Raw genomic sequence first — 113,035 nt, 5'->3', positions numbered from 1 at the left:
GCTGACCACGGGCACGATCGCCGGGGCCGGGCTGGACGTCTATGCCCAGGAACCGCACGTACCGCAGGCGTTGCTGGCGGCGCCGAACGCCACGCTGCTGCCGCATCTAGGCACCGCCACCGATGACACGCGCACGCGGATGGGTCTGCGTGCGCTGGCCAACCTGCAGGCCTTCATTGATGGCACCGAGCTGCCGGATGCCGTCGGATAGGAACCCCAAGGCGCCCCGGACGTTGGTCTTTCATATGAACTTCTGCAAAGGAGACGGACATGAACTGGGATATCATCCAAGGCAAGTGGAAGCAGCTCAAGGGCGCGACCAAGGTCAAATGGGGCGAGCTGACCGACGACGAGCTGGATCAGATCGACGGCAACAAGGACAAGCTGGCCGGCAAGCTGCAGGAAAAATACGGCTGGACCAAGGACGAGGCGGACAAGCAGATCGACGAATATTATCGCGACAAGTAAGGCCCGTTTTCTCGGCCTTTGGATAGGGCGCCCCATGCGGGCGCCCTTTTTGCTGCGCGGGCGCTTGAACGCCGCCGCCGGGCGGGGCACCACGGGGGCGCACCCCGTGCCGGAGCCCGTGCCATGTTCTATGCCTATGCCCTTCGCGATGGCCGTCTGGCCCTGCAAGAGGCCGATCACGACCTGTCGCAGGCGCTGTGGATCGACCTGATCCAGCCGGGCGACGCCGAGATGGCGCGCCTGCGCGATCTGGGCGTGCCCCTGCCGACCCTGGCCGAGATGGAGGAGATCGAGCTGTCCAACCGCCTCTATCGCGAGGATGGGCTGGATTATATGACCGCCGTCCTGCCCGGAGAGAATGCCGCGGGTGATCGGGTGTCGATGCCGGTGACCTTTATCCTGTCGGGGGCGCGGCTGGTCACGGTCCGGCACCATTCGCCGCGCCCCTTCCTGACCTTTCCGGCGCGAGCCGAGCGGTCGACCCTGGGCTGCACCAGCCCCGACCGCCTGTTCTCGGGGCTGATCGAGGAGATCATCGCCCGGCTGGCCGACATCCTGGAGGGGGTGGGCCGCACGCTGGACCAGACCACCGCCGACATCTTTCAGCGCAGGGCCGTGGGGGCGGCGTCCGACCGCCTGCAGGCCGCGCTGCAATCGGTGGGCCGCGAGGCCGAGACGATGGCCCGCGTCCGCCTGGCCCTGCTGACGGTCGAGCGGATCCTGGCTTTTCACACCGCCATCCTGGACGACCGCCCCGAAGCCGACCGCCTGCGCCCGGTGATCCGCGCCCAGATGCGCGACGTCCAGGCGCTGGAGGAGCATGGCGCTTTTCTGGGCAGCCGCGTCAGCCTGGCGGTGGACACGACCCTGGGCATGATCAACCTGCAGCAGAACAACACCGTCCGCATCCTTTCGGTCATCGCCGCGCTGTTCCTGCCACCCACGCTGATCGCCAGCGTCTACGGGATGAACTTCACCAACATGCCAGAGCTGGACGAGCCATGGGGCTATGCCTTTGCGCTGGTGCTGATGGGGGCCACGACGATGGGGACCTGGCTGTTCCTGCGCTGGAAACGCTGGCTTTAAAGGCTGTCGATCAGGTCCAGCATCGCGGGGGGCATCTGTCCTTCGGACAGGGTGACGCTGTGCTGGCCCGCCTGATCGGTCACGGTGATCGCATAGCGCATGCGGTCCGCGCAGTCGGGGCAGGGGGTCGCCGCCATCCGCGCCAGCGCATCCGGTCCGAAGGCCGCACAGAGGTCGCGGGCCAGGGCCGCGGGCTGGGCCTCGGTGTCGATGCGGCGCGGGGGGGCGGCGATGATGCCCCCAAAGCCGCCATGGCTGCGGATCTCGATGATCATGGCGGCAGGATAGGCCTAGACCGCGATTCCCACAAGTTTCCAGGCCCGGCGCAGCATCACCACCGGCATGCTGCCCGCCCCGGTCAGCGCCACGGCGCTGCGCAGCGTCTGATCGGCCCAATCGGCAAAGCTGGCCATCGGGTTGTTGATGTCCTGCAGGGTCCGATACCAGATGCGGCCCGGAACCTCCCACGCCCTGCCGCCCAGATAGCTGCAGAACAGGTAGAAGGCGTGGTTCGGGATGCCCGAATTGATGTGCACGCCGCCATTGTCGTCGGTCGTGGTGTTGAACTGGTCCATGTGCCAGGGCTGGGGATCGGTGCCCAGCAGGTCGTCGGCATAGGCGGTGCCCGGCGCCTTCATGCTGCGCAGCGCGCGCCCGTTGATGCCCGGCCCCAGGATGCCGCGCCCGATCAGCCAGTCGGCCTGATGCGCGTCCTGGCCCAGCACCCGCTGTTCGGCCAGCGCGCCGAACACGTCGGCCACATGCTCGTTCAACGCGCCCGACTGGTTCTCGTAGATCAGCCCGCCGGAATGCTGGATGACGCCATGGGCCATCTCATGCGCGATGACGGACAGTTGCAGGAAGGTCTGGAAAATCTTTCCGTCGCCCGTTCCATAGGCCATCTGCTGCCCGTCCCAGAAGGCGTTGTTATAGTTGCGGCGGTGCTGGACGGTCGCCACCAGCGGCATGCCGCGCCCGTCCAGCGAGTTGCGGCCATATTCCTCGGCGAACATCGCAAAGACCTGGCCCGCGCTGTCATAGGCCATGTCGGCATCGCGGATGCCTGACGGCGGGTCGCCCTCGGACCGGACCAGGCGGCCGGGCAGGGCGGCGCGGAATTCGCCGTCATGGATGCGGCGGTCGGGACAGCACAGGTCGGGGTCGGGGGCGATTGCCTGCATCTCAGCGGCGGGGCTGGCATGGGCGGCACGCTCAAGGCGCAGCTGTTCGTCATGGGCCAGCAGGGTCCGCGCCATGCGCGCCGTCGCCGGATCGCCGCGCAGCGCCAGCACCCGCAGCATGTAGGGCGGCACGATGCAGGCGATGGGGTTGTGATGGGTGCAGCCGAAGGACAGGCACATGGCAGGCGACCTTTCCGCATTGGGATCGCCTCAGGGTAGCACGGAACGCCCGCCCGGCAAGGGGCAGACGTTCACGTTTCATTCACGTCAGTCCACCCGCTTGCCGGTATCCTTGTGGAACAGGTGCAGCGCGTTCGGCCGATAGGACAGGCGCAGATCGTCCGACAGAGGCGCATCCGAGGGCAGCGTGATGGTGATGCGCGCATCGCCCGTGCGGCCATGGACCAGACGCTGCGCGCCCAGCTCCTCGACTGCCATGACGGTCATCTGGATCGGGCCGTCGGCGGTGACGGTCAGATCCTCGGGGCGGATGCCCACATGGCCTGCATGGGCGGTGCCCGGCAGATGCGGGACGGCGCTGGCCTCGATCAGGTTCATGGCAGGGCTGCCGATGAAGCTGGCGACAAAGGCCGATGCCGGGCGGCGGTACACCTCCAGCGGCGTGCCGATCTGTTCGATCTGCCCGCCGTTCAGCACCACCAGCCGGTCCGCCAGGGTCATCGCCTCCAGCTGGTCGTGGGTGACATAGATCGAGGTCGTGCGCAGGCGCTTTTGCAGCTCCTTGATCTCCAGGCGCATGGCGACGCGCAGTTTCGCATCCAGGTTCGACAGTGGCTCGTCGAACAGGAACGCGGCCGGTTCGCGCACGATGGCGCGGCCCATCGCGACGCGCTGACGCTGGCCGCCCGACAGGGCACGGGGCTTGCGGTCCAGGAACGGGCCGATCTGCAGGATGTCGGATGCGATGCCCACGCGACGCTCGATCTCGGCCTTGGGGGTGCCGCGGTTCTTGAGGCCATAGGCCAAGTTCTGGCGCACCGACATATGCGGGTACAGGGCATAGTTCTGGAACACCATCGCGATGTCACGGTCGGCGGGCTCCACCTCGTTAACGACGCGGTCGCCGATGCGGACCTCGCCCTCGCTGATGCTTTCCAGGCCCGCGACCATGCGCAGCAGGGTGGACTTGCCGCAGCCCGACGGCCCGACCAGGACCAGGAATTCGCCATCCGCGATGTCGATATTGACGCCGCCCACGGCGCGGGCTCCACCGGCATAGATCTTGCCGACATTGTTCAGGGTGATGGAAGCCATCTTATTTCTCCGTCTCGACAAGGCCCTTGACGAACAGGCGCTGCATGGCGACCACCACGATCACGGGGGGGATCATCGCCAGCATCGCGGTCGCCATGACCAGATGCCATTGCGGCAGACCGTCCACGGCATCCGCCATGCGCTTGATCCCCGCAACGATGGTATAATAGTCCGAACTGGTCGTGATCAGCAGCGGCCAAAGGTATTGGTTCCAGCCATAGATGAACAGGATCACGAACAGCGCGGCGATATTGGTGCGCGACAGGGGCAGCAGGATGTCGCGAAAGAACTTCATCGGTCCGGCGCCGTCGATGCGGGCGGCCTCGGTCAGCTCGTCCGGGATGGTCAGGAAGACCTGGCGGAACAGGAAGGTGGCCGTGGCCGACGCGATCAGCGGAATGGACAGGCCGGCATAGCTGTTCAGCATGCCCAGATCGGCCACCACCTGAAAGGTCGGCACGATGCGCACCTCGACCGGCAGCATCAGCGTGATGAAGATGCACCAGAAGGCCAGCCCCCGGAACGGAAAGCGGAAATAGACCACCGCAAAGGCCGACAGGACTGAGATCACGATTTTCCCGATGGCGATCGACAGCGCCATGATCAGGCTGTTGAACATCATCACGCCCACCGGGGGGGTGCCGCTGGTGGAGACGCCCGCGCCCAGCATCTGGCTGTAGTTCTTGACCAGATCGGGGCCGGGCCACATCGGGATGGTGCCCGACATGAAGGCCGTCGGCCCGTGGGTCGAGGCCACGAAGGCCACCCAGACCGGCAGCGCCACGATGCAGACCCCCAGGATCAGCACCAGATGGGCGGCCATGTTCAGAAAGGGACGGTTCTCGATCATCAGTAGGCCACCTTCTTTTCCACATAGCGGAACTGGATCACCGTCAGCACCAGCACCAGCGCCATTAGCACCACGGATTGCGCGGCAGAGCTGCCCAGGTTCTGGCCCACGAAGCCGTCGAAATAGACCTTGTAGACCATGATGTTGGTGGCCTGCGCGGGGCCGCCCTCGGTCGTGGCGTCGATGACGCCGAAGGTGTCGAACATGGCATAGACGATATTGACGACCAGCAGGAAGAACGTGGTCGGCGACAAAAGCGGGAAGGTGATGTCGAAGAAGCGCCGCACCGGGCCAGCCCCGTCGATGGCCGCAGCCTCGCGCAGGGACGCAGGGATGGCCTGCAGGCCCGCCAGGAAGAACAGGAAGTTATAGCTGATCTGTTTCCAGGCGCTGGCGATGACGACCAGGGTCATGGCGTCGCTCTTGCTCTGGATGTGGTTCCAGTCATAGCCGATCTGCCCCAGCAGATAGGGCATGATCCCGATGGTCGGGTTGAAGATGAACCACCACAGGATGCCCGCCACCGCAGGCGCCACCGCATAGGGCCAGACCAGCAGCGTGGTATAGACGCGGGTCGATCGGATCATCCGGTCCACCGCGATCGCCAGCAGCAGCGACAGCCCCATCGACAGCACCGTGACCGAGATGGCGAAGACCGCCGTCACCTGCAGGCTGTTCAGATACTCCGGGCTGTTCCACAGGCGCACGAAGTTCTCGAGGCCGACAAAGGTCGTGCGGGTGCCGAACGCATCCTCGCGCAGGAAACTCTGCCGGATGGCCTGGGCCGCGGGCCACAGGAAGAACACGAAGGTGATGATCAGCTGGGGGGCCAGAAGCAGCCAGGGCAAAAGCTGGTTGCTGAAGATGGTGCGCTTCATCGGATACCGGATGCTTGGGGCAGGAATGGATCAGGGGGCCGCGACGGTCGCGGCCCCCTTTCGGTTCGGGCGCGACCTTACTGGTTCTGCGCCTGGAACTGTTCCAGCAGATCGTCGCCGCGGGCCACGACCGCATCCAGCGCGCCCTGGGCGTCCTTGGAACCGGACAGCAGCTGCTCGAACTCTTCGTCGATGACGCCGCGGATCTGGACATAGCTGCCGAAGCGCAGACCCTTGGAGTTCTCGGTCGGCTCGTTCAGGGTGATCTGGCGGATGCCGGTATCGGCGCCGGGGTTCTCGGCGTGGAACGACTCCATCGCGTCATAGGCGGCCTGGGTGATCGGCAGATAGCCGGTGAAGGACGCCCAATCGGCCTGAACCTCGGGTTGGGTCAGATAGTCGAAGAAGGCGGCGGCGGCCGCGTATTCCTCATCCGACTTGCCCGACAGCACCCACAGCGAGGCGCCGCCAATGATCGAGTTCTGCGGCGCGCCCTCGACATCGTCGTAATAGGGCAGCATGCCGTAACCCAGCTCATAGGCGCTGGAGTTGGCGATGACACCCGCGCGGCTGGCCGAGCTGCCCATCATCATCGCGCATTCCTGCGAATAGAACATGGGCGCCGCGTTGTCGGCGCCGACCGGGCCGCCATACTTGAAGATGCCCTCGTCGGACCAGCGCTTGAGGTTCTCCCAATGCTTGACCTGGACGGGGCCGTTCATGGACAGGCGCGCGTCCAGACCGCCAAAGCCGTTCTCGAGCGTGCCGATGGGCTGGTTGTGCCAGGCCGACAGGTTCTCGGTCTGGATCCAGCTGATCCACTGGGTGGTGAACCCGCAGGAGGCCGCGCCCGATTCCTTGATCTGGTTGCTGAACTGCTCCAGCTCGGCCCAGGTGGTGGGGGGCGTTTCCGGGTCCAGGCCTGCGGCTTCGAACACGGTCTTGTTGTAATACAGGATCGGGGTCGAGCTGTTGAAGGGCATGGACAGCATATTGCCGTCGCCATCGGTGTAATAGCCCACGACCGACGGCAGGAAGGCGGCGGCGTCGAAATCCTGGCCGTGATCGGCCATCAGCTGGTGGACGGGCACGATCGCGCCGTCGGCGGCCATCATCGTGCCGGTGCCGACCTCGAAGACCTGGACGATGGCGGGCTGCTGATTCGCGCGAAAAGCGGCGATCGCGGCGGTCATCGTCTCGGGATAGGTGCCCTTGTAGGACGGGGTGACGCGGTATTCGTCCTGGCTGTCGTTAAAGCCCTGGGCGATTTCTTCCAGTTTGGCGCCAAGCTCTCCGCCCATGGCGTGCCACCAGTCGATGTTCGTTTCGGCCTGGGCTGCGCCAAGCGACGCCACCAGTGCCACCACGGATGCGGTGCTGTATCGGATCATGCTGTAGTCCCTCCCTTATGGAGTTGCGAAGATGTCCCCGCCTAACGGCGCTTCACGACAGGCTCGCAACGCTCATGTGACAGTCTTGTGACGTCTTGAACGACCGGTCAACGATTTTCGTTCGGGTTCGGTTTTTTCCGCAGTTGCGCGAATGCGCCCTTGGCGGCCTCGATCAGGGGGGTGCCAACAAAGCTGGCCACGGGGATCAGCATCAGCCCCAGAACAAGCCCGATCACCCCGTCGCAAAAGGCGGTGACGACCCATGCAGCGACGCCCGGCGCGGCGGGCACGGCGGCCGCGGCGCCCTGCGCCCAGTGGTGGATCATGTCATAGGGCGCGTGCCAGCCCAGCTCGTGCAGGCCGTGCACGATGATCTGGCCGCCGACCCAGATCATCGCCGCGGTGCCCACCACCGTCAGCGTTGTCATCAGCCCCGGCATGACCCGCACGATGCCGCGCCCCAGGGCCGCGACCGGCCCGGCCCGCCGCTGCGCCAGGTGCAGGCCCGCGTCATCCGCCTTGACCACCAGCGCCACAAATCCATAGACGGCGACCGTGATCGCCACCGCCACCAGCGCCAGGATGACGCCCTTCATCAGCAGGCTGTCCTGGGTCGGGATGGTGGACAGGGCGATGGTCATGATCTCGGCCGACAGGATGAAGTCGGTCTTGATCGCGCCCGCGACGCGCGCCTCCTCCAGGGCGGGGCCGTCGCCGGTGGGGTGGATGTGCTGGGCGCTGTCATGGGTGTCGGTGCGGTGGAACAGATGCGCCACCTTGTGCGCGCCCTCATAGCACAGATAGGCGCCGCCCAGCATCAGCAGCGGCGGGATCGCCCAGGGTGCCAGCGCCGACAGCGCCAGGGCCACGGGCAGCAGGATCACCAGCTTGTTGAACAGCGACCCGCGCGCGATCTTCCAGACGATGGGCAATTCGCGACTGGCGTCAAAGCCCTGGACGTATTTCGGCGTCACCGCCGCATCGTCGATGACCGCGCCCGCGGCCTTGGCCCCGGCCTTGGCGGCCTGCCCCGCGACGTCGTCGATCGAGGCGGCGGCCACCTTGGAAATGGCCGCGATATCGTCCAGCAGCGCGATCAGCCCGCTCATGTGATGTCCCTTCGAGGTGCCGTGATGCGACGGCATGTCGCAGTCATCAGCACCGCGCAACGCGCCCGACGCAAGGGGGTTCACGCGAGCGCGGCGGCGGACCGCAAAAAGCCCGCGCAGCGGGGACTGCGCGGGCGGCACCCGGCGCGTCGGGGGACGCGCGGGATGGGATGGGCGGGCTTACGCGGCCGGCAGCAGCACGGTGTCGATCACGTGGATCACGCCGTTCGACTGGTCAACGTCGGGGATCAGCACGGTGGCGACGTTGCCGTTCTCATCGGTGATCTGCAGCGCGTTGTCGGTGTCGCGGATCGAGGCGGTCAGCGTGCAGCCGCCCACGGTCTCCAGCGCGGCCGAACCGCCGCCCTGCATCACCATGTTGCCGACGGCGGTCGAGAACGCCTCGGTCGGAACGACGTGGCAGGTCAGCACGGTCTGCAGCGTCTCCAGGCTGCCCGGCTCCAGCAGGCCCTCGACGGTGCCGTCGGGCAGTGCGTCAAAGGCCGCGTTGGTGGGTGCGAAGACGGTGAAGGGACCGGGGCCCGACAGCGTCTCGGCCAAGCCCGCGGCCTGAACGGCGGCGACCAGCGTGGTGTGGTCGGCCGAGTTCACGGCATTCTCGACGATGTTGCGGGTGGGCAGCATCTCGGCGCCGCCGACCATGGTGTTCTGGGCGAATGCGGGTGCGCCAAGCGCGATGGTGGCAGCGATGATCGAAGCGCCGACTTTGGTAAAGCGGGTGGTCATGGACTTCCTCCGGTTTTGGTTCTGGGCGGCATTTCTGCGCCCGACAGTTCCAAACACGAAAGGGGGCCGGGTTAGTTGCGCCCCGGCCCGGTCAATCCGGGATCACAACGACGTGAGGGGCGCGATGGCCACCACCGGCCCGGTCGCCTGGCCCGTGGGCGATCCGCCCGAAGGTTCATCCGACAGCGCGATCTGGATCTGGGGCGAGGGTTCCATCCCCTCGGGCAGGGTCATGCGCATGTCGCCCGACCGCGGCAGCACGCCCAAGGACACCGGCGCCGACCCGTCGGGCTCGACCCACCAGATCTCCCAGTCGCGGCCTTCGGGGGCGGGGCCGCTTTCCATGGCAAAGATCATCTGGCGGCCATCGACGCGGGCGGCCACGCGCAGGGCCTGGTCCTGCGCGGTCAGCTGGGCTTGGAAACCGGGCTGTGCGGGGGCGGTCTGCTGTCCGGGCAGCCACAGGACGGCGACCATCGCCCCCACCGCGATCAGGCCGGCCAGCGCCCCTATCGGGCCGCGCCACCAGGGCCTGCGGGCATTGGGGTCGTTGGCCAGGGGCGCGCTGGCATGGCCCAGCCTTTCGCGGATGGCGTTGCGGGCGCGGGCCGGGGCCATGACCGGGGTCAGTCCCTCGGCCATGCCGGCCAGGCGCTCCTGCCAGTCGCGCACGGTGCAGGCGAAGGCGTCATCGGAGGCCATGCGGGTCTGGGCCGCCTGCAATTCGGCACCCTCCAGCAGGCCAAGCGCCATTTCGGCCGCCAGCGCCTGATCTTCCTGCGGCGGGGTCAGCGGGGCGTCGTCGGTCATTGGCTCACGCAATCCTTCAGGCGCAGCAGGCTGCGGCGCAGCCAGCTGCGCACCGTGTTGATGGGCAGCCCCTCGCGGGCGGCCAGGTCGGCATAGGTCACGCCCTCCAGATAGACGGCGCGCACGGCCCCGGCCTGGGCCTCGGCCAGGCGGGACAGGCATTCGTCCAGCATCCGGCGTTCCTGGGCCATGATGGTGGCCGATTCCGGGCTGGGCGCGCTGCAGGCGACCATGGCGGCGGCATCCTCGGGGGCGGTGACGGGGCGCGACCCGCGGGCGCGCAGCTTGTCGATGGAGCGGTTGCGCGCGATGGTGATCAGCCAGGTCATCGGCGACAGCCCGTTCGAGGCATAGCGCGCGGCGCTTTGCCACACGCGGATATAGACCTCCTGCAGGGTCTCCTCGGCCTCGGGGCGGTCGCGCAGGACGGACAGGCAGACCGCGTGCAGCTTTGCCGAGGTGGCGTCATAAAGGGCCTCGAACGCGTCCCGGTCGCCCAGGGCCGTGCGCGAGATCAGCGTTTCCAGTTCGGATCGGCGTGCGTCTGACAAAACCGGGATATCCTTCCAAGGGTCGCGCCACCTTATGAAGCGCACCCCGGCGCGTCAACGCGCCCCCCCGGTGCGGCAGGCAAGGACCCGCCACGCGGCGCGCCTTGCACCCGTGGCGCGAATGCGCGATCAATGCGCCGATGTGATGGAAAGGGCTAGGGCCGATGCTGGACATGAACGCGAAACCCACCGAAGAGATCGACCTGCGCGAGGTGTTCGGTCTGGACAGCGACATGAAGGTCAAGGGGTTCGCCGAGCGGACCGAGCGCGTCCCCGAGATCGACAGCACCTACAAGTTCGACCCCGACACCACGATGGCGATCCTGGCAGGCTTTGCCTATAATCGCCGCGTGATGGTCCAGGGTTATCACGGCACGGGGAAATCGACGCATATCGAACAGATCGCGGCGCGCCTGAACTGGCCCTGCGTGCGGGTGAACCTGGACAGCCATGTCAGCCGGATCGACCTGATCGGCAAGGACGCGATCAAGCTGGTCGACGGCAAGCAGGTCACCGTGTTCCACGAGGGCATCCTGCCCTGGGCGTTGCGCAACCCGACCGCGATCGTGTTCGACGAATATGACGCGGGCCGCGCGGATGTGATGTTCGTCATCCAGCGCGTGCTGGAGGCCGATGGCAAGCTGACCCTGCTGGACCAGAACGAGGTCATCACGCCGAATCCCTATTTCCGCCTGTTTGCGACCGCCAACACGGTGGGTCTGGGAGACACGACGGGGCTTTATCACGGCACCCAGCAGATCAACCAGGGCCAGATGGACCGCTGGTCGCTGGTCGCCACGCTGAACTATCTGCGCCACGATGCCGAGGCCGCGATCGTGCTGGCCAAGGTGCCGCAGTTCAACACCGAGAAGGGCCGCAAGACCATCGGCCAGATGGTGACGCTGGCCGATCTGACGCGCACCGCCTTCATGCAGGGCGACCTGTCCACGGTCATGTCGCCGCGCACGGTCATTTCCTGGGCGCAGAACGCGCGCATCTTTGACAATGTGGGCTATGCGTTCCGCCTGACCTTCCTGAACAAGTGCGACGAGCTGGAGCGCCAGACCGTGGCCGAGTTCTATCAGCGTCTGTTCGACGAGGAACTGCCCGAAAGCGCAGCCGCCAAGGCGGGCTGAGCGCGCGGCGGCCCGCGCGCCGCCGCATCCTGCCCATGGGGACCATCCGCCGATGAAAAAGACCGACAACCCCGCCGATCCGTTCAAGAAGGCCCTGTCCGAGGCGACGCGGGCCCTGGCGGGCGACCGCGAGCTGAACGTGACCTACAGCGCCGACCCGGCCGGTGTGGCGGGCGACACGATGCGCCTGCCGCAGGTCAGCCGCCGCATGGGCCGCGACGAGGTTCTGTTGGCGCGCGGCACGGCGGATGCGCTGGCGATGCGCCTGCGTCACCACGATGCGGGCCTGCATGCGAAATACGCCCCCGCAGGCCCGATGGCCCGCGAGCTGTACGAGGCGATGGAGACCGCCCGCTGCGAGGCGTTGGGCGCGCGCGACATGCCGGGCGCGCTGTCCAACATCGACGCCCGCATCGGCGCCGAGGCCGAGAAAAAGGGCTATGCCCAGATCAAGGCACCCGCGGATGCGCCCCTGTCGGTGGCGGCCGGGTACATCCTGCGTCAGGCCGCCACCGGGCGCGCGCTGCCCGCCGGGGCGCAGCACGTGGCCGATCTGTGGCGGCCCTTCGTCGAAAGCCAGGCGGCGGGTTCGCTGGCCGATGTGAATGAGGCGCTGGCCGATCAGGCGGCGTTCTCGCGGCTGTCGCGGCGGATCATCACCGATCTGGGCTATGGCGACCAGTTGGGCGAGGACCCCGACCAGCCCGAGGATGACGACGCCGAGGACAATGCCGAGCAGGACGAGGAATCGGGCGACAGCCAGTCCCAGGACGAGGATGACAGCGAGGACAGCGACGCCAGCGCCGAACGCAGCCAGGAGCAGACCCAGGACGAGCGTCAGGCCCAGGTCAGCATGGACGACAGCTCGGACGAGGAGATGGCGGACGAAGCGGACATGCCCGATCAGGACAGCCCGCCCGACCTGCCGCCCCCGGTCAGCGATGCCAGCCCCGACTACCGCGTCTTTGCCCAGACCTGGGACGAGGAGATCCGTGCCGAGGATCTGGCCGACCCCGCCGAGCTGGAGCGTCTGCGCGCCTATCTGGACAAGCAGCTGGACCCCCTGCGCGGCGCCGTCAGCCGTCTGGCCAACAAGCTGCAGCGCCGCCTGCAGGCCCAGCAGAACCGCAGCTGGGAGTTCGACAAGGAGGAGGGCGTGCTGGACGCGGGACGCCTGGCGCGCGTGGTGGCGAACCCGACCATGCCGCTGTCCTTCAAGATCGAGAAGGACACCGAGTTCCGCGACACGGTCGTCACGCTGCTGATCGACAATTCCGGCTCCATGCGGGGCCGCCCGATCAGCATCGCGGCGATCTGCGCCGACGTGCTGGCGCGCACGCTGGAGCGGTGCAACGTCAAGGTCGAGATCCTCGGCTTTACCACCCGCGCCTGGAAGGGCGGGCAGGCGCGCGAGGCCTGGCTGGCCGCGGGTCGTCCCGCCCAGCCCGGCCGCCTGAACGATCTGCGCCACATCGTCTACAAATCCGCCGATGCGCCCTGGCGTCGCGTGCGCCCCAATCTGGGTCTGATGATGAAGGAAGGCCTGCTGAAGGAGAACATCGACGGTGAGGCGCTGGAATGGGCGCACCGGCGCCTTGTCCGCCGCGCAGAGGCGCGCAAGATCCTGATGGTGATCTCGGACGGCGCCCCGGTTGATGACAGCACGCTGTCGGTGAATCCCGCGAATTTCCTGGAACGCCATCTGCGCGACGTGATTGCCATGGTTGAGCGCCGCCGCGCGGTGGAGCTGCTGGCCATCGGCATCGGCCATGACGTGACCCGCTATTATCAGCGGGCCGTCACGATCACGGACGCCGAACAGCTGGCAGGCGCGATCACCGAACAGCTGGCGGCGCTGTTCGACAGCGATCCGCGCAAGCGGGCGCGCGTGCTGGGTATGGCCGCGATCCGTCGCGGCTGAGCCCCGCCTGCGGGGAACTGCCGCGCGCCACTGACGTTGGCATGGGAATCCAACAGCAAGGTGATCCCATGTCCTACAACCACAACGACCCGGAAAAAGCTGCCAGAAAGCATAAACCGGCCATCATCGCGATCGTCGTGGCGCTGGCCGTGGCGGTTCTGGCCTTCCTGGTCTTTGCCCCCGGCGCGGATGAGCAGAATGACGGCATCGCCACCACGCCCCCGCCCGCAGGCACGCCGATGTCGGATGCCGAAGGCCTGGGCGGCGCGGCCGATCCTGTGGCACCCGGCGCCGACACGCCCGCCGATGCCGCGACCGGCCCGGTCGGCACCGCCGATCAGCCCGCCGGCGCAGAGACCGCACCCGCGAACTGATGCTGACCCCCGCCGGTCCCGACACCATCGGGGCCGGCATCGTCCATCTGACGCAACCGTGACCGCCCTGACCTCATGACATTGCCTCACGGTTTTGAGATAACCGCCCCAGAATGGCGCACCAAGCGTCGCGGGCGGTATCTTCTGACAGAAGGACGGGGCAGGTATGGGATTTCTGACAAAGCTGGTCTTGGGGCTGGCGGTGGTGACCATCGCGGTCTCCTGCGGGCGGACCCCGCCGCGCGGCCAGGGGCCTTCTGGTTACGGTTATCAGGTGGCACCGGGGCCGGGGGCCAATCCGCAGCTGGGTGATCGGGCCCCGCATGCGTGGCGCAACGGCGCGCCCTATGGGCATGCGGTGCACGGCATCGACATTTCGCGCTGGCAGGGGGATATCGACTGGAACCGCGTCCGGGGGGCGGGCATCAGCTTTGCCTTCATCAAGGCGACCGAGGGGGGCGACCATTCCGACCCCAACTTCCGCCGCTATTGGGCGCAGGCCGCGCAGGCGCGCATTCCGCGCGGAGCCTATCATTTCTATTACTTCTGCCGCACCGGCGCCGAGCAGGCCTATTGGTTCATCCAGAACGTCCCGCGCGAGGCGGGGTCTCTGCCGCCGGTTCTGGACATGGAATGGACCAATTCGCGCAACTGCCCCCGCCGCCCCCCGGCCGCCGAGGTCCTGCGCGAGGCCGAGGTCTTCATGCAGATCGTCGGTCGCCATTACGGCCAGCGCCCGATCATCTATACCACGGTCGATTTCTACCGTGAGAACCAGATGGGCCGCATGAATGCCGAATTCTGGCTGCGTTCGGTCGCGGATCATCCCAGTGTGACCTATCCGGGGCAGCGCTGGACCTTCTGGCAATATACCGGCACGGGCATCGTTCCGGGCATCCAGGGGGATACCGACATCAACGCCTTTGCAGGCTCTGCGGCGGATTGGGGACGATGGTTGCAACGACGACTGGTGCGGTAGCCCCGCATCGCTGGCTCAAGGTCGAATTCGCGGCGCTCTATATCGGGGCGCCGCTGGCCATTGCGCTGTTCCTGCCGGGGGACGCGCTGTTCACGGCGCTGGCGGTGTTCAGCCTGGCGGGCATGGCACTGCTGTGGCTGACCGGCGGGTTCCGCTGGCGCGTGCTGGTGCGCGGCTGGCGGCGCATGCCCTGGCGCGAGGTGGCGGGCATCGCGCTGGCCACCGCGCTGGCCAGCTGGGTCATCCTGACCCTGACCCGTCCCGAGGCGCTGTTCGGGATCATCCGCAACCGCCCGGAATTCCTGCTGGTCATCTGGACCTTCTATCCGATCCTGTCCGCCCTGCCGCAGGAGCTGATCTTTCGACCGCTGTTCTTTCACCGCTATGGCGCGATCCTGCCACAGGGGCGCGCGGCCATCGCACTGAACGCGGCGATCTTTTCCTTTGCGCATCTGATGTTCTGGTCCTGGATCGTGGCGATCATGACCTTCATCGGCGGCTGGATCTTTGCCCGCGCCTATCTGCGCCACGGCTTTCCGGCGGCCTTCGTGCTGCATGCGGTGGCGGGCAACATCCTGTTCGCGATGGGGATGGGCCTCTACTTCTATACCGGCAACGTGGTCCGGCCGTTCTAGCGGTTGACTTCCCCGCCGTCCCGCGCTTTGTGCGGGGGCTGAAAACTTGGGGAAAACGCACATGCACGCCTATCGCAGCCATACCTGCGGCGACCTGAAGGCCGCCGATGCCGGGACCACCGTCCGCCTGTCGGGCTGGGTCCACCGCGTCCGCGACCATGGGGGCGTGCTGTTCGTCGACCTGCGCGACCATTACGGCATGACGCAGGTGCTGGCCGACAGCGACAGCCCGGCCTTTGCCGCGATGGAGCGCCTGCGCGCCGAGACGGTCATCCGCATCGACGGCCGCGTCAAGCTGCGCGACGCGTCGCTGGTCAACCCCAAGCTGCCCACCGGCGAGATCGAGGTCTATGCGACCGAGGTCGAGGTGCTGGGCCCCGCGGACGAGCTGCCCCTGCCGGTCTTCGGCGATCAGGACTACCCCGAGGAAACGCGCCTGGCCTATCGCTTCCTGGACCTGCGCCGCGACAGCCTGCACAACAACATCATGCTGCGCTCCAAGGTCGTGCGGTCAATCCGCAACCGCATGTGGGACCAGAACTTCACCGAATTCCAGACCCCGATCATCACGGCGTCGTCCCCCGAGGGCGCGCGCGACTTTCTGGTGCCCTCGCGCCTGCATCCGGGCAAGTTCTATGCCCTGCCGCAGGCGCCCCAGCAGTTCAAGCAGCTGATCATGGTCGCGGGCTTCGACAAGTATTTCCAGATCGCGCCCTGCTTCCGCGACGAGGACCCGCGCGCCGACCGCTCGCCCACCGATTTCTACCAGCTGGACCTGGAGATGTCGTTCGTCGAGCAGGAGGACGTGTTCGCCACGATCCAGCCCGTCATCCAGGGCCTGTTCGAGGAGTTCGGCGGCGGTCGCCCGGTCGATACCGACTGGCCGCGCATCCCCTATGCCGACAGCCTGCTGAAATACGGCACCGACAAGCCCGACCTGCGCAACCCCATCGAGATGCAGGTCGTCAGCGAGCATTTCCGCGGATCGGGCTTTGGCATCTTTGCCAAGCTGCTGGAGCAGGAAGGGACGCAGGTCCGCGCCATTCCCGCGCCCACCGGCGGCAGCCGCAAGTTTGCCGACCGCATGAACGCCTTTGCCCAAGCGCAGGGCCTGCCGGGCATGGGCTATATCATCTGGCGCAAGGCCGAGGATGGCACGACCGAGGCCGCGGGCCCGATCGCCAAGGCGCTGGGCGTCGAGAAGACCGAAGCCATCCGGCAGCAGCTGAACCTGGCCGAGGGTGATGCGGCCTTCTTCCTGGGCGGGCGTCCCGACCAGTTCGAGGCCGTCGCGGGCCGCGCCCGCACCGAGATCGGACGGGAGCTGGGCCTGACCCAGGAGAACCAGTTCAAGTTTGCCTGGATCGTTGATTTCCCGATGTACGAGAAGACCGACGACGGCAAGATCGACTTCAGCCACAACCCCTTCTCCATGCCGCAGGGCGGGATGGAGGCGCTGAATGGCGATCCGCTGGACGTGCTGGGCTATCAGTACGACCTGGCCTGCAACGGCTATGAGCTGATCAGCGGCGCGATCCGCAACCACAAGCCCGAGATCATGTTCAAGGCCTTCGAGCTGGCCGGCTATCCCGCCTCCGAGGTCGAGAAGCGCTTTGGTGGCATGGTCAAGGCGTTCCGCTATGGCGCGCCGCCGCACGGGGGCTGCGCCGCGGGCATCGACCGCATCGTCATGCTGCTGGCGGATGAGCAGAACATCCGCGAGGTCATCATGTTCCCGATGAACCAGCGCGCCGAGGATCTGATGATGGGCGCGCCCTCCGAGCCCACCAACGAACAGATGCGCGACCTGCGCCTGCGGACGTTGCCGAAAGAGTGATCTGACATCGGGGCGGGGGGCGTGGCATGATGCTGCACAGCAGCAACCGCCAAGGCCCGCCGCCTCATGATCCCCTATGACCAGCTTGCCGCGATCCGCCTGGGCTATGTCCTGTCGCCGGGCCTGACGCCGCCCGCCGATCCGTCCGGCGTTGCGGTCTCCGTGATCCCTGCCACCCAGCCCGATCCGCAGCCCGTGACCTTGGACCAGGTGCGCGACGGGCAGCAGCAGGGCCAGATGCTGGGCGCCGAGGAAAAGCGCGGCGGCGGCGATTAGGCCCGTCAGGCGCTGCGCGATCACCGCCAGACCCTGCGCGCCGTCTATGCCGAGGCCGTGGTGACGCGCTTTGCCCGCGCCGTGGATGACCCGTCCGGCTTCGGAGAGCGTCTGACCTGGTTCTGGGCCGAGACCATTTCACGGTGACGGGCGGGACGATCTATCTGGACCTGCTGGCCGCCTCGCTGGTGCAGGAGGCGATCCGCCCGCATCTGGCCGGGCGCTTTGCCGACATGATGGTCGCCGCCGAGACCCATCCCGCCATTCTGCGCTATCTGGATCAGGCCCGGTCGCTGGGCCCCAATTCCATTGAGGCCCGCAAGAACCCCGACAAGCCCGCGGGCGCCAACGAGAACATGGCGCGCGAGATGATCGAGCTGCACAGCCTGGGCGTCGGCGGCGCCTATGAACAGGGCGATGTCGAGCAGCTGCCCCTGCTGCTGACCGGCCTGACCTACAACCCGCGCCAGCCCGGCGTCTTTCGCCCTGCCCGCGCCGAACCGGGGGCCGAGACCGTTCTGGGTGACAGCTATGGCGGCGGCAAGGCCAGCATCGACGACATCCGCGCGGTGATCAAGGCGCTGGCGACCCATCCCGACACTGCCCGCCATCTGGCGCGCAAGCTGGCCGTGCATTTCGTGGCCGACGATCCGCCCGCCGCGCTGGTGGCCCGTCTGGAGGGCGTGTTCCGCGACACGGGCGGCGATCTGGGTGCGATGAATCTGGCCTTGGCCGAGGCGCCCGATCTGCGCGACAACTTTCGCACCAAGATGCGCCAGCCCTTCGAATTTCTGGTGGCCAGCCTGCGCGCCCTGGGGCTGGACGGCGCGGGCGTGCGGGCCCTGTCCGGGCGTGACCGTCAGGCGCTCCTGATGCAACCATTGGCGGTGATGGGACAGCCTTGGGCCGCCCCGCCCGGCCCCGACGGCTGGCCCGAACCCGCCGCCGCCTGGGCCAGTCCGCAGGGGCTGGCGATGCGGATCACCTGGGCGATGACCCATCCCTTCACGCTGTCCCGGCCGCTGCCCGATGCGCGGGCCTTTCTGCGTACGACCCTGGGCAACACCGCATCCGAGGCGCTGGCCTGGAGGAGGCCGCGCGCGCTGTCGCGGCTGGCGGACACGATCCTGATCCTGCAGGCGGGCTTGGGCGATCTGTGGGACCGCACAACGGTGATGGCCATGACCGAATTCGGCCGCACCGCGCAGGAGAACGGCTCGGGCGGGACCGATCACGGCACCGGGGGCGCGATGCTGGTGACCGGGGGCGCGGTTCGGGGTGGACGCGTCTTGGGCCAGTGGCCGGGCCTGGCCGAGGGCGATCTGTATGACGGGCGCGATCTGATGCCGCTGCGCGACATCCGCGCCTATGCGGCCTGGGCGCTGCATGCCAAGTTCGGCATCGACCGCGCCACGCTGGAGGGGGCTGTCTTTCCGGGGCTGGACATGGGGTCCGATCCGCGGATGACGGCCTGACCTACATTTCGGCCACGCGGGACAGGCGGTCCTGGACCATGCCGCTGATGCGCGCCAGATCGGTCGCCAAAGCGTGTCCGGCCGTGTGGTCGCGCGCCAGCGCCGTGGCTGCGGCCTCCAACGCGGGATCATGGGCAGAGCGCGCGACACCGGCCAGAAAGCGGGCGATATAGTCGATCTCGGTCGTGTCCTGGGCGCTGGACAGCACCTCGGCCACATGGGCCAGATCGTCGCGCAGGCCCGAGGGGTCGGGCTGGATCACCTCGTCCGGCAGGGCGCGCAGGGTCATGCCTCCGGCCTCGGGGGGCATCGCCTGCAGGATGGTCTGCTGGAACACCGCCAGGCTCTCGACCGGTTTGGGCAGAAAGCCGTCGGCCCCTGCGGCCAGCGCCTGGCCCGCGCGGTCGGTGTCGCCCGACATCGCCAGGATCACGGGCACCCGCGGCTCGGTCGCGTTCAGTTCGGCGATCAGTGCCACCCCGTCGCCATCGGGCAGGCCCAGGTCGATCACCACCACCGCCGGGCGATAGCTGCGCAGATGACGCGCCGCCGAGCGCAGGCAATCCGCGCGGCGAATCCGCGCACCCGATTTGAGACACAACAGGCGCACGGCCTCGCTGGCAAAGCGCGAATCCTCGATCACCAGCACCGTCAGCCCGGTCAGGGGCCGCCTTGGCAACGACAAACGCCATTGTGGCAAGGGCTTGGACTGGTCAGTCCCGTAATCGGTCAACATGTCTTGATCCCCATCCATGTCTTCACGGACAGTAAAGCCTCGATTCGCTAACATGGCGTTAACGGAGATGCTTTTCCTTTCCCGCACCGCCCGAAAGGCATAGAACCCCGGAAAACGGAGGATGAGATGATCGGTCGCCTGAACCATGTCGCTATAGCCGTCCCCGATCTTGGGGCCGCCGCCGCGCAGTATCGCACCACCCTGGGCGCCGAGGTCGGACCGCCCCAGGATGAGCCGGATCACGGCGTCACGGTCATCTTCATCCAGCTGCCCAACACCAAGATCGAACTGCTGCACCCCCTGGGCGATGACAGTCCGATCCGGGCGTTTCTGGACAAGAACCCCTCGGGCGGCATCCATCACATGTGCTTTGAGGTCGACGACATCCTCGCCGCCCGCGACCGCCTTACGGCCGAAGGCGCGCGCGTGCTGGGCACGGGCGAACCCAAGATCGGCGCCCATGGCAAGCCGGTGCTGTTCCTGCACCCCAAGGATTTCAACGGCTGCCTGATCGAACTGGAGCAAGTCTGATGAACCTGACCGGCGGCATCGTTCTGTTCGCGTCCCTGTGGTTTCTGACCCTGTTCTGCGTCATGCCGATCGGCCAGCGCAGTCAGGCCGACGCGGGCGACGTGATCCGCGGCACCCATGCCGGGGCGCCCGCGGGCGTGAACTGGCGGCGCAAGCTGCTGTGGACCACGGGGATCACCGCGGCCCTGTGGGCCGTGATCGCTTGGCTGATCCTGGGCGGCGTGATCACCCGCGCCGATATCGCGAATCTGGACCAGCTGGTCCGCTGAGCATCTGGAACAGGTGGGTGAAGGCCGCCGCCGCCAGCAGCGGCACGGTGATGTTGACCACCGGAATGACCAGTCCGATCGCGACCAGCACGCCGGTCGCGGTCACCCGGCCCGAATGGGCGCGGCGCAGATCATGGGCCGCGACCGCCGACAGGTGTCGGCGCGCGGCCATCTGAAAGAACTCGCGCCCCAGCAGCCAGCCATTCGCACCCAGAAACAGCAGCGGCGCCAGCGGGCCCAGAAAGGGCGTCAGGATCAGGCTGACAACCGCCACGCCCAGCATCGCCAGAACCAGCGCCGCTGATTCCAGCAGCCCGTCCAGGAAATCGACCGACACCCCGCGCCGGTGGGGATAGTGGATCGCCTCGACCTTGTCGGCGACCGTCTCGGCGAAAAGACCCGCAAAACCCGCCGCGACCGGGGCCATCAGAAAGATGCTGAGCACCGGAAACAGCGCCAGCGAACCCCAGGACAGCACCTGCCCGAACTCGACCGTGCCCAGCCAGGGCAGGGTGACGCCCCCCGGCAGCCACAGCCGGATCACCCAGAAGATCGCAGCCTGCAGCGCCACGAACAGCCCGATGGTCAGCGCGATGCCCAGCACCGCCAGCCGCAGCACCGAAGGCCGCATCAGGTCCGCCCAGCCCCGCGCCAGCGCGCGCAGCGGCGTCACGGGCGCCACGTGGTCTTGGCGCCGATATCGGGCCGGGGGCGTTCGGGCGGCGTCGCTCCGCGCGTGCCGATATGGATCAGCCCCGCGATGCGTTCACGCGGCGTGATGCCCAGATGGGTTTCGGCGAAATCCTGGTTCAGCGCGGCAAAGCCCGTCAGCCAGGCCGCCCCCCAGCCCGAGGCCAGGGCCGCATTGACCAGCCCCAGGCACAGCGCGCCCGCCGAGAGCATCTGTTCCCATTCCGGGACTTTGGGGCTGTTCACCGGAGAGAACACCACCGCCACGATTACCGGCGAGGCCATCGCCTGCGCGGCCTTGTCCGCCGCCGCCTGGTCCTGCCCCGATGCCAGCACCAGCGCATGCAGCGGCACCGCCAGCGCGTCCAGCGTCTGGCGGCCCAGCACGACAAAGCGCCACGGTTCCAGCTTGCCATGGTCGGGGACGCGGGCGGCCAGGGTCAGCAGGCGCGTCAGCTCATCGCGGTCGGGTCCGGGGCCGGTCATCATCTTGGGCGGATGCGAGCGGCGCGTGGCCAGAAACTCCAGCGCGGCGTCGTTGCGGTGGTCCATGCGGCACTCCTTTGCGGTCCGGGGTCCGGTGTTTCAGATGCGCGGGCGGTCTTCAAGGCGGGGCCTTGCGCCAGGGGCCGGGGCGGGGCAGCAACAGCGCGTGACCGACCTGACCCATCTGGCCCGACCGGGCGCCGTCCTGACCCTGCGCGTGACGCCCCGCGCGCGGCGCAATGCCATCACGGTCGAGGGCTGTCTGCTGCGCATCCACGTCACCGACCCGCCCGAGGACGGGCGCGCCACCCGCGCCGTCCTGCGCCTGCTGGCCCGCGCGCTGAAGGTCGCGCCATCGCGGCTGACCGTGATCCGCGGCCATACGGCCCGCGACAAGGTGGTGCGGCTGGACTAGACCTTCTTGTCGATGCGGTAATTGCCTTCGGGCAGGTTCAGCGCCAGGCGCAGCTCGGTCAGCTGGTGCATCGACAGGGTGATGCGCACGACCTCCTCTCCGTCGTCGCTCATCTGTTCCAGGATCACCCGGTCGTCGAACCCCAGGATCACCACGTCCTCGGTCAGGGGGCGGGTGCCGGGGTCGGCCTCGTCGATCAGGGTGATCACGGTCGCGTCAAAGTCGTGCTCGATGGTGAACATCCGAATCTCCTTGGGGTGACCCGACAATCGCGTGAAAGCGCGGCTGCGGCAAGCAGTCGGGGTTTACGCGGCATCGGCAGGGGTTAAACTGCGCGTGACAAGCGGTGCGCCCCGATGCGGGCAGCGGAACAGGGCGGAACATATGGGACAGATCATCGGGCGGGGCTGGCTGGCGGGATGGGTCGCGGTGACGCTGGCCGTGGCAGGCTGCGCACCGATGCCCGCGCCGGTCGCCCCGCCGGTGGCCCAGGCCCCCGTCCAGGGTCCGGCCCTGCCCGCGCCATCCGCCCCGCACGCGGCCACGCCCGACGGCGCGGCGCGCAGCTTTGTCCAGGTGATGCGCCGGATGGAACCCGCCGTCCGCCAGGACTGCCTGACCCGCCGCACCGCGCCGATCAGCTGCGATTTCATCTTTGTCGTGGATGACCGCCCGGGGCTGGAGCCGAACGCTTTTCAGACCGTGGACCGCAACGGGCGGCCCGTGGTCGGTTTCACCCTGTCGCTGATCGCCCAGACCCGCAACCCCGATGAGATCGCCTTTGTCGTGGGCCACGAGGCCGCGCATCACATCCTGAACCACCTTGACCGCAAATCCGGCGCGGCCACCGCGGCGGCGGTCGTTCTGGGCAGTCTGGCCTCCGCCTATGGCGGCGACACCAGCGCCATCGCCCGCGCGCAAGAGATCGGGGCCTCGGTCGGCGCGCGCTACTATTCCAAGGAATGGGAGCTGGAGGCCGATTACCTGGGCGCGATCATCACCATGAACGCGGGCTATGACCCGATCAACGGCTCTGGCCTGTTCCAGCGCATCCCCGACCCCGGCAACCACGTCCTGGGCACCCACCCGGCGCGCGCGCAACGCCTGGCGCAGGTCCGCCGCGCCGTGGCGGATGTCCAGGCCGGCCGGGTCCGCTAGCCGTGGCAGCCCATCGCGGCGTCGGCCGTCTGCGCTGGCGCCTGATCGAGATCACGCGGACGCTGTGGGTCCGGGTCGCGGCATTCGCGGGGCTGGGCCTGCTGACGGCGGCCCTGGGCTTTGTGGTGCGGGGCCAGATCCCCGACGCGCTGGCCGGCCAGATCGGCGCCGACGCGATCGAGCCCATCCTGGAGATCGTGGCCTCGTCCATGCTGACGGTCACGACCTTCTCGCTGTCGATCCTGACGGCGGCCTATGCGACGGCCAGCGCGGGTTCGACCCCGCGGGCGGTGCAACTGCTGGCCAATGACGGGGTCAGCCAGACGGTTCTGGCGACCTTCATGGGCGCCTTCGTGTTCAGCCTGGTCGGGCTGATCATGCTCAAGACCGAACTCTATGGCGGCGGCGGGCGTGTGGTGCTGTTCGTCGTGACGCTGCTGGTGATCCTGATCGTGATCCTGTCCCTGCTGCGCTGGATCAACCGCCTGGCAGCGCTGGGCCTGATCGGCGACAACCTGACCCGGGTCGAGACCGCCACGGCCACCGCGCTGCGCCTGCGCCGCGAATCGCCCTGGATGGGCGCCAACCCCCTGGACGGCCCGCCACCGGCGGACAGCACGCCGGTGCCGCCGCCCCAGGCCGGGCATGTCCAGAACTGCGACATGCAGGGCCTGTCCGATCTGGCGGACAAGGCCGGTCTGATCCTCTATATCACGGCCACGCCGGGCGATTTCGTGCATCCCGCCTGCACCTTGCTGCATGTCGACGGGCTGCCTGACGATCCCGATGAGGCCACCGCGCTGATAGGTCAGCTGACCGAATGCTTCAGCCTGCGGGCGCAGCGCAGCTTTGATCAGGACCCCCGATTCGGCTTTGTCGTCCTGTCCGAGATCGGCCAGCGCGCCCTGTCCCCGGCGGTCAACGACCCCGGCACGGCGGTGGCCGTGATCCAGCGTATCCTGCGGGTCCTGTCCGAATGGACCGAGCAGGCCCAGCCAGAGGTGTCCTTTCCGCGTCTCTATGTGCGCAGCATCACCGTGGACGAGATCCTGCGCGCCAGCCTGTTGCCGCTGGCCCGCGACGGGGCAGGGGTGGTCGAGGTGCACCGCGCCCTGCAGACCTGCCTGCTGGCCCTGGCGCGAATTTCCCCCGCGGTGCATGGCGACCCGGCCCGGGCGCTAACCAAGGATTGCGTCGCGTATTCCAGTCAAGCCCTTGTTCTGGAATGTGAAAAAGCAGAGATATGCGCGTTGTCCGCGCAGGTTGCCGCCATCTGAAAACCGGTTGTGCCCATCCGGTCACGCATCAACCTGCAGATGAAAGAAAATTCCACTCTTGAAAGAAAAATGCTGGCATGTCGGCGGATTTCTGCTTTAGTCGGAACAGGTTCGCACAAAAAGAATTGTTTGAATTGACACGATATGGCGCAGCGGCGCCGTTCTGATAGAGGGGCGCCCATGATCGGGGTTGTCGTATGGAGCAGTGGGTCGCGTGAAAAAGCGATCATCTGGTGCGAAGATCAGGCGACCCTGGCGTATCTGCAAGGGCAAGCCAATTTCATGGGGCCTGGCGAATGGCCGCAACCGGGCGATCTGGTCGAACTGGAGACGCGGACCGTGGGCAATCTGCGCCATGCGCTGAACGTGTCCATGCTGTCCGAACAGAGCTGCCCGCAGATCCCCCGGATATTGGCCGAGGCTGAGGCGCCGGACCGGCCCGCCCTGCGCGTCGTGGCCCAGCAGGATCTGATGCCGCAAGGCCCGACCGCCTCAAAGGCCCCGGCGCGCCGTGCCTTTCCCTATACTCAGCCCCGCAGCGGCGCCGCCTGCTGAGCGTGCTGGCACCAGCCCCGAAAGGGCTGATGCCGGTCGTGATCAGACGCCGCGCGACAGAGCCGCAACGCCGGTGCGCGCCAGATCGTTCAGCCCCAGAGGCCGCATCAGATCGGCAAAGGCCTCCAGCTTGGACGGCGTGCCGACCAGTTCGAACACAAAGCTTTCCAGCGTCGAATCGACCACATTGGCGCGAAAGATCTCGGCAATGCGCAGGGCCTCGACTCGCTTTTCGCCAGTGCCGCGCACCTTGAACAGGCCCAGCTCGCGTTCCACCACCGGACCCTCGACCGTCAGGTCGTGGACCTCGTGCACGACCACGATGCGGCCCAGCTGTGCCTTGATCTGCTCGATCACCTCCGGGGTGCCGCGCGTCACCACCGTGATGCGCGAGCGGTGGCCGGTATGGTCCACCTCGGCCACGGTCAGGCTGTCGATGTTATAGCCGCGGCCCGCGAACAGGCCGATCACGCGGGCCAGGACGCCCGGCTCGTTCTCGACCAGGACGGCCAGGGTGTGGCGCTCCTCGCGCGGCGCATGCGGATCGCGCAGGTCATAGGCCGAATGGCTGGACATGCCCTTCTGGATGTTCAAAGCGTTCATGGTTCTGCCCTTTCTCCGGCCGGTCTCAGACCAGCACCGCGCCTTCGGATTCGATCACGCCCTGCGTCTCGGCCTCGCCCAGCAGCATCTCGTTATGCGGCTTGCCGGACGGGATCATCGGGAAGCAGTTCTCGTGCTTCTCGACCAGCACGTCCAGGATGAAGGGGCCGTCATAATCCAGCATCTGCTGGATCGCGGCGTCCAGATCCTTGGGGTCGCGCACCTGCGCGCCCTTGCAGCCGAAGGCCTCGGCCAGCTTGACGAAATCGGGCAGGCTGTCCGACCAGGACTGGCTGTAGCGTTCGCCATGCAGCAGCTGCTGCCACTGGCGGACCATGCCAAGGCGTTCGTTGTTCAGGATGAACTGCTTGACCGGCAGGCGGAACTGCACCGCGGTGCCCATCTCCTGCATGTTCATCAGCCAGCTGGCATCGCCCGCGACGTTGATCACCAGCGCCTCGGGATGGGCCATCTGCACGCCGATCGACGCCGGCAGGCCATAGCCCATCGTGCCCAGCCCCCCGGACGTCATCCAGCGGTTCGGCCCCTCAAAGCCCAGATATTGCGCGGCCCACATCTGGTGCTGGCCGACCTCGGTCGTGATGTAGCGGTCGTGATTCTTGGTCAGTGCCTCCAGCCGCTCCAACGCGTGCTGCGGCTTGATGATCGTGCTGCTGGGGCGATACGCCAGACATTTGCGCGCCCGCCATTCCTCGATCTGGCCCCACCACTGCTTGAGCGCCGGGCTGTTGACCTTGCGGCCGCGCGACTTCCAGACTTTCAGCAGGTCCTCCAGGACATGGCCCACATCGCCGACGATCGGCACGTCGACGCGCACGACCTTGTTGATGGACGACGGATCGATGTCGATATGCGCCTTGACCGAACCGGGGCTGAAATCCGCGATCCGCCCGGTGATCCGGTCGTCGAAGCGCGCGCCGATATTGATCATCAGGTCGCAGCCATGCATCGCCAGATTGGCCTCGTAGGTGCCGTGCATGCCCAGCATGCCCAGCCACTTGTCGCCCGATGCCGGATAGCAGCCCAGCCCCATCAGGGTCGAGGTGACCGGAAAGCCCGTCCCCTCGGCCAGTTCGCGCAAGAGCTGGCTGGCACCGGGACCAGAGTTGATGACCCCACCGCCCGTATACAGGATCGGACGCTCGGCGTGTTCCATCAGCTCAACCAGGCGCGTGATCGCGGCCAGATCGCCCTTCTTCGTGGGGTTGTAGCGGCCATTGTCGACCTGCTTGGGGCCGACATAGGTGCCGGTCGCGAACTGCACGTCCTTGGGAATGTCGATCAGCACCGGACCCGGGCGGCCCGAGGTCGCCACGTGAAAGCCCTTGTGGATCGTGGCCGCCAGCTTGTCCGTATCCTTGACCAGCCAATTGTGCTTGGTGCAGGGACGCGTGATGCCGACGGTGTCGGCCTCCTGGAACCCGTCGGTGCCGATCATGAAGGTCGGGACCTGCCCCGACAGCACGACCAGCGGGATCGAATCCAGCAGCGCATCGGTCAGGCCGGTGACCGCGTTCGTGGCGCCGGGCCCGGACGTGACCAGCACGACCCCGGGTTTGCCAGTGGCGCGGGCATAGCCCTCGGCCATATGGACGGCGCCCTGTTCGTGGCGGACCAGGACGTGGGTGATGTCGTTCTGCTGAAAGATCTCGTCATAGATGGGTAGGACGGCCCCGCCCGGATAGCCGAATACGGTATCGACGCCCTGATCGCGCAGCGCCTCGACCACCATTCTCGCACCCGTCATTGTTCGGGACATCGTCTTGCTCCATCCATCAAAAATACCCGCCGGACGGACCTTTCCCGACCCGGCGTCGGCGCAACCTAGGGTCACGCCCGGACAGCGTCAATGGCATTTGGTGGAGAAAGTGACGCAGGCAGGCGCCTATTTGAAACTTTGTTTCGCGAACTGTCCGGCGCTATCGGTCGAATTGCGGCAGCGCGATTCGGGCCACCTGTTCGACGATGGGATCGACGGACAGGGGATGCGCCTCGTTCGAATGGGCCTCGGGGTCGCCGATATCCTGCCAGACGCCACCCTTGTATATCTCCAGCGCGCCAAAGCGGGCCTTGTAGTCCATCTTGCGGCTGCCGGGCACCCAATAGCCCAGATAGACATAGGGCAGGCCCGCCGCGCGCGCGATCTCGATATGGTCCAGAATGATATAGGTGCCCATGCTGGCCGGGCGCAGCAGCGGGTTGTAAAAGCTGTAGACTAGGCTCAGCCCGTCATCCAGCACGTCGGTCAGGCAGACCCCCGCCAGATGGTCGTCGCCCGCCGCCAGCTCGGGGATCGCGTCATCCAGGCAGCGATATTCGATGACGCGCGTCTTGACCGGGGTTTCCTCGATCATCGCGGCGAATTCGAAGATGTCCATGTCGGCCATGCCGCCATCGGCGTGGCGGCTGTCCAGATAGCGGCGGAACAGCTCGAACTGCTCCTCGGTGGCCCAGGCACTGGTGGCGACGCGGCGCAGCGCGCCGTTGCGGGCCGTTACGCGCCGCTGCGTGCGCGAGGGATGGAAATCGGCCACCCGGATGCGGGCCGACATGCAGGCCACACAGCTTTCGCAGCTGGGCCGGTAGAGCACGTTCTGCGACCGACGAAAGCCCTGCCGCGACAGGGCGTTGTTCAGGTCGGCGGCGTTGTCGCCCTGCAGCGCGGTGAACAGCTTTCGTTCGGCCCGCCCGTGCAGATACGGGCAGGGCTGGGGGGCCGTCACATAGAATTGCGGCGCATGGGGCAGCGTATGGCGCATCAGGTGCGCCCCTTGCAGCATCTGGTCAGATCGCGGCTGGTCATGCGGGCGCTGAGGTTTCCGTTGCAACGGTCAGGAATGCGGCGAAGCCTAGCAACGTTTCTGCGACAGGCCAAGCACGGAAAACGTCATGTTTAACGGACGGCACCGTCGCGCATGGCGGGGTTGCGTTGACTGGGACACGGCGCCCTCTAAGGTGGCGCGCATGAGCTTTTCATCCCGCATCACCCGCCTGCCGCTGCCTGCCGATCCCGCCCGCGCGGCGGATGTCGCGGGCCTGTTTCCCGACCTGCCGGACCGGCTGCGCGACCTAATCGGGGGCGCCGCCGGCTCCAGCCCCTATCTGGCCGGGCTGCTGCGCGCCGAGGCCGATTGGCTGCCCGGCGCGCTGGCGCATGACGATGTTGTCGCGCGCGAGACCGCGGGCCTCGAGGCGCTGGAGGCCGAGCCCCTGGGCATCGCGCTGCGCCGCGCGAAACGGCGGGTGGCGCTTCAGGCGGCGCTGGCCGATCTGGGCGGTGTCTGGCCGCTGGAGCAGGTGACCGGCGCGCTGTCCGATCTGGCCGACCGCGCGGTCGATCTGGCGCTGCGCGCCCATGTCTCGACCGAGATCCGGCGCGGCAAGCTGCCCCAGACCGACGCCGATGCGGGCGGGATCTTTGCGCTGGCCATGGGCAAGGGCGGCGCGCGAGAGCTGAACTACAGCTCGGATATCGACCTGATCGTGCTGTTCGATGAGACCGCCTATGCCGCCGACGCGCAGATGGAGGCCCGCGCCGCGCTGATCCGCGCCACGCGCCGGATGGCCGCGACCCTGTCGGACGTGACCGATCACGGCTATGTCTTTCGCACCGATCTGCGCCTGCGGCCTGATGCGGCGGTGACGCCGGTCTGCATCTCGACCGCCGCGGCCCTGGCCTATTACGAGGCCGAGGGGCGGACCTGGGAACGCGCGGCCTTTATCAAGGCCCGCGCGGCGGCCGGCGATATCGCGGCGGGCGAGCGGTTCCTGCGAGAGCTGCGCCCATTCGTCTGGCGTAAGCACCTGGATTTCGCGGCCATCCAGGACGCCCATGACATGCGGCTGCGCATCCGCGACCACAAGGGTCTGGGCGGGCGGCTGGAGGTGGCGGGCCACAACCTCAAGCTGGGTCAGGGCGGCATCCGCGAGATCGAGTTCTTCACCCAGACCCGCCAGCTGATCGCGGGCGGGCGCGACCGCGACCTGCGCGCCCGCGACACGGTGGGCGGGCTGGCCGCGCTGGCCGCCAAGGGCTGGGTGCCCCAGGACGTCGCGGAGGAGCTGACCGCCCATTACCGCGAGCATCGCGATATCGAGCATCGCATCCAGATGGTGAACGACGCCCAGACCCACAGCCTGCCCAAGGATGACGGCGCGCTACGCGTCATCGCGGCCCTGTCGGGCGAGGCCGACCCCCAGGCCTGGTGCGCCCGCCTGAAATCGCGGCTGGAGCGGGTCCATGCCCTGACCGAGCGGTTCTTTGCCCCCAACGCGCCCACCGACGACCTGCCCGAGCTGTCCGACGAATCGCGCGCGATCATCCAGGGCTGGCAGGCCTATCCGGCGTTGCGGTCCGACCGGGCGCGCCAGATCTTTCGGCGGATCGAGGCCCCGCTGCTGTCGCGCATGGCCCGCGCCGGCCACCCGGCCGAGGCGCTGGCCCGCTTTGACAGCTTTCTGTCGGGCCTGCCTGCGGGGGTGCAGCTGTTTTCCCTGTTCGAGGCCAACCCCCAGCTGATCGACCTGATCGTGGACATCTGCGGCACCGCGCCGGCGCTTGCGGCCTATCTGGCGCGCCATCCGGCGGTTCTGGACGGGGTGCTGGCCGGCAGCTTCTTCGACCCCTGGCCCGGAGAGGCGGCGCTGACCGCCGAACTGGGGCGGGCGCTGGAGCGCGCGCTGACCCAGCCCGGCGGCGGCTATGAGCGCGCGCTGGATGCGGCGCGGCGATGGGCGCATGAATGGCAGTTCCGCATCGGCGTGCATCACCTGCGCGGCCTGATCGGCGCCGAGGAGGCCGCTGTCCAGTATGCCGATCTGGCGGGGGCCTGCGTGGCCGGGCTGTTCCCGGTCACGGCCGCCGATTTCGCGCGCCGCCACGGGCCGCCACCGGGTCGCGGTGCGGTGGTGATGGGCATGGGCTCCCTGGGTGCGCGGGTGCTGAACGCGGCCTCGGACCTGGATCTGATCGTGATCTATGACGCGGGCGGGGCCGAGGCATCCGACGGGCCGCGCCCGCTGGCCGCGCGGCCCTATTACGCGCGGCTGACGCAGGCGATGGTCACGGCGCTGTCCGCACCCACCGCTGAGGGCCGTCTCTATGAGGTCGACATGCGGCTGCGCCCCTCGGGGCGGCAGGGGCCGGTCGCCACCTCGATCCACAGCTTCGAGGCCTATCAGTTGACCGAGGCCTGGACCTGGGAGCATCTGGCCCTGACCCGCGCCCGCTGCGTCGCCCATGCGGGTGCCGACGCCGCCGCCCTGGCCGCCCGGATCGAGACCTTGCGGACCCAGATCCTGACCGCGCGCGGGACCGATGCGCGGGTCCTGCCCGACACGGTGCAGATGCGCGACCGCCTGTTCGCCGCCAAGCGCCCGGACGGACCCTTCGATGCGCGGCAGGGGGCGGGGCGGCTGCAGGACATCGACCTGCTGGCGCAGAGCTGCGCGCTGCGGGCGGGCGATCCGGCGCGTTCGACGCTGGCGCAGCTGCGCGCGGGTCGGCGCGCGGGCCTGCTGACCGCCCCCCAGGCCGAGCGCCTGTCGTCGCTGTGGCGGGCGCAATGGCGGCTGCATGCGGCCACGCGGCTGCTGACCGAGCGCCCGCTGGACATGGATGAGATTGGGCGGGGCGGCCAGGATTTCCTGCTGCGCGAGGTCGAGGCCGAGACACCCCAGGCCCTGCGCGACCGCCTGGCCGACCAGGTCCATGAGGCGCAGGCCATCATCCGGGCGGGCCTGGGTCTGGCGCTCGACTGACCGCCGCGGGGGCGGATCACCCGCTGGCGGCCCGGTCGGCGGCGGGGGGCATGGGGCGCGACAGCAGCTCATCGGCGGGCTGGGCGTGGCTGGCACTGTGCTGCAGCTCGGCCGCGACCTCGGCCAGAGAGCGGCCGCCGATCTGCCCCAGCACCGGGATCGACACCAGCCCCGGTGCCAGCGGTTCGGCGGCGGGCTCGGCCGCTTCGACGAATAGGCCGTGCGCGGTCTTGTCCCAGTAGAACGGGCGCGCCACGACCTCGTAGATCGCCTTCCACCCCGCCAGGCAGCCGAGCGGATAGTAGAAATGCAGCGTGGGCACCCAAGGCAGCAGATGGCGGTGCTTGGACCCCCGCACGGCGCGCATGCCCACGAAGATGCTGAGCAGTTCGGACGTCACGAACAGCGCGAACAGCCCGGTGATGGCCCAGGCCCCGATGCTTGATTCCAGCGGTTCGCGCAGCGGATGGGGCAGGCCGAATGTCAGCAGCCAAAAGCTCCACAGGATCGGGGCCAGCAGATATTGCGACAGTGCGCCAAAGAACTGGACCTGAAAGCCCCAGAACCGCCACGCGCCCAGATCGCGATAAAGGGCCGCGGGGTCGCGCATGTGAACCGCCCAGGTCATCGCGTAGCCCTTGAGCCAGCGGGACCGCTGCTTGATCCAGGGCAGGGTGCGGCAGTTGGCCTCCTCGTCGGTGGTGGTGTCCAGGATCTCGGTCCGCAGGCCGCGCCGGGCCAGGCGGACGCCCAGATCGGCATCCTCGGTCACGTTCCAGGCGTCCCACGCGCCGACCTTTTCCAGCAGGGGCCGGCGAAAGAACAGCGTCGTCCCGCCCAGGGGCACGATCAGCCCCAATCGCGCCACGCCGGGCAGCAGGATGCGGAACCAGCCCGCATATTCGACCGTAAAGCACCGCGCCAGCCAGTTGCTGCGAGGGTTGTAGAAATCCAGCGCGCCCTGCAGGCAGGCCACGTCGGCGGGCGCGAAATGAAAGCGGTGGGCGACCTTGTGCAGCTGGTCGGGGTCGGGCCGGTCCTCGGCATCCCAGATGCCCACGATCTGGCCGCGGCAGAAATTCAGCGCATAGTTCAGCGCCCGGGGCTTGGTCTTGATCGGGCCGTCGGGAACGCGCACCACGCGGATCCAGTGCGGCAGGCGCACGCCATGCAGGGCGGCCTCGGTGATCTGGTCGCTGGCCTCGATCACCAGCAGGATATCGGTCAGCTCGCGCGGGTATTCCAGCCGCGCCAGACGGGCGACCAGCTTGCCCGCGACGTCGTTCTCGTGAAACAGCGGCACCATGACCGAGATCAGCGGCAGCGCGGCCTCCATCCGCGGGGCGGCCGCTTGGCCTTGGGCGATGGCCAGCGCCAAGTCGCGCTGTTCGATCCCCGCCCGGCGCGCAGCCAGAAAGGACAGCAGCTTCAGCCCGCTCTGCGTCAGCAGCGTCAGCACCGCCCACAGCGTCAGCAGCCCCACCACCAGCGACGGGGCCAGCAGGATGCCCGTCCCCGTCAGCGCCACCGCCAGAACCGCGATCCGGCCGGTGCGGCCCGCGTTCTGGGTCCGGCAACTCTCACGGGCCGGAACGCGGGTCTCGGCCTCGCGGATCAGGCGGATGCGGCGCGAGTTCAGGACCCCGGCCTGGGCCTGCTCCTCGCTGCACAGCAGCATGCGCACTTGCCCGAACTGCCCCGGCAGGTGCGGCAGCAGGGCCGCGAATTCATCGGGGCGGGCGGTCGCGATCCAGGTGACCCCGCCGATGCGCCGCCAGGGCAGGATGCCATGCGTCAGACAGAATCCCGCCTCGGCCACGTCGATAAGCCGCGGATCGGCGGGGGTCTGGTCGGGGTCGATCGCAGTGGTGCGCCATTGCCGCGACAGCGCGCGGGCCAGGGCCGCGGGTTCGACCATGCCTTGCGCCAGCAGAACCTGTCCCAGACGCACGCCCAACCGGGCCTGGATCACCGTCGCCTTGAGCAGATCGCCGGGATCGACGGCGCCGTCCTCCAGCAGGATCTGTCCCAACGACCGCTGATCGCGCGGGGCCAGTGTCGGGCCCCTCAGGACTGCGCCCCCCACCGCGCGTCCGCCCAGATCGGGCAGGTTGGCAGGCCGAGGCAGAGGGGCAAGCTGCGCCATGGTCGCTTCCGTGTTGGACGACCCCTCTTGGCACGGCAAAGCTTAACAGAGGATTAACTTGGCCGGGCACGGTCGGGAAAAACCCGACCGTGCTGCGCTTTTGGGATCAACCGCGGCGCGCGCGCATCGAATCGGTGAAGCGCTGGAACAGATACAGGCTGTCCTGGGGGCCGGGCGCGGCCTCGGGGTGGTGCTGGACCGAAAACACCGGGCGGTCGGCCATGCGGATGCCGCAATTGCTGCCGTCGAACAGGCTGACATGGGTCTCGATCACGCCCCGGGGCAGGCTCTGCGAATCGACGGCGAAACCGTGGTTCATCGAGGTGATCTCGACCTTGCCGGTCTCGACGTCGCGCACCGGGTGGTTGGCGCCGTGATGGCCGTGGCTCATCTTGACCGTCCGGGCGCCAAGCGCCAGAGCCAGCATCTGGTGGCCCAGGCAGATGCCAAAGATCGGCATGTCGCGCGCCAGCAGGTCCTTGATCATCGGCACCGCATAGGCGCCGGTCGCCGCCGGATCGCCGGGGCCGTTGGACAGGAACACGCCCTCGGGCTCGTGGGCCATCACCTCCTCGGCGGTGGCGGAGGCGGGCAGCACCGTCACCTCGGCGCCGTAAGCCACCAGCGAACGCAGGATGTTGCGTTTCGCGCCGTAATCCAGGGCCACGACCTTGAAGGGCTTGTCCTGGGGGGCGGTGCTGAAGCCCGCGCCCCATTGCCACGCACCCTCGTCCCACCGATAGCTCTGGGCGCAGCTGACGTCCTTGGCCAGGTCCAGGCCCACCAGGCCCTGCCAGTCGCGGGCGCGGGCGATCATCGCCTCGATGTCGAAATTGCCGTCTGGGTCATGGGCCAGCACCACATGCGGGGCGCCCTGCTGGCGGATCGCGCGGGTCAGGCGGCGGGTGTCGACACCGCCGATGCCGATGCGGCCGCGCCGCGCCATCCAGTCGGTCAGCTCGGACGTGCTGCGCCAGTTCGACGGCTCGGTCGGGTCCCACCGCACGACGATGCCGCTGGCGACGGGGTCCTGCGCCTCGTCATCCTCGGCGGTGACGCCGGTATTGCCGATATGGGGAAAGGTGAAGGTCACGATCTGGCTGGCATAGGAGGGATCGGTCATGATCTCCTGATAGCCGGTCATGGCGGTGTTGAAGACCAGTTCGGCCACAACCTCGCCAGGAGCGCCGAAGCCCATCCCATAGAAGACGGTTCCGTCGGCAAGCGCCAGGCAGGCGGTCGGTTTTGCAGCCATGTCGGCACCTCTGGTGTGAAATCAGCCGGTGAATAGGGGGCGGGCGTCCCAAGGTCAACCCGCCCTGGCCGTGGGGCGGTCCTTGAACAGTGCGGCGCGGGGGGCTAAATTCCCGATCTTCCGGCGCATCCCGCGCCCTGGGTTGGAGACGATCATGGAACTGCGCGCCAAGCTGCAAGCCGCCACCAAAGAGGCGATGAAGGCCCGCGACAGCGCCCGCCTGTCCACGCTGCGCCTGATTGCCGCCGCCGTCAAGGACCGCGAGATCGCGGCACGCGGCGGGGATGGCGACGGCACCCTGACCGAGGGCGATCTGGTGCTGATCCTGTCGCGCATGGTCAAGCAGCGCCAGGAATCCTCCAAGGCCTATGAGGAGGGCGGCCGCCTGGAGCTGGCCGCGCGCGAGCAGGACGAGATCGGCGTGATCCAGGAATTCCTGCCCCGCCAGATGAATGCGGTCGAGACGACCGCCGCGATCGATGCGGTCATCGCCGATCTGGGCGCATCGGGCATTCGCGACATGGGCCGCGTGATGGCCGCCCTGAAGGAGCGCCACGCCGGGCAGATGGATTTCGGCGCCGTGGGGCCCGCGGTCAAGGCGCGCCTGCTGGCGTGAAACCCGCACGGTCCTGAGGGGTTGGGCGGGCAGGAGGTAACCCCATGCCCGCCAGATCTAAAGCCCAGCAACGCGCCGCAGGCGCGGCCCTGTCCGCCAAGCGCGGAGAGAGCAAAGTCGGCGACCTGCAAGGCGCGTCCAAGGACATGTATGACAGCATGACCGAGGCCGAGCTGGAAAACATCGCCGCCACCGACCATGACGACCTGCCCGACCGGGCCCCGGACGACTAGCGGACCGAGGCCAGCCGCCGCAGCAGCTCGTCACACAGGCTGCGGCGTTCGTCCGGGGTCAGGAACGCGCCCAGCTCGATCTCGCGCTGGCCGTCGGTCAGGGTCAGATAGGCCTCGACCGGGCCGTCGCGCAGGCTGGGGCGCACCCAATAGCTGTTGGTCTGCCACAGCCGCTCGGGGCGGCCCGGATCGTGGCGGCGCACCTCCAGCCGGGCGCGACCCAGGACCAGCTCCTCATGCGTCTGCCCGCTGCGATAGCTGAGCTGGATCGCCAGCCACACGCCCCCCACCGCCAGCACCATGAAGGGCAACAGCCCCCACAGCACCTGCGTGCCCAGCACCGCCAGCATGGGCAGCGACAGGAAGGCGGCGGTTGCGGCGATGAACCAGACGAACCCGCGCTTGGGCAGCGACCGATGCGGCCACAGGGTCAGTTTTTGCAAAAAGGCCCCGGACGTGTCCGGGGCCTGATCGTGCCAATGATAGGGCATCGTCGGACGATCTCAGTGGGCGCGGCTGTGGTCCCAGTCCTCGCGCTTGGGCAGCTGCTCGAACGTGTGCTCGGGCGGGGGCGAGGGCAGGGTCCATTCCAGCGTGTCGGCGTATTCATTCCAGTAGTTGTTCTGGGTCACGCGCTTGCCTGCGAACAGGGTGTAGAACACGATGCCGATGAAGAACAGGAACGACGCGAAGGACAGATAGGCGCCCCACGAGCTGATCGCGTTCCAGAAGGCGTATTCCACCGGATAGTCGATATAGCGGCGCGGCATGCCCTGACGGCCCAGGAAGTGCTGCGGGAAGAAGGTCAGGTTCGCACCGATGAACATCATCCAGAAGTGCAGCTTGCCGGCCCATTCGGGATACTGGCGGCCCGACATCTTGCCCATCCAGTAATAGATGCCCGCAAAGATCGCGAAGACCGCACCCAAGGACATCACATAGTGGAAATGCGCCACAACATAGTAGGTGTCGTGATACACGCGGTCCAGCGGCGCCTGCGACAGGACCACGCCGGTGACGCCGCCCACGGTGAACAGGAACAGGAAGCCGAAGGCCCAGAGCATCGGCGTCTTGAACTCCACCGAGCCGCCCCACATCGTCGCGATCCACGAGAAGACCTTGATGCCCGTGGGCACGGCGATCGTCATGGTGGCCAGCATGAAATAGCTCTGCTGGGTCAGCGACATGCCGACGGTGTACATGTGGTGCGCCCAGACCACGAAGCCCAGGATGCCGATCGCGGCCATGGCCAGAACCATCGGCAGGTAACCGAAGACCGGCTTTTTCGAGAAGGTCGCGATGACATGGCTGATGATGCCAAAGCCGGGCAGAATGATGATGTACACTTCCGGGTGGCCGAAGAACCACAGGATGTGCTGGTACAGCACCGGGTCACCGCCGCCGGCCGGATTGAAGAAGTTCGTGCCGAAGTTGCGGTCCATCAGCAGCATGGTGATGGCGCCGGCCAGGACGGGCAGGGCCAGCAGGATCAGCCAGGCGGTGATGAAGACCGACCAAGCGAACAGCGGCACCTTGAACAGGGTCATGCCGGGGGCGCGCATGTTCAGGAAGGTGGTGATGATGTTGATCGCACCAACGATCGAGCTGGCACCCGAGACGTGGACGGCGAAGATCGCCAGGTCCATCGAATAGCCGCCCTCGTTCGTGGACAGCGGCGGGTACAGGACCCAGCCCACGCCCGAACCCAGCTGCTGGTTGCCGCCCGGCGACAGCAGCGAGGCGATGCCCAGCAGCAGACCGGTGACATACAGCCAATAGCTGAGGTTGTTCATGCGCGGGAAGCTCATGTCCGGCGCGCCGATTTGCAGCGGCATGAAGTAGTTGCCAAAGCCGCCGAACAGCGCGGGAATCACCACGAAGAACATCATCAGCACGCCATGATACGTAATCAGGACGTTCCAGAGGTGGCCGTTCGGGCTGCACTCACGGGTGGCGTCGGCGAAGAATCGCGCGCCCTCCATGCACATGTACTGCACGCCCGGCTCGTGCAGTTCCATCCGCATGTAGACCGTGAAGGCCACCGCGATGAAACCGGCGATGCCGGAGGTGAAAAGGTAAAGAATACCAATGTCTTTGTGATTGGTGGACATGAACCAGCGGGTAAAGAACCCGCGCGTGTCATGATGGTCGTCGTGGCCGTGTGCGGCTGCGTCTGCCATACCCGAACTCCCTCAAGATGTCGTCGATCCGGCCTGTCGACCGTCATTATCACGCGTTCTTTAGACCACCTGCATGAATCGGGCAATGCGTCACTGTGGCCTTGCGAGCGAACGCCCCGTCCAGACTAGCAGATCCGGGCGGGGCCTGATCGCGGCGTCATGCGGCGCATCGCCGCAGGCGCGATCACTCGGCCGGGGCGTCCGGCGAGACGGTCGTCAGATAGGCCGCAAGGTCCGCCTGGTTGCGGTTCAGCTTGAACGTCATCTTGCTGCGGGCCGAATCATCGCCCGACTTCTCGCGGACCCAGACGGTGGGGTCGGTGACATAGGCGATCATCTCCTCCTCGGTCCAGACCAGGTCGGGATTGGCCGCCTTGGCGGCCAGCAGGCCGTCTCCATAGCGATAGCCCTCCTCCTCGGCGATGGGGGATCCGATGATGTTCCACAGGTTCGGACCGGTGGCGCCGCCCTTGACGATGTCGGTGCCGCTGGCATCCTGGATCATGTGGCAGGCGCGGCACTTGCGGAATTCGCTTTCGCCCGCGACGGGGTCGCCGGTTTCCTGTGCAACGGCCGGAATGGCTAGGGTCGCGCCCAGCAGGGCGCCGACAATGGCTGATCTCATGCGTAGTTCCTCGCTCCGCCCCGTGGGTGGGGCCGTGGTCTCCCGTCGGGCATCGTAGAGCCAGATCGAGGCGGAAGGCCAGCCACCGAAAGGTCGCATCGCAAGATTTGATCGGCCTTAGCCGAACTGGCGCGCGAACCCGTCCCGCAGCGCCACGTCCAGATCGGCCATCCCCACCGGCAGGCCCAGATCGACCAGCGACGTCACCCCGTGCCCGCTGATGCCGCAGGGCACGATGCCGTCGTAATGCGACAGATCCGGGTCCACGTTGATCGAGATGCCGTGAAAGCTGACCCAACGGCGCAGCTTGACGCCGATGGCCGCGATCTTGTCCTCGCGCATCTGGCCGTCGGGCAGGGGGGGCTTGTCGGGGCGCGGCACCCAGACGCCCACGCGGCCCTCGCGGATCTGGCCCGACACGCCAAAGCTGGCCAGCGCGTCGATCACCCACCCCTCCAGCTGTCCGACAAAGGCGCGCACGTCGCGGCCCCGCCGGTTCAGGTCCAGCATCACATAGACGATACGCTGGCCCGGCCCGTGATAGGTGTATTGCCCCCCGCGCCCCGTCGCATGCACCGGAAAACGCGGCTGCAGCAGGTCCTGCGCGTTCGCGCTGGTGCCGGCGGTATAGATGGGCGGGTGCTCGACCAGCCAGACGGCCTCGGGGGCGGTGCCGGCCAGGATGGCGGCCACGCGGTCCTCCATGACGGCCACGGCCTGATCGTGGCCGGTCAGGCCGCTGCTGATGATCCATTCAACCATGTCCCGCGATGTGGCGGTTCCGCCCGGTCCCGTCAACATCGATCTGGCCGCGCAGAAAGCGCTTTTCTTTGCACCGCGCCTCGGCTATCAGGCGCGCACTGCCCGGATGCGGCCGTGGCGGAATTGGTAGACGCGCAGCGTTGAGGTCGCTGTTCCTTAACCGGAGTGGAAGTTCGAGTCTTCTCGGCCGCACCAACCCCCCCTTTTTCCATTGATGCCTTGACGCCGCCCCGATGCGGGGCATTCTGGTTCCCTGACAATAGGGATGCCGATGCCCCTCTATTATTCCGCCGCCGCGCGACAAGAGACTTGTCGCTTTGACGGGCTGGCCGCCGTGCTGGCCGCGGCTTCGCCTGAACGGTCAGGCGATCAGCTGGCGGGCATTGCGGCGGGCAGCGCGCTGGAGCGGGTCGCGGCGCGGCGCGTGCTGATGGACCTGCCGCTGACGGCGTTCCTGAACGACCCCCTGATCCCCTATGAGACCGACGAGGTCACGCGCCTGATCCTGGACGGTCACGACCGCGCGGCCTTTGCGCCGGTAGCGGCGATGACCGTGGGGGGCTTTCGCGACTGGCTGCTGTCGCCCGCCGCTGATACCGCCGCCCTGGCCGCGCTGGCCCCCGGCCTGACGCCCGAGATGGTGGCCGCGGTCAGCAAGCTGATGCGCAACCAGGACCTGATCCGCGTGGCGCGCAAGGTTCGCGTGGTGACGGCGTTTCGCAACACCATCGGCGGGCAGGGGGTGCTGGCCTCGCGGTTGCAGCCGAACCACCCGGCGGATGATCCGCGCGGCATCGCGGTGGCGGTGCTGGACGGGCTGCTGCAGGGCGCGGGCGATGCGGTGATCGGGATCAACCCGGCCTCGGACAATCTGGCCAATTGCCACGCGCTGCTGGTCGCCCTGGACGAGATGCGCCAGGCGCTGGAGATCCCGACGCAGACCTGCGTGCTGACCCATGTGACCAACGCGCTGACCCTGCTGGAGCGGGGCGCGCCGGTCGATCTGATCTTTCAGTCCGTCGCGGGCAGCCAGGCCGCCAATGACGGCTTCGGCATCACCCTGTCCATGCTGGCCGAGGCGCATCAGGCGGGGCAGGAGGCCGGTCGCGGCACCGTCGGCCAGAACGTGATGTATTTCGAGACGGGGCAGGGGTCCGCTTTGTCGGCGGATGCCCATCATGGCGTCGATCAGCAGACGATGGAGGCCCGCGCCCAAGGCGTCGCCCGGGCCTATGCGCCGCTGCTGGTCAACACGGTCGTGGGCTTCATCGGGCCGGAATACCTGTTCGACGGCAAGCAGATCATCCGCGCGGGGCTGGAGGATCATTTCTGCGGCAAGCTGCTGGGCCTGCCGATGGGGGTGGACGTCTGCTACACCAACCATGTCGAGGCCGATCAGGACGACATGGACACGCTGTCCACCCTTCTGGCGCAGGCCGGGGTCAGCTTCGTCATCGCGGTGCCGGGCGCCGATGACGTGATGCTGGGATACCAAAGCCTGGCCTTCGAGGACATCGCCTATCTGCGCGAGATCACCGGCCTGACCCCCGCGCCCGAATTCGCCCGCTGGCTGGAGGGGTTCGGCCTGGCCGGGGGCATCCTGCCCGATGCGGGGGCGATGGCCCGCCGCCTGGGCCTGCCCGCATGAGCGCGCCTGACCTGCGCCGCCTGTCCGCGCTGACGCCCGCGCGGGTGCGGTTGCAGGCCGGGGCGGGGGCCACCGCCTTGGGCGATCTGATGGCCTTTCAGGAGGATCACGCCGCCGCCCGCGATGCGATCCAGGCCGCCGTGGATTGGGACGCGCTGGCCCGCGATCTGGCGCCGCTGCCGGTGCTGCGCGTGGCCAGCCGCGCGACCGACCGGGCGACCTATCTGCGCAGGCCCGATCTGGGGCGGCAGCTGGGGGACTGCGATCTGCCGCGGTCCGCGCCGCCGCTGCTGGTGGTGATCGGCGATGGGCTGTCCGCGCCCGCGGTCATGGCGCAGGCGGCGGGGGTCACGCGGGCGCTGGTGGCGCTGCTGCCCGAGCTGGCGGGCCGGCCCGTCGTGCTGGCGCAGGGCGCGCGGGTGGCCCTGGGCGATGCGATCGGAGAGGCGATGGGGGCGGGCATGGTGATCATGCTGATCGGAGAGCGCCCCGGCCTGTCGGTGGCCGACAGCCTGGGCGCCTATCTGACCCATACTCCGCGTGTGGGGCTGCGCGACAGCGCGCGCAACTGCGTGTCGAACATCCACCTGCGGGGCGGCCTGTCCCATGCCGCCGCGGCCGAGCGTCTGGCCTGGCTGGTCACCCAAGCCCGCCGCATCGGCGCCACGGGCGTCGCGCTGAAGGATGAGAGCGGCAGCACCGGGATGCTGCCGCAGTCCTAGTCCGCGATGCGGGCCACGGCGGCACCGGCCCCCGTGGCGATCTGCAGCCGGGCCCATTCCTTGGCCGCGTCGTTCCTGGCCGACACCGCCTGCAGCCGCGCCGCCGCGCGCTGGCGGTCCACGTCCAGCAGATCGACCAGCGGCAGGGCGCCGGCCTCGAAATTGGTGCGGGCCAGCGCATAGGCGCGGTCATAGCTGGCGGATGCCTGATCCAGCGCCGTGACCCGCTGGCGCAGGCGGCGCAGGGTCGACTGGCTGGTCTGGACATCCTCGACCGCCGCGGCGACCTGGCTGCGAAAGGCCAGATCGGCCTGGCGCGCCTCGGACAGGCGGCGGGTACGGGCAGCCCCCAGCACGCCCTGATTGGCGACCGGCAGGCTGATGCGCGGGCCGAACCCCCAGGCCGTGGCCCCGCCCTGATCGCTGACCGTGCCCGAGAGCGACAGCGACGGCAGCATGTCCGCCGTGGCCACCCCCACCGCCGCCAGCGCCTGCACCAGATCCTGCTGGGCCGCGCGGATGTCGGGGCGGTTGCGCAGCAGGTCCGCCGGAATCCCGGTGCCGGGACCCGGCGGGATGCGCAGCGCGCCCGACCCGCCCTGCATCTGCGCCATCAGCGGCCCGGCCTGCTGGTTCAGCAGCGTGGACAGGCGATAGACCTGGGCGTTGAACTGGGCCTCGAAATTGGGCAGGTCGGCGCGGGCGATCTGCAGCAGGGCCTCGGTCTGGGCGATGTCGTAATCGGTGGCCAAGCCCAGGGCCTGGGTTTCGCGGGTCACCGACAGCGTGGCCTCGCGGGCACGGATCGTCTCGCGCGTCAGGGCCATGGCCTGCTGGTTGAAGCGGGCATCGGCATAGGCGCCGATCACCTCGGCCAGCCAGGCCAGGCGGGTGACCTGGGCCTGCGCCTCGGCCGAGGCGACCCCGGCTGTGGCCCCTTCGCGGGCACGGCGCGCGCCCCCGAACAGATCGAACACAAAGCCCGCCGACAGGGTCGCGCTGCTGGTGGTCGCGGTGGGCTGGCCGTCACCGCCCGCGCGCACGCGGCTGGCCGAGGCCGGGTCGCCCGCGATCTGCGCCGACAGGGGCTGGGTCGCCTGCAGGTCGGCGGCGGCCGCGCGGATGCGTTCATTGGCGGTGATGATGTCCAGGCTGGTGCCCAGCCCCCCCGCGATCAGCCGCGACAGGGTGCGGTCCTGATAGCCCGACCAGAAGGCGTTGGTGCCGACCTGGCCCAGGGCGCCGCCCTCGGTTTCGGCAAAGGCACCCTGGACGCGGGTGTCGGGCAGGTCGGTGGGGTCGGGCCCCACCGCGGCACAGGCCGAGATCATCAAAAGCGCGCCAAGCGACAGCGTCGCGCGGGTCATGCGGAGATGGGTCACGAGGGTTGTTCCTTCTTGCGCGACAGCAGCGACCGGATCTTCAGCACGGCCACGTAAAAGACCGGCACCAGGAAGATCCCGATGGCGGCGGATGAGGCCATGCCGCCCAGAACCCCGATGCCGATCGAGTTCTGCGCCCCCGCACCCGCACCGGAGGCGATGGCCAGCGGCAGCACGCCCAGCATGAAGGCGAAGGTCGTCATCAGGATCGGGCGCAGGCGCTGGCGGGACGCAATCAATGCGGCCTCGACCACGGATTTGCCCTCATGCACCTGGGCCTGGGCGAATTCGACGATCAGGATGGCGTTCCGGGCGGCCAGCCCGATGGTCGTCAGCAGGCCGACCTTGAAATAGACGTCGTTCGACTGGCCGAAATACAGCGCCGCGACCAGCGCGCCCAGAATGCCCACCGGCACCGTCAGCATCACCGCCAGAGGCACCGCCCAGCTTTCGTACAGCGCGGCCAGCGACAGGAACACCACCAGCGCCGACAGCGCGAACAGCAGCGGCGCCTGGTTGCCCGACAGGCGTTCCTGGAACGAGAGGCCCGTCCAGGCGGTGCCGTATCCGCCCTCCATATCCGCGACCATCTGTTCCATCACGCTCATCGCCTCGCCTGACGACAGGCCGGCGACGGCCGCCCCGCTGAGTTCCAGCGCCCGCGTGCCGCCGAACCGCGCCAGCGATTGCGGCTCCTGCTGCCAGCTTTGGTCGGCGAAGGCGCCGAAGGACACCATCTCTCCCTGGTTGTTGCGGGCATACCAGCGGTCGACGTCCTCGGGCTGGCTGCGGGCATAGGCCTCGCCCTGGACGATGACGGGGCGCAGGTCGTTGCCAAGCGCAAAGTCGTTCACGTCCCGCCCGGCAAAGATCACCGACAGCATGGCGTTCACGTCGCCGATGTTCAGGCCAAAGGCTGCGGCCTTTTGCTGGTCAATATCCAGGCGCAGGGCGGTCTGGGTGTTGGCGGTCTCGTTGCCGCGCAGGTTGGTGACCTGGCCGCCCGCCTGTGCGTCGGCGACCAACTGGTTGGCGGCGGCGGCCAGTGCGTCCTGACCCTGTCCGGTCTGGTCCACCAGATACATGGTAAAGCCCGACGAGGTGCCTAGGCCCTGGATCGCGGGCGGCTGCAGCGCAAAGATCATGCCCTGGCGGTTGGTGGTGAAGAAATAGCCGTTCGCCCGGTTCACCAGGGAGGCGATGTCGAACCCGTCGCGTTCGGCGTAATCGCGCAGCTTGATGAAGACCAGCGCGTTGCTTTGGCCCGTGCCGCCAAAGCTGAAGCCCAGGGCGGCAAAGACCGATTCCACCGTGTCGGTCTCCTGGGTCAGTAGGTATTGCTCGACCCGCTCGACCAGGGCCTGGGTCTGCTGGGTGGTCGATCCGTCGGGGCCCTGGATGATGGCCAGGGCGACGCCCTGATCCTCGTCGGGCAGGAACGATCCGGGCAGGCGGTCGAACAGCGTCATGACGCCAAAGCCGATCGCGATCAGCACCAGAAGCATCCGCAGCGGGCGTTTCACCAGCCGCGTCACGGCGCTCATGTAGCCGTCATTGACCCGGTCCAGGTTGCGGTTGAACCAGCGGGCGGGCGCGATGCCGCCCTGACCATGCTTGCGCGCCTTCAGCAGGCTTGCGCACATGGCAGGCGTCAGGATGACGGCCACGCCCAGGGACAGGATCATCGCCGTGATGATGGTGATCGAGAACTGGCGATAGATCACGCCCGTGGCGCCGGTCTGGAACGCCATCGGCAGGAACACCGCCGACAGGACCAGCACGATGCCGACCAGCGCGCCGGTGATCTCGTCCATGCTCTTTTCCGTGGCGGCGACGGGGTCAAGGCCCTCCTCCTCCATCACGCGTTCGACGTTCTCGACCACGACGATGGCGTCATCGACCAGCAGGCCGATGGCCAGGACCAGCGCGAACATGGTCAGCGTGTTGATGGAAAAGCCCGCCACCGCCAGCACCGCAAAGGTGCCCAGCAGCACGACCGGGATCGCCACGACCGGGATGATCGTCGCCCGCCAGCTTTGCAGAAAGACCAGGATGACCAGAAAGACCAGCACGACGGCCTCGGCCAGGGTCTTGTACACCTGGGTGATCGACTTTTCCACAAAGGGCGAGGTGTCATAGGGATAGGTGATCTCGACCCCCGGGGGCAGGGCGCCCGCCAGCCCGTCGATGGTCTCACGCACCGCGGCGGCGGTGGAAACCGCGTTCGCGCCGGTGGCCAGGTTCACCGCAACGGCGGCCGCCGGGTTGCCGTTATAGCGCGAATTGCCGCCATAGCTTTCCTGCCCGATCTCGATCCGGGCGACGTCGCCCAGAAACACGGTCGATCCGTCCGGATCGACGCGCAGCAGGATGCTCTCGAATTCGTCGACGGTGGACAGTTGCGACTGGGCGGTGACGGACACGGTCAGGCGCTGACCCTCGACGGCGGGCTGGGCACCCAGATTGCCGACGGTGACGTTGGTGTTCTGGGCGGCGACGGCGGCGGTCACATCGGCGGGGGTGACGCCGTATTGCACCATCTTCATCGGGTCCATCCAGATCCGCATCGCATAGCCCGACCCGAAGGTGTTGATCGAACCGACGCCCGGCGTGCGCTTGACCGGGTCCTCGATGAACTGCGCGATCAGGTCGCCCAGCTGGACGGTGGAATAGCTGCCATCCGCCGCCGTCAGCGCCGCCACCAGCAAGATCGAGCTGGACGAGCGTTCGACCTGCACGCCCTGCTGCTGCACCACGTCGGGCAGCTGCGAGGTGACCAGCTGCAGCTTGTTCTGCACCTGCACCTGGGCGATCTCGGGGTCGACCGTGTCGTCAAAGGTCAGCGCGATCGAGGCCGAGCCCGGCGTCGAATTCGACGTCATGTAGGTCAGCCCGTCGATGCCGGTCATGGCATCCTCGATGACGGTGGTGACCGAGGATTCGACGATCTCGGCCGAGGCGCCGTTATAGGCGGCGCGGATCTGGACGGTCGTGGGGGCGATCTGGGGATATTGCTCGATGGCCAGGCTGTTCAGGCCAAGCGCGCCGACCAGCATGGTGATCAGCGCGATCACCCAGGCAAAGACGGGGCGGTGAATGAAGAAACGGGCCATGCGCTTACTCCGCCGCGGGTGCGGTTGCGGCATCCGCTGCGGGTGCGTCCCCGGCCGGAGCCTGTTCGCGCACCACGCCGGTCTGGTCGATGGTCACGGGGACGGTAACGACCTCCATGCCCTCGGCCAGGCCCGCCAGGCCGTCGACGACCAGCAGGTCGCCATCCTCCAGCCCCTCGGTGATGATCCATTGCTGATCATAGCTGCCATCTTCGGTCAGGCGGCGCTGGCTGACCTTGCCGTCCTGGACGACCCAGGCCGTCAGGGTGCCGATCTTGTCGCGCGTGGCCGAGGATTGCGACACCAGGATGGCCGAGGTCACGCCCAGCTCGACCTTGCCGCGCAGGAACATGCCCGGCAGCAGCAGGTTGTCGGGATTGTCGAAACGGAACCGCGTGTCGATCGACCCGGTCGAGGTCGACACCGTCACCCCCGGCGCGACCAGCTGGCCCACCGCCTGATATTCGCGCCCGTTCTCCAGCGTCAGGGTCGCGGCCAGTTCGTCGTTCAGGCGCAGGCTGCCATCGGTGATGTCGTCCAGAACGCTGAGAAACCGCGACGAGGGTTCGTACATGTCGACCTCGATCGGGTCCAGCTGGGTGACGGTGGCCATGGCCTCGGCCTGGCCCGCGGTCACCAGATCACCCACCGATGCGGCCGCCACGCTGGCGATGCCGGCGATGGGGCTGGTCACCGTCGTCCAATCCAGATCGGCCTGCGCCAATGTGCGCGTGGCTTCGGCCGATTGCAGGGTGGCATTGGCCTGGTCCAGCGTGGCCTGGGCCTGCTCGACCTGGGCCTGGGTGGTGCCGGACCCCAGCAGCTGCCGCGTGCGGTCAAAGGACGATTGCGCCTGCGTGACCTGGGCCGTGGCCGAGGCGACCTGCGCCTCGGCGCTGGCCAGGTTCGCCTGATAGGTCGTGTCCTCGATGCGGAACATCGGCGTGCCCGCCTCGATCGGGGCGCCGGGCTGATACAGGATCTCGGTGACGATGCCGCCGACCCGCGGGCGGATCGCCGTGTCCGAGGCCGCGACCGCGCGCCCCGGCATGGTGACGATTCGCGGCACGTCCTGGCGCGCGACGGGCATCACGCCGACCTGCTTGGGGGGCATCCCGCCCGGCGCCTGCGACCAGGCCATGGCGGGAAGCAGAATCGCGGCGACCATGGCGGCGCCGGTCGCAAGGCTGTATTTCGGCATTGTAATCGTCCTGGAAGTGCACTCGACGGTGCGTCACTGTCGGGCGCTGATTGCATGATTTTGCGGACTATGCAATATTTGCTTTAACTGCAGGGATGACTGCATGGGGAGACTGCCACGAAAATGACCATCAACCTTCGCGACCGCCGCCGCCTGCAGACCGCCCGCGAGATCCAGCTGGCGGCGCTGCGCCTCAGCCTGCGGCACGGCTATGCCTGCGTCACGACCGATTCCATCGCGTCCGAGGCCGGGATCAGCACCCGGACCTTCTTCAACTATTATCCGAACAAGCAGGCGGCGGTGCTGGGCATGCCCCCCCAGCTGGACAGTTGTGCGGCGGAATGGATCGTGACCTCGACCGGGCCGCTGGTTGACGACCTGGCCTGTCTGCTGGGCCGCATGCTGGAGGCGAAGGAGATCGACCGCGAGATCGTCCGCATGATCGAACAGGTCTGGGACACCACGCCCGAGCTGATGGCGGTGTTCCGCAATTCGATGGACAACATCGCCCTGACGCTGGGCGGGCTGCTGCATACGCGCCTGGGCCCCGACCGCCAGCCCGAGGCGATGCTGATCGCCGAACTGGCAACCCATGCGCTGTCGCATGCGGTGCGCCACTGGGCCGCCGATGACGCGATGTCGGTCAGCGACATCCCCCCGATGATCGCCCGCCAGATGCGGCAGGTGGGGCACCTGCTGGTCTGAGCGGCGTCAGAAAGTCAGGCGCGTGCGGCGGCTGTCGGCGTCGGCTGTGACCTCCAGCACGCCGCCGATCTGGGCGGTGGCGCCCTCCAGCAGGACCGACCCGAACCCCGCATCGGAGTCCGCCCGGTCTGGATCGGTGGCATTGGGCGCGTCATAGCGTTCGGTCCAGTCCAGCACGGTGCCGCTGTCGTCGCTGTGCCAGCTGACATCCAGCGTTCCGTCCACCGGGCCCAGCACGCCGTATTTGAACGCGTTCGTCGCCAGTTCGTGCAGGATCAGCGACATCGGCACGACCCGCTTGGCCGAAATTGTCAGATCACCGCCGCCGATAGTCACCCGCGCGCCGCGATAGGGGGCCAGCGTGGTGTCCACCAGATCCTGCAGGCCGACCTGCGACCGGGTGCCCTTGGCCGTGGTCAGCCCGTGGGACGCGGCCAGCGCATTGATGCGGGTGCCGACCTCGTGGACGACGGTCTGGGCGTCGTCCGTCTCTCGGCCCGCCATCCGCAGCATGGCCGAGATCTGGGTGAACAGGTTCTTGACCCGGTGGTCCATCTCGGAAATCACCGCCTCGCGCAGGGTGGCGGCCGATTGCGCGGCGGTCACGTCCAGCATCACGCCCAGCACCCGGCAGTCGCCGTCATCCGTCCCGAAACGCGCGCCTGCTGTCTCCAGCCGCACCCCGGACCGCGCGTCGGATGCGGGCGTCAGCACCCGCCGAAAGCCCTGGCCCGCCGCGCAGGCCGCCAGATCGGCCAGCAGCCCTTCGCGGTCGGGCGCCGCGATCATCGCCGCAAAGGCCGAGATCGGCAGCTGCGCGGTCTGCCCCAGCCCCAGCAGGTCCGAGCTGTCGTCGATGGTCAGCACCTGGGCGCGGGCGTCATAGTCCCAGACCGCAATGCGCGCCAGCGACCGCACGGCCTTGAGCCGCTCCTCCTGGCGCTCGACCTCGATGCGCAGGTCGCGCAGGTCGGTCACGTCCTCAAAGACCAGCATGGCGCCGTCCAGATGCCCCTCGGGGCCGCGATAGGGTTTGGCGTCGATCCGCCAGACGCGATGGCCGGTGGCCTCGGGCAGCTCGGTGGTCTGCGCCTCGCCCTGATGGGCGACCTCGGAGGCCATGTGCAGCAGGACCTCGCTGGCAAAGACGTTGGACACATCCGCCAGTGGCCGCCCGTGGTCCGACCGGCGCAGCGGAAAGATCTGCTGGGCGGCGGCGGTGAAGTTGCGCACCCGCACGTCGCGATCCACCACCAGCAGCGGGATCTTGGTCGCCAGAAAGAAGTTCTGCAGGTCGCTGTTGGCCGCCGTCAGATCGTCGATCTTGGATTTCAGCTCGTCATTGACGGTGCTCAGCTCCTCGTTGGTGGACTGCAGCTCCTCGTTCATCGACATCATTTCTTCGTTGGAGCTTTTCAGCTCCTCATTGGCCGTCTCCAGCTCCTCGACGGCGCTGTGCAGCTCGATCCGGGTCAGGCGCAGCTGCTCCTCCAGCAGGTCCGACCGCGATTCCGTCAGGCTCAGCTCGTCCGTCTCATCCTCGCTGCTGGCGGCCAGTTGCGCGCCCGCCTCGTGGAACACCAGCAGCACGCTGCGGTCGGGCAGGGGTTCGGCGAACAGCGTGACCGGCTGCGACCCCAGATCCGACCGTGCGGTCAGGTTGCGCATGATCACCGCGCGCCCGCCGGTCACCACCTGATCCAGCGCGGCGGCCACGGCCTCGCGCAGGCCGGGATGCACGATGGCGGGGGCCAGGACCGGGCGCCGCGCCGTCGGATCGACCGTCAGATAGCGGCCCAGCCTGCCTGCGGTCCACAGCACCTCGCCCGCGCGGGACACCTGCAGCGAGGCGGGCGCAAAGCGGTCCAGCACCCGGCGCTGCGCGGCCATCGCGTGATCGCGCGCGGTGGCGCCCTCGGGCGGGCGGGCGGGTCCGGCGGGGGGGCGTTCGCCCTCGGCCCGCAGGAACGGCAGGTCCAGCGGCAGGCGGGCCGCGGTCTGGTCGCGCTGGAACAGCCGCGCGGGGCGGTCCATCTCGGTGAAATGGGCGGATTCGCGGCGCACCCCCTCCGACGGGCCCAGGAACAGATAGCCCCCCGGACGCAGCGCGTAATGGAACAGTGGCAGGATGCGGCCCTGCAGTTCCTCGTCCAGATAGATCAGCAGGTTGCGGCAGGATATCATGTCCACCCGCGCAAAGGGCGGATCGCGCAGCACCGAATGCAGCGAGAACCGCACCCGGTCGCGCAGCTGCGGCGTGATCTGCATCAGCGCATCGCGATGGGTGGTGTAGGACGCGCGCATGTCCTCGGGGATGTCGGCCAGGGCGCTGATCGGATAGGTGCCCGCGCGTGCGATCTCGATCATCTGCTTGTCGATGTCGCTGGCGAAGACGGTAAAGCGCGGCCGCAGCCCCGCCGCCCGCATCTCGGTGTCGATCAGCATCGCCAGGCTGTAGGCCTCCTCGCCCGAGGAGCATCCCGCGCACCAGACGCGCAGCTCCTCTCCGCCGGCGGCCGCGATCATCGGGCGGATGGCCTGCTCGCGCAGCGTCTGGAACAGTTCCGGGTCGCGGAAAAAGCGCGTGACGTTGATCAGGAACTCGTTCAGCAGCGCCTCGCATTCGTCGGGATGGCGCTTGAGGTGGCGCAGATAGTCCTTGGTGCTGGTCATGTTCAGCACATGCAGCCGCCTGCGGATGCGGCGGATCAGCGTCGACATCTTGTAGCCCGAGAAATCATGCCCGCAGCGGTCCAGCAGGTGCTGACAGATCAGCCGCGCATCGGCCAGCATCACGTCCTCGGGCGGGGTGGATCGGCCCGACTGAAAGAACTGCAGGATAGCGGGCACGATGCGGTCGGGGGGCAGGACGAAATCGACCAGCCCGGTCGATTCCGCCGATAGCGGCATTCCGTCATAGCGGGCGGTGCGCGGCTCCTGGATGACGCAGATGCCGCCATGTTCCTTGACCGCGCGCAGGCCCAACGTGCCGTCCGCGCCGGTCCCCGACAGGATCACGCAGGCCGAGGCCTGACCGCGGTCATGGGCCAGGCTTTCGAAGAAATCGTCGATCGGGCGGCGCAGCCCGCGCGGCTGATCGAAATCGACCAGATGCAGGCGGCCGTCGCTGATCAGCATCCGCGACCCCGGCGGGATGGTATAGACATGCCCCGGCTGCAGCGTGGTGCCGTCGGTGGCCTGCTGCACGCTCAGCGCCGTGCGGCGGTCCAGCAGCTCGGCCAGCACGCTGTCATGGGTCGGGTCCAGGTGCTGGATCACCACATAGGCGGCGGGGTCCTCGCGGCGGGCATCGCGCAGCAGGTCGTGCAGCGCCTCCAGCCCCCCGGCCGAGGCGCCGATGCCGACCACGGCGAAATCATGGCGCGTCGTCGCGCGGTGGGGCGAGGCGTCATTCATCGCGCACGGTGATCCTTGCAAGCGTGCTGATCGACCGCGCGATCAGGTCGGTGGAATCGGCCATGATCAGCCCGAACTCTCCGGCGGCGCGGCGCAGGTCGGTCATGTGGCGGCCCAGGGCGGCGTCGTCGCGGTTGCGGGTCCCCGCCGCCGTCGCCGCCGTCACGTCGAATTGCGACGCGAGGACATAGCGCAGCACGCCGTCGCCGCCGCGCAGCTTGGACATGAACACCAGGTTGATGAACGTGCGCCCGTCGCGTGTGTGGTTCAGCACCGGAAAGCGGCCATCGTCCTGCCCATCGTCGCGCAGGAAATCGGACATGGCACGGACCTGATCGGGCGGCGTGTCCGGCCCCTGCAGGAACCGGCAGTTGCGCCCGCAGGCGTCATCGGACCCATAGCCGGTCAGGGTCAGGAACGCCTGGTTGACCAGGCACAGCGGCATATCCGGCAGCATGGTGGCCAGGGACAGGGCGATCCGGGACCGCGTGATCTGGTCACGCAGCGCGTCGGGCAAGTCGTGGTGCATCGTCATCCTGTTCCGGCGGGGCGGTGGGCCGCCCGTCTGCGGCAGAGCATACCGGGCGACCAAAAGGGGGGCAAATCACGTTTCGGCGCACGGCCCCGTGCTGCCGCGAACGACCAGATCAACCCCCAGGGTCACGTGATCGGTGACGGTCTGCCCCTTCATCTGCGCCAGCAGCAGTTCGGCCGCGCGCCGCCCCAGACGGGCGCGGTGCTGGCGGATCGTGGTCAGGCCGGGGCTGCAATAGGCCGCCATCTCGATATTGTCGAACCCCATGACCGAGATGTCGCGCGGCACGCTCAGGCCCGCCGCGATCAGGCCGTGCATCAGGCCGATCGCCATCTCGTCATTGTCGCAAAAGACCGCGCTGGGCCGGTCGGGCATCGCCAGCAGATGCGCCGCGACCTGCTGGCCGAACCGGGCGGTGAAATCGCCGGTCATGCGGTGGCTGTCATCCGGCGCGGGCAGCCCGGCCTGGGCCAGACCGCGCAGGAACCCCTCGCGGCGCGAGGTGGTCAGCGAACTGCCCTCGGGGCCGGTCAGATGCAGGATGCGGCGGTGGCCCAGATCGGTCAGGTGCCGCGCGGCCAGGCGCCCCCCCTCGACATTGTCGGCCAGAACGCGGGGGGCAGACAGCCCCTCGATCCATTCGCAGGCCTGGACCAGCGGCGGGCAGCCCGCGCGCGCGAACAGATGCGGGTCCATCTGCCCGTCCAGCACGATCACCCCATCCGATCGCGACCGCGTCAGATAGGGGCCCAGGACCGTCATCGCGGGCTGGTCGGGCACCGCTGTCGTGTCCATCACCAGCAGGCTGAGGTGATGCGACCGTAGCACCTCGGAGATGCCCGACAGGATCTGCGAAAAGAACGGATTGGCCAGGTTCGGCACCAGCGCCAGCACGCCGCCCACCTGCTGCTGGCGCAGGTTCCGCGCGGTGAAGTTCAGCGTGTAGCCCGTCTCGGCGATCGCCGCCTCGACCGCCTGGCGCGTCGCCTCGGACACGATGGCCGGGTTCGAGATGGCGCGGCTGACGGTCGCCACCGACACGCCCGCCAGCTTGGCGACATCGTGGATGCGGGGCGGACGGGGTTGATCTGACACGACAAACTTTCTGTTGGGGGTGGATCAGGCTTAGCGGAAAAAACGGTGTTGTAAACCTTTTCATCCTGTGAGAACGTCACATGAAACCGATTACATGACGCGGAATCGGTCAGGGGGAGCTTCGGAGGGGAAGTTCCGGGAGGATACATGAAGACCATCAAGGGCCCCGGCCTGTTTCTGGCCCAGTTCATGGGCGACACGGCACCGTTCAACAGCCTGCCCGCGATCACCGCATGGGCGCGCGACTGCGGCTATCTGGGCGTGCAGGTGCCGTCGGGTGCTGCATCGCTGATCGACCTGGACCTGGCCGCGACCTCTGCCGCCTATTGCGACGATCTGGCGGGGCAGACCAACGGGTTGGCCATCACCGAATTGTCGGCGCATCTGCAGGGCCAGCTGGTCGCGGTGCATCCGGCCTATGACGCGGCCTTTGACGGCTTTGCCCCCGAGGCGGTGCGCGGCAACCCGGCGGCGCGGCAGGCTTGGGCCGTGGATCAGATCCGCAAGACCATCGACGCATCGGCCAATCTGGGGCTGGACCGGATGGCGGCGTTTTCGGGCGCGTTGGCCTGGCCGTACCTGTATCCTTGGCCGCAGCGCCCCGCCGGTCTGGTCGAGGCCGCCTTTGACGAGCTGGCCGCCCGCTGGCGACCGCTGCTGGACCATGCCGAGGACAATGGCGTCGACATCTGCTTTGAGATCCATCCCGGAGAGGATCTGCATGACGGCGTCACCTTCGAGATGTTCCTGGACCGCGTGGACCAGCATCCGCGCGCCCGGATGCTGTATGACCCCTCGCATTACCTGCTGCAACAGCTTGATTACATAGAGAACCTGGACATCTATGCCGACCGGATCGGCATGGTCCATGTCAAGGATGCCGAATTCAACCCGACCGGGCGTCAGGGCGTCTATGGCGGCTTTCAGCCCTGGGCGCAGCGCGCGGGGCGGTTCCGCAGCCTGGGCGACGGGCAGGTCGATTTCGGGGCGATCTTCTCCAAGCTGGCGGTGATGGGCTTTGACGGATGGGCCGTGGTCGAATGGGAATGCGCCCTCAAGCACCCCGAGGACGGCGCCCGCGAAGGCGCGGCCTTCGTGCGCGATCACATCATCCGCGTGACCGACCGCGCCTTTGACGATTTCGCCGATGGAGGGGCCGACATGAGTGCCAACCGCCGCATGCTGGGGCTGGACCGATGAGCCGCCCCATCCGCCTTGGCATGGTCGGCGGTGGCGCGGGTGCCATGATCGGCAACGTTCACCGCATCGCCGCCCGTCTGGATGGCCGGTTCGACCTGGTCGCCGGTGCCCTGTCCTCGGACCCGGAACGCGCGGCGACCAGCGCGCGGGATGCGGGTATCGCGCGCAGCTATGCCGATTACGCGCAGATGGCCCGCGACGAGGCCGCCCGCGCCGACGGGATCGAGGCCGTGTCCGTCTGCACCCCCAACCACCTGCATTTCCCGGTGGCGCAGGCCTTTCTGGCCCAGGGCATCCACGTCATCTGCGACAAGCCGATGACCGCCACGCTGGATCAGGCCCGCCAGCTGGCCGATGCGGCGCGGGCCTCGGACGCGCTGTTCATTCTGACGCATAATTATTCCGCCTATCCGCAGATCCGTCAGGCCCGTGCCATGATCGCCCGCGGCGATCTGGGCAATCTGCGGCTGGTGCAGGTCGAATACGCCCAGGACTGGTTGGCCGAGGACAGCGACAGCAAGCAGGCCGCATGGCGCACCGATCCGGCCCGTGCGGGCGCGGGCGGGGCCATCGGCGATATCGGCACGCATGCCTTCCAGCTGGCGCGCTTTGTGACCGGGCAGCGCCCTGAGATGCTGGCCGCAGACCTGACCAGTTTTGTTCCCGGCCGCGCGCTGGACGACAATGCGCATATCCTGCTGCGTTACTCGTCGGGGGCGCGGGGGATGATGTGGGCGTCGCAGGTGGCGCCGGGGCGCGAAAACGGGCTGCGCCTGCGCGTCTATGGCGACAAGGGCGGGCTGGAATGGCAGCACGACACGCCCGAGACGCTGCAATACACTCCGTTTGGCCAGCCCGCGCAGATCCTGCGCCGCGCCGGGCCGGGCAGCCTGTCGGAGGGCAGCCGCGTGCCCTCCGGCCACCCCGAGGGCTATCTGGAGGGCTTCGCGAACCTCTATTCCGAGGCTGCCGACGCGATCCGCAGCGGCACCATGCCCGACACCCTGCCGGGGATCGAGGACGGGCTGGAGGGGCTGCATTTCATCGACGCCTGCATCCGGTCCTCCAAGGCCGATGCGGGCTGGGTCAGGGTGATGCCATGAGCGGTGCCATTCTGGCGCTGGAGGGCGTCACCAAATCATTTGGCCCCATCGAGGTGCTGCATGGCGTCGATTTCGCCCTGCATCCCGGAGAGGTCCATGCCCTGATCGGAGAGAACGGCGCGGGCAAGTCGACCACCATGAAGATCCTGGCGGGCTATCTGGACCCGACAGGGGGGCGCGTGACCTTTGAAGGCAAGCCGATCACGTTCACCGGGTCGGATCAGGCCGAGGATCTGGGGATCGTCATGATCCACCAGGAGTTCAATCTGGCCGAGCATCTGTCCATCGACCAGAACGTGTTTCTGGGCCGAGAGCTGAAGCGCGGCCTGCTGCTGGATCACAAGGCGATGCGCGTGCGCACCGCCGAGCTGCTGTCGCGGCTGGAATGCCGGGCCGATCCGGGGGCGCAGGTCAGCCGGATTTCGGTGCCCGACAAGCAGATGGTCGAGATCGCCAAGGCCCTGTCGCGCAAGGCCCGCGTGCTGATCATGGACGAGCCGACCGCCGTGCTGACCGAGAAGGAAACCGAGATCCTGTTCCGCCAGATCGAGCGTCTGCGCGAGGAGGGGGTCGCGATCCTCTATACCTCGCACAAGCTGGGCGAGGTCAAGCGCATCGCCGACCGCGTGACCGTGCTGCGCGACGGGGTGATGGTGCGATCCGACCGCACCGCAGACGTGACCGAGGATGACATGGCCACCGCCATGGTCGGCCGCGAATTGTCCGACCTGTTCCCGCCCAAGATCACCGCCCATGGCGAGCCGATCCTGGTGGCCGAGAGCATCACCGTGCCCGGCATCGTCCACGATGCCAGCCTGACGCTGCACAAGGGCGAGGTTCTGGGCATCGGCGGGCTGGTCGGATCGGGCCGCACCGAACTGGCCGAGGCCATCGCCGGTCTGCGCCCGCGCCAAGGCACCGTGCGCCTGAACGGGGCCGAGCTGCCCGCGGGTCAGGTGGCGCAGGCGATGCGCGCGGGGCTGGCCTATCTGACCGAGGATCGCAAGGGCGCGGGCCTCCTGCTGGAAAAGACGCTGCGCGAGAACCTGACCCTGCCGCTGCTGGAGACCTTCGGGCGCCCCCTGATCGACCACAAGCGCGAGGAGGCGGCGCTGGACCGCGCCATCGCCGATTTCGCCATCAAGGCCCCTGACCGGGGCATGGCGGTGGGCGATCTGTCGGGCGGCAACCAGCAGAAGCTGCTGCTGGCCAAGACGCTGCTGTCGGACCCGCAGGTCGTCATCATCGACGAGCCGACGCGCGGCATCGACATCGGCACGAAACAACAGATCTATTCCCTGATCGCCCAGCTGGCGGCCGAGGGCCGCAGCATCATCGTCATCTCGTCCGAGATGCCCGAGCTGATCGGCCTCGCCTCGCGCGTGGTCGTCATGCATGCGGGCCGCATCGCCGGAGAGTTGTCGGGCGACGCGGTGACCGAACGCGGCATCGTGGGCCTGGCGATGGGAATGGACGGATCATCAAAGGACCACGCCGCATGACCACGGCCACGAACACCCTGACCCGCCGCCCGCGCGTCAACCTGACCGTCATCGCGCCGCTGGTGGCGCTCTTGGTGCTGATCGGCATCGGCATGGCGCTGAACCCGAACTTCCTCAGCTGGGCCAACATCACCAACGTGCTGGCGCGATCGGCCTTCATCGGCATCATCGCGATCGGCATGACCTTTGTCATCACCGCGGGCGGGCTGGACCTGTCGGTGGGGTCGATGGCGGCCTTCGTGGCCGGGCTGATGATCCTGTCGATGAACATGCTGACCGAAAGCATGGGGCCGGGGCTGCCGGTGATCTTCGCGGGCATCGCCATCGCGCTGGCCACGGGGCTGGCCGCGGGGTTCATCAACGGCATCCTGATCACGCGGGCGGGGATCGAGGCCTTCATCCTGACCCTGGGCACCATGGGCATCTATCGCAGCCTGGTCACCTGGCTGGCCGATGGCGGCACCCTGTCCCTGGGCTTCGAGATGCGCGAGATGTACCGCCCCGTCTATTACAGCGGCGTCGCGGGCATCGCCTGGCCGATCATCGTCTTTGCCGTGCTGGCCATCCTGGGCGAGATCACCATGCGCCACACCGCCTTTGGCCGCCACTGCGCCGCCATCGGATCGAACGAAAAGGTCGCGCGCTATTCGTCGGTGGCCGTGCTGCGGGTGCGGCTGGCGACCTATGTGCTGCTGGGCGTGCTGGTGGGCATCGCGGTCGTCATGTACGTGCCGCGCCTCGGCTCCGCATCGGCCACGACTGGTCTGCTGTGGGAGCTGGAGGCCATCGCCGCGGTCATCATCGGCGGCACGCTGCTGAAGGGTGGTTTCGGCCGCGTCTGGGGCACGGTCGTGGGCGTGCTGATCCTGTCGCTGATCGGCAACCTGCTGAACCTGACCGACTTCGTCAGCCCCTATCTGAACGGTGCCATCCAGGGCGTCGTCATCATCCTTGCCGTCGTGCTGCAACGAAACACCGGCGCGGCACGCTGATTTTAACCTGTGGGAGGAGTAACCACCATGAAGACGACCCTGATCGCCACCACCGCCTTGCTGAGCCTGACCGCCTTTCCGGCGCTGTCGCAGACCGTCGGGATCTCGATCCCGGCGGCGACGCATGGCTGGGCGGGGGCGCTGAACTTTCACGCCGACCGCACCGTCACGCGCCTGCAGGAGGCGAACCCCGACATGACCTTCGTGCTGACCACGACCTCGGACCCCGGTCAGCAGGTGTCCGACCTGGAGGACATGGTCGCCACCCGCAACATCGACGCGCTGGTCGTGCTGCCGTTTGAATCCGAGCCTCTGACCGGCCCCATCCAGCGCATCGCCGAAAGCGGCGTCTGGGTCACCGTCGTGGACCGCGGCCTGAGCCAGGAGGGGATCGAGAACCTCTATGTCGCGGGCGACAACGACAGCTTTGGCCGCACTGCGGGCCAATATTTCGCCGACACGCTGGAGGATGGCGCCAAGGTCGTCGTCATGCGCGGCATCGCGTCGACCGTCGACAACGAGCGCGTGGCGGGTTTCGAGGCCGCGCTGGAGGGGTCGGGCATCGAGGTGCTGGCCATGGATCACGGCAACTGGAACCGCGACACGGCCTTCAACCTGATGCAGGACTGGCTGGCGCGCTTCCCCGAGATCGACGCGGTCTGGGCGGCCGATGACGACATGGCCGTGGGCGCGCTGGCCGCCATTGACCAGGCGGGTCGCACCGAGGACATGTTCGTCGTCGGCGGCGCCGGCATGAAGGAGATGGTCCAGCGCATCCAGAACAACGACCCCACCGTGCCGGTCAACGTGACTTATCCGCCGGCGATGATCTCGACCGCGATCGAGATGACGGTGCTGGGCCTGACCTCGGGCGCGCCGCTGTCGGGCGAATTCATCATCGCGTCCGAGCTGATCACGCCTGAGAATGCCGCCGATTACTACTTCGAAGACAGCCCGTACTGATCTGACACGGCGGCGCGGGGCCACCCCCGCGCCGCACCCGACCCCGGAGGAGGGGTCGTTCCGCCCCGACATGTAAACGGTTTCATCTTTGGCCCGACGGGCCGCGACCGGGGCACCACATGAAAGGGAGGAGAGCATGACCGATTTATCGGACCGGATGCCTGTTGCCGTGACGCGGCGCGGGTTGTTCCACGGCGCGGGCGGCCTGGCCGCTGTGGCCGGACTGGGCCTTGGCACCGCCACCGCGCAGCCCGCGCAGGGCCTGCAAGGCAATATCAACCATTCCGTCGCGCGCTGGACCTTTGGCGACATGGCGCTGGAGGATCTGTGCGTGCTGGCGCGGCAGGTGGGACTGGGCGCCATCGACCTGTGCGGTCCCGACGACTGGCCGGTCCTGGCCGAACACGGGCTGGCCAGCTCCATGTGCAACGGGGCCGAGATCAGCCTGGAGGATGGCTGGGCCGACCCCGCCAACCACCCGACCCTGATCGACAGCTATACCCGCCATATCGCGCTGTTGGCACAGGCGGGCCATACCAACCTGATCTGCTTCAGCGGCAACCGGCGCGGCATGTCCGACGCGGAGGGTCTGGACCACTGCGCCGAAGGTCTGTCGCAGATCCTGCCCATCGCCGCCGATGCGGGGGTGGTGCTGCAGATGGAGCTGCTGAACAGCCGCGTGAACCACCCCGACTATCTGTGCGACCGCAGCGCATGGGGGGTGGCGCTGTGCGAGCGGCTGAACAGCCCCAATTTCAAACTGCTCTATGACATCTACCACATGCAGATCATGGAAGGCGACGTGATCCGCACGATCACCGACCACCACCAATGGTTCGGCCATTACCACACCGCGGGCAATCCCGGCCGCAATGAACCCGATGACAGCCAAGAGCTGAACTATCCCGCGATCTGCCGCGCGATCCGCGACACCGGATACCAGGGCTGGATCGCGCAGGAATTCGTCCCCCTCGACCCGCAGACCGGTCCGCAATCGCTGCGCGATGCGGTGCTGATCTGCGACGTCTGAACCCGCCTCAAGCCTACCAAAGACAAAGGAACGCCAGATGGCAGACAACATGCACTACGACGCGATCGTCGTCGGATCGGGCATCAGCGGCGGTTGGGCCGCCAAGGAGCTGACGGAGCGGGGCCTCAAGGTCCTGATGCTGGAGCGCGGCCGCAACATCGAACACCTGTCCGATTACGTGAACGCCGACAAGGAGGCGTGGGATTACCCCCATCGCGGCACCGCCACGGTCGAGATGAAGGACAACTATCCGGTCCTGTCGCGCGACTATCCCCTGAACGAGCAGACCTTTGGCATGTGGGCCAATGAGCAGGAGAACCCCTATACCGAGGCGAAACGCTTTGACTGGTTCCGGGGCTATCATGTCGGCGGGCGCAGCCTGTTGTGGGGCCGCCAGACCTATCGCCTGTCGGAAACCGATTTCACCGCCAACGAACGCGAGGGCGTGGCCGTGGACTGGCCGATCCGCTATGCCGACATCGCGCCCTGGTACGACCATGTCGAGCGGTTCGCGGGCATCGCGGGCACGCGCGAAGGGCTGGACATCCTGCCCGACGGCCAGTTCCTGCCCCCCATTCCGCTGAACATCGTCGAAAAGGACGTGGCCGCGCGCCTGCGCAACGCGTTCGGCGGCAAGCGCTATCTGATCAACAGCCGCGTCGCCAACATCACCGAGGCGCTGCCCGAACAGAACCGCGTCGCCTGTCAGTATCGCAACAAATGCTGGCTGGGCTGCCCCTATGGCGCCTATTTCAGCACGCAGTCGGCGACGCTGCCCGCCGCGATGGCCACGGGCAACCTGACGCTGCGCCCGTTCTCGATCGTCAAGGAGGTCCTGTACGACAAGGACACCAAGCGCGCGCGCGGCGTCGAGATCATCGATGCCGAGACCAACCTGACCTATGAATACACCGCCGATGTGGTGTTCCTGAACGCCTCCAGCTTCAATTCGACCTGGGTGCTGATGAACTCGGCCACCGATGTCTGGGAGGGGGGGCTGGGCTCGTCCTCGGGCGAATTGGGCCATAACGTCATGGACCACCATTTCCGCGTCGGCGCCGAGGGCCGGGTCGAGGGCTATGACGACAAGTACTATTTCGGCCGCCGTCCCGCAGGCTTCTATGTGCCGCGGTTCCGCAACATCGACGGAGAGGAGCGGCCCTATACCCGCGGCTTCGGCTATCAGGGCTCGGCCAGCCGTCAGGGCTGGCGGCGCGACATCGCCGAGCTGAACATCGGCGCCGACATGAAGGAGGCCCTGTCCAAACCGGGCGACTGGACCATCGGCATGACCGGCTTCGGAGAGATGCTGCCCTACCACGACAACTTCATCGCGCTGGACCGGGGAACGACCGACAAATGGGGCCTGCCGGTCCTGTCGATCAGCGTGGAGCTGCGCGAGAACGAGATGCGCATGCGCGAGGACATGAAGCAGGACGCCGTCGACATCTTCGAGGCCGCCGGCGTCGTCGATGTGAAACCCACCGAAAGCGACTATGCCCCCGGCATGGGCATTCACGAGATGGGCACCGCGCGCATGGGCCGCGACCCGGAAACCTCGGTGCTGAACGCGCATAACCAGGTCTGGGACGCGCCCAATGTCTATGTGACGGACGGGGCCTGCATGACCTCGGGGTCCTGCGTGAACCCCTCGCTGACCTATATGGCGCTGACCGCGCGGGCGGCGGACCACGCCGTCACCGCCCTGAAGAACGGAGACCTGTGATGAACCGCCGCCAACTGCTGACGATGATCGCCGCCGTCACCGGCACGGCCATGATCGGTGCGAACCGCGCCTTTGCCTATGACCCGACCGAGGTGGGGGACAACATCTTCACCCCCGAGGATGCCGCCTTTCTGGACGAGGTGGCCGAGACGATCCTGCCCGCCACCGACACACCCGGCGCCAAGGAGGCCGGGGTGGGCGCCTTCATGACCGTGTTCGTCAGCGACTGTTTCGACGCTGAGGAGCAGCAGGCCTTCCGCGAGGGGATGCAGGCGCTGCGCGATCTGGCCCAGGATCGCCACGGCACGACCTTCGAGGCGCTGTCCCCCGAGGACCGCCAGGCCCTGCTGCAGGAGGTCTCGACCGAGGCCAACCGCCAGGCCGTCGTGGTCGCCGAATATGCCGAGGAGCGTCGCCAGCAGTCGCTGGACATCCAGCCCTCTGCCGACACTGCCGCGGATGAGATCGTGGACCCCAACGCGCCGCAGCCCCATCCCTTCACAGCGATCCACCAGCTGGTGCTGTTCGGCTTCTTCACCTCCGAGGTCGGGGCCACCCAGGTCCTGCGCTATGAGCCGGTGCCGGGCGAATATATCGGCGATCTGGATTACGACGGCGAACCGGCCTGGGCCACCTGACCCCGCGCGGCCCCGGACCGTCCGGGGCCGTTTCCCAATGAAAGGACAGCCGATGAAGACGATGACCACCCTGGCCGCGCTGATGGCGCTGACCGCCCCGGCCCTTGCGCAGGACGCCGACGTCACCCCCGAGGAGCGCCGCGCCCAGTCCGAAGTCACCGAGGTCTGGGAGCCGGTCCCCGAGACCGTCCAGACCCCCGAGGGCCAGCCGCCGTCGGACGCGATCGTGCTGTTCGACGGCACCAGCTTGGACGGATGGGAATCCGTCAATGGCGGGCCTGCCGAATGGACGGTCGAGGATGGCGCCATGCGCGTCGGGCGCGGCACGGGCGACATCCGCACCACCGACAGCTTTTGCGACGTCCAGCTGCATGTCGAATGGCGCTCTCCGCCGAATGACGAGGGCCATGACGGCCAGGATCGCGGCAATAGCGGCATCTTCCTGCAGAGCCGATACGAGGTGCAGGTGCTGGACAGCCATGAGAACCCGACCTATCCGAACGGGCAGGCGGGCTCGATCTACAAGCAGCACCTGCCGCTGGTGAACGCCTCGCGCGCGCCGGGCGAATGGCAAAGCTATGACATCATCTTCCAGGCGCCGGTCTTTGCCGAAGGCGGGGCACTGCGCCGCCCGGCCCACATCACCGTCCTGCATAACGGCGTCGTGGTCCAGAACCACGCCCAGATCCAGGGCGCGACGGAATGGATCGGCTATCCCGCCTACGAGGCGCATGATTGCGCGCCGATCCAGCTGCAGGATCATGATGCGGACGTGGCCTTCCGCAACATCTGGGTCCGCCCGATGTGACAGGCGCCCCGCGCGCCGCATGGCCCGTCCCGATCGCTCGGGGCGGGCCTTTTTCATGGCCGCCGCGCCGCATGAAAAAGGGGCCGCGACGGATCGCGGCCCCAGTCAACCTGTCCGGCAGGGAGGTTCAGCGCGTGGCGCTGTCCGGCAGGTTTTCGGCAAGGAAGGTGGCGCCGGTCATCACGACCTGGGCGGCGTCGATGGGCTGGTCATGTTCGATGATGTACCACTGCGCCCCGGCCTCCTCGGCGGCGGGCAGGATCGCGGCCCAGTCCAGCGTGCCCTCGCCCAGGGCCTTGAAGCCACGCTCGTCCGGGGCCTCGCCCTCGGGGGCGTTGTCCTTGGCGTGGATCGCAAAGACGCGGTCGTCAAAGCGGGCCAGATACTCGACCGGGTCCAGGCCGCCGCGCGCGACCCAGGCCAGGTCCAGCTCGGCCAGGACGTCATCGCCCGCGGCCTCCATCATGATCTCCAGCGCGGTGCGGCCGTCATAGTCGACCATCTCGAAATCGTGGTTGTGATAGGCCAGCACCATGTCCTCGGCCCGCAGCGTCGCGCTCAACCCGGCCAGCTCCTCGCCCAGGGCGGTCCAGCCGGCGGCATCCGTCGGACGGTCCTCCTCGGCCAGATAGGGCACGGTGATGACGTCATTGCCGATCGCCTTGTTGAACGCGATCACCGCCTGCGCATCGGCGCGCAGATCGGCCAGCTGCGCATGGGTCGAGATCGCCTCGATCCCGTATTCCGCCAGCTTGGCCGACAGATCCTCGGCGGTGGTGCCCTGCATGCCGACCGTCTCGACGGCGGTGACGCCTGCGGCCTGAACGGCGGCCAGCTGTTCGTCCAGCGTGCCGTGATCGCGCAGCGTGTACATCTGCACCGCGATGGGCAGATCGCCAGGTTCGCCCGCCAGGGCCGCGGGTGCGGCCAGCGCCAGCACGCTCAGCGTCAGGCCGCCCGTCAGGGCGCGTGTTGCGATGGTCATGTTATCCTCCTTGGTGGCCCCTGCTCCTCCGGGGGTTGCACCAGATGTAATGGATTTCATTTCCCATGAAAAGGATTACATCGCCATCCGGACAGGTTTCCGCCGATGCCCCGGGGCAGGGGCGGCGGCCCCGGCTTGCACATCACGGCAATTCCCCCTAGGCCCCCGCTGCGCCCCACCCAGAGGACATCATGGCCCGTAACGACCTGGAAGCCCGACATCTCGACACCTTGGACCGCGATCTGGGCCGGTTCTCGACCCTGGAATCGGCCACCGCGCTGGTCGCCCGGCCGCTGGTCGCGCCGGGCATCGCGCTGGTCTTCGTGCTGCTGGCGGGGCTGGGGGCGATGATCGCCTTTGGCCAGGCCAACAACGGCATGATCGTGGTCGTGGCGGCCATCTTCGGCGCCTACATGGCGCTGAACATCGGCGCGAATGATGTGGCCAACAACATGGGGCCCGCCGTGGGCGCCAACGCCCTGACCATGGGCGGCGCGATCCTCATCGCCGCCGTGTTCGAGACGGCGGGCGCCCTGATCGCGGGCGGCGACGTGGTCGGCACCATCTCTCGCGGGATCATCGACCCCGCGACCATCGGGACCGAGGGCGTGTTTGTCTGGGCGATGATGGCCGCGCTGCTGGCCTCGGCGCTGTGGGTGAACCTGGCGACCTGGATCGGCGCGCCGGTCTCGACCACGCACTCGGTGGTGGGCGGCGTCATGGGCGCAGGCATCGCGGCGGCGGGTTTTGCGGCGGTGAACTGGCCCACCATGGGCATGATCGCGGCCAGCTGGTTGATCTCTCCGGTGCTGGGTGGGCTGATCGCGGCGGGGTTCCTGTGGTTCATCAAGGCGCGGATCATCTATCGCGACGACAAGATCGCGGCGGCGCGGGTCTGGGTGCCGGTGCTGATCGGCATCATGGGCGGCGCCTTTGCGGCCTATCTGGCGCTCAAGGGGCTGTCGCGGCTGATCTCGCTGTCCTTCGGTCAGGCGCTGCTGATCGGGGCGGTGCTGGGGACCGCGATCTGGCTGGTGATGATCCCGGTCATCCGCCGCCAGTCGCAGGGGCTGGAGAACCGCAACAAATCGCTCAAGGTGCTGTTCGGCATCCCGCTGGTCGTGTCGGCGGCGCTGCTGTCCTTTGCGCATGGTGCCAATGACGTGGCCAATGCGGTCGGGCCCCTGGCCGCCATCGTGCAGGCCTCGTCCGCGGGCGGCGCGTCCGAGGCGGTCACCATCCCGCTCTGGGTCATGCTGATCGGCGCGTTCGGGCTGTCCTTCGGGCTGTTCCTCTTTGGGCCGAAACTGATCCGCATGGTCGGCAGCCAGATCACCAAGCTGAACCCGATGCGCGCCTATTGCGTGTCGCTGTCGGCGGCGCTGACGGTGATCGTGGCCAGCTGGCTGGGCCTGCCGGTCAGCTCGACCCATATCGCGGTGGGCGCGGTCTTCGGCGTGGGCTTCTTCCGCGAATGGGACGCCGCCCGGCGCGCCCGCGCGGTTCAGGGCGCGATGCCCGAACTGCCCCGCACCGCCCCCGAGGAGCGCCGCCGCCGCAAGCTGGTGCGCCGCTCGCATGTGCTGACCATCGCGGCGGCCTGGGTGGTGACGGTGCCCGCCGCGGCCGCCCTGTCGGCGGGCCTGTTCCTCATCCTGCGCGCGATCGGCGGCTAGGCCGCGCAGGCCGCCAGCCAGGCCCGGATCGCGGCCAGGGCAGGGGCCTCGTCCAGCCAGGGAATATGCGCGCGGCCCAGCACCTCGGCCAGGATCAGGTCGGGGCGCATCGCCTGCATCCGCGCGGCGACCGCGGGCGACAGCAGGTCCGAATTGGCCCCCCGGATCAGCGCCACGGGCAGGCCGGCGGTCGCCTGCCACAGCGGCCACAGATCCACCGGATCGCCCTGAAACGCAGCCAGGAACGCCTCGCGCAGCGCCGGGTCATAGCGGATGCGCAACCCCTGCGGCGTCTCGTCGTAATGGCGGCGCACGTCGTCCAACCAGCGCCCCTCGGGCACATCGTCAAAGCCCGGCATCAGCGCGGGCAGCCGCTCCGCCAGCGCCGCATGGGTCGCATCCGACGGGTTGCGCCCGACATAATCAAAGATCCGCTCCAGCCCGGCGCGCTCGATCTCGGGGCCGACATCGTTCAGGCACAGCCCCAGCAGGCGGTCATGCGCGGTCGCGGCCAGAAACATCCCCACAAGCCCGCCCCGCGACGTGCCCAGCACCGCAGCCCGGTCCACCCCCAGATGGTCCAGCAACCCCACCGCGTCGCGGGCCTCGCGCGGAACGGTATAGGTCGCGGCACCGGTGTAATCCGACGCGCCGCGCCCGCGATACTCCATCCGGATCAGCCGCACCCCGTCCAGATGTGGCGCGACATAGTCGAAATCCGAAATCCCCCGCGTCAACCCGGCCAGGCACAGGACCGGCATCCCGGCCCCCTCATCGGAAAACACGATCCGCGCCCCGTCATCCGCCCGAAAATCCGCCATGGCCTCCCCCTTCTTCTTCATGAAAATATCCCGCGGGGGTCCGGGGGCGCGAAGCCCCCGGCCTTGCCATCAACGGTCGGGCGCTCAGAGGTTCTCGCTCTGCGGCATGCCCAGCACGTGATAGCCGCCATCGACCATCACGATCTCTCCCGTGGTGCAGGCCCCCCAGTCGGAGGTCAGCCAGACCGCCGTCCCGCCGATGGCATCCAGCGTGGCATTGGCGCGCAGCGGCGCATTGGCCTCGGTATGGCGAAAGGTCTTGCGCGCGCCCCCGATCGCCGCGCCAGCCAGCGTCTTCATCGGGCCGGGGCTGATCGCGTTCACGCGGATGTTGTCCGGGCCCAGGTCATTGGCCAGATAGCGCACGCTGCTTTCCAGCGCGGCCTTGGCGACGCCCATGACGTTGTAGAAGGGGGTGACCCGGTTCGACCCGCCATAGGTCAGGGTGATGATCGACCCGCCATCTGCCATCAGCGGATGCGCGCGTCGCGCCACCTCGATCAGGGAATAGCAGCTGATCTCCAGGCTGCGGCCGAAATTGGCGCGGCTGGTGTTCATGAACCGGCCGGTCAGCTCGTCCTTGTTGGAAAAGGCCACGGCGTGGATGACGAAATCCAGCCGCCCCCACCGCTCGGCGATCGCGCCGAAGGCCGCGTCCAGCGACGCGTCATCGGTCACGTCCACATCGACCAGGAAATCGGACCCGACCGAGGCGGCCAGCGGTTCGACCCGCTTGCCAAAGGCCTCGCCCTGATAGGAAAAGGCCAGCTCGGCCCCCTGGTCGGCCATCGCGCGTGCGATGCCCCAGGCAATGGACCGCTCATTGGCGACCCCCATCACAAGCCCGCGCTTGCCCTTCAGAAGATCGCCCATGTGTTTCCGGCCCTTATTCGTGATAGCGCGACATCACCAGCGTCGCATTGGTGCCGCCAAAGCCGAAGCTGTTCGACAGGACCGAATCCAACCCTGCGTTGTCCACGCGGCTGGTTGCAATCTCGCCCGGTTGAATCTCGGGGTCCAGTGTCGTCACGTTCGCGGAGGCGGCGATGAAGTCATTCTGCAACATCAGCAGGCTGTAGATCGCCTCATGCACGCCCGTCGCGCCCAGAGAGTGGCCCGTCAGCGACTTGGTCGAGCTGACCGGCGGGGTCGAGCCCTCGCCCCAGATGCGGCGGATCGCCTTGATCTCGCCCAGATCGCCCACGGGGGTCGAGGTGCCATGCGCGTTGATATAGCTGATCTTGCGGCCCTCGGGCAGCGTCTCCAGGGCCACGCGCATCGCGCGCTCTCCGCCCTCGCCGGACGGGGCCACCATGTCGTATCCATCGCTGGTCGCGCCGTAGCCCGTGACCTCGGCATAGATCTTGGCGCCGCGCGCCAGGGCGTGGGACAGCTCTTCCAGCACGACGACGCCACCGCCGCCTGCGATGACAAACCCGTCGCGGGTCGCGTCATAGGGGCGGGACGCGGTCTCGGGCGTGTCGTTGTATTTCGACGACATCGCGCCCATCGCGTCAAACAGACACGACAGCGTCCAGTCCAGCTCCTCGCCGCCGCCGGCGAAGACGATGTCCTGCTTGCCCATCTGGATCTGCTCGACCCCGTTGCCGATGCAATGCGCCGATGTCGCGCAGGCCGAGGTGATGGAATAGTTCACGCCCTTGATCTTGAAGGGCGTCGCCAGACAGGCCGAATTGGTCGACGACATGCAGCGCGTCACCATGAAGGGGCCCATGCGCTTGGGCGCGCCCTTTTCGATGACCGTCTGATGCGCCTGGAAGAAATTCGACGTGGACGGCCCGCCCGATCCCATGATCAGGCCGGTGCGCGGGTTCGACACATCGCCCTCGTCCAACCCGCTATCCTTGATCGCCTGTTCCATGGCGATGAAGTTATAGGCCGCACCCGGCCCCATGAAGCGCAGGTCGCGCTTGTCGATGTGATCTTCCAGCACGATCTGGGGCATGCCGTGGACGCGGCTGCGAAAGCCGTGCTCGGCATAGTCGGGGGCTGCGACGATGCCCGACCGGCCCGTGCGCAGGCTGTCGGTGACTTCGTCGGCATTGTTGCCGATGGGGGATACGATACCAAGCCCGGTGATGACGACGCGGCGCATGGGGGCCTCCTTCTGGATGGGGGTCAGCTGGCCGACAGGGCCACTTTCATGTCACGGACCTGATAGATCACCTCGCCATCGGCCTCGACGCGGCCGTCGGCCACGCCCATGGTCAGGCGGCGGGTCTGGATGGCCTTGGTGAAATCGACGGTATAGCGCAGCATCTTGCGGTCCGGGCGGACCATGCCGGTCAGCTTGACCTCACCGACGCCCAGGGCATAGCCGCGCCCCTGCCAGCCGCGCCAGCCCAGGTTAAAGCCGGTCAGCTGCCACAGCCCGTCCAGGCCCAGGCAGCCCGGCATGATCGGGTTGCCGGGGAAATGGCAGCCAAAGAACCACAGGTCGGGGGTGATGTCGAATTCGGCGACGATATGGCCCTTGCCATGGTCGCCCCCGTCCTCGGACACCTCGGTGATGCGGTCCATCATCAGCATCGGCGGCTCGGGCAGCTGGGCGTTGCCGGGGCCGAACAGCTCTCCGCGCGCGCAGGCAAGCAGGTCGTCGCGGTCAAAGCTGGTCTGGGTCATCGCCATGCGGATCATGCCTTTGTCTGTGCGGCCCCTGCGGGCCGGTCGGTTTTTCAGGTTGCCGCAGGGTCTATCATCCGGGGCAAGACCCGCGCAAGGGCCAGCCGCAGGCGGCTAGAACCACTGGCCGGGCTCCATCAGCCCCAGATCCATCAGCTGCTGCCCGCTCCAGTCAAAGCGGTGAGAGTTGCGCCAGGTCATGTCGCTGATCTCGTCGCGCGATCCGGGGTTGCGCACCAGCGCCTTGGCCACCCGGAAGGACGCGATGGCCGCCGTCAGGTTGTGATGCCAGGGGCAGGAATAGGTGTTGTACTCCTCGACCGAAAAGCGGTGATCGGCGGTCACGGTCAGGCCCTTGGCGGCGCGGAACAGTGCGATGCGGTCGATGCGGCGGCGGTCGGCGGGCAGGTATTCCTCATAGCGCCAGCGCAGCCCGCCGTGAAAATCCAGCTGGCGTTCGCGTGGCTGCCCGTCCGGCCCCTTGCGGCCCAGGGCGTAATAGCCGGTGCGGTCGAACAACGCGTTCTCCAGGTCGACCGCATCCGGGCAGGCACTCAGATCGGGCGCATAGAGGTCGATCACATAGGTCAGCATCGCCGGGCGGCGTTCCTCGGTGTGAAAGGCCAGCATCTCGCCGACGCTGCGCGTCTCGCAGAAGGGGTGGAACAGGAATTCCGCGTTGAAGCAGTAATACAGCCACGTCCCTTCGGGGACCGCCGCGATGATGGCGTTGACCGCATCGACATGGGCGGCGGGGCGGCGGGTGTCGTGGCGCAGATGGGTCACGCGGGCGGCCATCGCCTCGGACAGGTCCTGCGGCTGGTCCGACAGCAGCAGGACATGGCGGAACCCGCGCTCCAGATGGTGCTGGACGGTTTGCGCCACGGCGGCGGCGTCCTCGACCAGGATGATGGCCAGCGGGCCCTTGTCCAGGACGGCGGGCTTGTCCGCCAGGAACCGGGCCATGTCCCGGATCGGCAGCACCGGCATCAGCGCATGACCGCGCGGACCTGCTCCAGCGCGGCGGCCAACAGCGGGGGGTTGTCGGCAGCGCGGGCGATCAGCTGCTTCAGCGTGGCCTTTTGCGCGTCGCTGATGGCGGCGCCGTCGATGATGCGGTCGACCTCGGCGCGGTCAAAACCCTCAGGCGTCAGCAGCGCCTCGATGCGCGCCGCGACCGAGGCCGCGTCGGCGGTGTCGGCGGCGGCCTCGGCGGCCTCCTGCGTGGCGGTCGCGGCCTCTTCGGCGGCCGCATCGGCCAGGGCCGCGACGCCCGAAGTGGCACCTGCCGCGGCGGCGGCCGCACGGTCGGCGGCGTCGATGGCGGCCTGGGCTGCGGCCTCGGCGGCCTGGGCGGCCTCGCTGGCGGGACCGGCGGCAGAGGCCGCGGCCTCGGCTGCGGCATCGGCGGCGATGGCCGCGGCATCGGCTGCGGCATCCGCCGCGGCATTGGCGGCGTCGGTGCTGTCGGTGGCCGGATCGCCCGTGGCGTCATCGGCGGTCTCGGCCGCGGTCTCGGCGGCCTCGGCCGCGTCATCGGCCAGGCGCGCGGCGTCGCCCGCGGGGCTGGCGGGGGCCTCGGCCACGACCGGATCAGGCGCCTCGGAGGTCTGGGTGCGGTTCTGCCAGAACAGCACGCCCCCCGCGATCAGCACCAGAATCACCATGACCGGCAACAGTTTCGACATCACGTACCCTCGACCCAAACGACATTCGGACCCTCTATGCCACAGCCCCCCGGGCCAGAAAAGCCGCGCCTGCCCCCGCCACGCGGCGATCAGGGCCTCCGGGGGCACGATTTGGCCCCCGCAGCGATCAATTCCGGTTGAATCACGGCGCGGTTGCCCTTATTTTCCTGTCACTTCCGCCTTGGCTATAAAAGGAGCACCGCCATAGCCCGCCGCCCGCATAACGCACCGCCCCAACGTGACACCGGTCCCCGCACCAACGAACGCATCCGCGTGTCCGAAATCCGCCTGATCGGTCCCGAAGGGGAAAACATCGGCGTCGTCCCGCCTTCGGTCGGCATGCAGATGGCACAGGACGCGGGGCTGGACCTGGTCGAGATTTCGCCGAACGCGGCCCCCCCGGTCTGCAAGGTCATGGACCTTGGCAAGTACAAATACGAGATGCAGAAACGCGAGGCCGAGGCCCGCAAGAAGCAGAAGGTCATCGAGATCAAGGAGATCAAGTTCCGTCCGGGAACCGATACCCATGATTACGACGTCAAGATGCGCAGCGTGCTGAAGTTCCTGGAAGGCGGCGACAAGGTCAAGGTGACCCTGCGCTTCCGCGGCCGCGAGATGGCCCACCAGGATCTGGGCCTGGAACTGCTGCACCGCGTCCGCGACGACGTGGGCGAGGCCGGCAAGGTCGAGACCATGCCCAAGCTGGAAGGCCGTCAGATGGTCATGATGATCGCGCCCAAATAGGGCCTGCGACACAGACGACAGATCCAGGGGCCGCGCGGGCATTGCCGCGCGGCCCTTTGCGTTGCAAGGATGCGCCATGACCCATGTCCCGACCCTGCCCCCCACCCTGCGCGTCATGCGCCTGCCCGATGCCGACCCGGCCATCCCGCTGCCCGCCTATCAGACCGCGGCGGCGGCGGGGGCGGATCTCTGCGCGAACCTGGCCGCACCCGACCGCGCGCAGGGCGTGACCCTGGCGCCGCTGGCCCGGGCGCTGATCCCCACCGGCCTGGCGCTGGCCATCCCCGACGGGTGGGAGGCGCAGATCCGCCCGCGTTCGGGCCTGGCCCTGCGCCACGGTCTGACCATTCCCAACAGCCCCGGCACCATCGACAGCGATTATCGCGGGCCCCTGGGCGTGATCCTGCTGAATCTGGGCGATGCGCCCGTCACCATCCGCCACGGCGACCGCATCGCGCAGATGGTCCTGGCCCCCGCGCCCCAGGCCCGGTTCCACCTGGTCGACGCGCTGGAGGACACGGCGCGCGGGCAGGGGGGCTTTGGCTCGACCGGGGGGGCGGCATGACCGGCGTCTTCCTGATCGTCATGGTGCTGATCCTGGGCCGGGTGCTGGACCTGCCGCGGCGGATCACCCTGTCGGTGGTGGCGCTGCTGTGGCTGGGCATGCTGTCGCTGCAGCTGCTGGCGCCCGGCAGCGGGGCGGCCGCGACGGTCGGCGGCAATGCGGCGGGCTGGCTGGTCCTGGGCGCGGTGGTGGCGCTGGTCATCGGCTATCGCCGCCTGCTGCGCCGCCTGCGCGCCCGCGCGACCCCCGCGCCCGCGCCTGTGTCCCCCGATGCGGGCCTGTCCCCCGACGAGCTAGAGCGTTACGCCCGCCACCTGGTCCTGCACCAGATCGGCGGCGCGGGGCAGATGCGCCTGCGGGACGCGCGGGTGCTGATCGTGGGGGCGGGGGGCCTGGGCGCGCCGGTCTGCCTCTATCTGGCCGCTGCGGGCGTGGGCCGGATGACGCTGGCTGATGACGACACCGTCAGCCTGTCGAACCTGCAGCGCCAGGTGATCTTTCGCAACGACCTGCGCGGCGAGCCCAAGGCCTATGCCGCGGCCGAGGCGATGCTGCGCCTGAACCCGCATCTGGACGTCACCCCCCTGACGCGGCGCATCACCGAACGCGACACCGACCTGATCGCGGCGCATGACCTGGTCATCGACGGCACCGACAGCTTTGGGGCCCGCGCCGCGATCAACCGCGCCTGCGTGGCGGCGGGGGTGCCGCTGATCTGGGGCGCAATCGGGCAATGGGACGGGCAGGTCAGCCTGTTCGACCCGGCGCGGGGCGGCCCCTGCATGGCCTGCCTGTTCCCCCAGGCCCCCGAACGCGACGCCCCCTGCGCCGAGGCGGGCGTGGTCGGTGCGCTGCCCGGCATCATCGGCAGCATCATGGCGCTGGAGGCGATCAAGCATCTGACCGGCGCGGGGCAGGGCCTGCGCGGGCGGATGATGATCTTTGACGGGCTTTATGGCGAAAGCCGGATGATCACGACGGCCCAGGACCCGGCCTGCGCGGTCTGCGGGACGCAATCGGCGCTGGAACCCGCGCCCGCGCAACCCTAGGCTGCCCCTGACGACAGGAGGCACCATGAACCCGCAACTGACCCGCTGGACCGGCCCCGAGGGGCTGCCGCGTTTCGACCTGATCCGCGATACCGATTTCGCGCCCGCCTTCGACCGCGCGCTGGCCGCCGCCGAGGCCGCGCATGAGGCGATCGCCGCCAACCCCGACGCCCCCGATTTCGCCAACACGATTGCGGCGATGGAGGTCGCGGATGAGGATCTGAACCGCGTCCTGTCGGTGTTCTACACCCTGGCCGGGGTCGATTCGAACGACGCCCGCCAGGCGCTGCAGCGCGATTTCGCGCCCCGTCTGGCCGAATATGGCAGCCGGATCAGCATGGACCCGCGTCTCTATGCCCGCGTGCGTGCGGTGGCCGCGGCGGCGGATGCCCTGCCGCCCGAGGATCGGCGTATCACCGAACTGGCGCTGCGCGACCTGACGCGGGCCGGGGCCGGGCTGGATGCGGCGGGACGCGCGCGAATGGCCGAAATTCGCGCGCGGCTGGCGGTGCTGACCACCCAATTCACCCAGAACGTGCTGACGGATGAGCGCGACTATGTGCTGCCGGTGGCTGATGACGCGCTGGCGGGGCTGCCCGACTGGCTGGTCCGCGCGATGCGGGCGGCGGCGCGCGAACGCGGCCTGGCGGGGCAGGTGGTGACGCTGAACCGGTCGCTGATCGTGCCCTTCCTGGAGCATGCCCAGGACCGCGCCCTGCGCGAGACGGCGTTCCGTGCCTGGACGGCGCGCGGGTCGGGGTCGGGCGCGGGCGGTCAGGCGACAGACAACCTGCCGCTGGTCGCCGAAATCCTGGCCCTGCGCCATGAGCGCGCGCAGCTGCTGGGTTACGCCGATTTCGCCAGCTACAAGCTGGAGACGCAGATGGCCGCGACCCCCGACCGGGTGCGCGACCTGCTGTCCCAGGTCTGGACCGCCGCCCGCGCCCGCGCCCTGTCCGATCAGGAGCGGCTGACCGCGATGCTGCACGAAGACGGCGTGAACGGCCCGCTGGAGGCCTGGGACTGGCGCCTCTATGCGGAACGCCACCGCGCCCGCGCGCATGATTTCGACGCCGATGACGTGGCCCCCTATCTGACGCTGGACGCGATGCTGGGCGCGGTCTTTGACTTGGCGCACCGCCTGTTCGGGCTGGAGTTCCAGCCGCTGGAGGCGCCGCTCTGGGCGCCGGACGTGCGCGCCTGGCGGATCACCCGCGACGGCGCGCTGATGGCCATTTTCGTGGGCGACTACTTTGCGCGGCCGTCAAAACGCTCGGGGGCGTGGTGTTCGTCCCTGCAGGTGCAGCACAAGATCGGCGACGGCCAGCGCCCTATCGTGGTGAATGTCTGCAACTTTACCCCGCCGGACCAGCCGGGCGACCCGGCCTTTCTGTCCCGGGACGATGCGCGCACGCTGTTTCACGAATTCGGCCATGCGACGCATCACATCCTGTCGGACGTGACCTGGCCCTCGATCTCGGGGACCTCGGTGGCGCAGGATTTCGTGGAACTGCCCAGCCAGCTTTATGAACACTGGCTGGAACAGCCCGCCGTGCTGGATGCCCATGCGCGCCACCATGAAACGGGCGCGGTGCTGCCCGCCGATCTGCGCGACCGGATGCTGGCCGCGGGCAAGGCGGGGGCGGGATTCTCGACCGTGGAATATCTGGAGAGCGCGCTGGTCGATCTGGCCTTCCACGAGGGCGCGCCGGCCACCGACCCGATGGTGCGGCAGGCCGAGGTGCTGGACGGGCTGGAGGCGCCCGACGCCATCCCCATGCGCCATGCGACGCCGCATTTCGCGCATGTCTTTGCGGGCGACAGCTATGCGGCGGGCTATTACAGCTACATGTGGTCCGAGGTGATGGATGCCGACGCTTTCGCGGCCTTTGCCGAGACGGGCGACATCTTCGACCCCGCCACCGCGCGGCGCCTGGAGGAGACGATCCTGTCCAAGGGCGGATCCGCACCGGCGGATCAGCTGTGGATAGCGTTCCGGGGCCGCATGCCGGGCGTCGATGCCCTGCTGAAGGGGCGCGGGCTGGCCTGAGGCCCGCGCAACCCTGCGAAGGAAAGCGTCCAGGGCCCATCCCGCCCGCCGCCCTGCTGGCGGTGCTGGCCATTGCGGCCTGCAGGACAGAAACCGGCGGCGTCTCCCTGCCGCCTTCCGCGCAGGGCGGCGCGCCGCTGGTCGACGGGACCTATGATCTGCGCCTTGGGGCCTGCGGGGATCCGGCCTCGGAGACGCGGCTGGTGCTGGCGGGGCGGAGCTGGCGGTTCTACGAGGCGCGCTGCACGCGCGGCGCGGTGGGGGCGGACGGATCGCTGACGCTGAGCTGTTCCAGCGAGGGGATGACCGACAGCCGCGCCGTGACTGCCGTGATGGGGGCGGGTCGCTGCGGGTGACCGATGCGGGGGGCGCGCGGCTTTATCAGCGCTGTCCGGGCTGAGGGCGCAAGGGCCCTGGGGCGGGGTTGCCGACCGATGGTCGGCGTGCTGCCGCCCGGGCGGCAGGCGCCGCTGACGCGGCGCGGTGGCACGGGGCCGGGGCGGTGTGCCCCGGGCCCCGTGTTGTCACTCGATCTCGACCAGGAGGTCCTTGGCGTCGATCTGCTGGCCGGGGCTGACATGGAGCGCCTTGATGGTGCCGTCGCGATCGGCATGCAGGCCGGTCTCCATCTTCATCGCCTCGATGGTCAGCAGCATGTCGCCCTGCGCCACCCGCGCCCCCGCCGTCACCGCGACCGAGGCCACGACGCCCGGCATGGGCGCGCCCACATGGCCGGGATTGGCGGCATCGGCCTTGGGGCGGGCGGCCTGGGCGCCGGTCGCCTTGCGGTTCGGGATGCGGACCTGACGCGGCTGGCCGTTCAGCTCGAAGAAGACCTTCATCTCGCCCTTGTCGTCGGTCTCTCCCAGGGTCAGCAGGCGCACCTCAAGGGTCTTGCCGGGGTCGATCTCGACGCTGATCTCATCGCCCGGCTCCATGCCGTAGAAGAAGGTGCGCGTGGGCAGGGTGCGCACCGGGCCATAGGTCTCATGGCGCTGCATGTAGTCGGTGAAGACCTTGGGATACATCAGATATCCGGCCAGATCCTCGTCATCGACCGGACGCCCGTCCAGGATCTCGGACAGCTTGGCGCGCTCGGCCTCCAGGTCCACCGGGTCCAGATGGGCGCCGGGGCGATCGGTGATCGGCGCCTCTCCCTTCAGCACCTTGGCCTGGATTGCCTGCGGCCAGCCGCCGGGAGGCTGGCCCAGATTGCCGCGCATCATGTCCACGACCGAATCGGGAAAGCTGACATCCTTGGCCGGGTCCAGCACATCCTCGGGGGTCAGGTTCTGGGCCACCATCATCAGCGCCATGTCGCCCACGACCTTGGACGACGGCGTGACCTTGACGATGTCGCCGAACATCCGGTTCACATCGGCATAGGCCTGGGCGACCTCGTGCCAGCGATCCTCCAGCCCCATCGACCGCGCCTGGCCCTTGAGGTTGGTGAACTGCCCGCCCGGCATCTCGTGCAGATAGACCTCGGAGGCGGGCGATTGCAGGCCCGATTCGAAGGCCGCATAGCTTTCGCGCACGCGTTCCCAGTAGTTGCTGATGGCGCGGACGGCGCCGACGTCCAGACCGGTGTCGCGGTCCGTATGGGCCAGGGCCTCGACTACCGACCCCAAGGTCGGCTGGCTGGTATTGCCCGACAGCGCGTCCATCGCGCAATCGACCGCGTCCACGCCCGCATCCGCCGCGGCCAGGATCGTGGCGCCGCCCATGCCGCTGGTGTCATGGGTGTGGAAGTGAATCGGCAACCCGACCTCCTCCTTCAGGGCTTTGATCAGAATGCGCGCGGCGGGCGGCTTCAAGAGGCCGGCCATGTCCTTCAGGCCCAGCACATGCGCGCCCGCGGCCTTCAGCGCCTGCGCGGTTTTCACGTAATACTGCAGGTCGTATTTGGACCGGTCGGGGTCCAACATGTTGCCGGTATAGCAGACCGTGCCCTCGCAGATCTTGCCACTGTCGATCACGGCATCCATCGCGACGCGCATGTTCTCGACCCAGTTCAGGCTGTCGAAGACGCGGAACACGTCGACCCCGGTTTCCGCGGCCTGCTTCACAAAGAACTGCACCACGTTGTCGGGATAGTTGGTGTAACCGACCCCGTTCGACGCGCGCAGCAGCATCTGCGTCATCAGGTTGGGCATCTGCGCGCGGATGTCGCGCAGCCGCTGCCACGGGCATTCCTGCAGGAACCGGTACGCCACGTCAAAGGTCGCGCCGCCCCAGCATTCGACGCTGAACAGCTGCGGCAGGTTCGCGGCATAGCTGGGCGCGACGCGGATCATGTCGATCGACCGCATCCGCGTCGCCAACAGCGACTGGTGCCCGTCGCGCATGGTGGTGTCGGTGATCAACAGCTGTTTCTGCGCGGCCATCCAGTCGGCCACGGCCTGCGCGCCCTGTTCCTCCAGCATCTGGCGGGTGCCCGGTGCGGGGGCGGCCTTGGGGGCGGGCGGCAGCGGCGCGCGCGCTTGCGCGGGGGGCAGGGCGCGGCCCGCGGTCTCGGGGTGCCCGTTCACGCTGATATCGGCCAGATAGGTCAGGATGCGCGTCGCCCGGTCCTGACGCTTCTTGAAGTCGAACAGGTCGTCGGTCGTGTCGATGAACTTGGTCGTATAGGTGTCGTCCAGAAAGGTCGGATGCTTCAGCAGGTTGATGACGAAATCGATGTTGGTGCTGACGCCGCGCACCCGGAACTCGCGCAGCGCGCGGTCCATGCGGCGGATCGCCTGGTCGGGCGTCTGCGCCCAGGCCGTGACCTTGACCAGCAGCGAATCGTAATACCGCGTGATGACCCCCCCCGAATAGGCCGTGCCGCCGTCCAGGCGGATGCCCATGCCGGTCGCGGACCGATAGGCCGTGATGCGCCCGTAATCGGGAATGAAGTTGTTCTGCGGATCTTCCGTGGTGACCCGGCATTGCAGGGCGTGGCCCGAGAGCGTGATGTCGGCCTGGGTCTCGTGGCCCGTGGCACTGGCCAGCGTCTCTCCCTCCGCGATGCGGATCTGGCTTTGCACGATGTCGATGCCGGTGACCTCCTCGGTCACGGTATGCTCGACCTGGACGCGGGGGTTCACCTCGATGAAATAGAACTGCTGGTTGTCCATATCCATCAGGAACTCGACCGTGCCGGCGTTCTGGTACCCCACCGCCTGGCCGATCTTCAGCGCCAGGCCGCAGACCTCGGCGCGCTGTTCTTCGGTCAGATAGGGGGCGGGGGCGCGTTCGACGACCTTCTGGTTGCGGCGCTGCACGGTGCAGTCGCGCTCGTACAGGTGATACAGACCCCCATGCGTGTCGCCCAGCAGCTGCACCTCGACATGGCGGGCGCGCAGGATCATCTTTTCCAGATAGCCCTCGCCATTGCCGAACGCGGCCTCGGCCTCGCGGCGGCCCTCGCGGACCTTCTCGACCAGCTCGGCCTCGGAGTTGATGGGCCGCATGCCGCGCCCGCCGCCGCCCCAGCTGGCCTTCAGCATCAGCGGATAGCCGACCTCGGCCGCCTCACGCTTGATGGCGTCGAAATCCTCGCCCAGCACCTCGGTTGCAGGGATCACCGGCACGCCCGCCTCGATCGCCACGCGCCGGGCGCTGGCCTTGTCACCCAGGGCGCGCATCGTATCGGCGCGCGGCCCGATGAAGGTGATGCCCGCCTCAAAGCAGGCATCGACGAAATCGGGGTTTTCCGACAGCAGGCCATAGCCCGGATGGATCGCGTCCGCGCCCGACAGCTTGGCCACGCGGATGATCTCGGGGATGGATAGATAGGCCGCGACCGGGCCCAGCCCCTCGCCGATGCGATAGGCCTCGTCCGCCTTGAAGCGGTGCAGGCCCAGCTTGTCCTCCTCGGCATAGACGGCGACGGTCTTCTTGCCCAGCTCGTTGGCCGCCCGCATCACCCGAATGGCAATCTCACCCCGGTTCGCGATCAGGATTTTCTTGAACATGGCCGGGGCTCCCTTGATTGTGATGGCGGCATCCTACGCGTGCCGCGTTGCAGCGCAAGTGGTGGCGATAACAGCCCGCGACATCGCATCCGGGCGATGTTCCGCCTTCGTTCCCAAATGGAACTTGCTTTCCGCCCAAGCGTCCCTATCTGTTGCAGTCGGTCAGAGGGGCACACATGGAACAGAAGTTCATCGAGGTGCGCGGCGCGCGCGAACACAACCTGAAAAACGTCGACATGGACATCCCCCGCGATCAGCTGGTGGTGATCACCGGCCTGTCGGGGTCCGGCAAGTCGTCCTTGGCCTTCGACACGGTCTATGCCGAGGGCCAGCGCCGCTATGTCGAAAGCCTGTCGGCCTATGCGCGCCAGTTCCTGGACATGATGGGCAAGCCCGATGTCGATCATATCAGCGGCCTGTCCCCCGCCATCAGCATCGAGCAGAAGACGACCTCCAAGAACCCCCGTTCGACCGTCGGCACCGTCACCGAAATCTATGACTACATGCGCCTGCTGTTCGCGCGGGCGGGCACGCCCTATTCCCCCGCGACCGGCCTGCCCATCGAGGCGCAGCAGGTCCAGGACATGGTCGACCGCACCATGGCCCTGCCCGAAGGCACGCGCGCCTATCTGCTGGCCCCCATCGTCCGCGACCGCAAGGGCGAGTACAAGAAAGAGCTGATGGAGCTGCGCCGCCAGGGCTTTCAACGGGTCAAGATCAACGGCACCTTCCACGACCTGGACGACGCGCCCACCCTGGACAAGAAATTCCGCCACAACATCGACATCGTCGTCGACCGGATCGTCGTGCGCGAGGGGCTGGAGACGCGGCTGGCCGACAGCCTGCGCACCGCGCTGAACCTGGCCGACGGCATCGCTCATCTGGAGCTGGCCCAGGAGGAGGGCGCCGAGGGCGAACCCGAACGCCTGACCTTCAGTGAGAAATTCGCCTGCCCCGTCAGCGGCTTCACCATCCCCGAGATCGAGCCGCGCCTGTTCAGCTTCAACGCGCCCTTTGGTGCCTGCCCGGTCTGCGACGGGTTGGGGGTCGAGCTGTTCTTTGATGACCGCCTTGTCGTGCCCGACGCCGCCCTGTCCGTGGACAAGGGCGCCATCGTGCCTTGGGCCAAGACGAAATCGGCCTATCTGACCCAGACCATCAACGCGCTGGCCAAGCATTACGGGTTCGACAAGAAGACCCCGTGGAAGGACCTGCCCGACAACATCCAGCAGATGTTCCTGCGCGGATCGGGCAAGGAGGAGATCAAGTTCCGGTTCGACGACGCGGGTCGCGTCTATGAGATCGCCCGCGTCTTCGAGGGGGTGATTCCCAACATGGAACGCCGCCTGCGCGAGACCGATTCCAGCTGGGTCCGCGAGGAGTTCGAACGCTATCAGAACAACCGCCCCTGCGGCGCCTGCGGCGGGTACCGCCTGAAGCCCGAGGCGCTGGCCGTCAAGATCGCCGGCAACCACGTGGGCGAGGTCGTGCAGCTGTCGATCCAGGAGGCGCTGGACTGGGTCACCGACGCGCCCAACCACCTGTCGAAACAGAAGACCGAGATCGCCGCCGCCATCCTCAAGGAAATCCGCGAACGGCTGGGATTCCTGGTCAATGTGGGCCTGAACTATCTGACCCTGTCGCGCGCGGCAGGAACCCTGTCGGGCGGCGAAAGTCAGCGCATCCGTCTGGCCAGCCAGATCGGCAGCGGCCTGACCGGCGTCCTCTACGTGCTCGACGAACCCTCCATCGGGTTGCACCAGCGCGACAACGACCGCCTGTTGACCACGCTGATGAACCTGCGCGATCAGGGCAATTCGGTCCTGGTGGTGGAACACGATGAGGACGCGATCCGCCACGCCGACTATGTCTTTGACATGGGGCCGGGGGCGGGGGTCCATGGCGGCACCGTCGTCAGCAAGGGCACGCCCGCAGAGATCGCCGCAGACCCCAACAGCCTGACCGGCCAGTATCTGTCGGGCAAGCGCGCGATCGCGGTCCCCGAGACCCGCCGCAAGGGCAACGGCAAAAAGGTCACCGTGGTCAAGGCGACTGGCAACAACCTCAAGGACGTCACCGCCGAATTTCCGCTGGGCCGCTTTGTCTGCGTGTCGGGCGTGTCGGGCGGCGGCAAGTCCACCCTGACCATCGAGACGCTGTTCAAGACCGCCTCCCTGCGCCTGAACGGCGCCCGCCAGACCCCGGCCCCCTGCGAGACGATCCGGGGGCTGGAGCATCTGGACAAGGTCATCGACATCGACCAGCGCCCCATCGGCCGCACCCCGCGGTCGAACCCGGCGACCTATACCGGCGCCTTCACGCCCATCCGCGACTGGTTCGCGGGCCTGCCCGAGGCCAAGGCGCGCGGCTACAAGCCGGGCCGGTTCAGCTTCAACGTCAAGGGTGGCCGCTGCGAGGCGTGTCAGGGCGACGGTGTCATCAAGATCGAGATGCATTTCCTGCCCGACGTCTATGTCGAATGCGAGACCTGCAAGGGCAAGCGTTACAACCGCGAGACGCTGGAGGTGCAGTTCAAGGGCAAGTCCATCGCCGATGTGCTGGACATGACCGTGGAGGACGCGCAGGAGTTCTTTACCGCCGTGCCGTCGATCCGCGAAAAGATGGACGCGCTGATGCAGGTGGGTCTCGGCTATATCAAGGTCGGCCAGCAGGCCACGACCCTGTCGGGCGGAGAGGCGCAGCGGGTCAAGCTGTCCAAGGAGCTGTCGCGCCGGTCGACCGGGCGCACGCTGTACATCCTGGACGAGCCCACGACCGGCCTGCATTTCGAGGATGTCCGCAAGCTGCTGGAGGTGCTGCACGAGCTGGTCGACCAGGGCAATTCGGTCATCGTGATCGAACACAACCTGGATGTCATCAAGACCGCGGACTGGATCATCGACATCGGCCCCGAGGGTGGCGATGGCGGTGGCGTGATTGTGGCCCAGGGCACCCCCGAGGAGGTCGCGCTGGTCCCCGCCAGCCATACGGGCCGCTATCTGGGCCCCATGCTGAACCCCGCCCGCAGCCGCGCCGCGGAATAGGGCGGGGGGCTGCGAAAGAAAATCGGGGGCGTGCGTTTTTTCCTCTTGCACCCCCCGGCGGGCTTTCGTAAATACCCGCTCACCGAAGGCGAGACGGTCAAACGGATCGCCGGAAGTACTGGAGTGCGGGCGTAGCTCAGGGGTAGAGCATAACCTTGCCAAGGTTAGGGTCGGGCGTTCGAATCGCCTCGCCCGCTCCAAAAACAAAAGGCCAGACCTTCGGGTCTGGCCTTTGTCGTTTCACGCCCCATCGCGCTGCGTCAGACAAATCAAATCCTGCAGAGAATCATCCAGACCGCAGATGCCTGGACCGCGATCCACAATCTGAGGCGGTCTGCTCGCACGAGGGTTCGACAGGCACATGACAAGCGGCGGGCGGCTCATGGCCCCGCCGTCTGATCCGTTCGATCGGTCGCCGTCCGAACACCCGGCCCATCGCGCGCCCCGCGATCGTCCCGGGCCGGGATGCGCCCACCGGGCGTGTCTCAGATTCCGGTCATGGCGCAGGCGACCACCGGGGGGTCGCCTGCGCGTCCGCCCTATCCGTCGATGCGGATGCGGGCGTTCTGCGGGTCGTGCGGGCTGTCCTCGGTCACCACGGCGTCATACAGCTCGCGGAACATCCGCAGCTGCAGCCGCGTGCCGGGTGCCGCCAGGTCGGGGCGGACATAGCCCATGCCGATCTGCTTGCCGAAGGCCGCCGAATACCCGCCCGAGGTCAGGCGCCCGACCTTTTTCCCGTCCAGGAACAGCGCCTCGCGGCCCCAGGGATCGGCATCCGCCGGCCCGTCGATCAACAGCGTGACGCAGGCCGACCGGATGCCCTTGGCCTCCATCGCCGCCTTGCCGCGGAAGTCCTTGGACAGATCGACAAAGCGGTCCAGCCCCGCCTCCAGCGGCGTCGCGTCGCGGCCCAGTTCGGTGCCGAAGGCGCGATAGGACTTCTCCTGGCGCAGCCAGTTCTGGGCCCGCGCGCCGACCAGCCGCATCCCCGACGGCTCTCCGGCGGCGATCAGCTTGTCGAACAGGTGGTTCTGCATCTCGATCGGGTGGTGCAGCTCCCATCCCAGCTCGCCGGTATAGGCGACGCGGATGGCCATGACCGGCACCATGCCCAATTCGATGTTGCGCATCGACAGCCACGGGAAGCGCTTGTTCGACAGCGCGGTCGCAGGCTCCGCATCGCGGATCATCCGCGCCAGGATCGCCCGGCTCTCGGGACCTGCCAGCGCAAAGACACCCCATTGCGTGGTCACGTCCTGCACATGGACGTATTCGCCGCCCGCGCCCATGAAATCCTGCGCCGATTTCAGCAGGTTGTCGCGGTCGTAATCGGTCCAGGCCCCGGCGCTGACCAGGTAATAGTCCTGCTCGCCCCGCCGCACGATGGTGTATTCCGTCCGCACGGTGCCGGCATCGGTCAGCGCATAGGTCAGGTTGATCCGCCCCACCTTGGGCAGCTTGTTGGTCGTCAGCCAGTCCAGAAACGCCGTCGCCCCCGGGCCGGTGACGGTGTGCTTGGCGAATGCCGTCGCATCGACCAGACCCGCGGTCTGACGCACGGCCTCGGCCTCGGCACGCGCGTATTCCCACCAGCCGCCGCGCCGGAAGCTGCGGCTGTCATGGTCGTCAAAGCCCGCAGGCGCGTAGTAGTTGGGACGCTCCCACCCGTTCACGCAGCCGAACTGCGCGCCCCGCGCCGACTGCCGGTCATAGGCCGGCGATGTGCGCAGGGGTCGGCAGGCGGGCCGTTCCTCGTCGGGGTGGTGCAGGATGAAGACGTGGTCATAGGCCTCCTCGTTCTTGCGGGCGGCGTATTCCGTGGTCATCCAACTGCCGAAGCGTCGCGGGTCCAGCGACGCCATGTCGATCTCGGCCTCGCCCTCGGTCATCATCTGCGCCAGGTAATGGCCCACGCCCCCTGCGGCGGTGATGCCAAAGCTGAAGCCCTCGGCCAGCCACATGTTGCGCAGGCCCGGCGCGGGGCCGACCAGCGGGTTGCCGTCGGGAGTATAGCAGATCGGGCCGTTGAAATCGTCCTTCAGACCCACCGTCTCCGAGGTCGGAATGCGGTGGATCATCGCCATGTATTCCTCCTCGATCCGCTCCAGATCCAGGGGGAACAGGTCGGCGCGGAAGCTGTCCGGCACGCCGTATTCGAACCGCGCCGGGGCGCCCTTCTCATAGGGCCCCAGAATCCAGCCGCCGCGCTCCTCGCGGACATACCACTTGGCGTCCGCATCGCGCAGCACCGGGTGCTCGGGGTTGCCCTCGGCGCGCCAGCGCATCAGCGCGGGGTCCGGCTCGGTCACGATGAACTGGTGTTCGACCGGGATGGCGGGGATCTTGATGCCCAGCAAACGCGCCGTGCGCTGCGCATGGTTGCCGGTCGCGGTCACGACATGTTCGGCATGAATGTCGTAGGTTTCGCCCGACGGGATCAGGTTGCCGCCCCGGTCGACCATCCTTTCCACCGTCACGACCCATTCGGACCCGGTCCAGCGATAGGCGTTCACCTGAATCCTGCGCTCGATCTTGCAGCCCGCCATGCGCGCGCCCTTGGCCATGGCCTGGGTCACGTCGGCGGGGTTGATGTAGCCGTCGGTCGGGTGGAACAGCGCGCCCTTCAGATCCTCGGTGCGCACCAGCGGCCAGCGCTCCTTGATCTGGGCGGGCGTCAGGAACTGATGCTCGATCCCGATCGTCTCGGCGGTGGCGGAATACAGCATGTATTCGTCCATCCGCGCATCCGTCTGCGCCATGCGCAGGTTGCCGCAGCGGGTAAAACCCGCGTTCAGCCCCGTCTCGGCCTCCAGCCCCGCATACAGTTTCACCGAGTAATCGTGGATGTGGCTGGTCGCATAGCCCATGTTGAACAAAGGCAGCAGCCCCGCCGCATGCCAGGTTGAGCCTGCGGTCAGCTCGTCGCGCTCGACCAGCAGCGTGTCCCAGCCCGCGCGCGCCAGATGCAGCGCGATGCCGCAGCCGACCGCGCCCCCGCCCACGACCAGAACCTTCACATGCGACGTCATCGCGCTCTCCTGTTGAACCGTTTCGCCAAGTCATGCCCCATCGCGGAAACGCCGCGTCAAAGGCGCCCGACCTCTATGGGCGAAAAACGACATGGCCTTGCCCAGACCCGCCCCCGCGACTAGGGTGCCCCCCGCACCAGAGGGGGGGCCTGAATGGATATCTGCCGCAGCACCGACGCCATGCGCGCCTGGCGCAGGGATGCGGGCCGCGTGGCGCTGGTCCCCACCATGGGCGCCCTGCATCAGGGCCACCTGACGCTGGTCGCGCGGGCGCGCGACTGGCTGGACGGGCAGGGGGGGGGCCGGGTCGTGACCTCGATCTTCGTGAACCCCGCGCAATTCGGCCCGACCGAGGATCTGGACAAATACCCCCGGCAGGAGGCGCAGGACCTGGACCTGCTGCGCGATGCGGGCTGCGATGCGGTCTTCCTGCCGCAGGTGTCGGACATCTGGCGCCCCGGCGCGCAGACCCATGTGCAGGTCAGCCAGCTGGGCGGCATCCTGATGGGCCGCCTGCGCCCCGGCCATTTCCGCGGCGTGGCGACGGTGGTGACCAAGCTGTTCAACATCGTCCAGCCCCAGGCCGCGGCCTTTGGCGAAAAGGACTATCAGCAGCTGACCCTGATCAGGCGCATGGTGGCCGATCTGGACATTCCCGTGACCATTCTGCCCGTGCCCACGGTGCGCGAACCCGACGGTCTGGCCATGTCCTCGCGCAACCAGCGCCTGACGCCAGACGACCGCGCGGCGGCCACGGTGCTGGCCCGCGCGCTGGATCACGCGGCGGCGTCGGTGAACATGGGCACGCCGGTCAGCCTGCTGCGCCGCCAGATCCGCGCGATCATCTCGTCCGAGCCGCGCGCCGACATCCGCTCCATCGACATCCGCAACGCGGATGACCTGTCGCGCATCGCCGTCGTCGGCGGTCCGGTGGCGATCCTGCTGGCTGTCCGCTTTGGCGACGTACTGCTGATCGACCAGCGCACCGCCCATCCCTGACCCGCGCGGCCCCGCGCATTCCCCTGAAAGGCCGACCCTATGTCCGCGCAAGCCCCCGTCAAACGCATCACCGCGCCCCAGATCGCCGCCCGCAAGGCCGCGACCCCCATCGTCGCGCTGACCGCCTATACCGCGCCCATGGCCGCCCTGGTCGATGCCCATGCCGATGTGATTCTGGTGGGCGACAGCCTGGGGATGGTGGTCCACGGCCTGCCCTCGACCATCGGCGTCACGCTGGAAATGATGATCCTGCACGGCCAGGCCGTCATGCGCGGATCGAACCGCGCGATGGTGGTGATCGACATGCCCTTCGGGAGTTACGAGGAATCGCCTGCGATTGCCTTCCGCAACGCCGCCCGCGTGATGGCAGAGACCGGCGCCGGCGCCGTCAAGCTGGAGGGGGGCGCCCGCATGGCCCCCACCATCCGTTTCCTGGTCGATCGCGGCATCCCCGTCATGGCCCATATCGGCCTGACGCCCCAGGCCACGAACACGATGGGCGGTTTCAAGACGCAGGGCCGCGACCCCGCCACCTGGCCCGCCTTTGTCGAGGATGCCCGCGCGGTCGCCGATGCGGGCGCCTTCAGCATCGTGGTCGAGGGCGTGATGGAGGCCCTGGCCGATCAGATCACCGATGCGGTGACGGTGCCGACCATCGGCATCGGCGCCTCGGCCCGCTGCGACGGCCAGATCCTGGTGCTGGACGACATGCTGGGCCTGTCGGGCCGGGTGCCGCGTTTCGTGCGCCGCTTTGGCGATCTGGGCGCCTCGGCCGATCAGGCCATCGCCGCCTATGCCGACGCCGTCCGCGACCGCAGCTTTCCGGCCGAGGCCGAGCTGTATCGCTGATCCCGCGCAACGCGCGCAAGCGGTGTACAGGCTGTGCACATGCTGTGCCTGCGCGGTGCATGCCCCGTGCGGCCCGATCGCCAGCTTTTGCTGGCCCTTCGCGGCCCTGCGCGCCGGGGGCGTTGCGCGGTGACGCGGTGCAACGCGCTCAGCCGCGTTGCGCGTCGAAATCGGCGGTGCGGGCCAGATGCGACAGCGCCAGCGGGATCAGCAGCAGCGCCGCCAGACCCGTATAGATGACCCCCAGGCCAATCCGCTCGGCCAGAAAGCCGATGCTGCCGGGCGCCAGCAGGATGCCGGAATAGCCCATCATCGTGACCACCGACAGGCCCATCCCGGCGGCCAGCCCGGGTACGTTCCCGGCTGCCGAAAACGCGATGGGCACCATGTTCGCGATGCCGATGCCCGCCAGCGCAAAGCCCGCAATCGCTGGCCCCGGCGTGGCCGACAGCCCCGCCAGCGCCAGCCCGGCCATGGCCACGCCCGTGCTGGCGCGCAGCGTCGTGACCGCGCCGAACTGCCGCCGCAGCCCATCGCCCAGAAACCGCATCACCGCCATCGTCGCCGCGCAGGCCGCAAAGCCCCAGCCCGCCAGCGCGATCGACGCGCCCATCTCGCGCTGCAGATAGACGGCGGCCCAGTCCAGGATCGCGCCCTCGGGGATCATGGCGGTCAGCGCAATCACCCCCAGCAGCCAGGGCAGGGGGCTGCGCGGCAGGCGCAGGGGCGCGCGGGGCGCATCCGGGGCAGGCGCGTCCTGAACCAGTCGCCCCTGCGCCCAGAGCAGCACCAGCGCAAAGACGGTTGCCACCGCAACCCCATGAAAAACCTCTCCGAACTGCTGGATGACCCAGCCCCCGGCGCCCGCGCCCGCAAAGGCCCCCAGGCTCCAGAACCCGTGGCAGGACGACATGATCGCCCGGCCCCGCGCGCGTTCGACCGCCACGGCATTGGCATTCATCGCGACATCCATGCCGCCCGCCAGCCCGCCGAACAGCGCCACCGCCGCCGCCACCGACCAGTAGGTCGGCGCAACCGAGATCCAGATCATCGACGGCGCCGCCAGCCAGGCCGCCAGCCGCACCGCCCGCGCCGATCCGGCCCGCGCCACCATCGCCCCAAAGAGGGGCATCACGCACAGCGAGCCCAGCCCCAGGGCCAGCACGATCAGCCCGGCCCGCGCCTCGGTGATGTCCAGGCGGTCCATCAGCACGGGGATGCGCGGCGCCCAGCTGCCGATCAGCATCCCGTTCACCAAGAACAGGGCCGAAACCGACCAGCGGATCATTACAGCATGGCCGGAACGACCAGATCCGGCGGCCTGTGCCCGTCGGCGAAGGTCTTGATGTTGATGATGACTTTCTCGCCCATCTCGGCGCGGCCCTCGACCGTGGCGCTGCCCATATGGGGCAGCAGGACCACGTTGGGCAGTTCGCGCAGGCGGGGGTTGATCTCATGGCCATGCTCGAACACGTCAAGGCCCGCGCCCGCGATTTCGCCCGCGCGCAGCATCCGCGTCAGGGCGTTCTCGTCGATGACCTCGCCGCGCGAGGTGTTCACGATCACCGCCGACGGCTTCATCAGCTTCAGCCGCCGCGCGTTCAGCAGATGGAAGGTGGAGGGCGTGTGGGGCGCGTTCACGCTGACCACATCCATGCGGGCCAGCATCTGGTCCAGGCTTTCCCAATAGGTCGCCTGCAGCGCTTCCTCGATCTCGGGGCGCAGGCGCTTGCGGTTGTGGTAATGGACCTGCATGCCGAAGGCGTTGGCGCGGCGCGCCACCGCCTGGCCGATCCGGCCCATGCCCAGGATGCCAAGACGCCGACCGCCCACGCGCCCGCCCAGATGCGCGGTGGGCGACCAGCCCTGCCAGCGCCCGGCCTGCATCTCTGCCAGGCCCTCGGGGATGCGGCGGGTCACGGCCAGGATCAACGCCAGCGTCATGTCGGCGGTGTCCTCGGTCACGACGCCGGGGGTGTTGCTGACCAGCACGCCGCGCTGACGGGCCGACAGCACGTCGATATGGTCCACGCCCGCGCCGAAATTGGCGATCAGCTTCAGCCGCTCGCCCGCACGGGCCAGCATGGCGGCGGTGATCTGGTCGGTGACGGTGGGCACGATCACGTCCGCGCCCTGCATCAGGGACACCAGCTCGTCCGCGGACAGCTTGCGGTCGTCGTCGCGCAGGGCCACGTCGAACAGCTCGGACATGCGGGTCTCGACCGCTTCGGGCAGGCGGCGGGTCACGGCGACGCGCAGCCGGGTGCGCGGGGTGGCGGGGGTGGCGGGCATGGTCACCTCACTGTGTCACAAGCTTGTCGGCACGCCCTTCCCATCGGGTGACGCTTTTGGCAAACTGCCCGCGTTGAGGGGCAGGCACAAGACCCCAGAGGGCGCGTGCCCTTGCAGCAGGACAGGATCGGACAACGCATGACGGCACGGCCAGGCAGGACAGGCGCAAGGGTGGCCCTTGCGGTTGCGGCGATGATCGCGATGGGGCTGACATCGGCCCCCGCCACGGCGCAGGCGGTCCCCCCGCAAAGCCAGGGCGCCCCCGAACAGCGCGGCGCGGTCACCAACCTGCCGCTGCCCCGCTATGTCAGCCTCAAGGGCAACGAGGGCAATGCCCGGCGCGGCCCCAGCCTGTCGCACCGCATCGACTGGGTGTTCCGCCATGCGGGCATGCCGCTGCGCGTAGTAGCCGAGTTCGGGCATTGGCGCCGGGTCGAGGACAAGGACGGCGCCGGGGGCTGGGTGCATTACGCGCTGCTGTCGGGGGTGCGGACCGCGCTGGTGACCCAGGACATGCTGGAGCTGCGGACCCGCCCGAACCCGGATGCCGACATCGTCGCCCGGGCCGAGATGGGCGCCATCCTGCGGCTGAACGAATGCCAGCCCGACTGGTGCCGCGTGTCGGGGGGCGGTCAGCGGGGCTGGGTGCCCAAGACGACGATATGGGGCGTGGACGCGGCCGAAATCCGCGACTGAACGCATCGGATTGCAACAATTCGCCGCGCTTTCCGGGCCCCGCGCCCGTTGACCCCGGCACGCGCCGGGTCTAAACCGCACACAGCCAAACCCGTCGCGGGGCGCAGCCACTGATCCCCGCGACCGACAAGGGGATCGTCACCCGTGCAAAACATAACGCAGGATTATCTGCCCATCCTCGTCTTCGCGGCGATGGCCTCGGCGCTTGCGCTGATCTTGCTGCTTTCCGCCTTCGTCATTGCCGTGCGCAATCCCGACCCCGAAAAGGTCAGCGCCTATGAATCGGGCTTCAACCCGTTCGATGACGCGCGGATGAAATTCGACGTGCGATTCTATCTGGTGTCGATCCTGTTCATCATCTTCGACCTTGAGGTCGCGTTCCTGTTCCCCTGGGCCGTCAGCTTCCAGGCGATCAGCGAGACGGCCTTCTGGTCCATGATGGTCTTCCTGGGCGTGCTGACCGTGGGCTTTGCCTATGAATGGAAGAAGGGAGCGTTGGAATGGGCGTGATGGCAGGAGCGAACACCGCCGGACCCGATCGCGAATTCGCGACCAAGGCCCTGAACGCGGAGCTGCAGGACAAGGGCTTCCTGCTGACCACGACCGAGGACATCATCAACTGGGCGCGCAACGGCTCGCTGCACTGGATGACCTTCGGTCTGGCCTGCTGCGCGGTCGAGATGATGCAGACCTCGATGCCGCGCTATGACCTGGAGCGTTTCGGGACCGCGCCGCGCGCCTCTCCGCGCCAGTCGGACCTGATGATTGTCGCCGGCACGCTGACCAACAAGATGGCTCCGGCGCTGCGCAAGGTTTATGACCAGATGCCCGAGCCGCGTTACGTCATCAGCATGGGCAGCTGCGCCAATGGCGGCGGCTATTACCATTACAGCTATTCCGTGGTGCGCGGCTGCGACCGGATCGTGCCCGTGGACATCTATGTCCCCGGCTGCCCGCCGACCGCCGAGGCGCTGCTGTACGGCATCTTGCAACTTCAGCGCCGCATCCGGCGCACCGGCACGCTGGTGAGGTGATCATGGCGACCTATACCGATCCCGACGCGCTGGACCAGCTGGCCGAGCATATCAAGCTGCGCCGCCCCAACGAGGTCATCGGCACCGACGTGGCCTTTGGCGAGCTGACCGTGACCGCCACGGCCAGCGGCATCCTGGACCTGCTGGATTTCCTGCGCGGCGACAACAGCTGCCGGTTCTCGACCCTGGTCGACATCACCGCCGTCGATTACCCGTCGCGCCAGCAGCGCTTCGACGTGGTCTGGCACTTCCTGTCGATGTACCAGAACCAGCGCATCCGCGTGAAGGTCAGCGTCCGCGAGGATGAGATGCTGCCCACGCTGACCGGTATCTTTCCCGCCGCCAACTGGTTCGAGCGCGAGATCTTCGACATGTTCGGCATCCTGTTCACGGGCCACCCGGACATGCGCCGCATCCTGACCGATTACGGTTTTTCGGGCCATCCGCTGCGCAAGGATTTCCCGACCACCGGCTATGTCGAGGTTCGCTATGACGACGCCGAAAAGCGCGTCATCTACGAACCCGTCAGCCTGGTTCAGGAATATCGCCAATTCGATTTCCTCTCGCCGTGGGAGGGTGTGCAATACGCCCTGCCGGGTGATGAGAAGGGGGCTGCGAAATGATGGACGGCGACATCCGCGTGAACAGCTATGACGACGGCAGCGAGGATCTGCTGACCGGCGAACAGCGCATCCGCAACTTCAACATCAACTTCGGTCCCCAGCACCCGGCGGCGCATGGCGTGCTGCGCATGGTGCTGGAGCTGGACGGCGAGGTCGTCGAGCGCGCCGACCCGCATATCGGCCTGCTGCATCGTGGCACCGAAAAGCTGATGGAAAGCCGCACCTATCTGCAGAACCTGCCCTATTTCGACCGGCTGGATTACGTCAGCCCGATGAACCAGGAGCACGCCTGGTGCCTGGCGATCGAGCGTCTGACCGGCACCGTCGTGCCGCGCCGCGCCAGCCTGATCCGGGTCCTGTATTCCGAGATCGGCCGCATCCTGAACCACCTGTTGGGCCTGACCACGGGCGCGCTGGACGTGGGCGCGCTGACGCCGCCGCTCTGGGGCTTCGAGGCGCGCGAGCAGCTGATGATCTTCTACGAGCGGGCCTCGGGCGCGCGTCTGCACGCGGCCTATTTCCGGCCGGGTGGCGTCCATCAGGACCTGCCGCCGGAGCTGCTGGACGATATCGAGGAATGGTGCGACCATTTCCCCAAGGTGCTGGACGATCTGGACACGCTGCTGACCGAGAACCGGATCTTCAAGCAGCGCCTGGTCGATATCGGCATCGTGTCCGAACAGGATGCGCTGGACTGGGGATTCTCGGGCGTGATGGTGCGCGGATCGGGCATGGCCTGGGATCTGCGCCGCAGCCAGCCTTATGAATGCTATGACGAATTCGATTTCAAGATCCCGGTCGGGACGAATGGCGACTGCTATGACCGCTTCCTGTGCCGGATGCAGGAGATGCGCGAATCGACCTCGATCATGCGCCAGGCGATCACCAAGCTGCGCGCTGAGGGACCGGGAGAGGTTCTGGCCCGCGGCAAGCTGACCCCGCCCAAGCGCGCCGACATGAAGCGCGACATGGAAAGCCTGATCCACCACTTCAAGCTGTATACCGAAGGCTTCCGCGTCCCCGCCGGAGAGGTCTATGCCGCCGTCGAGGCGCCCAAGGGCGAATTCGGCGTCTATCTGGTCAGCGACGGCACCAACAAGCCCTATCGCGCCAAGCTGCGCGCGCCGGGCTTCCTGCACCTGCAATCCATGGACTGGATGTCCAAGGGTCACTTGCTGGCCGACGTGCCGGCCCTGATCGCAACCCAGGATATCGTCTTCGGAGAGGTTGACCGCTGATGCTGCGCCGCCTGCACCCCGTCCAGCCGGACAGTTTCGCCTTCACGCCCGCCAATCTGGAATGGGCGCAGGCACAGATCACCAAATACCCCGAAGGTCGCCAGCAATCGGCGATCATCCCGATCCTGTGGCGCGCCCAAGAGCAGGAGGGTTGGCTGTCCCGTCCGGCCATCGAATATTGCGCGGGCCTTCTGGGCATGGCCTATATCCGGGCGCTGGAGGTGGCGACATTCTACTTCATGTTCCAGCTGCAACCGGTTGGAACGGTGGCCAATATCCAGATCTGCGGCACCACGACCTGTATGATCTGCGGCGCCGAGGATCTGGTCGCGGTCTGCAAGCGCAAGATCGCGCCGACCCCCCACACGCTGTCCGCCGACGGCAAGTTCAGCTGGGAAGAGGTCGAGTGCCTGGGCGCCTGCGCCAATGCGCCGATGGCCCAGATCGGCAAGGATTACTATGAGGATCTGACCCCCGAAAGCCTGGAGGCGCTGATCGACCGCATGTCCGCTGGCGAGGTTCCGGTGCCGGGATCACAGACCGGCCGTTTTGCGTCCGAGCCTGCCAGCGGGTTGACCAGCCTGGCCGATCTGAAGGGTCAGGAAGGGCACAATGCCAGCGTCCAGCTGGCCACCGTTCTGGGCGAGACGCTGAAGCGGATCGACGGGACCGAGGCGCCGATCCTGACCAAATGGCGCCGCAAGCCCGAGGCCGCCAGCGACGATCAATCCGGTGTCGACACCGCCCCCGAGCATGAGCCGCGCCCGTCCGACGGTGCGCCCGTCGATTCGACCGGCGTGACCGAGCAGGAGGCGCAGGCCAGTTCCGCCGCGCGTCCCGTCTCGAAACGCGAACCCGCCGAGGTCAGACAGGACGACAAGGACCGCGACTAGACCCCACCCACACCCGCCAGGAAAGGACGCCCAGCCCATGACAGCCGCCACCAGAACCACCGGAGCCGTCGCGGCACTGCTGGTCCTTCTGGGCCTTGGCCTGTTCGGGCAGGCGGGCTGGCTGGCGGCGCTGCTGCTGGGGGTGCTGACCGGGATCCTGCTGGCCGCGCTGCTGCACTGGCTGGTCGATCAGGGGCCCGCGCCAATGGACGGCACCGCATTCGCGCCCCCGGTCGTGCAGGTCGCACAGCCTGTCGCGGTTGCGGCACCGGCCGTGCCCGAGGTGCCGCAGGACGACCTGCCGCAGGATGATCTGCGCGCGATCCGGGGCATCGGCCCCAAGGTGGCTGAGGGTCTGAACCAGGTGGGCGTGACCCGGCTGGACCAGATCGCCGCGTGGGACGACGCGCAGATCGACCGCATCGCGGTCGAGATCGGGCGCGGCGCGGCGCGGATCAGGAACGATGACTGGGTCGGGCAGGCGCGCGCGCTGATTGCCGACCGGGCGGGGGCGTGATGACGCGTCCCGACCAGGATGCCCGCCAGATGCGGCTGGTCGCGATCGTGATCGCGGTGACCATGCTGGGCTGGCTCGCCGTGCAGGCGATCGGGCGGCACTATGACTGGGCGGCGCAATGGGCCTTTCTGGCCGACCTTGCCGCCATGGGCGGATTTGTCTGGTCGCTGATCGTGACCTGGCGTATCTGGCGGCGCAGGAATGCGTGACGCCGGGAATAAAGGACCAATCGGATGCTGAAAGACCAGGATCGCATTTTCACCAACCTGTATGGCATGGGCGACCGCAGCCTGGCGGGCGCGCAGCGGCGCGGCCATTGGGACGGCACCGGCGACATCATCGGCCGCGGGCGCGACAAGATCATCGAGCAGGTCAAGGCCTCGGGGCTGCGCGGGCGCGGCGGGGCGGGCTTTCCGACCGGTCTGAAATGGTCCTTCATGCCCAAGGAATCGGACGGGCGGCCCAGCTATCTGGTGATCAACGCCGATGAATCCGAACCCGCGACCTGCAAGGACCGCGAGATCATGCGCCATGATCCGCACACTCTGATCGAGGGCGCGCTGATCGCTGCCTTCGCGATGAACGCGCATGTCTGCTACATCTATCTGCGCGGCGAATACATCCGCGAGAAGGAGGCCCTGCAGGCCGCCATCGACGAATGCTATGACGCGGGCCTTCTGGGCGTGAATGCGGCCGGGTCGGGCTGGGATTTCGACCTGTACCTGCATCACGGCGCCGGCGCCTATATCTGCGGCGAGGAAACCGCCCTGCTGGAGAGCCTGGAGGGCAAGAAGGGCATGCCCCGGATGAAGCCGCCTTTCCCGGCGGGCGCGGGCCTGTATGGCTGCCCGACCACGGTGAACAACGTCGAATCCATCGCGGTGGTGCCGACCATCCTGCGGCGTGGGCCGGAGTGGTTCGCGGGCTTTGGCCGTCCGAACAATGCGGGCGTCAAGCTGTTCGGCCTGACCGGCCACCTGAATGCCCCCTGCGTGATCGAGGAATCCATGTCGATCAGCATGAAGGAGCTGATCGAGAAGCATGGCGGCGGCGTCCGCGGCGGCTGGAAGAACCTCAAGGCGGTGATCCCCGGCGGCGCCTCCTGCCCGGTGCTGACCGCCGAGCAGTGCGAGAACGCCATCATGGATTATGACGGCATGCGCGAGCTGAAATCCAGTTTCGGCACCGGCTGCATGATCGTGATGGATCAGTCCACCGACATCATTAAGGCGATCTGGCGGCTGTCGGCCTTCTTCAAGCATGAAAGCTGCGGCCAGTGCACGCCCTGCCGCGAGGGCACCGGCTGGATGATGCGTGTCATGGCGCGCCTTGTCTCCGGAGAGGCCGAGGTCGAGGAGATCGACATGCTGCTGGACGTCACCAAGCAGGTCGAGGGTCACACCATCTGCGCCCTGGGCGATGCGGCCGCCTGGCCGATCCAGGGCCTGATCCGCAACTTCCGCGGCGAGATCGAGGATCGCCTGAAGGCGAAGAAGACCGGGCGCATGGGCGCGCTTGCGGCCGAGTGATGACAAGGCTGGCACATCACGCGGCCCGCACGGGCTTGTGTCGGGCGATGCGCCCGGCGGGTGGTTATGTGGCGACACGTAACCCCCGAAAGGATGCTGCCATGAAACGCCCTCTGATCGCCGCCGCCCTGGCCTTCGCCACCCTGACCACCCCGGCCGCCGCGCTGGAGCCGCTGTCGCAGAACGCCTATGTCAACGACCGCCTGGTCCAGGCCCGTGTCGCGGATGTGGTGCGCCGCAACTGCCCCAGCATCGACGCGCGGCTGGTGCGCGCCTTCAGCGAGGCGCGCGCCCTGAAACGCCATGCCCGCAACCAGGGCTATTCCGAGGCCCAGATCGACGCTTTTCTTGACAGCCGCGCGGATCGCCAGCGTATCTACGCAGAGGCGGATCGCTATATGGTCGAAAACGGCGTCGTGAACGGGCAACCGGAGACTTTTTGCCGCCTCGGGCGGGACGAAATCGCACGGCAGACGGTCGCAGGATCGCTGCTGAGTGCCAGATAAGGATGTAAGTTCATGGCCGAATTGCGGACGATCAAGATCGACGGCGCCGAAATCCAGGTCGATCCCAACCTGACCCTCATCCAGGCCTGCGAGCAGGCCGGGATCGAGATTCCGCGTTTCTGCTATCATGAGCGCCTGTCCATCGCGGGCAATTGCCGGATGTGCCTGGTCGAGGTCGTGGGCGGCCCGCCCAAGCCCGCCGCCAGCTGCGCGATGCAGGTCAAGGACCTGCGTCCCGGCCCCGAGGGCGCGCCCTCCGAGATTCGCACCAACAGCCCGATGGTCAAGAAGGCCCGCGAGGGCGTGATGGAGTTCCTGCTGATCAACCATCCGCTGGACTGCCCGATCTGCGACCAGGGCGGCGAATGCGACCTGCAGGACCAGGCGATGGCCTATGGCGTGGATTTCAGCCGCTATCGCGAGCCCAAGCGCGCCTCCGAGGAGCTGAACCTGGGCCCGCTGGTCGAGACGCACATGACCCGCTGCATCAGCTGCACCCGCTGCGTGCGCTTCACGACCGAGGTCGCGGGCATCACCCAGATGGGTCAGACCGGCCGGGGCGAGGACAGCGAGATCACCTCCTATCTGAACCAGACGCTGGCCTCGAACCTGCAGGGCAACATTATCGACCTCTGCCCGGTGGGCGCGCTGGTCTCCAAGCCCTATGCCTTCACCGCCCGCCCGTGGGAGCTGACCAAGACCGAGTCCATCGACGTGATGGACGCCATCGGCAGCGCGATCCGCGTGGACACCAAGGGCCGCGAAGTGATGCGCATCCTGCCGCGCAACCATGACGCCGTGAACGAGGAATGGATCAGCGACAAGACGCGTTTCGTCTGGGACGGTCTGCGTCGCCAGCGGCTGGACACGCCCTATCTGCGCGAGAACGGCCGCCTGCGCCCGGCCACCTGGCCCGAGGCGCTGAGTGCCGCCGCCCGCGCGATGCAGGGCGGAAAGGTTGCGGGCCTGATCGGTGATCTGGCCCCGGTGGAGGCAGCCTTCAGCCTCAAGACCCTGGTCGAAGCCTTGGGCGGTTCGGTCGAATGCCGCACCGACGGGGCGCGCCTGCCGGCGGGCAACCGGTCCGGCTATGTCGGCAATGCGGTGATCGAGGATATCGACACGGCGGGCTCGATCGTGCTCATCGGCACCAACCCGCGTGACGAGGCCGCCGTGCTGAACGCGCGCCTGCGCCGGGCCTGGGCGCGGGGGGCGCAAGTGACGGTCGTGGGTCAGGCGATCGACCTGACCTTTAACTATGACCACGCGGGCACCGACCGCGCCGCGCTGTCCGCCCTGCTGGACCGCGCCGAGCCGGCCGAGGTTCCGGGTCTGGTGATCCTGGGGCAGGGCGCCCTGCGCGAGGCCGATGGAGAGGCCGTGCTGGCCGCCGCACAGGCCCTGGCCGAGGCGACCGGGGGACGCCTGCTGGTCCTGCACACCGCCGCGGGCCGCGTGGGCGCCATGGATGTCGGTGCCGTCACCGAGGGCGGCCTGACGGCGGCCATCGAAGGCGCGCAGGTGATCTTCAACTTGGGCGCCGATGAGGTCGACATCGCCGCCGGTCCCGTCGTGATCTATCAGGGCAGCCATGGTGACCGGGGCGCGCATCGCGCGGACATCATCCTGCCCGCCGCCTGCTATACCGAGGAGATGGGCCTCTTCGTGAACACCGAAGGCCGTCCCCAGCTGGCCATGCGCGCCAATTTCGCGCCGGGTCAGGCCAAGGAGAACTGGGCCATCCTGCGCGCCCTGTCGGCCGAGCTGGGCCAGACGCTGCCTTGGGACAGCCTGCCGCAGCTGCGCCGCAAGCTGGTCGAGGCCGTGCCGCATCTGGGCCAGGTCGGTCAGGTCGTCGAAAGCGACTGGCAGCCTCTGCCGCGCCGTGATCTGGGACAGGCCAGCTTTGTGAACCCGGTTCGCGATTTCTATCTGACGAACCCGATCGCCCGCAGCTCGCCCCTGATGGGAGAGCTGTCGCGCATGGCCGCCGCGCGCCTCGCGCCGGCGCTTGCGGCGGAGTAGGGCGATGCCCGCCCGGTTCCGGCACTGGAGTGCGGCGGCCCTGACCGGGGCCGTGCTGACGCTGGGGGGCTGTTCCATGTCGGACGTCGCGCCGGATGACCGCCCGCGCGCCAAGCCCGCGCAGGTGACCGCCACGGTGGCGGGCACCAAGGGCCTGGGTCGGGCGCGCATTTCGACCCAATCGGGCGAGATCCAGATTCTGGAGGATGACGGCAGCGTCACCACGATGGATCTGGACAGCCCCGGCGGTCGTGACGCCTTTCAGGTGACCGAGGCCGATCTGGCCGCGCTGAACGCCAATCTGGACCTCAGTTTCGCGGGGCTGGCCCCGGTGGCCCGCGCGCCCCGCGGCCCCACGGCGCAGGAAAAGGCGATCGAGGCCTTTGCCGCGCGCACCGCGCCGGCCCTGCCGGTGATCGCCCCGCACGCCGAGATCGACCCCGAGGTGTTTCTGGCGGTCAAGGTGGTGACGCTGAACCAGGGGCCCGGCGCCGATCTGGTCGAGGTGACGGCCAATCTGCGTCAGGGGGTGGACGCGGATATCGCGTTCTCGTATGCCACCTGCGCATTGGCCGGGTGGGCCAGGGACAACGGCAACCCTTACGGACGGCATATCCGGACGCTGCAGGCCAAACGCAATGGCAAGCTGCTGATCGGATCGGCCTTCCTGATGTCGGACAGCAGGCCCCTTGGCCTGCGGGTGATGGAAACGGAAGAGACCTTGCGCGAATGCAGCGCACGCGGCATTCCAGCGGCGTAAGGCAGAGGGACTGGCATCATGGCTGATTTTTGGGCATCCTCCTGGGGCATCGCGCTGATCCTGCTGGCGCAGGGTCTGGCGCTGATCGTGTTCGTGATGCTGTCGCTGGTCTACATGGTCTATGGCGACCGCAAGATCTGGGCGGCGGTGCAGATGCGTCGCGGCCCGAACGTGGTCGGCCCCTGGGGCATCCTGCAGACCTTTGCCGACGCGCTGAAATTCGTGGTCAAGGAGATCGTCGTCCCGGCGGGCGCGGACAAGTTCGTGTTCTTCCTGGCGCCCTTCCTGTCGATGATGCTGGCGCTGCTGGCCTTCGTGGCGATTCCCTTCGCGCCGGGCTGGGTGATGGCCGACATCAACGTGGGCATCCTGTTCATCTTCGCCATCTCCTCGCTGGAGGTCTACGGCGTGATCATGGGCGGGTGGGCATCGAACTCGAAATTCCCGTTCCTGGGTTCGCTGCGCTCTGCCGCGCAGATGATTTCCTATGAGGTCAGCCTCGGCCTGATCATCATCGGGGTGATCATCTCGGCCGGGTCGATGAACCTGACCGCCATCGTCGAGGCGCAGCGCGGCGCGGGCCTGCTGTCGTGGTTCTGGCTGCCGCACCTGCCGATGGTCGTGCTGTTCTTCGTGTCCTGCCTGGCCGAGACCAACCGCCCGCCCTTCGATCTGCCCGAGGCGGAATCCGAACTGGTCGCGGGCTTCATGACCGAATATTCCTCCACCCCTTACCTTTTGTTCATGGCCGGCGAATATATCGCCATGTGGCTGATGTGCGCGCTGATCAGCCTGCTGTTCTTCGGCGGCTGGCTGTCGCCCATCCCCGGACTGCCGGACGGGGCGATCTGGATGTTCCTGAAGATGGTCTTCTGGTTCTTCATGTTCGCCATGGTGAAGGCGATCGTGCCGCGCTATCGCTACGACCAGCTGATGCGCATCGGTTGGAAGGTGTTCCTGCCGCTGTCCTTGGGCTGGGTGGTGATCGTGGCTTTCCTTGCGAAATACGAAGTCTTCGGGACCTTCTGGGCCCGTTGGGCAGGAGTGTAAAAGATGGCTTTCGACGTCGTCCGCGCCACCAAGTACTTCCTGATGGTGGATTTCATCAAAGGTTTCGGCCTGGGTATGCGCTATTTCTTCGCGCCCAAGGCCACGATCAACTATCCCCACGAAAAGGGCCCGCTGTCGCCGCGCTTTCGCGGCGAACATGCCCTGCGCCGCTATCCCAACGGCGAGGAACGCTGCATCGCCTGCAAGCTGTGCGAGGCGATCTGCCCCGCGCAGGCAATCACCATCGATGCCGAACCCCGCGACGACGGCTCGCGCCGCACGACGCGCTATGACATCGACATGACGAAATGCATCTATTGCGGCTTCTGCCAGGAGGCCTGCCCGGTCGATGCCATCGTCGAGGGGCCGAATTTCGAATTCGCCACCGAAACCCGTGAGGAGCTGTTCTACGACAAGCAGCGCCTTCTGGATAACGGCGCCCGTTGGGAATCCGAGATCGCGCGCAACCTTGCCATGGACGCGCCCTACAGATGACCGATCCCTTCACCAAGATGTTCCAGCAGATGCTGGCCCAGGGTCAGGAGATGGCGCGGACCTTCAACCCCGCGCTTGAGCATTTCGACCTCAAGGCGGTCGAGAAGATGTTCCCGACCATGCCCGCCGACATGCTGGAGATGTGGTTCGGCAAGACGTTCAACCGCGACGGTCTTGACGCGCGTACGCGTCTGCTGGTCACCATCGCCGCGATGACCGTCCAGGGCGCCCTGGCCGAGCCGCAGCTGCGCATGACGATCCGCCACGCCATCGAGGCCGGGGCCACCCCGCGCGAGATCGCCGAGGTGATCTATCAGATGGGGATGTTCGCCGGCCTTCCCGCGATGCAGAAGGCGCTGGAAATTGCCCAGGGCGTATTCACCGAATCCGAAGGGAGCCCCCAGACATGATGACCTTCGCCTTTTATCTGTTCGCCATCTCGGTCTGCACCGCGGGCTTCATGGTGGTCCTGGCGCGCAACCCGGTCCATTCGGTGCTGTGGCTGATCCTGGCCTTCCTGTCGGCGGCGGGTCTGTTCGTCCTGCTGGGCGCCGAATTCGTCGCCATGCTGCTGATCATCGTCTATGTCGGCGCGGTGGCGGTGCTGTTCCTGTTCGTGGTGATGATGCTGGACGTCGATTTCGCGCGACTCAAGGGCGAATTCGCGCGGTATCTGCCGCTGGCGGGCCTGATCGCGCTGGTCCTGCTGGCGCAGCTGGCCATCGCCTATGGCGCGTGGGAAAGCAGCGACCAGTCCGCGACCCTGCGCAGCGTACCGATGCAGGCCGATGCGCTGAACACCAATTCCATCGGCCTGGTGCTGTATGACCGCTACATCCTGCCGTTCCAGATCTCGGGACTGATCCTGCTGGTGGCGATGATCGGGGCGATCACGCTGACCATGCGGCACCGCACCAACGTCAAGCGTCAGGACGTGATCCGCCAGATGCACCGTGACCCGGCCAAGGCCATGCAGCTGCGCGACGTCAAGCCGGGGCAGGGGCTGTAAGCCCGCGCCTCAGCCAACGAATTTGAACGGGTAGAAGAACCCGGAGGGACTGAAACGATGATCGGATTGACACATTACCTTGTCGTGGGGGCGATCCTGTTCGTCGCCGGGATCTTCGGCATCTTCGTGAACCGCAAGAACGTCATCGTCATCCTGATGTCGATCGAGCTGATGCTGCTGGCGGTCAACATCAACTTCGTCGCCTTTTCGGCCCATCTAGGCGATCTGGGCGGGCAGATCTTCACCATGTTCATCCTGACCGTTGCCGCGGCCGAGGCCGCCATCGGCCTGGCCATCCTGGTCGTCTTCTTCCGCAACCGCGGCACGATCGCGGTCGAAGATGTCAACGTGATGAAGGGGTAAGGGACCATGGCCCAATTCATTCTGTTCGCGCCCCTGCTGGGTGCGCTGATCGCCGGTTTCGGCTGGCGCCTGATCGGAGAGCGCGGCGCGCAGATCCTGACCACCGCCATCCTGTTCGCCGCCGCAGCCCTGTCCTGGGTCGTGTTCCTGACGCTGGAGGCGCCGCAAAGCATTCCGGTCATGGACTGGATCGTGTCGGGCGACTTCACCAGCGAATGGGCGATCCGCCTGGACCGGCTGACCGCGATCATGCTGATCGTGATCAACTCGGTCTCGGCGCTGGTGCACCTGTATTCCTTTGGATACATGGCCCATGACGAGAATTTCACCGATGATGAGCCCTATCGGGCGCGCTTCTTCGCCTATCTGTCGTTCTTCACCTTCTCGATGCTGATGCTGGTGACCTCCGACAACCTGCTGCAGATGTTCTTTGGTTGGGAAGGCGTGGGCGTCGCGTCCTATCTTCTGATCGGCTTCTACTACAAGAAACAGTCGGCGGGCGCCGCCGCGATGAAGGCGTTCATCGTCAACCGCGTGGGCGATTTCGGCTTTCTGCTGGGCATCTTCGGCATCTGGTGGCTGACCGGCTCGATCCAGTTCGACGAGATCTTTGCCCAGGTCCCGATGCTGGCCCAGACCGAGATGACCTTCCTGTGGCGCGACTGGAACGCGGCCAACGTGCTGGCGATCCTGCTGTTCATCGGCGCGATGGGCAAGTCGGCGCAACTGTTCCTGCACACCTGGCTGCCCGACGCGATGGAAGGCCCGACCCCGGTGTCCGCGCTGATCCACGCGGCGACCATGGTGACCGCGGGCGTGTTCCTGGTCTGCCGGATGTCGCCGCTCTATGAATTCGCGCCCGAGGCCAAGATGTTCATCGTCTATATCGGCGCGACCACGGCCTTCTTTGCCGCCACCGTCGGTCTGGTCCAGAACGACATCAAGCGCGTGATTGCCTATTCGACCTGTTCGCAGCTGGGCTACATGTTCGTGGCGGCGGGCGTCGGCGTCTATTCGGTGGCCATGTTCCACCTGTTCACGCATGCCTTCTTCAAGGCGATGCTGTTCCTGGGCGCGGGTTCGGTAATCCACGCGATGCACCACGAACAGGACATGCGGAATTACGGCGGGTTGCGGAAGAAGATCCCGCTGACCTTTGCCGCAATGATGATCGGCACGCTGGCCATCACCGGCGTCGGCATTCCGCTGACCCATATCGGCTTTGCGGGTTTCCTGTCCAAGGATGCCGTGATCGAAAGCGCCTTTGTCGGCAGCACCTATGCCTTCTGGATGCTGGTGATCGCGGCCCTGATGACCAGCTTCTATTCCTGGCGCCTGATGTTCATGACCTTCTATGGCACGCCGCGCGGCGACCATCATGCGCATGACCACGCCCATGAGAGCCCCCGCGTGATGACCGCGCCGCTGGTCGTGCTGGCCTTCGGATCGATCTTCGCGGGCATGATCTGGTACAACAGCTTCTTCGAAGAGGAGGGCGTCACCCGCTTCTTCGGGATCGAGGCCGCGGCGATGCATGACGGCGACCACGCCGAGGGTGCCGCCGCCGCCGGGACCGAGACCGCGCTGGAGGGCAGCGTCGCCGAGGCCCCCGCACAGCAGCCCGAGGGCGCCGCCCTGCACGCCGCCGCCGGCGCCGCCGAGAACCCGGCCGAGGTCGAGGCCTTTACCGTGACCCCCGGCGCGATCTACATGCGCCCCGACAACCACGTGATGCATGACGCGCATTACGTCCCGGCCTGGGTCAAGGTGTCGCCCTTCGTCGCGATGCTGATCGGCTTCGGTCTGGCCTGGCTGATGTATATCCGTCGCCCAGAACTGCCCGGCCAGCTGGCCGGGCAGCAGCGCGGCCTGTATCAGTTCCTGCTGAACAAGTGGTATTTCGACCAGGCCTATGACGCGATCTTCGTGCGTCCGGCCCGCTGGATCGGCCGCAAGCTGTGGACGGGCGGTGACGGAGCCGTTATCGACGGCGCCATCAACGGGCTGGCCTTGGGAATCATCCCGCGCCTGACCCGGTTCGCCGGGCGGGTGCAGTCGGGCTATCTGTTCCATTATGCCTTCGCGATGGTTCTGGGCATCGTGGGCTTGCTGATCTGGGTGATGATGCGGGGCGCGCAATAACATGACGAACCTTCTTTCGATCATCACCTTCCTGCCGATCGTCGCGGCGGGCATCCTGGCCCTGTTCCTGCGTGGCGACGACGCCGCCTCGCAGAAGAACGCGAAGTTCCTGGCCCTGATCGCGACCAGCGCGACCTTCCTGATCTCGCTGTTCCTGCTGTTCGGGTTCGATCCGTCGAACACCGGATTCCAGTTCGTCGAGGATCACGCCTGGATCATGGGCCTGCGCTATCGCATGGGCGTGGACGGGATCTCGATCCTGTTCATCATGCTGACCACCTTCCTGATGCCGCTGACGATCCTGTCCACCTGGGACGTCAAGGTCCGGGTCAAGGAATACATGATCGCCTTCCTGGTGCTGGAGGGGCTGATGATCGGCGTCTTCGCGGCGCTGGACCTGATCCTGTTCTACCTGTTCTTCGAGGCAGGCCTGATCCCGATGTTCCTGATCATCGGCATCTGGGGCGGCAAGAACCGCATCTATGCCTCGTTCAAGTTCTTCCTCTACACCTTCATCGGCTCGGTGCTGATGCTGGTGGCGATGATCGCGATGGCCCGCACAGCGGGCACGACCGACATCGCGGCGCTCCTTGAGTTCGACTTCCCGTCGCAGACCATGGCGGTGATGGGCTTCACGATCGTCGGTGGCATGCAGACACTGCTGTTCCTGGCCTTCTTCGCCAGCTTCGCGGTCAAGATGCCGATGTGGCCGGTCCATACCTGGCTGCCCGACGCGCACGTCCAGGCGCCGACCGCGGGTTCGGTGGTTCTGGCGGCGGTCCTGCTGAAGATGGGCGGCTATGGCTTCCTGCGCTTCAGCCTGCCGATGTTCCCGGTAGCCTCCGACCTGATGCAGCCCTTCGTGCTGTGGCTGTCGGCCATCGCCATCGTCTATACCTCGCTGGTGGCGCTGGCGCAGTCGGACATGAAGAAGCTGATCGCTTATTCGTCGGTGGCGCATATGGGTTACGTGACCATGGGCATCTTTGCCGCAAACCAGCAGGGGCTGGACGGCGCGATCTTTCAGATGCTGTCGCACGGTTTCATCTCGGGGGCGCTGTTCCTCTGCGTGGGCGTCATCTATGACCGCATGCACACGCGCGAGATCGACGCCTATGGCGGCCTCGTGAACCGGATGCCGGTCTATGCGCTGGTGTTCATGTTCTTCACCATGGCCAATGTCGGCCTGCCCGGCACCTCGGGTTTTGTGGGTGAGTTCCTGACCCTGATGGGCGCGTTCCACGCCAACACCTGGGTGGCCTTCGTGGCTGCGACCGGCGTGATCCTGTCGGCGGCCTATGCGCTGTGGCTTTATCGCCGCGTCACCATGGGCGCGCTGATCAAGGAGAGCCTGCGCACCATCACCGACATGACCCCGCGCGAGCGCTGGATCTTTGCGCCGCTGATCGCCATGACCCTGATCCTGGGCGTCTATCCGCGCCTGGTCACCGACATCACCGGCCCCTCGGTCCAGGCGCTGCTGGTGAATTACAACGACGCGCTGCCCACGGACGCAGCGACGGGCGACCTGGCTTCGGCCGCCGTCAGCCCCGCCGTCAGCCACTGAGGAACGCAAGATGACCGGTTTGGATATCTCGACCATTCTGCCCGAACTGATGCTTGCGATCTATGCGCTGGCCGCGCTGATGGCGGGGGCCTATCTGGGCAAGGATCGCATCGCGATGCCGATCCTGTGGGTCAGCGTGCTGGCGCTGCTGGCGGGGGCAATGTTCATCGGCCTGGCCGATCGTCCCCAGCAGATCGCCTTCTTCGGCATGTTCACGGACGACGCCTTCGGCCGCTTTGCCAAGATCACGATCCTGCTGTCGGGCGCCGCCGTCCTGGCGATGAGCGCGGATTACATGGATCGCCACGGGCTGATGCGGTTCGAATACCCGATCCTGATCGTGCTGGCCTCTCTGGGCATGATGATGATGGTGTCGGCGGGCGATCTGCTGACGCTGTATATGGGCCTGGAGTTGCAGTCGCTGGCCCTCTATGTCGTGGCCGCCATGCGCCGCGAGAGCGCCAAGTCCTCCGAGGCGGGCCTGAAGTACTTCGTTCTGGGCGCGCTCAGCTCGGGCTTGTTGCTTTACGGCGCATCGCTGGTCTACGGCTTTTCGGGGACGACGCAGTTCTCGGGGATCATCCAGGCGGTGCAGGCGGGCAACCTGCCAATGGGCTTGCTGTTCGGTCTGGTCTTCCTGCTGGTAGGCCTGGCGTTCAAGGTCTCGGCCGTGCCGTTCCACATGTGGACCCCCGACGTCTATGAGGGCTCTCCGACCCCGGTGACCGCCTTCCTGGCGACGGCCCCCAAGGTCGCGGCCATGGCGCTGATCGCGCGGCTGATGTTCGACGCCTTCGGCAACGTGCCGGGCGATTGGGGTCAGATCATCGCGGCCCTGGCCGTGATGTCGATGTTCCTCGGTTCGGTCGCGGGCATCGGCCAGCGCAACATCAAGCGTCTGATGGCCTATTCCTCGATCGCGCATATGGGCTTTGCGCTGGTCGGTCTGGCGGCGGGCACGGCCTATGGCGTGCAGGCGATGCTGATCTACATGGCGATCTATGCGGTGATGAATGTCGGCGCCTTCGCCTTCATCCTGTCGTTGGAGCGGGACGGTCGTCCGGTCACCGACATGGACAGCCTCAACCGCTTTGCCAGCGCCGAGCCGCTCAAGGCAATGGCCGTGCTACTGCTGATGTTCAGCCTGGCGGGTGTGCCGCCTCTGGTCGGGTTCTGGGCGAAATACGGCGTGCTGACGGCTGCGGTTGATGGCGGGATGACCTGGCTGGCGATTGCCGGGGTGATCGCCTCGGTGATCGGCGCGTTCTATTACCTGCGCATCGTCTATTACATGTATTTCGGCACCGAGACCGAGGGCGTGACCAGCCGCATGGGCACCGTGCAATACGCCGCGCTGATCGTGTCGGCCTTTGCGCTGCTGCTGGGGTCGATCACGCTATTGGGCATCGACGACGCAGCCGCCGTGGCGGCGCAGTCGCTGGTCGGACCGGCGCTGGCCTCGGGTGGGTAACCCTGGGCCGACATGGCCGCAGGGCGTGGCGCGCCACGTCCTGGACCGCGTGGACAGCACCAATGCCGAGGCGTTCCGCCTGGCTCCGACCCTGTCGGGACCGGCCTGGATCATGGCGCGCCAGCAGCAGGCCGGACGCGGGCGGCGCGGGCGGGCCTGGACCGATCCGCCGGGAAACCTTGCAGCGACCCTGGTGATGCGACCTCAGGGCGGGGCGTCGGATGCGGCGCGCCTGTCTTTTGTCGCCGCGCTGGCGGTGCATGACGCGCTGCGCGACCTGTGCGGGCCGGTGCCGAACCTGGCGCTGAAATGGCCCAATGACGTGCTGCTGAACGGCGGCAAGCTGTCCGGCATCCTGCTGGAGAGCAGCGGCGCGGGCGGGCAGGTGGCCGTTCTGGCCGTGGGCATCGGCGTCAACCTGGCCGCCGCGCCCGACGCGGCGCAGGTCGAACCTGACGCCCTGCGCCCCGTCAGCCTGGCCGGAGAGACAGGGTTGCTGATCACCCCCGACGATCTGCTGGACGCGCTGGCGGTGGAGTTCGATGCCTGGCACCGCCAGATGACGACTTACGGCTTTGGTCCCATCCGCACCGCCTGGCTGGCCCGCGCCGCCAAGCTGGGCGAGACGATCACCGCCCGCACCGGCACCGACCGCATCACCGGCCGCTTTGACGGCATCGACGAGACCGGCGCCCTGATCCTGACCGGCCCGCGCGGCCGTCAGGCGATTCCCGCCGCCGACATCCATTTCGGGGGCTAGGCCCATGCTGCTGTGTATCGATACCGGCAATACCAATACGGTCTTTTCCATCTGGGACGGCACGCGGTTTCTGGCGCATTGGCGCATCCGCACCGACCACCGCCGCACGGCGGACGAGTATTACGTCTGGCTGTCCACCCTGATCGCCGTTCAGAAGTTCGAGCTGCAGATCGACGCCTGCATCATCAGCGCGACGGCGCCGCGGGTGGTCTTCAACCTGCGGGTGCTGTGCAACCGCTATTTCGACACGCGCCCGCTGGTGGTGGGGAAACCCGACTGCCTGCTGCCGGTCGAGCCGCGCGTCGATACGGGCACCACCGTCGGCCCGGACCGGCTGGTCAATACGGTGGGTGCCTTCGATCGCCACGGGCCCGACCTGATCGTGGTCGATTTCGGCACCGCGACCACGTTCGACGTGGTCGATGTGGACGGCGCCTATATCGGCGGGGTCATCGCGCCGGGGGTGAACCTTTCGCTGGAGGCGCTGCACATGGGGGCGGCGTCGCTGCCTCATGTCGATGTGACGCGGCCCGCGACGGTCATCGGCACGAATACGGTTGCATGTATCCAGTCAGGCGTGTTCTGGGGATATGTGGGATTGGTCGACGGTATCGTGGGTAAAATCCGCGCCGAGCGCGACCGCACCATGAAAGTCATAGCCACTGGCGGGCTAGCGCCATTGTTCGATCAGGGGTTCGACCTGTTCGACGCAATTGAAGACGATCTGACGATGCACGGGCTTCGGCTCATTCACGATTACAACAAGGAGATGGGAAATGGCTGAACGCCTGATCTATCTGCCGCTCGGCGGAGCGGGCGAAATTGGCATGAATGCCTATGTCTACGGCTATGGCCTTCCTGGCAAGGAACGGCTGATCCTGATCGACCTGGGGGTGACCTTCGGCGATATGGAAGGCAGCCCGGGCATAGACCTGATCATGCCCGACCTGACCTGGCTGGAGAAGAACCGCCACCGGCTGGAGGCGATCTTCATCACCCACGGCCATGAGGACCACATCGGTGCCATCGCGCATCTGTGGAAGCGGCTTGACGTGCCGATCTATGCCCGCCGCTTCACCGGGACGCTGGTCCGCCTGAAGATGGAGGAGCACGGCCTGCCGACCGAGGTGGTGAACATCACTGAGGTCCGCCCGGCCAAGACCGAGCTGGGCCCGTTCAGCGTCCAGTTCGTGCCGATCAGCCATTCGATCCCCGAAAGCAGCGCGCTGATCATCGACACCCCGGCGGGTCGCATCGTGCATACGGGCGATTTCAAGATGGACGTGACCCCGGTCGTGGGCGACGCCTTTGACCCGGTGGGCCTGTCCCAGATCGCGGCCGAGGGTGCGGGCGTCAAGGTCCTGGCCTGCGACAGCACCAACATCTTCTCGACCCATCCCGGTCGGTCCGAGGCGGTTCTGGCCACCCCGATCTTGGAATGGGTCATGGCGCAGCCGAACATGGTCGTGGCCACGACATTCGCCAGCAACGTGGCGCGGCTGCGCACGCTGGCGGATGCCGCGCGGGCCTCGGGGCGCAAGATCTGTCTGCTGGGTCGGGCCATGCGCCGCATGGTCGGCGTGGCGATGGATTCCGGCGTGCTTAAGGATTTCCCCGACACGATCGGCCCGGAAGAGGCCGCCAAGCTGCCCCGCAACAAGGTGCTGCTGCTGGTCACCGGCAGCCAGGGCGAACGCCGCGCCGCCAGCGCGCAGCTGTCGCGCGGGCGCTATCTGGGTCTGTCGCTGAAGGAAGGCGACAGCTTCCTGTTCAGCTCCAAGACCATTCCCGGCAACGAGAAATCGGTCGGCCGGATCATGAACGCCTTCAGTGAGGCGGGCGTGGATGTCTGGGATGCCGATGACGGGCTTTACCACGTGTCGGGCCATGCGAACCGGCCCGATATCGAGGCGATGCACGACCTGCTGAAGCCCAAGGTCGTGATCCCCATGCACGGGGAGCACCTGCACCTGCGCGAGCATGTGCTGCTGGCCCGCGCCAAGGGCATGACCGCCGAGATCGTGACGAACGGCATGATGATGGACCTGACGGGCGATCGCCCCAAAGTCTGCGACCAGGTCGAGACGGGGCGTCTGTATCTGGACGGCAATCAGCTGATCGGGTCGATGGACGGTGTCGTGCGCGACCGGATTCGCATGGCGCTGAACGGCCATGCGATGGTCAGCGTGATCGTGGATGAGGACGACAACGTCCTGCCCGATGCCTGGGTCGAGCTGATGGGCCTGTCCGAGCGGACGCGGTCTGGCGGCGAACTGGCCCGCCAGATCGAGGCCGAGCTGTCCGAGTTCCTCGAGCGTGCCGATGCCCGCACCGTGCGTGACGACGGCAAGATGGACGAGGCGATCCGCAAGATCACCCGCCAGGTGTCGATGGAGGAGATCGGCAAGAAGCCTGAGGTCACCGTCAGCATCAGCCGCCTGATGGCCGACTGACCAGCACCCCGGTTGCGTCCCGCGACGGGCCGGGGGGCCAGTCCCCCGGCCCCCCCGATGTCGCGCGGATCGCGGCGGGGGCTTGGCCATACCGCAGGGGGTCCGGGGGGTGCGAAGCCCCCCGGCCACCGCGGGACGCAAATCCCGGAGCGCGGGGGCTTGAAAACCTGCCTCTCATGCGGCAAGCCGCGCGGATGAGCGATACACCCGAATCCCCCTTCGATCCGAGCCCGCCGCACCGGAACTTCTACGGGCGCCGGCATGGCAAGACCCTGCGCCAGAGCCAGAAGGGCTATCTCTCGGAGGATCTGGGCGACCTGCGGCCACGCGGGATCACGGTCGAGGACAATCCTGACCGTTCGACGGTCGATCCCCGGGTGATCTTCGGCAATGACAATCCGGTCTGGCTTGAGGTCGGCTTCGGCGGGGGCGAGCACATGGTGCATATGGCCGCCACCTATCCCGGCATCAACATCATCGGCTGCGAGCCCTATATCAACGGCGTGGCGATGCTGCTGGGTAAGATCCGGGCGGCGGGGGTTAGCAATGTCAGCGTGCATCCGGGCGATGCGCGTGACCTGATGGACGTGCTGCCCGATGCCAGCGTCCAGCGCGCCTTTCTGATGTATCCCGACCCCTGGCCCAAGGCGCGCCATCACCGGCGCCGCTTTGTGACGCCCGAACATCTGCTGCCCTTGGCGCGCGTGATGCAGCCCGGCGGTATCTTTCGGGTGGCAAGCGACATCCCTGACTATATCCGCCAGACGCGCGAGGAGGTCCCGCCCGCAGGCTTCGAGACGGTCGATGACACGCCCGTGGCGTGGGACGACTGGATCAGCACGCGCTATGAGCAGAAGGCCCTGCGCGAGGGACGACCGCCCAATTACGTCACCTTTCGCCGTCTCTAGCCGACGGCCTGTAGAGGCTTTGGCCCGCACGCAAGTTGTCGAAATTCGCCTCAATGTGGCTAAATTTCGCCCGTTGTTTGTCAAGGCTCGTCGAGATGGGGCCGCCGCGCTAGGGCTATTGGGTTGGGGTGACCCTGCAACCGCGTTCGCTGTCGCGTAGGATAGACGTGTCGGATGCGGTTTCGGACTTTAAAGAGGTTTGGCAGACAGATGAGACCTTTGGTGCCTGAGCCATACCGGGTAGGCATGGTCGCTACTCCTGTCCCGCCAGCATCCAGTCGTGACAGTACCTCAGGGTCGTCATGCGCTTGGCGCCATTCCTGGATTGCAGCGGCTGTTGGCCTGAAAGGTTAGGTATCGATCGGAAGCTTCGGGGTGTTTGCGCTAGATTTCTTGATCCGCTGCCTTGCGAGGATGAGCTAGGCGTCGACCGGATTGTTCCGGAGGATCCATCTGAGACGTGCGAGAAGGTCTGGGCGAATTGGGCAGGCGTCTGCCAGCCGAGGCGCGAGTGGGGACGTTCGGTGTTGTAATCCTTTCGCAAGGCCGCGAGCGTAGCGCGGGCGTGGTTCAGGGACGGGAACAGCGTCTCGTTCAACAGCTCGTCGCGCAGACGGCCATTGAAGCTTTCAATGAAGGCGTGTCTCGGGTCGGCTTTCCCGGCGCGATGTAATGCCAGTCGATCTTGCGGTCATCGGCGAAGGTCAGGATCGCGTTTGAGGTGAACTCGGTGCCATTGTCGCTGACCACGGTTCCGGGCTTTCCGCGGGCCTCGAACAGGATCGCCAGCTCTCGCGCGACCCTTACGCCGGACAGGGACGTGTCGGCGATCAGGGCGAGACATTCCCGCGTGCAGTCATCGACCACGGTCAACACGCGGAAGCGGCGGCCATCGGTCAACTGGTCGGACACGAAGTCGAGCGACCAACGCTGGTTCGGCATCAGCGGAAGCGCCATCGGGGCTCGCGTCCCTATCGCCCGTTTGCGGCCACCGCGGCGACGGACATGCAGCCGCTCCTCGCGATAGATGCGCAACAGGTGGACTTGTCACGGTTTGGTGCCGCTCCTTTGACCACGTAATGTGCAGCAAAGGAGATGAACCATGGGCACAATCAGGACAGATGAGTTTTGCAGGGATGCGGTGCGTATTGCGCTGACAAGCGGGCTATCGCGGCGTCAGATTGCAGATAATCTTGGGGTCGGCTTGTCGACTTTAGGGTCAGGGCCCATTGATCTTGCGCCGTTGTCATGATTCAGGCTCCGCAAGGAGACTGACCGATGAGCAATCTTTTCTGGCTGACAGACGCGCAGATGGCGCGGCTCCAGCTCTTCTTTCCCAAGAGACATGGCAAGCCGCGAGTCGATGACCGGCGTGTGCTGAGCGGCATAATCTTCGTCAACCGCAATGGCTTGCGGTGGCGTGACGCGCCAAGGGAGTATGGCCCGCCCAAGACCTCTATAACCGGCTCTGTTGCACAAATCGCGTGAGGGATTCATCTTGCGGGACCAGCGTGGTAGCTAGA

At 67.4% G+C, this 113,035-nt stretch carries 105 protein-coding genes, 2 tRNA genes and 3 pseudogenes (1 of these 110 cut by a window edge); 69 read left to right on the top strand and 41 right to left on the bottom strand.

Annotated features, from left to right (window positions below; all coding sequences use genetic code 11):
- The 3 genes from FA740_RS10540 to FA740_RS10530 all read left to right on the top strand — a co-directional run.
- Positions 1-211: the 3' end of a 2-hydroxyacid dehydrogenase gene (locus FA740_RS10540; protein WP_136856730.1), read on the top strand. 740 nt of this gene lie to the left of the window's left edge; 211 of the gene's 951 nt are visible here — the last part of the coding sequence; its start codon lies beyond the left edge, outside the window; the stop codon is at positions 209-211.
- Positions 212-270: 59 nt separating this feature from the next.
- Positions 271-468, top strand: a complete 198-nt coding sequence (locus tag FA740_RS10535; protein WP_136856729.1) for a CsbD family protein — start codon at positions 271-273, stop codon at positions 466-468.
- A 123-nt stretch (positions 469-591) separates the two neighbouring features.
- Positions 592-1,554 carry a magnesium transporter CorA family protein gene (locus FA740_RS10530; protein WP_136856728.1) on the top strand — a complete coding sequence of 321 codons (963 nt, stop codon included), beginning with the start codon at positions 592-594 and terminating at the stop codon, positions 1,552-1,554.
- Here FA740_RS10530 and FA740_RS10525 read toward each other — a convergent pair.
- From FA740_RS10525 to FA740_RS10480, 10 genes are all read right to left on the bottom strand, one after another.
- Positions 1,551-1,829, bottom strand: coding sequence for a protealysin inhibitor emfourin (locus tag FA740_RS10525; RefSeq protein ID WP_136856727.1), 279 nt, complete (start codon positions 1,827-1,829; stop codon positions 1,551-1,553). The two genes, FA740_RS10530 and FA740_RS10525, sit on opposite strands and share 4 nt — an antisense overlap.
- 15 nt (positions 1,830-1,844) lie before the next feature.
- A complete protein-coding gene (locus FA740_RS10520; protein WP_136856726.1) occupies positions 1,845-2,915 on the bottom strand; it encodes a M4 family metallopeptidase in 1,071 nt (356 codons plus the stop codon).
- 87 nt (positions 2,916-3,002) lie between these two features.
- Positions 3,003-4,010: a sn-glycerol-3-phosphate import ATP-binding protein UgpC gene (locus FA740_RS10515; protein ID WP_136856725.1), complete on the bottom strand. Its 1,008-nt coding sequence runs from the start codon at positions 4,008-4,010 to the stop codon at positions 3,003-3,005.
- Position 4,011: 1 nt separating this feature from the next.
- Complete coding sequence (gene ugpE / locus FA740_RS10510) at positions 4,012-4,860, bottom strand: sn-glycerol-3-phosphate ABC transporter permease UgpE (RefSeq protein ID WP_136856724.1); 849 nt, start codon at positions 4,858-4,860, stop codon at positions 4,012-4,014.
- Positions 4,860-5,738, bottom strand: coding sequence for a sn-glycerol-3-phosphate ABC transporter permease UgpA (ugpA, locus tag FA740_RS10505; RefSeq protein WP_136856723.1), 879 nt, complete (start codon positions 5,736-5,738; stop codon positions 4,860-4,862). The genes ugpE and ugpA overlap by 1 nt, the downstream gene beginning before the upstream one ends.
- A 77-nt stretch (positions 5,739-5,815) precedes the next feature.
- Positions 5,816-7,129: a sn-glycerol-3-phosphate ABC transporter substrate-binding protein UgpB gene (gene ugpB / locus FA740_RS10500; protein ID WP_136856722.1), complete on the bottom strand. Its 1,314-nt coding sequence runs from the start codon at positions 7,127-7,129 to the stop codon at positions 5,816-5,818.
- A 107-nt stretch (positions 7,130-7,236) separates the two neighbouring features.
- Complete coding sequence (locus tag FA740_RS10495; RefSeq protein ID WP_136856721.1) at positions 7,237-8,238, bottom strand: DUF808 domain-containing protein; 1,002 nt, start codon at positions 8,236-8,238, stop codon at positions 7,237-7,239.
- A 180-nt stretch (positions 8,239-8,418) separates the two neighbouring features.
- Entirely contained in the window at positions 8,419-8,985 is a 567-nt protein-coding gene (locus FA740_RS10490; RefSeq protein ID WP_136856720.1) for a fasciclin domain-containing protein, read from the bottom strand.
- A gap of 102 nt (positions 8,986-9,087) precedes the next feature.
- Entirely contained in the window at positions 9,088-9,795 is a 708-nt protein-coding gene (locus tag FA740_RS10485; protein WP_136856719.1) for an anti-sigma factor, read from the bottom strand.
- On the bottom strand, positions 9,792-10,346 hold the full coding sequence (locus tag FA740_RS10480) for a sigma-70 family RNA polymerase sigma factor (RefSeq protein ID WP_246053580.1): 555 nt from the start codon (positions 10,344-10,346) through the stop codon (positions 9,792-9,794). The genes FA740_RS10485 and FA740_RS10480 overlap by 4 nt, the downstream gene beginning before the upstream one ends.
- A gap of 164 nt (positions 10,347-10,510) precedes the next feature.
- Here FA740_RS10480 and cobS point away from each other — a divergent pair, with 164 nt between their 5' ends.
- The 8 genes from cobS to FA740_RS20070 all read left to right on the top strand — a co-directional run bounded on the left by cobS (position 10,511) and on the right by FA740_RS20070 (position 18,979).
- Positions 10,511-11,482, top strand: a complete 972-nt coding sequence (gene cobS / locus FA740_RS10475) for a cobaltochelatase subunit CobS (protein ID WP_136856718.1) — start codon at positions 10,511-10,513, stop codon at positions 11,480-11,482.
- Between the two features lie 52 nt (positions 11,483-11,534).
- Positions 11,535-13,403 carry a cobaltochelatase subunit CobT gene (gene cobT / locus FA740_RS10470; RefSeq protein ID WP_136856717.1) on the top strand — a complete coding sequence of 623 codons (1,869 nt, stop codon included), beginning with the start codon at positions 11,535-11,537 and terminating at the stop codon, positions 13,401-13,403.
- Between the two features lie 68 nt (positions 13,404-13,471).
- A complete protein-coding gene (locus FA740_RS10465) occupies positions 13,472-13,777 on the top strand; it encodes a hypothetical protein (protein ID WP_136856716.1) in 306 nt (101 codons plus the stop codon).
- Between the two features lie 175 nt (positions 13,778-13,952).
- Positions 13,953-14,756, top strand: a complete 804-nt coding sequence (locus FA740_RS10460; RefSeq protein WP_246053582.1) for a glycoside hydrolase family 25 protein — start codon at positions 13,953-13,955, stop codon at positions 14,754-14,756.
- Positions 14,729-15,391, top strand: coding sequence for a CPBP family glutamic-type intramembrane protease (locus FA740_RS10455; protein ID WP_136856714.1), 663 nt, complete (start codon positions 14,729-14,731; stop codon positions 15,389-15,391). The genes FA740_RS10460 and FA740_RS10455 overlap by 28 nt, the downstream gene beginning before the upstream one ends.
- A gap of 61 nt (positions 15,392-15,452) precedes the next feature.
- Positions 15,453-17,228, top strand: coding sequence for an aspartate--tRNA ligase (gene aspS, locus FA740_RS10450; protein ID WP_136856713.1), 1,776 nt, complete (start codon positions 15,453-15,455; stop codon positions 17,226-17,228).
- A 66-nt stretch (positions 17,229-17,294) separates the two neighbouring features.
- A complete protein-coding gene (locus tag FA740_RS10445; protein WP_136856712.1) occupies positions 17,295-17,504 on the top strand; it encodes a hypothetical protein in 210 nt (69 codons plus the stop codon).
- 143 nt (positions 17,505-17,647) lie between these two features.
- The gene (locus tag FA740_RS20070; protein ID WP_136856710.1) at positions 17,648-18,979 is read left to right on the top strand and encodes a DUF1800 family protein; all 1,332 of its coding nucleotides are present in this window, start codon (positions 17,648-17,650) and stop codon (positions 18,977-18,979) included.
- 1 nt (position 18,980) lies between these two features.
- On the opposite strand, the gene FA740_RS10430 is transcribed toward FA740_RS20070, so the two are convergent.
- Positions 18,981-19,715: a response regulator gene (locus FA740_RS10430; protein WP_136856709.1), complete on the bottom strand. Its 735-nt coding sequence runs from the start codon at positions 19,713-19,715 to the stop codon at positions 18,981-18,983.
- A 126-nt stretch (positions 19,716-19,841) separates the two neighbouring features.
- Between FA740_RS10430 and mce the strand changes: the two genes are divergently transcribed.
- Positions 19,842-20,246: a methylmalonyl-CoA epimerase gene (gene mce, locus FA740_RS10425; RefSeq protein ID WP_136856708.1), complete on the top strand. Its 405-nt coding sequence runs from the start codon at positions 19,842-19,844 to the stop codon at positions 20,244-20,246.
- Positions 20,246-20,515 (top strand): DUF1467 family protein, encoded by a 270-nt coding sequence (locus FA740_RS10420; RefSeq protein WP_136856707.1) that lies wholly within the window; start codon positions 20,246-20,248, stop codon positions 20,513-20,515. The genes mce and FA740_RS10420 overlap by 1 nt, the downstream gene beginning before the upstream one ends.
- Here the strand turns inward: FA740_RS10420 and FA740_RS10415 are convergent.
- Both FA740_RS10415 and FA740_RS10410 read right to left on the bottom strand, forming a co-directional pair.
- Positions 20,472-21,188: an EI24 domain-containing protein gene (locus tag FA740_RS10415; RefSeq protein WP_246053579.1), complete on the bottom strand. Its 717-nt coding sequence runs from the start codon at positions 21,186-21,188 to the stop codon at positions 20,472-20,474. The genes FA740_RS10420 and FA740_RS10415 overlap by 44 nt on opposite strands.
- Positions 21,185-21,757, bottom strand: coding sequence for a nitroreductase family protein (locus tag FA740_RS10410; RefSeq protein ID WP_136856706.1), 573 nt, complete (start codon positions 21,755-21,757; stop codon positions 21,185-21,187). The genes FA740_RS10415 and FA740_RS10410 overlap by 4 nt, the downstream gene beginning before the upstream one ends.
- Positions 21,758-21,857: 100 nt before the next feature.
- Between FA740_RS10410 and FA740_RS10405 the strand changes: the two genes are divergently transcribed.
- Positions 21,858-22,106 (top strand): DUF167 domain-containing protein, encoded by a 249-nt coding sequence (locus FA740_RS10405; RefSeq protein WP_246053578.1) that lies wholly within the window; start codon positions 21,858-21,860, stop codon positions 22,104-22,106.
- Here the strand turns inward: FA740_RS10405 and FA740_RS10400 are convergent.
- Positions 22,103-22,348 carry a hypothetical protein gene (locus FA740_RS10400; protein WP_136856705.1) on the bottom strand — a complete coding sequence of 82 codons (246 nt, stop codon included), beginning with the start codon at positions 22,346-22,348 and terminating at the stop codon, positions 22,103-22,105. The two genes, FA740_RS10405 and FA740_RS10400, sit on opposite strands and share 4 nt — an antisense overlap.
- A 142-nt stretch (positions 22,349-22,490) precedes the next feature.
- Here FA740_RS10400 and FA740_RS10395 point away from each other — a divergent pair, with 142 nt between their 5' ends.
- The 3 genes from FA740_RS10395 (at position 22,491) to FA740_RS19895 (ending at position 25,096) form a co-directional block, all read left to right on the top strand.
- Positions 22,491-23,264: a M48 family metalloprotease gene (locus FA740_RS10395; protein ID WP_136856704.1), complete on the top strand. Its 774-nt coding sequence runs from the start codon at positions 22,491-22,493 to the stop codon at positions 23,262-23,264.
- 2 nt (positions 23,265-23,266) lie between these two features.
- A complete protein-coding gene (locus tag FA740_RS10390) occupies positions 23,267-24,541 on the top strand; it encodes a DUF2254 domain-containing protein (RefSeq protein ID WP_136856703.1) in 1,275 nt (424 codons plus the stop codon).
- A 282-nt stretch (positions 24,542-24,823) separates the two neighbouring features.
- Positions 24,824-25,096, top strand: a complete 273-nt coding sequence (locus FA740_RS19895) for a hypothetical protein (protein WP_211243687.1) — start codon at positions 24,824-24,826, stop codon at positions 25,094-25,096.
- Between the two features lie 42 nt (positions 25,097-25,138).
- Here the strand turns inward: FA740_RS19895 and ilvN are convergent, their stop codons facing one another.
- From ilvN to FA740_RS10370, 3 genes are all read right to left on the bottom strand, one after another.
- A complete protein-coding gene (ilvN, locus tag FA740_RS10380; RefSeq protein WP_136856702.1) occupies positions 25,139-25,699 on the bottom strand; it encodes an acetolactate synthase small subunit in 561 nt (186 codons plus the stop codon).
- A gap of 25 nt (positions 25,700-25,724) precedes the next feature.
- Positions 25,725-27,479: an acetolactate synthase 3 large subunit gene (locus tag FA740_RS10375; RefSeq protein WP_136856701.1), complete on the bottom strand. Its 1,755-nt coding sequence runs from the start codon at positions 27,477-27,479 to the stop codon at positions 25,725-25,727.
- 160 nt (positions 27,480-27,639) lie between these two features.
- Positions 27,640-28,479, bottom strand: a complete 840-nt coding sequence (locus FA740_RS10370; RefSeq protein WP_136856700.1) for an arginyltransferase — start codon at positions 28,477-28,479, stop codon at positions 27,640-27,642.
- A gap of 205 nt (positions 28,480-28,684) precedes the next feature.
- Between FA740_RS10370 and FA740_RS10365 the strand changes: the two genes are divergently transcribed.
- On the top strand, positions 28,685-31,480 hold the full coding sequence (locus FA740_RS10365) for a [protein-PII] uridylyltransferase family protein (RefSeq protein WP_136856699.1): 2,796 nt from the start codon (positions 28,685-28,687) through the stop codon (positions 31,478-31,480).
- Between the two features lie 16 nt (positions 31,481-31,496).
- Here FA740_RS10365 and FA740_RS10360 read toward each other — a convergent pair whose 3' ends face one another.
- Together FA740_RS10360 and carA are read right to left on the bottom strand one after the other, a co-directional pair.
- Entirely contained in the window at positions 31,497-33,626 is a 2,130-nt protein-coding gene (locus FA740_RS10360) for a glycosyltransferase (RefSeq protein ID WP_136856698.1), read from the bottom strand.
- 106 nt (positions 33,627-33,732) lie between these two features.
- Complete coding sequence (carA, locus tag FA740_RS10355; RefSeq protein WP_136856697.1) at positions 33,733-34,881, bottom strand: glutamine-hydrolyzing carbamoyl-phosphate synthase small subunit; 1,149 nt, start codon at positions 34,879-34,881, stop codon at positions 33,733-33,735.
- A gap of 154 nt (positions 34,882-35,035) precedes the next feature.
- Here carA and FA740_RS10350 point away from each other — a divergent pair, with 154 nt between their 5' ends.
- The gene (locus FA740_RS10350) at positions 35,036-35,497 is read left to right on the top strand and encodes a GatB/YqeY domain-containing protein (protein ID WP_136856696.1); all 462 of its coding nucleotides are present in this window, start codon (positions 35,036-35,038) and stop codon (positions 35,495-35,497) included.
- A gap of 44 nt (positions 35,498-35,541) precedes the next feature.
- On the top strand, positions 35,542-35,730 hold the full coding sequence (locus FA740_RS10345; RefSeq protein ID WP_136856695.1) for a DUF3008 family protein: 189 nt from the start codon (positions 35,542-35,544) through the stop codon (positions 35,728-35,730).
- Here the strand turns inward: FA740_RS10345 and FA740_RS10340 are convergent.
- The 4 genes from FA740_RS10340 to lipB form a co-directional block, all read right to left on the bottom strand.
- Entirely contained in the window at positions 35,727-36,173 is a 447-nt protein-coding gene (locus FA740_RS10340; protein WP_338119664.1) for a DUF2244 domain-containing protein, read from the bottom strand. The genes FA740_RS10345 and FA740_RS10340 overlap by 4 nt on opposite strands.
- A gap of 60 nt (positions 36,174-36,233) precedes the next feature.
- Positions 36,234-37,910 (bottom strand): cytochrome c oxidase subunit I, encoded by a 1,677-nt coding sequence (locus FA740_RS10335; protein ID WP_136856693.1) that lies wholly within the window; start codon positions 37,908-37,910, stop codon positions 36,234-36,236.
- A gap of 184 nt (positions 37,911-38,094) precedes the next feature.
- Positions 38,095-38,535, bottom strand: a complete 441-nt coding sequence (locus tag FA740_RS10330; protein ID WP_136856692.1) for a c-type cytochrome — start codon at positions 38,533-38,535, stop codon at positions 38,095-38,097.
- A 117-nt stretch (positions 38,536-38,652) separates the two neighbouring features.
- Positions 38,653-39,297 carry a lipoyl(octanoyl) transferase LipB gene (lipB, locus tag FA740_RS10325; RefSeq protein WP_136856691.1) on the bottom strand — a complete coding sequence of 215 codons (645 nt, stop codon included), beginning with the start codon at positions 39,295-39,297 and terminating at the stop codon, positions 38,653-38,655.
- Between the two features lie 108 nt (positions 39,298-39,405).
- Between lipB and FA740_RS10320 the strand changes: the two genes are divergently transcribed.
- The 3 genes from FA740_RS10320 (at position 39,406) to eutC (ending at position 41,667) form a co-directional block, all read left to right on the top strand.
- A tRNA-Leu gene (locus FA740_RS10320) sits at positions 39,406-39,492 on the top strand.
- Positions 39,493-39,568: 76 nt separating this feature from the next.
- Positions 39,569-40,945 (top strand): ethanolamine ammonia-lyase subunit EutB, encoded by a 1,377-nt coding sequence (locus tag FA740_RS10315; RefSeq protein ID WP_136856690.1) that lies wholly within the window; start codon positions 39,569-39,571, stop codon positions 40,943-40,945.
- Complete coding sequence (eutC, locus tag FA740_RS10310) at positions 40,942-41,667, top strand: ethanolamine ammonia-lyase subunit EutC (RefSeq protein ID WP_136856689.1); 726 nt, start codon at positions 40,942-40,944, stop codon at positions 41,665-41,667. Before FA740_RS10315 ends, eutC begins: the two co-directional genes overlap by 4 nt.
- Here the strand turns inward: eutC and FA740_RS10305 are convergent.
- The 3 genes from FA740_RS10305 to FA740_RS10295 are packed head-to-tail and all read right to left on the bottom strand — an operon-like array spanning position 41,664 to position 47,363.
- Complete coding sequence (locus FA740_RS10305) at positions 41,664-43,049, bottom strand: efflux transporter outer membrane subunit (RefSeq protein WP_246053577.1); 1,386 nt, start codon at positions 43,047-43,049, stop codon at positions 41,664-41,666. The genes eutC and FA740_RS10305 overlap by 4 nt on opposite strands.
- Positions 43,046-46,162, bottom strand: coding sequence for an efflux RND transporter permease subunit (locus FA740_RS10300; protein ID WP_136856688.1), 3,117 nt, complete (start codon positions 46,160-46,162; stop codon positions 43,046-43,048). Before FA740_RS10300 ends, FA740_RS10305 begins: the two co-directional genes overlap by 4 nt.
- Positions 46,163-46,166: 4 nt before the next feature.
- Positions 46,167-47,363 (bottom strand): efflux RND transporter periplasmic adaptor subunit, encoded by a 1,197-nt coding sequence (locus tag FA740_RS10295; protein WP_136856687.1) that lies wholly within the window; start codon positions 47,361-47,363, stop codon positions 46,167-46,169.
- 123 nt (positions 47,364-47,486) lie between these two features.
- Between FA740_RS10295 and FA740_RS10290 the strand changes: the two genes are divergently transcribed.
- On the top strand, positions 47,487-48,068 hold the full coding sequence (locus tag FA740_RS10290; protein WP_136856686.1) for a TetR/AcrR family transcriptional regulator: 582 nt from the start codon (positions 47,487-47,489) through the stop codon (positions 48,066-48,068).
- A 6-nt stretch (positions 48,069-48,074) separates the two neighbouring features.
- On the opposite strand, the gene FA740_RS10285 is transcribed toward FA740_RS10290, so the two are convergent.
- From FA740_RS10285 to FA740_RS10275, 3 genes are all read right to left on the bottom strand, one after another.
- The gene (locus FA740_RS10285; protein WP_136856685.1) at positions 48,075-51,485 is read right to left on the bottom strand and encodes a CheR family methyltransferase; all 3,411 of its coding nucleotides are present in this window, start codon (positions 51,483-51,485) and stop codon (positions 48,075-48,077) included.
- Complete coding sequence (locus tag FA740_RS10280) at positions 51,478-52,014, bottom strand: PAS domain-containing protein (RefSeq protein ID WP_169306276.1); 537 nt, start codon at positions 52,012-52,014, stop codon at positions 51,478-51,480. The genes FA740_RS10285 and FA740_RS10280 overlap by 8 nt, the downstream gene beginning before the upstream one ends.
- A gap of 75 nt (positions 52,015-52,089) precedes the next feature.
- Entirely contained in the window at positions 52,090-53,115 is a 1,026-nt protein-coding gene (locus FA740_RS10275; RefSeq protein ID WP_136856683.1) for a LacI family DNA-binding transcriptional regulator, read from the bottom strand.
- Between the two features lie 147 nt (positions 53,116-53,262).
- On the opposite strand from FA740_RS10275, the gene FA740_RS10270 reads away from it, so the two are divergent.
- The 9 genes from FA740_RS10270 to FA740_RS10230 all read left to right on the top strand — a co-directional run bounded on the left by FA740_RS10270 (position 53,263) and on the right by FA740_RS10230 (position 63,077).
- Positions 53,263-54,315, top strand: coding sequence for a sugar phosphate isomerase/epimerase family protein (locus tag FA740_RS10270; RefSeq protein WP_136856682.1), 1,053 nt, complete (start codon positions 53,263-53,265; stop codon positions 54,313-54,315).
- Positions 54,312-55,418 carry a Gfo/Idh/MocA family protein gene (locus FA740_RS10265; RefSeq protein WP_136856681.1) on the top strand — a complete coding sequence of 369 codons (1,107 nt, stop codon included), beginning with the start codon at positions 54,312-54,314 and terminating at the stop codon, positions 55,416-55,418. The genes FA740_RS10270 and FA740_RS10265 overlap by 4 nt, the downstream gene beginning before the upstream one ends.
- The gene (locus tag FA740_RS10260) at positions 55,415-56,920 is read left to right on the top strand and encodes a sugar ABC transporter ATP-binding protein (RefSeq protein ID WP_136856680.1); all 1,506 of its coding nucleotides are present in this window, start codon (positions 55,415-55,417) and stop codon (positions 56,918-56,920) included. Before FA740_RS10265 ends, FA740_RS10260 begins: the two co-directional genes overlap by 4 nt.
- Entirely contained in the window at positions 56,917-57,912 is a 996-nt protein-coding gene (locus FA740_RS10255; RefSeq protein WP_136856679.1) for an ABC transporter permease, read from the top strand. The genes FA740_RS10260 and FA740_RS10255 overlap by 4 nt, the downstream gene beginning before the upstream one ends.
- Positions 57,913-57,939: 27 nt before the next feature.
- Positions 57,940-58,875: an ABC transporter substrate-binding protein gene (locus FA740_RS10250; protein WP_136856678.1), complete on the top strand. Its 936-nt coding sequence runs from the start codon at positions 57,940-57,942 to the stop codon at positions 58,873-58,875.
- A 136-nt stretch (positions 58,876-59,011) separates the two neighbouring features.
- Complete coding sequence (locus FA740_RS10245) at positions 59,012-59,905, top strand: hydroxypyruvate isomerase family protein (protein ID WP_136856677.1); 894 nt, start codon at positions 59,012-59,014, stop codon at positions 59,903-59,905.
- A 37-nt stretch (positions 59,906-59,942) separates the two neighbouring features.
- Entirely contained in the window at positions 59,943-61,631 is a 1,689-nt protein-coding gene (locus FA740_RS10240) for a GMC oxidoreductase (RefSeq protein ID WP_136856676.1), read from the top strand.
- Positions 61,631-62,269 (top strand): gluconate 2-dehydrogenase subunit 3 family protein, encoded by a 639-nt coding sequence (locus tag FA740_RS10235; protein ID WP_136856675.1) that lies wholly within the window; start codon positions 61,631-61,633, stop codon positions 62,267-62,269. The genes FA740_RS10240 and FA740_RS10235 overlap by 1 nt, the downstream gene beginning before the upstream one ends.
- A 52-nt stretch (positions 62,270-62,321) precedes the next feature.
- On the top strand, positions 62,322-63,077 hold the full coding sequence (locus FA740_RS10230) for a 3-keto-disaccharide hydrolase (protein WP_136856674.1): 756 nt from the start codon (positions 62,322-62,324) through the stop codon (positions 63,075-63,077).
- Between the two features lie 127 nt (positions 63,078-63,204).
- On the opposite strand, the gene FA740_RS10225 is transcribed toward FA740_RS10230, so the two are convergent.
- Positions 63,205-64,062 (bottom strand): sugar phosphate isomerase/epimerase family protein, encoded by an 858-nt coding sequence (locus FA740_RS10225; RefSeq protein ID WP_136856673.1) that lies wholly within the window; start codon positions 64,060-64,062, stop codon positions 63,205-63,207.
- A gap of 191 nt (positions 64,063-64,253) precedes the next feature.
- On the opposite strand from FA740_RS10225, the gene FA740_RS10220 reads away from it, so the two are divergent.
- On the top strand, positions 64,254-65,738 hold the full coding sequence (locus FA740_RS10220; RefSeq protein WP_136856672.1) for an inorganic phosphate transporter: 1,485 nt from the start codon (positions 64,254-64,256) through the stop codon (positions 65,736-65,738).
- Here the strand turns inward: FA740_RS10220 and FA740_RS10215 are convergent.
- The 6 genes from FA740_RS10215 to FA740_RS10190 all read right to left on the bottom strand — a co-directional run bounded on the left by FA740_RS10215 (position 65,735) and on the right by FA740_RS10190 (position 70,890).
- Positions 65,735-66,580: an alpha/beta fold hydrolase gene (locus FA740_RS10215; protein WP_246053576.1), complete on the bottom strand. Its 846-nt coding sequence runs from the start codon at positions 66,578-66,580 to the stop codon at positions 65,735-65,737. The two genes, FA740_RS10220 and FA740_RS10215, sit on opposite strands and share 4 nt — an antisense overlap.
- A gap of 63 nt (positions 66,581-66,643) precedes the next feature.
- Entirely contained in the window at positions 66,644-67,432 is a 789-nt protein-coding gene (locus tag FA740_RS10210; protein WP_136856671.1) for an enoyl-ACP reductase FabI, read from the bottom strand.
- A 13-nt stretch (positions 67,433-67,445) separates the two neighbouring features.
- Positions 67,446-68,675, bottom strand: coding sequence for a beta-ketoacyl-ACP synthase I (gene fabB / locus FA740_RS10205; protein ID WP_136856670.1), 1,230 nt, complete (start codon positions 68,673-68,675; stop codon positions 67,446-67,448).
- Between the two features lie 23 nt (positions 68,676-68,698).
- Positions 68,699-69,208 carry a bifunctional 3-hydroxydecanoyl-ACP dehydratase/trans-2-decenoyl-ACP isomerase gene (gene fabA / locus FA740_RS10200; RefSeq protein ID WP_136856761.1) on the bottom strand — a complete coding sequence of 170 codons (510 nt, stop codon included), beginning with the start codon at positions 69,206-69,208 and terminating at the stop codon, positions 68,699-68,701.
- Positions 69,209-69,316: 108 nt separating this feature from the next.
- A complete protein-coding gene (locus FA740_RS10195; protein ID WP_420873143.1) occupies positions 69,317-70,183 on the bottom strand; it encodes a glycosyltransferase family 2 protein in 867 nt (288 codons plus the stop codon).
- A gap of 8 nt (positions 70,184-70,191) precedes the next feature.
- Positions 70,192-70,890, bottom strand: a complete 699-nt coding sequence (locus tag FA740_RS10190) for a hypothetical protein (protein ID WP_136856669.1) — start codon at positions 70,888-70,890, stop codon at positions 70,192-70,194.
- Positions 70,891-71,043: 153 nt separating this feature from the next.
- Here FA740_RS10190 and infC point away from each other — a divergent pair, with 153 nt between their 5' ends.
- From infC to FA740_RS10165, 5 genes are all read left to right on the top strand, one after another.
- Complete coding sequence (gene infC, locus FA740_RS10185) at positions 71,044-71,634, top strand: translation initiation factor IF-3 (RefSeq protein ID WP_462686782.1); 591 nt, start codon at positions 71,044-71,046, stop codon at positions 71,632-71,634.
- A 94-nt stretch (positions 71,635-71,728) separates the two neighbouring features.
- Positions 71,729-72,199: a dUTP diphosphatase gene (gene dut / locus FA740_RS10180; protein ID WP_211243688.1), complete on the top strand. Its 471-nt coding sequence runs from the start codon at positions 71,729-71,731 to the stop codon at positions 72,197-72,199.
- Positions 72,196-73,248, top strand: a complete 1,053-nt coding sequence (locus tag FA740_RS10175; RefSeq protein WP_136856668.1) for a HesA/MoeB/ThiF family protein — start codon at positions 72,196-72,198, stop codon at positions 73,246-73,248. The genes dut and FA740_RS10175 overlap by 4 nt, the downstream gene beginning before the upstream one ends.
- Before the next feature lie 25 nt (positions 73,249-73,273).
- Complete coding sequence (locus FA740_RS10170; RefSeq protein WP_136856667.1) at positions 73,274-75,298, top strand: M3 family metallopeptidase; 2,025 nt, start codon at positions 73,274-73,276, stop codon at positions 75,296-75,298.
- A gap of 62 nt (positions 75,299-75,360) precedes the next feature.
- Positions 75,361-75,654 carry a hypothetical protein gene (locus FA740_RS10165; protein ID WP_136856666.1) on the top strand — a complete coding sequence of 98 codons (294 nt, stop codon included), beginning with the start codon at positions 75,361-75,363 and terminating at the stop codon, positions 75,652-75,654.
- A gap of 168 nt (positions 75,655-75,822) precedes the next feature.
- On the opposite strand, the gene FA740_RS10160 is transcribed toward FA740_RS10165, so the two are convergent.
- Complete coding sequence (locus tag FA740_RS10160; protein WP_136856665.1) at positions 75,823-79,257, bottom strand: pyruvate carboxylase; 3,435 nt, start codon at positions 79,255-79,257, stop codon at positions 75,823-75,825.
- A gap of 176 nt (positions 79,258-79,433) precedes the next feature.
- Between FA740_RS10160 and uvrA the strand changes: the two genes are divergently transcribed.
- Both uvrA and FA740_RS10150 read left to right on the top strand, forming a co-directional pair.
- Positions 79,434-82,301 carry an excinuclease ABC subunit UvrA gene (gene uvrA / locus FA740_RS10155; RefSeq protein ID WP_136856664.1) on the top strand — a complete coding sequence of 956 codons (2,868 nt, stop codon included), beginning with the start codon at positions 79,434-79,436 and terminating at the stop codon, positions 82,299-82,301.
- A gap of 125 nt (positions 82,302-82,426) precedes the next feature.
- Positions 82,427-82,501, top strand: a tRNA-Gly gene (locus tag FA740_RS10150).
- Positions 82,502-82,840: 339 nt separating this feature from the next.
- On the opposite strand, the gene FA740_RS10145 is transcribed toward FA740_RS10150, so the two are convergent.
- On the bottom strand, positions 82,841-85,333 hold the full coding sequence (locus FA740_RS10145) for a GcvT family protein (protein WP_136856663.1): 2,493 nt from the start codon (positions 85,331-85,333) through the stop codon (positions 82,841-82,843).
- Positions 85,334-85,486: 153 nt separating this feature from the next.
- On the opposite strand from FA740_RS10145, the gene panC reads away from it, so the two are divergent.
- Both panC and panB read left to right on the top strand, forming a co-directional pair.
- A complete protein-coding gene (gene panC, locus FA740_RS10140; protein WP_136856662.1) occupies positions 85,487-86,332 on the top strand; it encodes a pantoate--beta-alanine ligase in 846 nt (281 codons plus the stop codon).
- A gap of 39 nt (positions 86,333-86,371) precedes the next feature.
- Positions 86,372-87,181, top strand: coding sequence for a 3-methyl-2-oxobutanoate hydroxymethyltransferase (panB, locus tag FA740_RS10135; RefSeq protein WP_136856661.1), 810 nt, complete (start codon positions 86,372-86,374; stop codon positions 87,179-87,181).
- Positions 87,182-87,329: 148 nt separating this feature from the next.
- On the opposite strand, the gene FA740_RS10130 is transcribed toward panB, so the two are convergent.
- Together FA740_RS10130 and FA740_RS10125 are read right to left on the bottom strand one after the other, a co-directional pair.
- On the bottom strand, positions 87,330-88,469 hold the full coding sequence (locus FA740_RS10130; RefSeq protein ID WP_136856660.1) for an MFS transporter: 1,140 nt from the start codon (positions 88,467-88,469) through the stop codon (positions 87,330-87,332).
- Complete coding sequence (locus FA740_RS10125; RefSeq protein ID WP_136856659.1) at positions 88,469-89,473, bottom strand: 2-hydroxyacid dehydrogenase; 1,005 nt, start codon at positions 89,471-89,473, stop codon at positions 88,469-88,471. Before FA740_RS10125 ends, FA740_RS10130 begins: the two co-directional genes overlap by 1 nt.
- Before the next feature lie 201 nt (positions 89,474-89,674).
- Between FA740_RS10125 and FA740_RS10120 the strand changes: the two genes are divergently transcribed.
- The 24 genes from FA740_RS10120 (at position 89,675) to trmB (ending at position 111,512) form a co-directional block, all read left to right on the top strand.
- The gene (locus FA740_RS10120) at positions 89,675-90,169 is read left to right on the top strand and encodes an SH3 domain-containing protein (RefSeq protein WP_246053581.1); all 495 of its coding nucleotides are present in this window, start codon (positions 89,675-89,677) and stop codon (positions 90,167-90,169) included.
- A gap of 192 nt (positions 90,170-90,361) precedes the next feature.
- Entirely contained in the window at positions 90,362-90,679 is a 318-nt protein-coding gene (gene ndhC, locus FA740_RS10115) for an NADH-quinone oxidoreductase subunit A (RefSeq protein WP_405406484.1), read from the top strand.
- Entirely contained in the window at positions 90,670-91,203 is a 534-nt protein-coding gene (locus FA740_RS10110) for a NuoB/complex I 20 kDa subunit family protein (RefSeq protein WP_136856657.1), read from the top strand. Before ndhC ends, FA740_RS10110 begins: the two co-directional genes overlap by 10 nt.
- Positions 91,204-91,205: 2 nt before the next feature.
- Positions 91,206-91,826 (top strand): NADH-quinone oxidoreductase subunit C, encoded by a 621-nt coding sequence (locus tag FA740_RS10105; protein ID WP_136856656.1) that lies wholly within the window; start codon positions 91,206-91,208, stop codon positions 91,824-91,826.
- Positions 91,823-93,064 carry an NADH-quinone oxidoreductase subunit D gene (locus FA740_RS10100; protein ID WP_136856655.1) on the top strand — a complete coding sequence of 414 codons (1,242 nt, stop codon included), beginning with the start codon at positions 91,823-91,825 and terminating at the stop codon, positions 93,062-93,064. Before FA740_RS10105 ends, FA740_RS10100 begins: the two co-directional genes overlap by 4 nt.
- A complete protein-coding gene (gene nuoE, locus FA740_RS10095) occupies positions 93,064-93,957 on the top strand; it encodes an NADH-quinone oxidoreductase subunit NuoE (RefSeq protein WP_136856654.1) in 894 nt (297 codons plus the stop codon). The genes FA740_RS10100 and nuoE overlap by 1 nt, the downstream gene beginning before the upstream one ends.
- Before the next feature lie 37 nt (positions 93,958-93,994).
- Complete coding sequence (locus FA740_RS10090) at positions 93,995-94,474, top strand: hypothetical protein (protein WP_136856653.1); 480 nt, start codon at positions 93,995-93,997, stop codon at positions 94,472-94,474.
- Positions 94,474-94,683, top strand: a complete 210-nt coding sequence (locus tag FA740_RS10085) for a DUF5337 domain-containing protein (protein WP_136856652.1) — start codon at positions 94,474-94,476, stop codon at positions 94,681-94,683. Before FA740_RS10090 ends, FA740_RS10085 begins: the two co-directional genes overlap by 1 nt.
- A 24-nt stretch (positions 94,684-94,707) precedes the next feature.
- Entirely contained in the window at positions 94,708-96,003 is a 1,296-nt protein-coding gene (nuoF, locus tag FA740_RS10080) for an NADH-quinone oxidoreductase subunit NuoF (RefSeq protein WP_136856651.1), read from the top strand.
- A gap of 101 nt (positions 96,004-96,104) precedes the next feature.
- Positions 96,105-96,509, top strand: coding sequence for a DUF5333 domain-containing protein (locus tag FA740_RS10075; protein WP_136856650.1), 405 nt, complete (start codon positions 96,105-96,107; stop codon positions 96,507-96,509).
- A gap of 12 nt (positions 96,510-96,521) precedes the next feature.
- Positions 96,522-98,534 carry an NADH-quinone oxidoreductase subunit NuoG gene (gene nuoG / locus FA740_RS10070; RefSeq protein ID WP_136856649.1) on the top strand — a complete coding sequence of 671 codons (2,013 nt, stop codon included), beginning with the start codon at positions 96,522-96,524 and terminating at the stop codon, positions 98,532-98,534.
- Between the two features lie 4 nt (positions 98,535-98,538).
- Positions 98,539-99,294, top strand: a complete 756-nt coding sequence (locus FA740_RS10065) for a hypothetical protein (RefSeq protein WP_136856648.1) — start codon at positions 98,539-98,541, stop codon at positions 99,292-99,294.
- An 18-nt stretch (positions 99,295-99,312) separates the two neighbouring features.
- Entirely contained in the window at positions 99,313-100,344 is a 1,032-nt protein-coding gene (gene nuoH, locus FA740_RS10060) for an NADH-quinone oxidoreductase subunit NuoH (RefSeq protein ID WP_136856647.1), read from the top strand.
- A 3-nt stretch (positions 100,345-100,347) separates the two neighbouring features.
- Complete coding sequence (gene nuoI, locus FA740_RS10055; RefSeq protein ID WP_136856646.1) at positions 100,348-100,839, top strand: NADH-quinone oxidoreductase subunit NuoI; 492 nt, start codon at positions 100,348-100,350, stop codon at positions 100,837-100,839.
- A complete protein-coding gene (locus FA740_RS10050; protein ID WP_136856645.1) occupies positions 100,836-101,249 on the top strand; it encodes a carboxymuconolactone decarboxylase family protein in 414 nt (137 codons plus the stop codon). Before nuoI ends, FA740_RS10050 begins: the two co-directional genes overlap by 4 nt.
- Positions 101,246-101,848 carry an NADH-quinone oxidoreductase subunit J gene (locus FA740_RS10045; protein WP_136856644.1) on the top strand — a complete coding sequence of 201 codons (603 nt, stop codon included), beginning with the start codon at positions 101,246-101,248 and terminating at the stop codon, positions 101,846-101,848. Before FA740_RS10050 ends, FA740_RS10045 begins: the two co-directional genes overlap by 4 nt.
- A gap of 57 nt (positions 101,849-101,905) precedes the next feature.
- The gene (gene nuoK / locus FA740_RS10040; RefSeq protein ID WP_042248542.1) at positions 101,906-102,211 is read left to right on the top strand and encodes an NADH-quinone oxidoreductase subunit NuoK; all 306 of its coding nucleotides are present in this window, start codon (positions 101,906-101,908) and stop codon (positions 102,209-102,211) included.
- A gap of 6 nt (positions 102,212-102,217) precedes the next feature.
- Positions 102,218-104,353, top strand: a complete 2,136-nt coding sequence (gene nuoL, locus FA740_RS10035) for an NADH-quinone oxidoreductase subunit L (RefSeq protein ID WP_136856643.1) — start codon at positions 102,218-102,220, stop codon at positions 104,351-104,353.
- A 1-nt stretch (position 104,354) separates the two neighbouring features.
- On the top strand, positions 104,355-105,920 hold the full coding sequence (locus FA740_RS10030) for an NADH-quinone oxidoreductase subunit M (protein WP_136856642.1): 1,566 nt from the start codon (positions 104,355-104,357) through the stop codon (positions 105,918-105,920).
- A 10-nt stretch (positions 105,921-105,930) separates the two neighbouring features.
- A complete protein-coding gene (gene nuoN / locus FA740_RS10025) occupies positions 105,931-107,391 on the top strand; it encodes an NADH-quinone oxidoreductase subunit NuoN (RefSeq protein WP_136856641.1) in 1,461 nt (486 codons plus the stop codon).
- A gap of 25 nt (positions 107,392-107,416) precedes the next feature.
- The gene (locus FA740_RS10020; protein ID WP_246053573.1) at positions 107,417-108,151 is read left to right on the top strand and encodes a biotin--[acetyl-CoA-carboxylase] ligase; all 735 of its coding nucleotides are present in this window, start codon (positions 107,417-107,419) and stop codon (positions 108,149-108,151) included.
- A gap of 4 nt (positions 108,152-108,155) precedes the next feature.
- Complete coding sequence (locus FA740_RS10015; protein ID WP_136856639.1) at positions 108,156-108,935, top strand: type III pantothenate kinase; 780 nt, start codon at positions 108,156-108,158, stop codon at positions 108,933-108,935.
- Positions 108,928-110,604, top strand: coding sequence for a ribonuclease J (locus FA740_RS10010; RefSeq protein ID WP_136856638.1), 1,677 nt, complete (start codon positions 108,928-108,930; stop codon positions 110,602-110,604). The genes FA740_RS10015 and FA740_RS10010 overlap by 8 nt, the downstream gene beginning before the upstream one ends.
- A 194-nt stretch (positions 110,605-110,798) precedes the next feature.
- On the top strand, positions 110,799-111,512 hold the full coding sequence (trmB, locus tag FA740_RS10005; protein ID WP_136856637.1) for a tRNA (guanosine(46)-N7)-methyltransferase TrmB: 714 nt from the start codon (positions 110,799-110,801) through the stop codon (positions 111,510-111,512).
- Between the two features lie 472 nt (positions 111,513-111,984).
- On the opposite strand, the pseudogene FA740_RS10000 reads toward trmB, so the two are convergent.
- Positions 111,985-112,550, bottom strand: a pseudogene (locus tag FA740_RS10000) (integrase core domain-containing protein); the annotation flags it as partial.
- Between the two features lie 64 nt (positions 112,551-112,614).
- On the opposite strand from FA740_RS10000, the pseudogene FA740_RS09995 reads away from it, so the two are divergent.
- A pseudogene (locus tag FA740_RS09995) lies at positions 112,615-112,728 on the top strand (transposase); the annotation flags it as partial.
- A gap of 62 nt (positions 112,729-112,790) precedes the next feature.
- Positions 112,791-112,967 (top strand): annotated as a pseudogene (locus FA740_RS09990) (transposase); the annotation flags it as partial.
- Positions 112,968-113,035: the final 68 nt, after the last annotated feature.

It is taken from the genome of Paracoccus hibiscisoli (assembly GCF_005048265.1).
Classification (GTDB): Bacteria; Pseudomonadota; Alphaproteobacteria; order Rhodobacterales; family Rhodobacteraceae; genus Paracoccus; species Paracoccus hibiscisoli.
This window is presented reverse-complemented; position numbering and strand designations above follow the sequence as displayed.

What these genes read in the sequence shown, in the direction of transcription:
- FA740_RS10535 (WP_136856729.1), top strand. Translation starts at nt 271, where the DNA reads ATGAACTGGGATATCATCCAAGGCAAGTGGAAGCAGCTCAAGGGCGCG.
- FA740_RS10530 (WP_136856728.1), top strand. Translation starts at nt 592, where the DNA reads ATGTTCTATGCCTATGCCCTTCGCGATGGCCGTCTGGCCCTGCAAGAG.
- FA740_RS10525 (WP_136856727.1), bottom strand. Translation starts at nt 1,829, where the DNA reads ATGATCATCGAGATCCGCAGCCATGGCGGCTTTGGGGGCATCATCGCC.
- FA740_RS10520 (WP_136856726.1), bottom strand. Translation starts at nt 2,915, where the DNA reads ATGTGCCTGTCCTTCGGCTGCACCCATCACAACCCCATCGCCTGCATC.
- FA740_RS10515 (WP_136856725.1), bottom strand. Translation starts at nt 4,010, where the DNA reads ATGGCTTCCATCACCCTGAACAATGTCGGCAAGATCTATGCCGGTGGA.
- ugpE (WP_136856724.1), bottom strand. Translation starts at nt 4,860, where the DNA reads ATGATCGAGAACCGTCCCTTTCTGAACATGGCCGCCCATCTGGTGCTG.
- ugpA (WP_136856723.1), bottom strand. Translation starts at nt 5,738, where the DNA reads ATGAAGCGCACCATCTTCAGCAACCAGCTTTTGCCCTGGCTGCTTCTG.
- ugpB (WP_136856722.1), bottom strand. Translation starts at nt 7,129, where the DNA reads ATGATCCGATACAGCACCGCATCCGTGGTGGCACTGGTGGCGTCGCTT.
- FA740_RS10495 (WP_136856721.1), bottom strand. Translation starts at nt 8,238, where the DNA reads ATGAGCGGGCTGATCGCGCTGCTGGACGATATCGCGGCCATTTCCAAG.
- FA740_RS10490 (WP_136856720.1), bottom strand. Translation starts at nt 8,985, where the DNA reads ATGACCACCCGCTTTACCAAAGTCGGCGCTTCGATCATCGCTGCCACC.
- FA740_RS10485 (WP_136856719.1), bottom strand. Translation starts at nt 9,795, where the DNA reads ATGACCGACGACGCCCCGCTGACCCCGCCGCAGGAAGATCAGGCGCTG.
- cobS (WP_136856718.1), top strand. Translation starts at nt 10,511, where the DNA reads ATGCTGGACATGAACGCGAAACCCACCGAAGAGATCGACCTGCGCGAG.
- cobT (WP_136856717.1), top strand. Translation starts at nt 11,535, where the DNA reads ATGAAAAAGACCGACAACCCCGCCGATCCGTTCAAGAAGGCCCTGTCC.
- FA740_RS10465 (WP_136856716.1), top strand. Translation starts at nt 13,472, where the DNA reads ATGTCCTACAACCACAACGACCCGGAAAAAGCTGCCAGAAAGCATAAA.
- FA740_RS10455 (WP_136856714.1), top strand. Translation starts at nt 14,729, where the DNA reads ATGGTTGCAACGACGACTGGTGCGGTAGCCCCGCATCGCTGGCTCAAG.
- aspS (WP_136856713.1), top strand. Translation starts at nt 15,453, where the DNA reads ATGCACGCCTATCGCAGCCATACCTGCGGCGACCTGAAGGCCGCCGAT.
- FA740_RS10445 (WP_136856712.1), top strand. Translation starts at nt 17,295, where the DNA reads ATGATCCCCTATGACCAGCTTGCCGCGATCCGCCTGGGCTATGTCCTG.
- FA740_RS10430 (WP_136856709.1), bottom strand. Translation starts at nt 19,715, where the DNA reads ATGTTGACCGATTACGGGACTGACCAGTCCAAGCCCTTGCCACAATGG.
- mce (WP_136856708.1), top strand. Translation starts at nt 19,842, where the DNA reads ATGATCGGTCGCCTGAACCATGTCGCTATAGCCGTCCCCGATCTTGGG.
- FA740_RS10420 (WP_136856707.1), top strand. Translation starts at nt 20,246, where the DNA reads ATGAACCTGACCGGCGGCATCGTTCTGTTCGCGTCCCTGTGGTTTCTG.
- FA740_RS10410 (WP_136856706.1), bottom strand. Translation starts at nt 21,757, where the DNA reads ATGGACCACCGCAACGACGCCGCGCTGGAGTTTCTGGCCACGCGCCGC.
- FA740_RS10400 (WP_136856705.1), bottom strand. Translation starts at nt 22,348, where the DNA reads ATGTTCACCATCGAGCACGACTTTGACGCGACCGTGATCACCCTGATC.
- FA740_RS10395 (WP_136856704.1), top strand. Translation starts at nt 22,491, where the DNA reads ATGGGACAGATCATCGGGCGGGGCTGGCTGGCGGGATGGGTCGCGGTG.
- FA740_RS19895 (WP_211243687.1), top strand. Translation starts at nt 24,824, where the DNA reads ATGGGGCCTGGCGAATGGCCGCAACCGGGCGATCTGGTCGAACTGGAG.
- ilvN (WP_136856702.1), bottom strand. Translation starts at nt 25,699, where the DNA reads ATGAACGCTTTGAACATCCAGAAGGGCATGTCCAGCCATTCGGCCTAT.
- FA740_RS10375 (WP_136856701.1), bottom strand. Translation starts at nt 27,479, where the DNA reads ATGTCCCGAACAATGACGGGTGCGAGAATGGTGGTCGAGGCGCTGCGC.
- FA740_RS10370 (WP_136856700.1), bottom strand. Translation starts at nt 28,479, where the DNA reads ATGCGCCATACGCTGCCCCATGCGCCGCAATTCTATGTGACGGCCCCC.
- FA740_RS10365 (WP_136856699.1), top strand. Translation starts at nt 28,685, where the DNA reads ATGAGCTTTTCATCCCGCATCACCCGCCTGCCGCTGCCTGCCGATCCC.
- FA740_RS10360 (WP_136856698.1), bottom strand. Translation starts at nt 33,626, where the DNA reads ATGGCGCAGCTTGCCCCTCTGCCTCGGCCTGCCAACCTGCCCGATCTG.
- carA (WP_136856697.1), bottom strand. Translation starts at nt 34,881, where the DNA reads ATGGCTGCAAAACCGACCGCCTGCCTGGCGCTTGCCGACGGAACCGTC.
- FA740_RS10350 (WP_136856696.1), top strand. Translation starts at nt 35,036, where the DNA reads ATGGAACTGCGCGCCAAGCTGCAAGCCGCCACCAAAGAGGCGATGAAG.
- FA740_RS10345 (WP_136856695.1), top strand. Translation starts at nt 35,542, where the DNA reads ATGCCCGCCAGATCTAAAGCCCAGCAACGCGCCGCAGGCGCGGCCCTG.
- FA740_RS10335 (WP_136856693.1), bottom strand. Translation starts at nt 37,910, where the DNA reads ATGGCAGACGCAGCCGCACACGGCCACGACGACCATCATGACACGCGC.
- FA740_RS10330 (WP_136856692.1), bottom strand. Translation starts at nt 38,535, where the DNA reads ATGAGATCAGCCATTGTCGGCGCCCTGCTGGGCGCGACCCTAGCCATT.
- lipB (WP_136856691.1), bottom strand. Translation starts at nt 39,297, where the DNA reads ATGGTTGAATGGATCATCAGCAGCGGCCTGACCGGCCACGATCAGGCC.
- FA740_RS10315 (WP_136856690.1), top strand. Translation starts at nt 39,569, where the DNA reads ATGCCCCTCTATTATTCCGCCGCCGCGCGACAAGAGACTTGTCGCTTT.
- eutC (WP_136856689.1), top strand. Translation starts at nt 40,942, where the DNA reads ATGAGCGCGCCTGACCTGCGCCGCCTGTCCGCGCTGACGCCCGCGCGG.
- FA740_RS10300 (WP_136856688.1), bottom strand. Translation starts at nt 46,162, where the DNA reads ATGGCCCGTTTCTTCATTCACCGCCCCGTCTTTGCCTGGGTGATCGCG.
- FA740_RS10295 (WP_136856687.1), bottom strand. Translation starts at nt 47,363, where the DNA reads ATGCCGAAATACAGCCTTGCGACCGGCGCCGCCATGGTCGCCGCGATT.
- FA740_RS10290 (WP_136856686.1), top strand. Translation starts at nt 47,487, where the DNA reads ATGACCATCAACCTTCGCGACCGCCGCCGCCTGCAGACCGCCCGCGAG.
- FA740_RS10285 (WP_136856685.1), bottom strand. Translation starts at nt 51,485, where the DNA reads ATGAATGACGCCTCGCCCCACCGCGCGACGACGCGCCATGATTTCGCC.
- FA740_RS10280 (WP_169306276.1), bottom strand. Translation starts at nt 52,014, where the DNA reads ATGCACCACGACTTGCCCGACGCGCTGCGTGACCAGATCACGCGGTCC.
- FA740_RS10270 (WP_136856682.1), top strand. Translation starts at nt 53,263, where the DNA reads ATGAAGACCATCAAGGGCCCCGGCCTGTTTCTGGCCCAGTTCATGGGC.
- FA740_RS10265 (WP_136856681.1), top strand. Translation starts at nt 54,312, where the DNA reads ATGAGCCGCCCCATCCGCCTTGGCATGGTCGGCGGTGGCGCGGGTGCC.
- FA740_RS10260 (WP_136856680.1), top strand. Translation starts at nt 55,415, where the DNA reads ATGAGCGGTGCCATTCTGGCGCTGGAGGGCGTCACCAAATCATTTGGC.
- FA740_RS10255 (WP_136856679.1), top strand. Translation starts at nt 56,917, where the DNA reads ATGACCACGGCCACGAACACCCTGACCCGCCGCCCGCGCGTCAACCTG.
- FA740_RS10250 (WP_136856678.1), top strand. Translation starts at nt 57,940, where the DNA reads ATGAAGACGACCCTGATCGCCACCACCGCCTTGCTGAGCCTGACCGCC.
- FA740_RS10245 (WP_136856677.1), top strand. Translation starts at nt 59,012, where the DNA reads ATGACCGATTTATCGGACCGGATGCCTGTTGCCGTGACGCGGCGCGGG.
- FA740_RS10240 (WP_136856676.1), top strand. Translation starts at nt 59,943, where the DNA reads ATGGCAGACAACATGCACTACGACGCGATCGTCGTCGGATCGGGCATC.
- FA740_RS10235 (WP_136856675.1), top strand. Translation starts at nt 61,631, where the DNA reads ATGAACCGCCGCCAACTGCTGACGATGATCGCCGCCGTCACCGGCACG.
- FA740_RS10230 (WP_136856674.1), top strand. Translation starts at nt 62,322, where the DNA reads ATGAAGACGATGACCACCCTGGCCGCGCTGATGGCGCTGACCGCCCCG.
- FA740_RS10225 (WP_136856673.1), bottom strand. Translation starts at nt 64,062, where the DNA reads ATGACCATCGCAACACGCGCCCTGACGGGCGGCCTGACGCTGAGCGTG.
- FA740_RS10220 (WP_136856672.1), top strand. Translation starts at nt 64,254, where the DNA reads ATGGCCCGTAACGACCTGGAAGCCCGACATCTCGACACCTTGGACCGC.
- FA740_RS10215 (WP_246053576.1), bottom strand. Translation starts at nt 66,580, where the DNA reads ATGAAGAAGAAGGGGGAGGCCATGGCGGATTTTCGGGCGGATGACGGG.
- FA740_RS10210 (WP_136856671.1), bottom strand. Translation starts at nt 67,432, where the DNA reads ATGGGCGATCTTCTGAAGGGCAAGCGCGGGCTTGTGATGGGGGTCGCC.
- fabB (WP_136856670.1), bottom strand. Translation starts at nt 68,675, where the DNA reads ATGCGCCGCGTCGTCATCACCGGGCTTGGTATCGTATCCCCCATCGGC.
- fabA (WP_136856761.1), bottom strand. Translation starts at nt 69,208, where the DNA reads ATGGCGATGACCCAGACCAGCTTTGACCGCGACGACCTGCTTGCCTGC.
- FA740_RS10190 (WP_136856669.1), bottom strand. Translation starts at nt 70,890, where the DNA reads ATGTCGAAACTGTTGCCGGTCATGGTGATTCTGGTGCTGATCGCGGGG.
- FA740_RS10175 (WP_136856668.1), top strand. Translation starts at nt 72,196, where the DNA reads ATGACCGGCGTCTTCCTGATCGTCATGGTGCTGATCCTGGGCCGGGTG.
- FA740_RS10170 (WP_136856667.1), top strand. Translation starts at nt 73,274, where the DNA reads ATGAACCCGCAACTGACCCGCTGGACCGGCCCCGAGGGGCTGCCGCGT.
- FA740_RS10160 (WP_136856665.1), bottom strand. Translation starts at nt 79,257, where the DNA reads ATGTTCAAGAAAATCCTGATCGCGAACCGGGGTGAGATTGCCATTCGG.
- uvrA (WP_136856664.1), top strand. Translation starts at nt 79,434, where the DNA reads ATGGAACAGAAGTTCATCGAGGTGCGCGGCGCGCGCGAACACAACCTG.
- FA740_RS10145 (WP_136856663.1), bottom strand. Translation starts at nt 85,333, where the DNA reads ATGACGTCGCATGTGAAGGTTCTGGTCGTGGGCGGGGGCGCGGTCGGC.
- panC (WP_136856662.1), top strand. Translation starts at nt 85,487, where the DNA reads ATGGATATCTGCCGCAGCACCGACGCCATGCGCGCCTGGCGCAGGGAT.
- panB (WP_136856661.1), top strand. Translation starts at nt 86,372, where the DNA reads ATGTCCGCGCAAGCCCCCGTCAAACGCATCACCGCGCCCCAGATCGCC.
- FA740_RS10130 (WP_136856660.1), bottom strand. Translation starts at nt 88,469, where the DNA reads ATGATCCGCTGGTCGGTTTCGGCCCTGTTCTTGGTGAACGGGATGCTG.
- FA740_RS10125 (WP_136856659.1), bottom strand. Translation starts at nt 89,473, where the DNA reads ATGCCCGCCACCCCCGCCACCCCGCGCACCCGGCTGCGCGTCGCCGTG.
- FA740_RS10120 (WP_246053581.1), top strand. Translation starts at nt 89,675, where the DNA reads ATGGGGCTGACATCGGCCCCCGCCACGGCGCAGGCGGTCCCCCCGCAA.
- ndhC (WP_405406484.1), top strand. Translation starts at nt 90,362, where the DNA reads ATGGCCTCGGCGCTTGCGCTGATCTTGCTGCTTTCCGCCTTCGTCATT.
- FA740_RS10110 (WP_136856657.1), top strand. Translation starts at nt 90,670, where the DNA reads ATGGGCGTGATGGCAGGAGCGAACACCGCCGGACCCGATCGCGAATTC.
- FA740_RS10105 (WP_136856656.1), top strand. Translation starts at nt 91,206, where the DNA reads ATGGCGACCTATACCGATCCCGACGCGCTGGACCAGCTGGCCGAGCAT.
- FA740_RS10100 (WP_136856655.1), top strand. Translation starts at nt 91,823, where the DNA reads ATGATGGACGGCGACATCCGCGTGAACAGCTATGACGACGGCAGCGAG.
- nuoE (WP_136856654.1), top strand. Translation starts at nt 93,064, where the DNA reads ATGCTGCGCCGCCTGCACCCCGTCCAGCCGGACAGTTTCGCCTTCACG.
- FA740_RS10090 (WP_136856653.1), top strand. Translation starts at nt 93,995, where the DNA reads ATGACAGCCGCCACCAGAACCACCGGAGCCGTCGCGGCACTGCTGGTC.
- FA740_RS10085 (WP_136856652.1), top strand. Translation starts at nt 94,474, where the DNA reads ATGACGCGTCCCGACCAGGATGCCCGCCAGATGCGGCTGGTCGCGATC.
- nuoF (WP_136856651.1), top strand. Translation starts at nt 94,708, where the DNA reads ATGCTGAAAGACCAGGATCGCATTTTCACCAACCTGTATGGCATGGGC.
- FA740_RS10075 (WP_136856650.1), top strand. Translation starts at nt 96,105, where the DNA reads ATGAAACGCCCTCTGATCGCCGCCGCCCTGGCCTTCGCCACCCTGACC.
- nuoG (WP_136856649.1), top strand. Translation starts at nt 96,522, where the DNA reads ATGGCCGAATTGCGGACGATCAAGATCGACGGCGCCGAAATCCAGGTC.
- FA740_RS10065 (WP_136856648.1), top strand. Translation starts at nt 98,539, where the DNA reads ATGCCCGCCCGGTTCCGGCACTGGAGTGCGGCGGCCCTGACCGGGGCC.
- nuoH (WP_136856647.1), top strand. Translation starts at nt 99,313, where the DNA reads ATGGCTGATTTTTGGGCATCCTCCTGGGGCATCGCGCTGATCCTGCTG.
- nuoI (WP_136856646.1), top strand. Translation starts at nt 100,348, where the DNA reads ATGGCTTTCGACGTCGTCCGCGCCACCAAGTACTTCCTGATGGTGGAT.
- FA740_RS10050 (WP_136856645.1), top strand. Translation starts at nt 100,836, where the DNA reads ATGACCGATCCCTTCACCAAGATGTTCCAGCAGATGCTGGCCCAGGGT.
- FA740_RS10045 (WP_136856644.1), top strand. Translation starts at nt 101,246, where the DNA reads ATGATGACCTTCGCCTTTTATCTGTTCGCCATCTCGGTCTGCACCGCG.
- nuoK (WP_042248542.1), top strand. Translation starts at nt 101,906, where the DNA reads ATGATCGGATTGACACATTACCTTGTCGTGGGGGCGATCCTGTTCGTC.
- nuoL (WP_136856643.1), top strand. Translation starts at nt 102,218, where the DNA reads ATGGCCCAATTCATTCTGTTCGCGCCCCTGCTGGGTGCGCTGATCGCC.
- FA740_RS10030 (WP_136856642.1), top strand. Translation starts at nt 104,355, where the DNA reads ATGACGAACCTTCTTTCGATCATCACCTTCCTGCCGATCGTCGCGGCG.
- nuoN (WP_136856641.1), top strand. Translation starts at nt 105,931, where the DNA reads ATGACCGGTTTGGATATCTCGACCATTCTGCCCGAACTGATGCTTGCG.
- FA740_RS10015 (WP_136856639.1), top strand. Translation starts at nt 108,156, where the DNA reads ATGCTGCTGTGTATCGATACCGGCAATACCAATACGGTCTTTTCCATC.
- FA740_RS10010 (WP_136856638.1), top strand. Translation starts at nt 108,928, where the DNA reads ATGGCTGAACGCCTGATCTATCTGCCGCTCGGCGGAGCGGGCGAAATT.
- trmB (WP_136856637.1), top strand. Translation starts at nt 110,799, where the DNA reads ATGAGCGATACACCCGAATCCCCCTTCGATCCGAGCCCGCCGCACCGG.